We start from the raw sequence: 115,343 nt of genomic DNA, 5'->3' as shown, positions 1-115,343 counted from the left end.
TTCCTCAGAACGACAAATACTATGTATAATTTTTTTAGGATGCATTCTATAAGTAAGGAGAAATAAAGACAAAAAAATACCACTTACGTCTGTAAGTGGTATTTAATAAGCTCCCCCTCTTGGGCTCGAACCAAGGACCCTCTGATTAACAGTCAGATGCTCTAACCAACTGAGCTAAGGAGGAATCACCTTAAGGTAAAATATGTTTGCTAAAAAAAGTTGCTCCCCCTCTTGGGCTCGAACCAAGGACCCTCTGATTAACAGTCAGATGCTCTAACCAACTGAGCTAAGGAGGAAGTTGTTGCTCTTTTTAGCGAGTGCAAATATAGTTGATTTTTTAATTTCCCAAAAATATTTTAACTCTTTTTCTTTATTTTTTTTTCTACTTCACAATTGCCTTATAAATATCGTTTCCGTTTGCGAATAAAAGCAGTGCTATAAGTAGTACAAACCCAACCATTTGGGCGTTTTCAAGGAATTTATCACTAGGTTTTTTGCCACTGATCATTTCGTATAATAAAAACATCACATGACCACCATCTAGTGCCGGAATTGGCAATAAATTCATCACTCCAAGCATAATTGACAATAAAGCAGTGATTGACCAGAATACTTCCCAACTCCATGAAGTAGGGAAAATGTTAAAAATTGCCGCAAAACCACCAACTTGTTTGTAAGCTTTTGTTTCCGGATTAAAAATCATTTTCAATTGTTTTCCGTAACCTACTAACTGGTCTTTTCCTTTTTGAAGACCAACCGGAATAGATTCAATAAAGCTATATTCTTTGGTACTTATTTTATAGTAGCCTAATTTTTCTAAAGATTTGATGTCTAAACCACCTCCGACAACACCCAATGTTCCTTTTTCAGAGACTTGAACAGTAATAGGCACTTGTTTTAAATCACGCAAGACGATAGCAGGAATAGTTTTTCCTTTATTTGCATTTAGAATTGCCTTAACCTGATCATAATATTTCGCCTGCTGTCCATTTAATGTTACAAGCAAATCTTTTGGTTTAAGAGAAGTATTTTTAGAACCTTCCTGAAGACTACCAACAACAAAAGGCATTCTAGGGCTTATTAGCAGGCTTTTTTCGTGTTTTGAAAGTTTGTCAACAAAATCAGTTGGTATTTTGATGCTCTGTTGTTGTCCATTTCTTTCAATTAATACCTCTTTGGCCATGATTACTTTCATGTTTGTGTCATCGTCAAAATTTTCGATTTTCTGTCCGTCAATAGAAATTACTTTGTCTCCTGTTAAAATTCCTATTTTTTCAATTGCAGGATTCGTTACCCAGATTCCATCTTTCAAATCTGCATTTGCTACATAGGTATCACCATAAACAAACGCCATTCCGATATAGATAATAAAAGCCAGGATAAAGTTTACCGTAACACCACCCAACATAATAATCAAACGCTGCCATGCCGGCTTAGAACGAAATTCCCACGGTTGAGGCGGAAGTGCCATTTGTTCCTTGTCCATACTTTCGTCAATCATTCCCGAGATTTTTACATAACCCCCAAGTGGCAGCCAGCCGATTCCGTAAACAGTTTCGCCAATTTGTTTTTTAAACAAAGAAAATTTTACATCAAAAAACAAGTAAAATTTCTCAACTCTGGTTTTAAATAATTTTGCAGGAATAAAATGTCCTAATTCGTGAAGAATAATAAGTAAAGATAAACTCAATAGAAATTGAGAGAGTTTGATAACTATATCCATTTTGTATTTTTAGTTCGTAATTTTTTTAACGCACAAAAGTAGCGTTTCTATTTTAATTTGATAGTGCAATATAAGACATAAGGTTTTAAATGTTTGTTAATAATTCGCCTAAGTTTTTTTGTCAGATTAAGCAATATCAATTTTAGAGTTTCATTTTATTAGTAATTCATTTGATTAAAATGTTACAAATGTCCTATTCTGATATTTTTAAAACTTTCTAAAGACATTGCTTCACTTCCTCCTTTTTAATTTCATATTTATTATAAAACGACATTAATCTCAAATAGTTAACAAAACTATTTAGAAATTCTCATGAAGTTTATTATTTCGTTAATTTTTAAATTGAAAGAGATGAATTTTATTAAACAAATTGAAAGGATAAAAAAAATGCATCTGTTGATTAGTTCAGAAAAAACAGGTACTCCAAGTGTTTTTGCAAGAAAGTTATGTTTGAGCAGAAGCCAGCTTTATAATGAATTGGATATGATAAAAGAACTAGATGCACCATTAAAATATTGCAAAAAAAGAGAGAGTTTTTATTATGAAACCTCTTTTGAATTAATACTCGATTATTCTTTGAAAATTATTGTTGAAGATGAAGCCAAACAAATTTTTGGTGGTTCTTACTTCCGTCCAATTTTATTAGACGGAACTCTGATAAGTTTGCTATAACAAAAATTCTCGCGAAAATGATTTTGTTAAATTATTAATTAACGTTTAAAAATTAAAACTATGGAATTATCAGTAGTGAATTTAGAAGAATTGAATTTAGTTGAGCTTAATGCTCAGGAAGTACAAGAAGTTGAAGGTGGAATTGTTCCATTAATAATTGCAGTTTGCCTATTATGGGGAACACATAATGCATATTAATTATTGAATGTTAGGAGCGAATTACTATTTAGTGATTCGCTTCTTTTCTAAATATGATAAAAATAATACAAACTTTAGTACTGGTTCGCCTAAGAAAATTTCTACCTCCCAAGGACAATTTGGCTTTGATGTTATTTCTTTGTGTTTATTTAGTATGTTTTTTCTACTTAAACGAAAAATTTCAAGTTTTAAGGAACTACTTTCTTTTATTTTCTTTAGATATTTTTTTCTATCATGTCAACAGAAAAGATATTGATTTGCTAAAACTAAATAGTAAATGGGCATCAATATTATTTGGAGAATATTTTGTTTATAGCTCGCCTTATGTGGCTTTGCTGATTCTAAATAAGGAATATTTGTTTGCTGTAATATTTCTTGTTTTGATAGCGATATATATTATCGTTCCACAGTTTAATAGCACAATAATTAAATATCCTTTTAGATTATTTGATCCGTTTTGGCATATCTGTTGGAGAAGAAACAAATTAATTTTATTTCTTCCTGTAACTATTTTTTTAGTGATTGTTGGAGATTTATACAAAAACGAAAATCTTATTATAGCTTCATTTTTTGTAGCTTCAATCTTTACTGTTTTGCCTTCTTTTCAAAGAGAGTTTTACGAAAGTATTAAGATGAGCGGATATAGTGGAAAAGATTACCTCAATAGGCAATTTAATACTGTAATTTTAAATTCATTATTGATAGTTATACCATTAATTATTACGCTTTTGTTATTTCAAAAATGGGAATTATTGCTTTTTACGCCTCTAATTTTTGTGATTCCATTGCTTAGTATCCTATTCAAATATTCATTCTTCAATAATCAATTTCTGCATCAATTAATGTTTGCTGTTTTTTTGACTTTGTCTCCCCTTGGAATACCTCTTATTGCCATTCCATTTTTATATTTAAAATCCATTAAAAATATTAAAGCTATTCAGTATGTTTCAAATTAAGATAAAAAACAAATCTTATAAAGACAAAACGGTTTTGCAAGACATTCTGATTTCTATACCTAAAAACGGAATTTATGGTGTGGTAGGGAAAAATGGCGAGGGGAAAACCACATTATTTAAATGTTTAACAGGGCTGACTTCTTTTGAGGGTTCTATTCTCCATACAGAGGGATATTCTCTTAAGGGTAAAATTTCATGGTGTCCTACTGAACCCATGATTTATGATGAATTGACAGCTAAAGAATTTGCTATTTTTTATCAGGAATTATTAAATATAGAAAGAAATGATTTTCAAATGTTTGCTGTACCTCAGGATAAACTAGTGAAGGAGTTTTCTACAGGTATGAAAAAGAAAGCTTACCTCAATGCGATACTCCAAAAAAAATATTCTATTTACGTTTTTGATGAACCCTTTAACGGTCTTGACTTAGAGTCAAATTATATATTGATGGCTTATATAAAAGAGATTGCAAAAGATAGTATTGTTTTTATTTCGTCACATATTCTGGAAATATTGTACAAAGATTGCGATTGTATTTTTTTGTTAAAAGACAAAAAGATTAAAGAATTTGACAAAAATGGTTTTTCGGAAATCGAAAAAGAACTTTTTTCTACTATCGTATGAATTTCAGTTCAGACCCAATAAATACTCTTGAAAATTTAATAGCAAAAAACAAAACAAACAGTTTTTCTATATACTTAATTATTGTTTTAACTATTATAGTATCGCTTTTTTTATTGCCTGTTATTAAAGTTGATATCAGCAGCCAGAGCCGTGGGATAATTCGAAGTCAAACAGATAATGTTCCTATCACAACTATTGTAAGCGGAAGAGTGAATTGGATAGCTTTAAAGAATAATTCCTTTGTAAAAAAAGGAGATACAATTTTAGAAATTTCTAAAGAAAATCTTGAAAGTGACAAAAGAACTCAGGATACCTTATCTGTTTCTGTTATAGCGTTATTAAAAGATATCTCAAATGTTTTGCAAAATAAAACAAGACATTTGCTGACTTCTACAGCACGTGAAGATTTATTGAAATTTGAATCAGGAAAAAATGAACTGCAAACTAAAATCTCACAAGCACAAATAAATTATGATCGCAATAAAATTTTGTATGATAAAGATATTATTGCCAAAGCTGACTTTGAAAAATTCGAATATGAATTGCGCTTGTCAAAACAAATGCTGCAAAGTTTTGCAAGCCAGCAAAAGGCAACGTGGGAAAATCAAAAAAAAGATTTAGAAGAGCGTTTAAAAAACCTTAAAGGAACTGTAGCAAAAATAAATGTTGAATCCACTAATTATACTGTTTTGGCACCGATTTCTGGGACAATAGAAAATTTTTCAGGGATACAGAAAGGTTCTTTTATTAATGCTTCACAATCTATAGCAACAATTTCTTCTGCAGATCGGCTTATTGTAGAAAGTAATGTTTCTCCAAACGACATTGGTCTTATTAAGAAAAACCAAAAAGTAAAATTTCAACTAGATGCTTTTAACTATAATCAATGGGGTTTATTAGAAGGGAAAGTAATTGATATTGATCGAAATATAACAATACAGGGCGACCAGACTTTTTTTAAAGTACGTTGTGCTTTAGATTCTCAAACTTTACAATTAAAATCAGGATATAAAACTGCCGTTTCCAAAGGAATGACCTTAACAAGCAGATACATTATAACACGCAGAAGTTTATTCGATTTGTTATTTGATAAAATTGACGATTGGCTAAACCCAAAACAATTATCAAATAAAAATTAAAAAATGGCTTCAATAAAAATAAAACAACATGATATTCAAGATTGTGGCGCTGCTTGTCTGGCTTCTATTGGAAACCATTACAAAATTAATCTTCCTATCGCCAGAATCAGGCAGTATGCCAATACAGATAAACGTGGTACAAACGTATTAGGAATAATCGAAGCTGCAGATAAAATGGGATTTACTGCAAAAGGTGTTAAGGGTGGTGCTGATGCTTTAAATAAAATCCCTTTACCTGCCGTTGCTCATATTATTACAAAAGAGCAATTGCATCATTATGTTGTAATTTATAAGGTTGACAAATCTAAAATCACACTAATGGATCCGGGTTTTGGTAAAATAGAAACCTGTAGTTTCGAAGAATTTCAAAAAACATGGTCTGGTGTATTAATTCTTTTCGCCCCAAATGCTGATTTTAAAATAGCAAATGAAAAAACGTCAGCCGTAAACCGTTTTTGGAATTTAATTCAACCCCACAAAACCATTTTAATTCAGGCTTTGACTGGTGCAATTCTATATACTCTTTTAGGACTTGCAATGTCTGTTTACATTCAAAAAATAACAGATTACGTTTTGGTAGATGGCAATCGAAATTTACTAAATTTATTAAGTGTTTTTATGATTGTTGTTGTTTTGCTTCAAACTTATATAGGTTCTAAAAAGAGCATTTTTGTAATGAAAACAGGACAATTAATTGATGCTAAATTAATTCTGGGTTATTATAAACACTTGCTGCATTTGCCTCAACGCTTTTTTGATACGATGCAAATAGGAGAAATTACATCCAGAATAAACGATGCAGTAAAAATTCGTTCGTTTATTAACGAAGTTGCGATTGAAATGATTGTTAATATTTTTATAGTGATTTTTTCCTTCACACTGATGTTTACTTATTATTGGAAATTAGCTTTGGTTATCTTGCTTGTGATTCCGTTTTATGCAGGAATTTATTTTTTGTTGAATAAGTTTAACAAAAAAGTAGAGCGAACTATTATGGAAAATGCTGCTGAGCTTCAAACTCAATTAGTCGAAAGTATAACTCACGTGAGAACCGTTAAGGAATTTGGAATTGAGGAATTTTCAAATTTAAAAACCGAAAATAAATTTGTCAAATTATTATTTACAACATATAAGTCTGGTTTAAATGGAATATTTGCAAATACATCTACCCAGTTTCTTGCTTCCGGATTTACTATTGTTTTAATGTGGATAGGCTCTGGTTATGTAATTGAGAGGAATATTACGCCGGGAGAGCTATTTTCATTTTATGCTTTAATAGGATATTTTACATCACCGGTTGCTTCTTTAATCGGTATGAATAAAACGGCACAAAACGCATTAATCGCTGCAGACAGGCTTTTTGAAATAATGGATTTAGAAAGAGAACAAACCGAAAACAAAGTACAATTACAAAAAGAAAATTTAGGCGATATAAAGTTTGAAAATGTATCTTTTAGATATGGTTCACGTGTTGAGGTTTTTAAAAATTTTAATGCAGTATTCAAAAAAAATGAAACTACCGCTGTTGTAGGAGAAAGCGGAAGTGGAAAAACAACTTTAATATCACTTCTTCAAAATTTGTATCCAATTAAAGAAGGTAAAATTTGTATTGGTGATTACGATACTCAATTTATACATTATAAAAGCTTAAGAAATTGTATTGGTGTGATTCCTCAGCAGCTTAATTTGTTTTCAGGGAACATTGTAGATAATATTGCCTTAGGTGAACCATTTCCAAACGTTCAGCGAATTTTAGATTTGTCAAAACAACTAGGCATTACAGAGTTTGTAGAAAAATTACCAAATGGCTTTGAAACCCAGGTAGGAGAAAATGGCGCAATGTTATCTGGCGGACAAAAACAAAGAATTGCTATTGCCAGAGCATTATATAAAAACCCTGAGATTTTATTAATGGATGAAGCAACATCATCGTTAGACTCAAAAGCAGAGAAAATAGTTAAAGATGTTATTGATAATTTTAAATCGCAAGGAAAAACGATAATTATAATTGCACATAGATTAAGTACAATTGCAAATGCAGACACAATAATGGTAATGAAAAATGGCAGTATTATTGAATCTGGCACTCATTTAAACTTATTGGAAAAATCTGGAGAATATTTCAATCTTTGGAAAAATCAAAAATTTGATTTAAATGTTTGTTAATTAATAAACATTTAGATTTCCAGTTTTAACAAGATGCTGTAACTTTACTATTTTGAACGCTATCATACCCAATTGGTAGCCTAAAACCACTAAAAGTTACATTTATGGCTTCATTATTATTTTCACCACTTTCGATAAAAAAAATCACTTTAAAAAATAGAATTGTTATCTCTCCAATGTGCCAGTATTCTGCAATCGACGGATTTGCAAACGATTGGCATCTTGTTCATTTAGGAAGCCGTGCCAGCGGAGGTGCCGGTCTGATTATTCAGGAAGCTACAGCAGTTTCTCCCGAAGCCAGAATTTCTCCTTCTGATTTAGGAATCTGGAAAGACGAACACATTGAGAAATTAAAACAAATCAATGAATTTATCGTTTCTCAACATGCAGTTCCGGGAATTCAGTTAGCGCATGCAGGCCGAAAAGCAAGTGTTTCTGCACCCTGGATGGGCAACAAAAAATTAGATTTCGTTCATGGCGGATGGCAAACCGTTGCACCAAGCACGGTTCCATATCATGATGACGAACCGTTTCTTCCAGAATCCTTAGACAAAGAAGGCATTCAAAAAGTAATTGATGATTTTAGATCGGCAGCAAAAAGAGCCGTTGAAGCACGTTATCAGGTTATGGAAATTCATGGTGCACATGGTTATTTATTACATCAGTTTTTATCGCCTTTAACTAATAAAAGAGCAGATGAATATGGGGGAATTTTTGAAAACAGAATTCGTTTTACTCTGGAAATTTTAGAAGCCGTACAGTCAGAATGGCCCTCAGATTTGCCTTTATGGGTTAGAATTTCTGCTACAGATTGGGCAGAAGGAGGATGGAATCCGGAAGAATCAGTAAAACTTTCGGCCATTTTAAAAGAAAAAGGAGTAGATTTAATCGATGTATCGTCAGGCGGACTGGTTTCGCATCAGCAAATTGAATTAAAACCGGGCTATCAGGTTCCGTTTGCAGAAAAAATTAAAAAAGAAGCTGCTATTTTAACCGGGGCTGTTGGTTTGATTACAGAAGCAAAACAAGCTGAGGAGATTTTAAGCAGCGGACAGGCTGATTTGGTTTTATTTGCCAGAGAATCGCTCAGAGACCCAAACCTGCCGTTGCATTTTGCCAAAGAATTAAACGAAGATATACTTTGGCCAAAACAATACGCAAGAGCTAAAAATTAAATAGTCAAAGATTATAGGATTAAAATTATTTTTTTAAAAGTTGCCTTGAATTTCACGAATTTCCCCAATTAAATTGAGCTCAAACTGAATAAAAAATTAGCGAAATTTGTGGCAAACAAAATCATTTTAATCCTATAATCTGTGGCAGAAAAACATATACAAAATGCAAAAAATAAAAACAGCGTTATTATCATACGGAATGTCGGGAAAAGTATTTCACGCTCCTTTTTTAGATATTCATCAGGGTTTTGAATTATTAGGTTCCTGGGAACGAAGCAAAAAACTCATTCAGGAAGATTATCCATATGTAAAAAGTTATGCTTCAATTGAGGAATTATTAGCAGATGATGTCGATCTGGTTATTGTAAATACACCGGTCGGAACCCATTACGAATATGCAAAAAAAGTGCTTTTGGCAGGGAAACATGCCGTTGTAGAAAAAGCATTTACAACAACCGTGGGCGAAGCAGAAGAATTAGCTAAAATCGCTCAGGAAAAAGGCTTAAAATTGGCTGTTTTTCAGAACAGACGCTGGGATAGTGATTTCAAAACCATTCAGAAAATAATAAATGACGGAGTTTTGGGAGATCTGGTTGAAGCCGAATTTCATTTTGACAGATATAATCCTGTATTGAGTCCAAAAGCGCACAAAGAAACGGCCAATGACGGTGCAGGAATTCTAAAAGATTTAGGCCCGCATTTAATAGATCAGGCAATAGCGTTATTTGGTTTTCCAAAATCTGTTTTTGGCGATATCAGAATTACCAGAGAAAATTCATTAGTAGATGACTGGATCGATTTATTATTAATCTACACTAATTTTAGAGTCAGGCTAAAGGCCAGTTTTTTTGTGAGAGAAGCAAATCCCGCTTATACGATTCACGGTAAGAAAGGATCTTTTTTAAAGCCTCGTGGAGATGTTCAGGAAGATGAATTAAAATTGGGTAAAAAACCAAATTTAGATTCCTGGGGAACAGAATCCGAAACGATGCAGGGATTTTTGCATACAGAAATCGACGGAAAAGAAATTCGTGAAAAAGTGCCAACACTCAAGGGTAACTATTTCAGTTTTTTTGATGGAGTTTATGATGCAATTGCAAACAATAAAGCAGAACCTGTTACAGCAGAGGATGGCGTAAAAGTAATGCAGATTATAGAAGCTTCAATTGCAAGTAATGAACAGAAAAAAGTAATTGATTTGTAAAAGGTTTTTGCCACGAATTTCACGAATTTCCGCTATTTTTTTTCAATTTAATTCGTGGCAGCCTTAATTAAAAAGTCATTTCAATCTGTGGCGAAAAACCATACATTTTTTTCATAACAAATATCCAATTTATAAACAATAACGTTATAAATAGGGGAACTGCAGGATATAAATAGTCTATAAAAAAGTTTTTAGTATTTTTATAGTAGTAAACCCAAAAAATGTAAGCTTTGATAGATTTTAATCCGTTATCACTTTTCCAGACAAAAGGAAAAATCAAAAAAGTCTTTAGAGAAGCAAAAGCTTCTTATTTGAAGAGAATTCGTTTTGCCGTTGGAACGTTTTATTTTGGAATGGGTTTGAGTTTTGCCACCTGGGCCAGCCGGATTCCGGATATTAAAACAGCATTACATTTGACCGAAGGAGACTTAGGTTCCATACTTTTTGCTTTGCCAATGGGGCAATTGGTCGTAATGCCTTTTTCGGGAAAAATGGTAACCAAATTTGGCAGCCACCGCATTTTGGTTTTTTCTTTAATAATGTATGTTTTATGTCTGGCAAATTTAGGGTTGGCAACGACAGCACTACAATTGTCTTTGGGATTATTTATGTTTGGCTTATTCGGAAATCTGGCCAATATTGCCGTAAATACTCAGGGCGTTTATACCGAAGTTCTTTTTAAGAAAACCATTATGTCTTCCTTTCACGGTATGTGGAGTTTTGCAGGATTTACTGGTGCGTTGGTAGGATTAGGAATGCTGGCTTTAAATTTAACCCCGTTGCACCATTTCTTAATAGTAGGGGGAATTGTAGTCATTATGGTTGCCTTTAATTTTAAATTTTTGATCAGAGCAAAAGAAAAACTAAAAGACAAAGGACAAAAGAAAAAGTTATTTACCAAGCCAGACAGTGCTTTGCTATGGCTCGGTGTAATAGGTTTTTGCAGCATGGCGAGCGAAGGTGTAATGTTTGACTGGAGCGGCGTATACTTTAAAGACATTGTACAGGCTCCTGGGCCTTTGGTAATTTTAGGTTACACTTCTTTTATGATTATGATGGCCAGCGGACGATTCTTAGGTGATGGACTAATCAATAAATTTGGACGTGAGCGTGTTATGCAAATTAGCGGCGTTATGATTTCTGGCGGACTTTTTACTGCAGTTTTTCTTCCTTATATTATACCTTGTACAATTGCTTTTATGCTTGTAGGCCTGGGTGTCGCTACAATTGTTCCGACTGTTTACAGTATGGCCGGAAAAAATCCGACTGTTCCTCCCGGAGAAGCGCTAACTATTGTTTCAAGTGTTAGTTTTCTCGGTTTTTTAATGGGACCTCCCGTAATAGGACATATTGCACAAAACTTTGGACTTCAGTTCTCTTTTGCTTTTATCGGGATTTTTGGTGTATTAATTGCTTTTATGGTTTCTAAGATCAGAACCACTTAAATAGGATTTACAAAATCAAATAAATTATTATTTAATAAATGACTTATTTATAAAATAACAGAAAGTTATTTTGTTTTTAAAATTAATTTAACAAGAAAATTATGATAATAATTAATATTATTTATCTTTGAATTAAATACGGTATTCCAAAAACCAGTTTATCCTTTGATGTAAATGAACAGAATGTTTATTCTAAACATTTTAATACTAACATTTTACCAAAGTTAATTGGTGTTTTTTTATGAGAAAAAAGTACTTGATTTTTTTTATTTTATTGCCTTTCACACATGTTTTTGCACAACAGGAAACTACTATTTCAGGAATAGTAATAGATGCAAAAACACAAAATCCATTAGGAAATGTAGTCGTCAGCATTCAGAATTCTTCTGTTACACAGCTTACCAAAGCAAACGGAAAATTTGCACTTCATGTTTCTCTCAAAGGAGAGCAATTACTTTTATTGCACAGTAACGGATATAAAGATCTGCTTTTAAAAGTTAATTTAAATTCAGATACTAATCTTGGAGTTTTGCAGCTTGAAGACAATTTTTCTGACGAAATCCCCGGCGCTTTAATTTCATTATTAGAAAGTGATCTCACGGACGATAATAGTTCTTCTGAAATGACTTCGGGACTATTACAATCTTCAAAAGATGCCTTTTTTCAGGCCTCAGCTTTTAGTTGGGGACAAGCCCGATTTAAAGTGCGCGGCTTAGACAGTGAGAACGGAACCATGATGCTTAACGGAATGCCGATGAATAAAATTTATGACGGAAGACCACAATGGGGAAATTGGGGAGGATTAAATGATGTTCTTAAAAATCAGGAATTTTCAGTTGGTGCTGCTGCTTCAGATTATACTTTTGGCGGCATATTAGGAACACAGCAAATTTATACACGCGCTTCTGGTTATAGAAAAGGAGGAAAGGTCTCATTCTCAGGAAGTAATACAACATATAATTGGCGGGCAATCGGTACCTATGCTTCGGGCATGAATTCTTCGGGTTGGGCTTATGCAGTCTCGGCGGGTAAAAGAATTGGAAATGAAGGGTATTTTGAAGGTACAAATCTTGATGCCGAATCTTTTTTTATAAGTGTTGAAAGAAAATTAAACAATAAGCATTCTTTTAATTTTACAGGATTTTATACCCCAAACTCACACGGAAAAAATTCTGCTAATACAAATGAAGTCAATGCACTAACAAATAATAAATATAATTCGTATTGGGGCTGGCAAAATGGCGAAAAGAGAAATGCACGCGTCAAAAACATCGAGGAACCCCTCCTGATGCTTAATCATTATTTTAAGATAAATGAAAAAGCAAATCTCAATTCCAGTGTCATGTACCAGTTTGGTAAAATAGGGAATACTAATATTGATTATCAAAATACAAACAGCCCGGATCCGGTTTATTACCGAAAACTACCCAGCTATTATACGTCACTCTATGCAAAAGATAATGGAGAGTTTTCGGGAGCATATACTCCAGATTATGCAAAGGCAGAAGAGAGTGAAGAACTGTTTTTGGAGAATTCTCAAATTGACTGGGAAGCAATGTATAAAACGAACCAGAAGCCAATGACAAATAACGGGAAAGTTTCGGGTTATGAGCCTGCCCAAAGTCATTATGTGTTGTATGAAGACCGAACAGATGATAAAACTTTTGCAGCCAATACAAACTTAAATATTAAGCTCACAGAAAACAGTTCTTTTGACAGTGGAGTTACCTTTAGAAACCTGAGATCACATCAGTTTCAGAACCTTTTAGATTTACTGGGAGGTTTATATTTTGAAGATATAGATTCTTTTTACAGCGGTGATCAGGCACAATCTGATCTGCAAAATCCAAATCGTCTGGTAAAAGAGGGCGATACTTATGGATATAATTATAATCTTCTGGCAACGACAATAGATGCATTCACACAATTTAAATTCAATTATAAAAAAATAGATTTATATGTGGGACAATCTTATTCTGTTACAGATTATCAAAGAGAAGGATTGTATCAAAACGGTATCTATCCCACAACATCACTTGGGAAAAGTCAAAAAGTTAATTTTGAAAATTTCGGCTTCAAGGGCGGACTGACCTGTAAAATTTCAGGAAAAGAATGGTTGTATTTTAACGGAATGCATCTTACGAGAGCGCCTTCACTTCGAAATACTTTTTCAAATTCACGCCTCAATAATTCTGTCGTGGACGGAATTGAAAATGAAAACATTAGCAGTGCAGAAGGAAATTATGTATATCGTTCGCCTAAACTTAAGGTTAGGGCGACGGCATATTTTACTTTAATAAAAAACACCACCAAAACATCCTTTTTTTATGCAGAAGGAATCTTTGACAAAGGCGCGGGTTATAATAATACCGATGCTTTTGTGACACAAACGTTAACTCATCTTGACAAGAAAAATATTGGAGCCGAACTGAGTTTTGATTATCAGGTTTCAGCGACTTTAAAAACTACTTTTTCTGCTGCATATGGCAATTATACTTATAATAGTAACCCGAATGTCTCTATAACCAACGATGCAAATGCAGTTAAAGAAAATGCGCAGGCGACTTTTGATTTTGGAAAATCGCATCTTAAAAATTACAAGCAGCCAGGAATGCCACAACAGGCATACTCGTTTGGTCTGGAATATCGGAATCCAAAATTTTGGTGGCTCAGCGCCAATATTAATTATCTGGCGGAAAGTTATATTGATGTTTCGCCTATTGCCAGAACAGATCGTTTCTATAAAAATTCTAAAAACGGTTTGATATTTCCCGAAGCAACAGAAGAACAAGCAAAAACGTTATTAAAACAGGAGAAATTTAATCCGGTTTCTTTATTAAATATTTCCGGAGGTAAATCGTGGCATGTATTTGGAAAATATGTCGGACTATTTGCAAGCGTCAATAATGTTCTGAATGTTTCTTATAAAACCGGAGGATTTGAACAGGCACGTAATGCCAATTTCAGGGCTCTTAGTCAGGATATTTCTAGTGGTACGCCATCGTTTGGACCGAAATATTTCTATGGATACGGAAGAACTTATTTCGTAAACATAAGTATTAATTTATAAAATTTTAAAACACTTCATAATATGAAAAATAGGCTCTCAAAATCTTTTTTTGCAATACCATTATTATTCTTATATGCTTGCAGTAAGGAAGTTGAAATTCCAAAATTAGAATGTACACAACCCAATCTGACAGTAAATCAAACCGTAGAAAAAGTAAAAGAATTATCCGGATCAGTACCAAAACAATATAGTTTTGATGATGTTATTGAAGGATATGTAACCTCTACAGATGAAGGTGGTAACTTTTTTAAAACGATTTACCTGCAAACAATGGCTACAGACAGAAAACCGGCTGTAGGATTTAATGTTCCTGTAGATGTAACAAATACTTATGTAGATTTTAGAATAGGCAACAAAGTTTACATCAAGCTCAAAAACCAATTTACCAATTTAAATTATGGCGGTTTGCAAATAGGCAGTTTGTATGTTAGTAACTCAGGTGACCCTACGATTGGAAGAGTTTCACAAAATGATTATAAAAATGTGCTGAATGGTTCATGTACAGTTGTTAATGAAAATCTACTTGTTGAATTTGTTTCTATAGAAGAAGCACTAAATGATAGTAAATTAAATACTTTGATTGAGCTTAAAAATGTTCAGTTTACTGAAGCCGCAATTGGCCGTCATTATTTTGAGGAATCTAATAATATTGGCGGAGCAACAAATTGGAATTTAACAGACAAAACCGGAAATCAAATTATCTTCAGGACTAGTAGTTTTGCAAATTTTGCATCTGGACCAGTTCCCACAGGAAGCGGAAGAGTACGAGGGATACTAACAAAATATGGTTCGGATTATCAATTAATGGCGCGATACGAAAGTGATCTTGTAATGGATGGAAAAAGAAGTGTTCCGTTGTTTTCTGAAGATTTTCAATCGGTAAAAAACAATGTAAATTTTGCTCTTCCCGGCTGGAGTAATGTAGTAGAAAAAGGAACTAAATTATGGAAGAGTATGCTATATTCGGGAAATGGTTATGCTGAATTCAATACTACAAGTACAACTGCAGCCCAAAATATTGTATGGTTAATTTCGCCAAAAATTAATTTAGACAGTTATACTAATGCTGTGTTATCGTTTAGAAATGCCCAGCATGATTTAAAAGTTGATTCACCATTAAATACTTTAGAAGTTTATATCTCAACAAATTTTGATGGTTCGAATGTCTCAAAAGCCAAATGGACAAAGCTAAATGCAAAAATGGCAAATCTATCTACACCTACACGCCAGTTTATAACTTCTGGAGGTATCGATTTATCATCCTATAAAGGAGACATAAATATTGCCTTTAAGTATATCGGTTCCGGAAAAGACAAAACATTAAACGGTGCTTTTATGGTTGATGATGTAAGGATTTTTGGAGAAAAATAGCTACAACTTTTTTGATAGTCAAAATAAAGCATTGGTTTTTAGATAATTATTTAAAAATAAATACTTTTTGAACCCGATACTGTTGATTTTTAAAGGAATTTTGTATTTTGGTCGTCCCTAATCGATATAAATACCATGAAAAAAATCTACTTATTGGCCATCCTAATGATGGTATTCCCATGTTTGTTGCATAGTCAGGACACTCCCCCAGTGAGGCTAAAGCAGATCAATATTGTAAAAACAAATTATCAGAATTATAAAGATGGTGAAATTGTAAACAAAACAATTGCATTTGCTGATGGGAAAATCCAAACAATCACAACCTCTGATGTTATCCAGAAATTCTTTTACAATAAAAATGGATTACTGGATATGACTGTAAAAGAAAAAATTGGAAGCGACTGGAAAGAAGTTACTAATTACACTTATGATGCAGATAATAACATTATAAAATTTGTAAATAAATACCATGAGGGTAATGACTATATTACTAAAACAGTAAGTTTTGTATATGAAGGTGCCCGAATAAAAGCAACTACTAAAAAAAGTACCAATCACCAAAATCTGGTAGATGACATCGAATACATAGTTGAAAACGGAATCATTGTAAGACGTACATCACGAGATAGAAATAAAGCCATTATTGGAAAAATTGAATATGTTTATGTAAACGATAATGTTACAAAACATAAAGGTCTGGTTGGAGATAAAATTTCTAAAACATTTACTTACGACGATAAAAAGTCGGTAGATCAACTAATTGTTCAGAATCTGTTTGGAGATAATTATAAAATAATTGTTCCGATGATTTCCTATCATGAAGACGAATTTAGTTTTGAGACAATTTCGTATAATAATGAAGTTAATTTCAGCCCGTCGTCAACAGCATTGGTTGCGATAAGCAGAAAATACAAATACAATAAATTAAATTTCCCGATTTCCTGTTCTCAAATAGAAGAAAACGGAATTGTAAAAACAGAGAAAACTTTTATTTACGAATAATTTTTTCCCTCTTTTTTTAAACCCATTTAAAAGTTAAGCTTCTTAATTTTTAGATGGGTTTTTATTTATATTATCCAAATATCATAAATAGTACTTAAAATATAAATTCTGTAAGTGTAATAGCTTACAAATCATTAAATTTGCATCTTATTCAAAGATATGTTAGAAAAAGAAGTTATAAATTTTGAGCGAACAGCCATTGTCGGTATTGTAACTCAAAACCAAAGTGAAGAAAAACTTAACGAATATTTAGACGAATTAGAGTTTTTGACCTTTACCGCAGGAGGTGAAGTAATTAAGCGCTTTTCGCAAAAAATGGAACGTCCCAATCCGAAGACTTTTGTCGGGACAGGAAAAATAGATGAAATAAATCTTTTTGTAAAAGAGAATAATATTTCGACCCTGATTTTTGATGATGAATTGTCGCCATCCCAACAAAAGAACATCTCAAGGATTATTGATTGTAAAATTCTGGACAGAACCAATTTGATTCTGGATATTTTTGCACAAAGAGCCGAAACGTCTTACGCAAGAACACAGGTTGAACTGGCGCAATGTATCTATTTATTACCAAGACTTTCGGGCTTATGGACGCACTTAGAACGTCAGAAAGGTGGTATTGGTATGCGTGGTCCCGGAGAAACAGAGATTGAAACCGACAGACGTATTGTACGTGACAGGATTTCGTTATTGAAAGACAAAATCAAAACAATCGACAAACAAATGAGTATCCAGCGTAGTAATCGTGGTGCGATGGTACGTGTGGCACTCGTGGGTTATACCAATGTTGGAAAATCGACCTTGATGAATGCGATTGGAAAAAGCGATGTTTTTGTAGAGAATAAATTATTTGCAACTCTTGATACAACAGTTAGAAAAGTGGTGATTAAAAATTTACCATTTTTACTTTCTGATACCGTAGGGTTTATTAGAAAACTGCCAACTCAATTGGTAGATTCTTTTAAAAGTACACTTGATGAGGTTCGCGAAGCAGATCTGCTTTTGCACGTTGTAGATATTTCTCACCCGGATTTTGAAGATCATATTGAATCTGTAAATCAAACCTTGTTAGATATCAAAAGTAATGACAAACCAACTATTATGGTTTTTAATAAAATTGATGCCTATAAACACCTGACAATAGATGAAGATGATCTGATTACAGAAAAAACAAGAAGACATTATACACTAGACGAATGGAAACAAACCTGGATGAGTAATGTTGGTCAGAATAATGCTTTATTTATCTCTGCAACTAATAAAGAAAATTTTGAGGAATTTAGAGAAACAGTATACGAAGCTGTGCGTCAGATTCATATCACGAGATTTCCGTATAATAAATTCCTGTATCCTGATTATAAGGATGCTGTTGAAAAGGAAGAGGAATAGGAATAATAAATTTTTTACCGCAAAGGGCGCAAATATTTATTAAAAGTGATTATCATAAAAAAGTTCGCAAAGCTATATGTTGATTTAGCTTTGCGAACTTTTATTTTATAAATTAAGCTTTGTAAATAAATGCTTGCGCCCTTTGCGGTAAATTTTATAGTTTCAAAGATTTAAAACCCAAAATTAATTCCTAAACCAAATACTTCTCTGGTTTGAAATCCCTGAAAGGCATTATCATCATAAATAGCCTGAAAAGCTAAATTGGCTGATAGAAATTTATTTACTTTCATGATAATATTCAAAGAATAATTGATGTCTACATTTTGAGGATCTTCTAAATAATTAGAATATAAATTCAAAGTATTCTCAGCTGTTACATTCGTCATTATAGCGAGTTTGTAATAAACAGAAGCATAAAAACCAAGTTCATATCGCATGGTTTTGTTGGCGTTTACACCAAAATAATCTCCATCTACATAAGGCAAATCTGTTCCCCTGTCAATTCCGGATGTGTAAGAACCATCAACAAAAGTGAATTTTGAAGTTAATGGTGCAAAGTTAATTTTTAGATTTTCATCTTTTGACCAATAAATACCCGGACCTGTGGTTAGATAACCCGGAGACATAAATTGCGTATTCTCTGTTCGGATTTCTTTGCCATTTTCATCCTTTCCATATAAATAACCGGTAGAAAATTGAGTCCTGAAATTCAAAAAGAAAGAGTAATACCATTCGCCAAAAGCTCTTTTTCCTACAATTGAATTAAATTCTAAACGGTCATCTGTCTTTTTCTCGAAATCTGCTGTTTTAGTTTGTAAAAGACCGTAAGAAGCCAGTATTTTATTATCCCAGGTAATATCGTCTTTTTTGTAATTAAAATCGTAATTGATTCCCAGGGTTCCTGAGAAACTATCTTCCCCTCCGGCAATCCAGTTATTGAAGCTTGACTGATTTAATAAAAGCGATACGGTTCCCTTTGCTTTCCATCCTTCATCTTCTATAGTGTCATTGATTTTTTGGACAGCTTTTTCTGTATTTTGAACTAATTCCTTTTCTGAATTTTGGGCTTGAACAAAAGCAATATTTGCTAAAACGAAGAGTAGTATAAATAGCTTTCTCATGGTGTTTAGTTTAAGTGTATGTTAACAAATATACTAAAAACCGTTAGATTATGTAGGATTTATTGGGTGTTAAAGTACCTTATTTCTTAGATTCTTTGTATAAAGGTACAGCAGAACAAGCTTCTCCGTACATAATGCTTCTTGCGTATGGCTGCAAGTAAGTTGTAGCCAGAATGTAAGCGCGCATAGGAACAGGTTTTTTTGAGCACCCTTTTACAATTACCGGTTTATTCTGGTAAGCAGAATAATCAATAGCAGGCAAAATTTCTTCATATAAACTTCCGTCCAGATCTTCTATTGTTCCGTTGACTACTTTTTTGGCAAATGGAGCCAGTTGTACTGCCACCAGAATTAAAGCCCATGCCGGAATTATAGCATCTGTACTACAATGAACAGCCACATATTGATCTTGATATTGTGACCAATCGTGATTTTTAAGATGTTCTCTAAAATCTTTTTCTTTTAATAAAAATCCTTCCAGAAGCCATTGCGAAATGTCAATTTGCACACGCATTCCTTTTGGATAATAATCCTCAAGATCAAAAACTTCTAAGGCACTATTGGCAACTTTATTGATAATTTCTTCCATGTGAAAAATGGTTTAAAGTTTAAAGTTTCAGGTTTCAAGTTGCATAACCTGAAACCTGAAACTTTAAACCTGAAACAATATTTTTAAAGCATTCCTAATTCTAATTTTGCTTCTTCGCTCATTAAATCTTTACTCCAGGGCGGATCGAAAGTAATTTCAACATCAACATCTTTAATGTTTTCGATTGTTTTTACTTTTTCTTCTACTTCTCTTGGCAAACTTTCCGCAACCGGGCAGTTTGGAGATGTCAATGTCATTAAGATTTTTACTTCGTAATCTGTGTTAACCATTACATCGTAAATTAATCCCAATTCATAAATATCTACAGGAATTTCCGGATCGTAAATGCCTTTTAAAACTTTTACAATTGATTCTCCTAATTCGTTTGTGTCTATTTCTTGTTCCATAATTTTTGTTTGTATTTTTCGCCACGAATTTCACTAATTTCTCGAATTAAGCATTTTTGTCAAATCGAAAATTCGTGCTAATTCGTGAAATGCATGGCAGAAGAAATTTAGTTGTTTTTTGCATTAAATGCCAGAGCATACATTTTGATGTTTTTAATCATCGATACCAAACCATTTGCACGAGTGGCAGATAAGTGTTCTTTTAAGCCTATTTCGTCAATAAAATCAGTATCAGCATTTATGATGTCAGCTGCTTTTTGGTTGGAAAATGCACGAATTAAAATTGCAATAATTCCTTTTGTTAAAATCGCATCACTATCTGCAGTAAAAACAATTTTATCCTCTTTTTCTTCACCATGCAGCCAAACTTTAGACTGACATCCTTTAATTAAATTCTCGTCAGTTTTATATTCTTCATTGATCAACGGAAGACTTTTTCCTAATTCGATGATGTACTCGTAACGCTGCATCCAGTCATCGAACATTGAGAATTCGTCAATTATTTCGTTTTGTATCTCTTTTATTGTCATAATTATTCTTTAACAAAATCCGTCAGCAAATTCACCAATTTTTCGATTTTCTTTGGAGGAAAGCCATTGTCGAAACCTTGTGTTTCGTAAGTTTTGCCATTAGTTGTTATTTTTAAATTTCCAATTGCAGCACCATCATAAAAACGTTTTTCAGTTGGCCCTTTTAAGGCAGACAGACTGTCTAAGTTTATTTTAGAAAACTCAGCTACAATTTTATTCCATTTTGCCGCATCTATTTTATTTTTTACGGTTTCCTCATTTCTGCCATTTGTGACAGAAACAGATTCGTTTTCAACCAGGATTTTTTTATAATATCCTCTTGAAAGAGCGGAATATTCTATTTGAGTTGATTTCATGTCTGCTTTTTTTTGGCTACAACATCCAGTTGCTATAAAAACAGTTAAAAGTAATAATGATACTATTCGCATATATTTAATTTTTTAGCTTAACATTGTTTGTGCCTTTTTAACAGCGTCTACCATTTGATCGATTTCTTCTTTGGTATTATAGAATGAGAAAGAAGCACGAATGGTTCCCGGAATACAAAAGAAAGTCATAATAGGCTGCGCACAATGATGTCCTGTACGAACAGCAATTCCTAATTTATCTATAATTGAACCAATATCATAGGGGTGAATTCCATCAATATTAAACGAAACTACCGAAGCTTTATTTTTACCCGTTCCGTAGATTCTTAAACCTTCAATTTCTAATAAACGTTTTGTAGCATACTCTAAAAGTTCATTTTCATATTGTTGGATATTTTCGAAACCAACACTATTTAAATAATCAATAGCCGTTCCTAAAACAATTCCGCCTGCAATATTTGGAGTTCCGGCTTCAAATTTATGGGGAAGATCAGCATAAGTCGTTTTCTCAAAAGTTACCTCTTTAATCATTTCACCGCCCCCCTGATAAGGAGGAAGTTTGTTTAGCCACTCTTCTTTTCCGTATAGAATTCCGGTTCCGGTCGGACCGCACATTTTATGTCCTGAAAAAGCATAAAAATCACAATCTAAATCCTGAACATCCGGTTTTAAATGCGGAACAGCCTGTGCACCATCTATTAAAACTGCAGCGCCAACAGCGTGTGCTTTTGCAATAATGTCTTTAACCGGATTAATGATTCCCAAAGCGTTCGAAATGTGATTTACGGTTACGACTTTGGTTTTTTCCGATAACAAAGCATCAAAGGCTTCCATCATCAGTTCGCCATCTTCGTTCATCGGTATCACTTTTAAAGTCGCTCCGGTTTTTTCGCATAACATTTGCCACGGCACAATATTACTATGATGTTCTAAAGACGAAACAATTACTTCATCGCCCGGTTTTAAAATTGAAGCAAAACCGTTCGTTACCAAATTGATTCCGAAGGTTGTTCCCGAAGTAAACAATACCTCGTGAGCAAACTTAGCATTAATATGTTGTTGTACTTTACCACGAGAAACTTCGTAAGCATCAGTAGCTAATTGACTTAATGTGTGAACACCTCTGTGAATATTGGCGTTTATTTCCTGATAGTATTTCACTTCGGCATCGATCACAAGCTGTGGTTTTTGCGAAGTTGCTCCGTTGTCGAAATATACCAATGGTTTTCCGTTTACTTTTTGTGAAAGGATCGGAAATTCAGCTCTTATTTTTTGGATATCTAGCATGTCTTATTTAGAAAAATTCTATTTACAAAAGTACTAAAACTAAATTTGTTTCTACGGCAATTCGATAATTTCCTTTTATAGCGCCATCAACGACAGCAGAAATATCAATTATGTAATTTTTAATTCTATTTACTCAATATTATGAATTGTATTTGTGATTTGAGTAGTAATATCGTGAGCATAAATTAATTATATTGCAATAAAAATAGTTGTATCATTTATGAAAAAATTTCTAAAATTACTCGTTCTGGTTTTGGTTCTTGCCTTTTTGTACTTCGGATTTACAACCTACCCAAAACTGGATTTAATTTCCGGGTTTTCTGCTAAAAGTATAGCTTCAGGCCATTTTATCGATAATCGCTCCAAAGAGTTAATCGAAAAAACCGACAATGATATTGACATGATTGATCTGGCAACGAATTCAATTGATGATGCCGGAAAGTTTGCTACTTCTGCCGTTTATGGTTTAAAAGAGAGAAAAGCTATTTATCGTGAAGGTTTAGGAGCAACTTTAATTAATGAAGATTTTGATGTTTCGAAACCGTATTTGCTTCCAAAAAGAACCAAATTGGTTAATAATCTTCCTTTTCCTTACGGGAATAATGAGCTAAAAGATACCGTGTTTTCAAATATTGATTATACAAAATTGAAGAAAGCAGTTGATGATTCATTTGATAAAAATGGTGAAAAAGCAAAGCGAACACGTGCCGTAGTGGTTTTATATAAAGATAAACTGATAGCAGAAAAATACGATACAGGTTTTAATAAAGACAGTAAAATCCTGGGCTGGTCGATGACAAAAAGCATTACAAGTTCGGCTTTTGGAGTTCTGGCCAAACAAGGAAAAATTGATATTTATAAACCTGTTCCAGTTGCAGAATGGCAAAATGATGATCGTAAAATTATTACGATAAACGATTTGCTTCATATGAATTCGGGTTTAGAATGGGAAGAGAATTACAGCACGATTTGCGATGCTACAAAAATGCTTTTTCAGGCTGAAAATATGGGAAAAGTGCAACTCGACAAACCAGCGCAGTTTAAACCCAACACGCATTGGAATTACTCATCAGGAACAACCAATTTATTATCTCTAATTTTAAGAAGACAATTTAAAACCCAACAGGAATACCTTGATTTTTGGTACGGTGCCGTAATCGACAAAATCGGAATGAATTCGATGATCGTCGAACAAGATATGTCTGGAACTTTTGTAGGCTCGTCGTACGGATGGGCAACACCTAGAGACTGGTCAAAATTTGGGTTGTTATATTTAAGAAAAGGAAACTGGAACGGAGAACAAATATTAGATGAAAGCTGGGTTAAATACACTGCAACACCAACAAATACTTCTGAAGGAAAATACGGAGCACAGTTTTGGCTAAACGCCGGAGGAAAATTCCCCGATGTGCCTCGTGATATGTTTTATTGCAGCGGATACCAAGGACAAATGGTGGCTATTATTCCGTCATTGGATATGGTAATTGTGAGAATGGGAGTAAGGGAAGGTGATAAAAGTTTTGATTTTAATGGGTTTTTAAAGGGGGTGATTGAGAGTGTGAAAAAATAGTATAAATGAAAAGAAGTAATATTTTGTTGCCAGTTTTTATGGTTATAATTGGCTGGTTTCTTGGAGGTTTTGGTTTTGCTACAAAACTTGGGCATCCAATAAATACTATTTGTTTTTGTTTGGGTTTAGGATTATCTTTTTTCGGATTTATACTCTTTATTGTTAGATTAAAAAATAAATAAAAAAATTAACCGCAAAGGCGCAATGTAAAAAGCGCAAAGTTCGCAAAGCTTTATGAAAACTTTGCGAACCTTGCGTAAATCTTTGCGAACCTTGCGGTTAAGCTTTCTACAAATCAAATCCTAAATTCACACCCAATTTCATGGCAATGATTTTAGTAATTCTTTGTTTTAATTCCGGTATTTTGATGCTTTCGATAACGGCATTTGAGAATGCGTACATCAATAAAGCTTTAGCTTCTTTTTTAGGAATACCACGAGATTGCATGTAGAACATTGCTGTTTCATCAAGCTGACCAACGGTACAACCGTGAGAACATTTTACGTCATCTGCAAAAATTTCTAATTGTGGTTTTGCGTTGATAGTTGCTTTGTCGCTCAATAAAATATTGTTGCTTTTTTGGAAAGCATTTGTTTTTTGAGCTTCTTTTTCTACCAAAACTTTTCCGTTGAAAACTCCAGTTGAACGATCAGAGAAAATTCCTTTATAATCCTGGAAACTTTCGCAATTTGGTGTTGCGTGGTTTACCAAAGTATAATGATCAACGTGTTGTTTTTCCCCAATGATTGTAATTCCGTTTAACGTACTTGTCAATCTTTCTCCAAAATGATAGAAGTTCAAATTGTTACGAGTCAGATTTCCTCCAAATGAGAAGGTGTGCACGTAAACGTGACTTTCCTGTTGTTGCGAAACGTAAGTGTTGTCAATTAGATTCGCTTCAAGATTGTCGTTTTGAATTTTGTAATGATCCACAATCGCACGTTTTTGAGCAAAAATCTCTGTAACCGAATTGGTTAAAACCGGATTTTCATTCAAACTTTGGTGACGTTCGATAATTTGAACATGTGAATTTTCCCCCACGATAATCAAATTTCTCGGTTGAACTAATAAAGCAGATTCATTTCCTGTTGAGAAATACATAATCTCAATAGGCTTGTCAGCTACTTTCTTTTGTGGAATATTGATAAAAGCGCCTTCGCTTGCAAAAGCAGTGTTTAACGAAGTCAAACTTTCGTCCTTACTTGCAATTTGATTGAAGTACGTATCAATTACCATTTTATATTTTGGTTTGGTCAATGCCGATGACATTAAGCAAACATCGATTCCGTCATGCGTAGTAGAAGACAAATGCGAACTGAATACGCCATCAATAAATACTAATTTATAGGTGTCGATTTCATGTAAAAAGTATTTTTTTACATGATTAAATTCGATTGCATTTTCTTCTTTTGGAAAAACCGTAAAGTCATTTTTTAAGATGGCGTTTAGCGATGTATATTTCCAGGCTTCTTCTTTTTTGGTTGGAAAACCTTTATTTTCGAAGTTTTTTAAGGCATTTGTACGAATGTCATGTAAATCTGAATGTACATCGACACGCTCTTCAAAAGCCATAAAAGACGATACTAATTTTTCTTTTAAATCCATTTCTGTAGTTATAAGTTATGAGTTATAAGTTATGAGTTTTGTAAACTGTAAACTGTAACTGTAAACTAGTTTTCTGCTTTAATCCAGTCGTATCCTTTTTCTTCCAGTTCGTAGGCCAATTCTTTTCCTCCCGATTTTACGATTCTTCCATTGTAAAGAACGTGAACGAAATCCGGAACGATATAATCTAGCAAACGTTGGTAGTGCGTGATTACGATAATGGCGTTTTTCTCGCTTTTTAATTTGTTAACTCCGTTGGCTACAATTCTCAAAGCATCGATATCAAGACCAGAATCGGTTTCGTCAAGAATTGCCAATTTTGGTTCTAACATTGCCATTTGAAAAATTTCGTTTCTCTTTTTCTCTCCTCCAGAAAAACCTTCGTTTAAAGAGCGAGATAAAAATTTACGGTCGATTTCTAATAATTCAGATTTCTCACGAATTACTTTTAGCATTTCGTTAGCCGGCATTTCTTCCTGACCGTTTGCTTTACGAGTTTCGTTGATGGCAGTTTTCATGAAGTTCGTTACACTTACTCCAGGAATTTCTACAGGATATTGAAACGAAAGGAAAACCCCTTTGTGAGCTCTTTCTTCAGGAGCAAGATCAGCAAGATCTTCTCCGTCAAGGAAAACTTCTCCGTCAGTAACTTCGTAGTTTTCGTTTCCGGCAATTACAGCCGAAAGTGTACTTTTTCCAGAACCGTTTGGTCCCATGATCGCGTGTACTTCGCCAGCTTTAACTTCTATATTAATTCCTTTCAGGATTTCTTTATCACCAATTGAGGCGTGAAGGTTTTTTATTGATAACATTGTTTTTTTTTATTTTTATATAAATGTCAATTCTATTTTTGTTGTTTGGTTTAGGATGTTAGCATTAAAATGCGCGTGTCCTAAATATTCCATGCCTAAATAATCGGCTGTTTTTTTGAACGGAATGTAAAAACTATCTTCAATTTCATCATCGTGTGAATTTGAGATCACGCCAATTTTCTTTCCTCTAAGCTTACGTCCGGTTTCTTTTTCAATTCGGATTAAATCCGAAAAACGATCAAAGAAAACCTTCATAATTCCACTCATATTATACCAATATATGGGCGTTGCAAAAATTAAAGTGTCGTACTCTTCGAGTATTCTTCTTATTAAAGGCAGAAAATCATCTTCTCTGTTTTTGCTTTCGTAATCATAATGAGAAATATTATAATCACTTAAGTCAATCACATCAATTCCCGATTCTTTTGCAATTTCATCGACAATTTTTGTTGTGTTTCCGTTTTTTCTGGCTGAACCTAAAATGATGACTTTTTTGCTTTCCATCTTTCAATTATCCAACAGATCCTTCTAAAGAAATCTCTAATAATTTTTGAGCTTCAACAGCAAATTCCATTGGTAATTTGTTCAATACATCTTTACTGAAACCGTTTACAATTAAGGCAATCGCTTTTTCAGTCGGGATACCTCTTTGGTTACAATAAAAAACCTGATCTTCTCCAATTTTACTTGTAGTTGCTTCGTGCTCGATTTTAGCCGATGGATTTTTACTTTCGATATAAGGGAAAGTATGCGCTCCGCAATTGTTTCCCATTAAAAGAGAATCGCATTGCGAAAAGTTTCTTGCATTCTCAGCTCTTGGGCTAATCTGCACTAATCCACGGTAACTGTTTTGCGATTTACCAGCCGAAATACCTTTGGAAATAATAGTCGATTTAGTGTTTTTTCCTAAATGGATCATTTTAGTTCCGGTATCTGCCTGTTGGTAATTATTGGTAACGGCGATCGAATAAAATTCTCCTACCGAATTATCTCCTTTAAGTACACAAGAAGGATATTTCCAGGTTACAGCAGAACCAGTTTCAACTTGTGTCCATGAAATTTTAGCGTTTGTTTCGCATAAACCTCTTTTGGTTACGAAATTGTAAACTCCACCTTTTCCTTCTTTGTTTCCCGGGAACCAGTTTTGAACGGTAGAATATTTAATTTCAGCATCATCCAAAGCGATTAATTCAACCACAGCAGCGTGCAATTGATTTTCGTCACGACTTGGTGCAGTACAACCTTCAAGGTATGAAACATAACTTCCTGCATCAGCAATAACAAGCGTTCTTTCGAATTGTCCTGTTCCTGCCTGATTGATTCTGAAATAAGTTGAAAGTTCCATTGGGCAACGTACGCCTTTTGGGATATAACAGAAACTTCCATCAGAGAAAACAGCTGAATTTAATGCTGCGTAGAAGTTGTCTTTTTGAGGTACAACAGTTCCTAAATATTTACGAACCAATTCCGGATGTTCTTTTATTGCTTCAGAAATTGGACAGAAAATAATTCCTTTTTCTCCTAATGTTTTCTTGAAAGTGGTAGCCACAGAAACAGAATCGACAACAATATCCATAGCGACATTGTTCATCATTTTTTGTTCATCTACAGAAATTCCTAACTTTTTGTACATTTCTAAAAGCTCAGGATCAACATCGTCCAAAGTTTTATTTGGATCCACTTGTTTTGGAGCTGAATAGTAAGAAATGGCTTGGAAATCTGGTTTTTCATAACGAACATTTGCCCATTCCGGTTCGATCATTTCTTTCCAGGCACGAAAAGCCTCGATGCGCCATTCGGTCATCCATTCCGGCTCTTCTTTTTTAAGAGAAATAGCTCTTACGATATCCTCGTTTAAGCCAATAGGGAAAGTTTCAGATTCTATATTAGTATAAAATCCGTACTCATATTCTTTTGTTTCCAGTTCGATTTTTAAATCGTCTTCGGTGTATTTGCTCATTTTTGATGTAAAGATTTAAAGTGTAATTTTCAAAAATTTCAAAGAATTACGCTTTATTAGTCTTGTTATTCTTTATAAATTTATAGTGAGAATGATTCTCCGCAACCACAAGTTCTGCTTGCATTTGGATTATTGAATACAAATCCTTTTCCGTTTAATCCTCCTGAGAATTCGAGAGTAGTACCGGCTAAATAAAGAAATGATTTTTTCTCCACTGCAATTGTTATGTCGTTGTCTACAAATATTTTATCGTCGTCGCCTTTGGTTTTATCAAATTTTAAATCATATGACAAACCAGAGCATCCACCGCTTTTCACACCTACGCGTACGTAATCATGAGCGGCATCAAAACCGTCATCACTCATCAAATCGATGATTTTCTTTTTGGCTGTATCAGAAACTTTTATCATTGTATTTATGGTATTTGTCTTTTCTGTTCATTTATGACTGAACTTGAAATGAAATTATTACATTTTAAAGTACTGTCTGTCAATGTTGAAATGAAATTATCTGCAAAGATACGACTTAAAAACCTTTTTCCATAACGCTTCACATTATTATAACAAATGTTAAAATAGATAATAGTTATTTTGAAATTTTGGTTGCTCTTTGTTTGATTTTACCATAGCTATGAAAAATGGAAAAATAGGTGATTTTATTCTTTTAAATTATAGATATTTTAAAAGAATCGGTTTTTTTGAGTTTTAAATTAAATATTTTTGTCACAACGAAATTGTATTTGTTAGATTTGTTTTTCATTAGAAATTATACTTATGAAACTTTATCCAATAGAATCCGGGAATTTTAAACTAGACGGAGGTGCCATGTTTGGTGTTGTGCCAAAAACAATCTGGAACAAGACTAATCCGGCAGACAATAATAATTTGATTGATATTGCTGCACGTTGTTTACTTATAGAAGATGGAAACCGTTTGATTTTGATTGATACCGGAATGGGAGATAAACAATCTGAAAAGTTTTTTGGATATTATTCGCTTTGGGGCTCACATTCAATAGATAAATCACTGGCCAAATATGGTTTTCACAGAGATAATATTACAGATGTTTTTATGACTCATTTGCACTTTGACCATTGTGGAGGAAGTGTTCAATGGAATTCGGACAAAACCGGATATGAACCTGCGTTTAAAAATGCAAAATATTGGAGTAACGAAAATCATTGGGATTGGGCAACAAAACCTAATCCGCGTGAAAAAGCTTCTTTTCTTTCGGAGAATATTTTACCGATGCAGGAAAGCGGGCAACTGAATTTTATAAAACGTCCGGAAACCGATTTTGGCTTTTCTGAAGAATTGAATTTTGGAATTTATTATGTTGACGGACATACCGAAAAACAAATGATTCCACATATTCAATACAATGATAAAACCATTGTTTTTTGCGCTGATTTGCTGGCCACAGCCGGACATATTCCGTTACCTTATGTAATGGGTTATGATACAAGACCATTATTGACAATGCCGGAGAAATCAAAATTTTTAAACGCCGCCGCAGACCATAATCATTATTTGTTTTTGGAACATGATGCACACAATCAAGTTATAACAGTTGAGCATACAGAAAAAGGCGTTCGATTGAAAGAAGTTTTTACTTGTGAGGACGTGCTTTGATTTGTAAATAAAAGCTTTCTTTTATTGAAAAAACACACATAAATTGCTGCAAATAAATCATAACACAGTGTTAACAGTTAGTTTTTTGTAACAAAAAAGCATAATTTAGTCGCAACTTTTAACTTTAATATTTAAAACAGTTCATGAATCATATTAAACTAAATACTTTATCTGCTTTTGCATTACTTGTTCTGGCAGGTTGCGGCGCTAGTGCGCAAGCGCAAGTTTCAACTTCTAAAGAATTTATTACAGCACCATTAGCAGTAGTAAAAAAAGCACCAGTTAGTGAAAATGAATTAAAGAGATGGAGTCATCTTGATTTAGTAAAAGATTCTATTCCAGGAATGAGTGTTGACAAAGCTTACGCCGAATTATTGCAAGGTAAGACAGGTAAAAAAGTTATTGTTGGTATTGTAGATTCTGGTGTAGATATTGAACACGAAGATCTAAAAGGAATGATCTGGACAAATCCTAAAGAAATTGCAGGTAATGGAATCGATGATGACAAAAACGGTTTTATAGATGATGTTCACGGATGGAATTTTCTTGGAGATGTGGTACATGAAAATCTTGAAATGACCCGTATCATTAAAAAGAAAGATGACGGAACTGCCGAATACAAAAATGCTTTGGCGCAATACAATGAGAAATACGAGAAAACATTACAGGACAAACAACAAGTAGATTATTTAATTGATGTTCATAACACCATTAAAAAAGAGTTAAATAAAACAACTTATAAATTAGAAGATCTAAGTACTATTACTTCTACAGACCCAAAAGTAGTTTTGAGTAAAAAGATAATGACTCAGATTTTTGGTAATGCAGGACCAACTTTTGATCCTGAAGCAGAACTGGGAGATTACAGAGAGTCAGTTTATGATCAGTTAAATTATAATTTAAATAAAGAATTAGACGGAAGAAAATCGCTTGGAGATAATCCTGACGACATCAAAAATAACCGTTACGGAAATAATATTGTTTTTGGACCGGACAAGGAAAAAGCACTTCACGGAACACACGTTGCCGGGATTATTGCTCAGGTTCGTGGCAATAATTTAGGTGGAGACGGAATTTCAAACAATGTTGAGATTTTGACAGTGAGAGCCGTTCCTGACGGAGATGAATATGATAAAGATATTGCTTTGGCAATTCGTTATGCAGTAGACAACGGAGCAAAAGTAATCAACGGAAGTTTCGGAAAAAGTTTTTCACCTCATCAACAGTGGGTGTATGATGCGATAAAATATGCCGCTAAAAAAGATGTTTTAATTGTTCATGCTGCAGGAAATGACGGGTATAATATAGATGAAACAAAAAACATCAACTATCCAAATGATTCTCAGGATAATATTAAAGAATTTACAGATAACGTAATCACAATTGGTGCAATTAATAAACAATATGGAGAAAATGTAGTTGCAGGATTCTCAAACTTTGGAAAAATAAATGTAGATGTTTTTGCTCCTGGAGAAGAGATTTATGCAACAGTTCCAAACAATAAATACAAATACCTACAGGGAACATCAATGGCATCTCCTAATGCTGCCGGAGTAGCTGCCTTAATCCGTTCTTATTATCCAAAACTAAAAGCGTCACAGGTAAAACATATTTTGATGGATTCTGGAGTCTTACTTCCTTCAATGGTAGTTTTGGGAGAAAACCCAAATCCTGAGCAAAAACCGACAGCGGTTTCATCATCTGAATCATCTAAAACAGCTAAAATGGTAAATGCTTATAATGCATTGCTGATGGCTGAAAAAATGTCAAAAAAATAAAAATAAAACATACTAATCCAATGGAAGAGTAATCACTCTTCCATTTTTTTATTTAAATGAATATGCATAAAATTATTTTACTAACTGTTTTAAGTTTTGGTTTAAACTCCGCTTTTGGACAAAGTGCTCCTTATTGGCAACAACATGTCGATTATAAAATGGAGGTATCAATGGATGTTAAAAATTATCAGTACAAAGGAAAACAAGAACTGGTATATACAAATAATTCTCCGGATACGTTAAAAAAAGTATTCTATCACTTATATCCAAATGCTTTTCAGCCAGGAAGTGAGATGGATGCACGTTTGCATTCGATAAAAGATCCAGACGGAAGAATGGTGAGCAAAGTAAAAGGAGCAGACGGCAAAGATGTAAAACAAAGTAGAATTGAAACATTAAAACCAAATGAAGTAGGGTTTTTAAAAATTACCAATTTCAAACAAGATGGTGTAACAGCTCAGACAAGAACTTCCGGAACTATTTTGGAAGTAACTTTAGCCAAGCCAATCTTACCAAATTCTAAAACAACTTTTACCTTAGATTTTGACGGACAAGTTCCGGTACAAATTCGTCGCTCAGGGAGAAACAATTCTGAAGGGATTGAACTTTCTATGTCGCAGTGGTATCCAAAATTAGCAGAATTTGATTTTGAAGGATGGCACGCAGACCCGTATATAGCAAGAGAATTTCACGGTGTTTGGGGTAATTTTGATGTAAAAATTACAATCGATAAAGAATACACAATTGGAGGTTCAGGATATCTGCAGGATAAAAATTCAATAGGTCATGGTTACGAAGATGCCGGTGTAACAGTTACATATCCTAAAAAAACAAAAACACTGACATGGCATTTTATTGCGCCAAATGTTCATGATTTTACATGGGCAGCAGACAAGGAATATGCACATGATATTGTAAAAGGACCAAATGATGTTGATTTGCATTTCTTTTATAAAAACACCCCAAAAGTTGCCGAAAACTGGAAACAATTGGCGCCTTTAATGGTGAAAGTAATGGACTTTTACAATCATAAAGTTGGAGCTTATCCATACAAACAGTATTCTTTTATTCAGGGAGGCGACGGCGGAATGGAGTATGCAATGTGTACCCTAATTTTAGGAAACGGAACTCTTAAAGGAATTTTAGGAACAGCAACACACGAATTAGGACACTCCTGGTTCCAGCATATTCTGGCGTCTAATGAGTCAAAACATCCGTGGATGGATGAAGGTTTTACAACATATATTGAAGATAGCGCCTTAAACGAATTAGAAGGCGATAAAAAAGTTGCAAACCCTTTTCAGGATAACTATAACACATATTACAGTTTAGTGAATTCCGGAAAAGAACAACCACAGACTACTCACGGTGATCGCTATGATGAGAACAAACCTTACAGTATTTCTTCTTATGTAAAAGGAAGTATCTTTCTTTCTCAATTAGTTTATGTAATCGGACAGGAAAATTTAGATGCAACTTTAAAAAGATACTACAATGATTTTAAATTTAAGCATCCAACTCCAAATGATATTAAAAGAACGGCAGAAAGAGTTTCCGGAGCTGAATTAGACTGGTATTTGATTGATTGGGCAGAGACAACAAACACAATTGATTACGCAATTAAGAGTGTTTCAGATAATGCAGGAAAAACAACAGTTACTTTAGAAAGAATTGGCAAAATGCCAATGCCAATTGATTTAACAGTACAATATACAGACGGAACTTCTGAGAGTTTTTACATTCCATTGAGAATGATGAATTTCATTAAACCAAATCCAAACCCTAACGTACAAAGAACTGTTTTAGAAGATTGGGCCTGGGCGCAATCCAACTACAGTTTTGCAATCGACAAAAATAAAGGAGCAATCAAAAAAATCACCATCGATCCAAGCGGATTAATGGCTGATATAAAAGCTGCTAATAATGTTTTTGAAGTGAAGTAAAAATTAGATATTTTTAGAAAATCCAAAGTTAGTTTAATACTATTTTTGGATTTTTTTTTAATGTTTTTATGGATGCTTTGAATAAACGAGGCGAAATGTAAGTTTTTTCTTTTTATAAAAGTAATTAAGATTTTTTTAAATTTAAAAATTAGTACCTTTGCAAAATGAATCCAGATTTTAAAATAATATTTGATGAAGAGAGAGCTGTTAATGCTGTTCTCTACGTTATCTCGAAATTGAGTAGAAAAGATTTTCACAAAATTTTCAAAATTCTTTTTTTTGCTGACCGTGAACATCTTTTAAGGTATGGAAGAACAATAACGGGAGACAATTATATAGCAATGTCTGACGGACCTGTACCATCATATTTATATGATATTTTTAAATCCGTAAGGGGTAATGGTTATTTTAAAGATAATGGGCATTTCTCAAAATATTTTTCTGTAATAGAAGGTTGTTTACTAAAAGAAAAAATGGAGGCTAATCTAGATAAGCTATCTAAAACTGATCTAGAACAGTTAAATATTTCTTTAGAAAAATATGGAAATATGTCATGGAATGAAATTCGTGAATTGTCACATGGGCAAGCTTGGATAAATACGGTAAACAATTCAGTTATTTCTTTCGTTGATATCTTGAAAGAAATTGAGGCTGACACTACTTATATAGATTATCTTAAAGAGCAAAATTTATTAAAATTACATCTTCAATAAGTAATGAGTTCTTTTAGAGATTTATTTAAAAAAGAGGACTTACAAAAGATATTTAAAGCAGGATTAAATAGAGGAGATGTTTTTATACATGATTTTCCTAATATTGATCATCTTAAAATGTTTATTGTTATTGGGATTTCTAGAGATATATTATTTACCTGTTCTGTTTATATAAATTCTAAAATTCATCCTTTCATTGCTAGAGATGCGTCCTTATTATCTCTTCAAATTCCATTGCTCAAATCTGACAATCCATTTTTAGATCATGATTCATATGCGTCATGTAATTCCCCGATAAAATCATCATCCGAAGTTATACAATCTAAAATCGATGATAAATCTTGCCAGGTTATTGGACAAATATGCGCAACCGATTTGGGTAAAATAACAGTAGCTTTAAAAGAATCTGGTGTTTTAACAGTAGAAGAGGTTCAATTATACTTTAGTTAATTATGGAACAATATAGAAAAATAGCAGAAAAAGCAGTTGGAAATAAAAAAGAACTGATGCCAATTCATAATGGAACAATAAATGAATTTAAATCTCGATTGTTAATTTTTAGAGAAGTTTTAGAAGAAGTAGATATTATACTTAAAGATTTGGGAAATAAATATGTTGAAGAAAATAATTGTAATCCTGAGCAAATTGAAAAAATTAGAGAAATTAACAAAGAAATAATTCTCTCATTTATTGAATATTTCAGTTCTAATAAATAGTAAATATTTCTTAAATTGTATAAAAGAATTATATTAGAATAGAAAGCCCTTAAAAATATTTTTAAGGGCTTTCTTATTTCAAATTTATTTAAAAGTTTATATTGTTTTTATTTCAGTAATAACTTCAGATTGTGTCTTCTTAAAAGAAAACCATTCTCTGTAGCTGGCACATCTCCATAACCATTCGATTGGACCATAATTGTATTTAGAAAGCCACCACTTGCTGATAAATAATTGAATAATGAAAACAAAAACAGCCAGTGCAAGGTAAAACCAATAGGGCAATGTATAAGTAACGCCGAAACCAATACCCGAGAAAATAAAAGCAGCCAGAATATTTTGAGCGATGTAATTGGTTAGTGTCATTTTGCCACCAGCACTAAAATAGCTGAAGACCGTTTTGAATTTTCCATTAATATACAATAGCGTAATTCCGGTTGCGATAAAAATCATTGTGCTCAAAATAAGCCAGAAATATGGGTGGAAGAATTTAAGGAATTCAGCTTTGTTTTCAATAGCAAAATAAAAGACAATACCAATTATAACAGCTATAACCAAGCTGCTGATAAGTACATATTTCAAAAGTTTTTTCATTTCGTTCAAACGATTAAAAAAATTCAATTTTTGAAGCATAGCCCCAAAAAACATACAAGCCAGCATTACAAGATGTGCAGTAATCGCATAACCGGGAACTATGATTTGTTGGTAAAAAGAAGCTACAAGATTAAACTTAAAAAAATCTAGCCAGTTTCCTGAATAATATAATTTTAAATATTCAGGATTTGAGATAATATCTATCCTTTCGAAATTAAAACTTTTGATATAAGCCATTACAAAAGGAATAAGAAGCACAAGAATAGCAGAAAGAATACCTAATGTTTTTGCAGAACTTTTATGAAAATAAAGTCCAGGATTTTCCAGCGAAGAAAAACTGATCGATCTTAGATAGTATTTCAGATAAAACACCGTTAGTTTCGTTCGGTACTCTGATGTGCGGAAGGCCTGAATAATTGCCTATGGCTACGCCTAATATAGCCCAGCCACGAAGAATATCAACAATAGCAGTTCTTTTGCCTTGTTCGACAGGATGATAAGGATTTGTCATTCGATTAACGTTTTTGTTGTGATTTGATTGATGTTTTTAAGATAAAATTTGAAATTATTTTAAAACCAAAAGTAAGAAAATTATGCAATCATTAAAAGCGTATCTAAAAAATGAACTAAAAAAAGCGTGCTATTTTAAAAGTATTTTCTTTTAAAATAGCACGCTTAAATCAGCAGAGATTCAGGTTATCCCAAATGCTCCAACATATCTTTAGTCATTGATTCCAAATCAAAAGTATGTTTCCAGTTCCAGTCTTCTCTTGCAGAACTGTCATCAATACTTGCCGGCCAGCTGTCCGCAATTTTTTGACGGAAATCAGGATTGTAAGTGATTTCAAATTCCGGAATATGCTTTTTAATTTCATTAGCAATTTCTGTCGGGGTAAAACTCATTGCTGCCAAATTATAAGAAGAATGTATTTTGATATCCTCAGCAGGCGCCTGCATAATATTGATAGTTGCATTAATTGCATCATCCATATACATCATTGGCATTTTTGTCTCTGAAGATAAAAAGCATTCGTATTTTTTATCGGCAATAGCCTTATAAAAAATATCAACAGCATAATCTGTAGTTCCGCCGCCCGGAGGAGTAGACCAGCTAATTAAACCCGGATAACGAATACTGCGGACATCAACACCATAGATATTATGGTAATATTCACACCATCTTTCACCGGCTTGTTTACTTATTCCGTAAACTGTAGAAGGTTCCATTATAGTGTATTGCGGCGTGTTCTCTTTTGGAGTTGTAGGCCCAAAAACAGCGATACTCGATGGCCAGAATATCTTCTTAATTTTTTTTGCTTTCGCCAGATTTAAAACATGAAAAAGTGAGTTCATATTTAAATCCCAGGCAAATGCAGGGTTTTTTTCGGCTGTAGCCGATAAAAGTGCCGCCATTAAATAAACATCTGTAATTTTATGTATCTCTACAAGATGTTCGATTTGATTAAAATCTAAAGCATTGACCACTTCAAACGGACCTGAATTTACAACATCAGCATTTAATTTTCGGATATCAGAAGCAATTACATTTTCTGTTCCGTATAACTTACGGAGCTTTTGAGTCAGTTCTGTCCCAATCTGACCGCAAGCACCAATGATCAATATTTTTGGATTCATTTATTTGGGATTTAGTATTGCAAATATAACGTTTTCGCAAATAAGTATTCTTTTTAGAAACAAAAATTAAAAAATTAACAATAATAAAGTTTGTTTTTTAGATTATTCCCTATTCAAAACTTTACACCAAATTAGAAATTTAGCCACAGATTAAAAAGATTTTTCAATTGATTTTTTAAGAAAAAAATCCATTAAATCAGTGAAATCTGTGGCAAAAAATAACCTTGAATTATAGAATCTTTAGCAAAAAACAGAATTCGTAATTGTAAATTTACTTTGTAACTTTGTAGCTTAATGTTTTACCAAATGAAATATAAAATATCTCTTTTTCTTCTTTTGATTTTTGTACTGCATTCATGTCAGGGCGAAGATGAACGACGTCGTGCTGAAAATGAAAAAGTGGCTAAAAAGAACGAGAAAATTTTCAATAATATTAATAAAGCCTGGATTTTTATTGATGAACCAATTAATGAAGTTTCTGAACAAAATTTTAGGGAATGGACAGAATGGCGCGACTTTCTGAAAGAAATTGGAGAGAAGCCAAAGAGAAGTATAGGCGCATTTCAGAAAAAATCAACAGCGATTTCAAAAAAAGCAGTTCTTTTAAATAATAATATTCCAGCGCAATTTAATCAGCCTCAGATAAAAAGCAGAATTTCCATTTTGATTACTAAAGTCAAAATGTTGGACTTGTTCATTCATTTGAATCAAATACCAGATGATAAAGTCACTTTTTTAATTGGTGAAATCAACAAAGAATTGGTTTCATTAGAGAGACAAATGGATAAAATTGTCGAGAAAGCTAAAATACCAAAAGAAGAAGGAGAAGCCGATTTCTTAAAAATGTTAGACACAGCGCGTGCAATACCAAACTCTGCACCGCCTATAGATCAAAATATACCTAAAGTTGAGTAAAAACGCCTTATATACTACGTATGACAATTTGCCCAAAGCGCAGCAGATTGCCGCACAATTACTAGAGCAAAATCAAGTAAAAATGCATCTTAGCGGTTTGTTGGGATCAGCTGTTTCATTTATCATAAGAGCTGTTTTCAAAAAAACCGAATTGCCTTTTTTGATTATTTTAGACAATAAAGAAGAAGCCGCTTATTATTTGAACGATCTTGAACAAATGATCGGCGAGCAGGACGTATTGTTTTATCCGGCTTCATTTCGCCGTCCGTATCAGGTAGATGAAACAGATAATGCCAATGTTTTGCTTCGTGCTGAGGTTTTAAACCGAATTAATTCCCGTAAAAAACCAGCCGTAATTGTTACCTATCCCGAAGCACTTTTTGAGAAAGTAGTAACGAGACAACAATTGGATAAAAACACGCTGAAAGTCTCTTTGAACGATAAAATTTCGATTGATTTTATCAACGAAGTTTTGTTTGAATACGAATTCAAAAGAGTTGATTTTATTACAGAGCCCGGCGAATTCTCAGTTCGTGGAGGAATTGTCGATGTTTTTTCTTTTTCAAACGACCATCCGTATAGAATTGAATTCTTCGGAAATGAAGTAGACAGCATCAGAAGTTTTGATGTTGAAACGCAATTATCTGTAGAAACCCATAAAAAAATCACGATTATCCCGAATGTAGAAAACAAGATTTTTCAGGAAAACCGTGAAAGTTTCTTAGATTATATTGCAGAGAAAACGGTTCTTTTTATCCAAAATACAGACGGACTTTTTAGTCAGTTAGACAAACAATTCGCAAGGGCCGAAGAAGCTTTTGAGAAACTTTCAGGAGAAATAAAACACGCTACACCAGAGCAATTATTTTTAAATCAGAGTTCGTTTATCAAACGTGCACTGGATTTTTCTATAGTAGAATTGGCATCAAAACCAATTTTTAAAACCACCAAAAAGTTCGAGTTCCATTTTCAGCCGCAGCCTTCCTTCAACAAACAATTTGATTTATTGCTGAATAATCTGAGCGACAATCACTTTAACGGCTATAAAAATTATTTGTTTTGTTCGAATGAAACGCAGGCAAAACGTTTTCATGATATTTTTGAATCGCTCGATGAAGCTAATTCAGAAAATATCCGAAAGCAATATAATACAATTGTACTGCCTTTGTACCAAGGTTTTATTGATGAAGAAAATCAGATTACGGCTTATACCGATCACCAGATTTTTGAGCGTTATCATAAATTCAACATTAAAAACGGCTATTCTAAAAAGCAAAATATTACGCTAAAAGAATTGACCGCACTTTCGGTTGGTGATTACGTAACGCACATCGATCACGGAATCGGAAAGTTTGGCGGATTGCAGAAAATTCAGGTCGAAGGCAAAACACAGGAAGCCATAAAATTGGTTTATGCTGATAATGATATCGTGTATGTAAGCATTCACTCGCTTCATAAAATCTCAAAATACAACGGAAAAGACGGAACGCCACCTAAAATTTACAAACTAGGATCGAACGCCTGGAAAGTTTTAAAACAAAAAACCAAAGCACGCGTCAAACATATTGCGTTCAACTTGATTCAGTTGTATGCGAAACGACGTTTAGAAAAAGGTTTTCAGTTTGCACCGGACAGTTATCTGCAAAACGAATTAGAAAGTTCGTTTATTTATGAAGATACACCCGATCAAACCAAATCAACACAAGAAGTAAAAGCCGATATGGAAAGCGATCGCCCAATGGATCGTTTGGTTTGTGGCGACGTTGGTTTTGGTAAAACCGAAGTTGCGATTCGTGCTGCTTTTAAAGCGGTTGATAACAGCAAACAAGTTGCCGTTTTGGTTCCGACAACTATTTTGGCTTACCAGCATTACAGAACTTTCACCGAAAGGTTAAAAGATATGCCAGTTTCGATTGGGTATTTAAACCGATTTAGAACGGCAAAACAAAAAGCACAAACCTTAAAAGATTTAGCCGAAGGAAAACTGGACATTGTCATTGGAACACATCAATTGGTCAACAAAAATGTAGTTTTTAAAGACCTTGGTTTATTAATTGTTGATGAAGAACAAAAGTTTGGTGTAAACGTAAAAGATAAATTAAAAACGATTGCTGCAAATGTGGATACGTTAACATTAACGGCAACACCAATTCCGAGAACACTTCAGTTTTCGCTAATGGCAGCACGTGATTTATCTGTAATTACAACGCCTCCGCCAAACAGATATCCAATAGAAACAAATGTTGTTGGTTTTAATGAAGAAATAATCCGAGATGCGATTTCATATGAAATTCAGCGAAACGGACAGGTTTTCTTTATCAATAATCGAATCGAAAATATCAAAGAAGTGGCCGGAATGATTCAGCGTTTGGTACCAAATGCCAGAGTCGGAATCGGTCACGGACAAATGGAAGGCGCCAAACTCGAAGAGTTAATGTTAGGTTTCATGAACGGCGATTTTGACGTTTTAGTGGCCACCACAATTATCGAAAGCGGTTTGGATGTACCAAATGCCAACACGATTTTCATCAACAATGCCAATAATTTCGGATTATCAGATTTGCATCAAATGCGTGGTCGAGTAGGGCGAAGCAACAAAAAAGCATTCTGTTATTTCATCTGTCCGCCGTATTCATCTATAACCGAAGACGCCAGAAAACGTATTCAGGCTTTGGAACAATTTAGTGAACTTGGAAGCGGTTTTAACATCGCCATGAAAGATCTTGAAATTCGTGGTGCCGGAGATTTATTAGGTGGCGAACAAAGTGGTTTCATTAATGAAATTGGTTTTGATACGTACCAAAAAATCATGAACGAAGCCATCGAAGAATTGAAGGAAAATGAATTCAAAGATTTATATCCGGAAGAAAATAATATCGATACCAAAGAATACGTAAAAGACATTCAAATCGATGCCGATTTTGAGTTGCTGTTCCCAGATGAATATATTAATAACGTTTCAGAGCGTTTGGTTTTATACAACGAACTGGGCGCAATAAAAGACGAAGCTGGTTTACAGGAATACGAAAGAAAACTGATCGACCGTTTCGGACCGTTGCCAAAACAAGCGACTGCATTGTTAAACAGCATCCGAATAAAATGGATCGCAACAAAAGTTGGAATCGAGAAATTAGTTTTGAAACAAGGTAAAATGATTGGTTATTTCGTCTCCGATCAGCAATCTGATTATTATCAATCCTCGAAGTTCCGAAACGTTTTGACCTTTGTTCAAAAACATAGTTCACTCTGCAAAATGAAAGAAAAACAAACCGTAAACGGCTTACGTTTGTTGTTGACTTTTGATAATGTAAAATCAATAAAACGTGCGTTGGAATTGATGGAGTTGTTTGAGGAATAATTTTATATTTTTTATAATACAACATGGGCTTTTAGTTAAAAACTAAAGCCCATTTTTTTGCCAAAAAACAAAAAAGTAGTATTTAACTTATAAAATATTAAAATTTAACAGTTTTATTTTGCTAAATTAATTATATTTGAAAGATAAAGATTACAAATATTTAATAATTCCGCCAATAATTAATTAATAATTTATAGATATGAGTTTTTTAGCAAAATTAGAAGTAGACAATGAATCGTTCAATGTTTTAGAATTTGATGTCACATTTATACAAGCGACAGACAATAACGGAAAGCCGGCAAATAAAGCAAAGGGAGGACAAATCAGGTTAGTAGTAGAAAGTACAGGTACAGATTTATTTTCTGGCTGGATGGTTTCACAAACTAGTACTAAAGACGGAAAAATTATTTTTTATCGCAGAGATGCCATGAGTACAATGAAAAATGTAAGCTTTAGAAAAGGATATTGTATTTCTTTTCATAAAAGCTTTAGAAATGAAGGTACCATACCCATGAGAACCGAAATTTTGATTACTGCGAGTGAAATTAAAATTGGCAATACTGCATTTGAAAATAATTGGAAGAACTCATAAAAAATATTGTTATGGGACACATTATAAAAAAAACTCCAAGATTAGATATTGATATCGATACCGAAAATAAAAATATTTTAGTTATTGAGCGCTGGAAATATAATTGGATATCAAATGGCTTTAATAATTGGGGTTACACAGATAAACAAAAAATGCATAAAGCATTTGAAAAAGAAATGGATAAAGTATGGAATAGAAGGGCGCGATTAAAAGTGACTGGAAGTTCGAAATTTGCAAAAGATGAAAAGAATGCAATTTTCAAATTGTCATTTGATATTCAATGGACTGTTGTAAATCCACACTGGAACGTAGATGTAATTAAAGTTGCGCCAAGAGATTTTAGCAATAGACCTTATGTAAACTGGAATATTCAGCAAATCAGGCTATATACGGTTGACATAATTCCACTTAGAAAAGTTGGTGCTCCGGCACTGGTCCTACAAAAAAATATTCCACATGAATTTGGCCATGCAATTGGAAACAGTAGTTCAGTACCCGGTATGCATGCTGATGAATATAATTCTGGAGGACAATTTTATAATGATAAAGTAAGCATTATGAATGTAGGAATGGAATTAAGAATTCGACATTTCGATTTTATACTTCGCGAAATAAATTCGATAATACCTAATACAAATTTTAATCTGTCATTATGAGAACAAAAATTTTGATATTTTTTTTCTGCCTAGCCGTATTATTAGGTTGTAAGGATAAAAAATCAAAGCAAATTATGGAAAAGAATCCCGCAACTAAAGAACAGCTATTAAATTTTTCTTATAAAGAAGCTTTAGAATATTACGGTGAACCAATTGAAACATCAGTTTTTGATAATGCAAAAGAAAATGAAATTTTTCCGGGAATAAGAGCAGGAATAGGAAAATACTATAAAAGTGGAATAAAAATAAGTATAAAAGAAGCAATCTGGAGTAAAAACGATTCTATACGAATTGCAGTGTGGTATACTAAAAAACAAAACCAGTGGATACCTTTTGATAGTTTTGAATATGATAAGCATTCAGACTTTTAAAAGTGATCTTTTTCATTTTTTTGTTACTGATTTTAGCAATATAAATTCTAAGTAAAGGCTCCGATCTTCCTAGAATTATCGAGGCTCAGATTTTATAACGAAAAAATTACCATATATCTTAGTTAAGGGCAAAGTATTTACAATTGATGTTATCTTAAGTTCTCAAATGCAGGAGCAGGATCTGATTCATTTTCAAACTCTAGCGCAAAAGCTGTGAATTATTTTAAGGAAAAAACCGAAAGTTATATTGATAATGATGTATTATTTAGAATTAAGCAGCATAAATTTTAATATATATGAGATATGTAATAGTTTCAGATTTAGGAGGATTACTATGGTGCTATTAAATTAGATTTTGTAAAACAAATCTAAGAGATGAACAAGCTGAAGATAAATGGTCTAGGAATATTTTTTTTCTATGTTTCATAGGGATTGTTATTGCATTTTTTGTAATAAATTTTTTTAAGCAAGAATATCGACAGAGAATACAATGAGGAAAAAGATCTCTTTAATCATAATTGGTTTGCTTCTGCTCTCTTGCAATAATAAAAGTGAGCAAATTGATTCAATATGGAAAAAAATAGTTCATTCTAAAAGTGGACAAGAAGAGCAAATGAACGTAGCGGAATTGCATCAATTTATACGAGAAAAACAGATTCTATTCGAATTATTTTATAGATAGTAAAAAGGTTAAAAAGATATAGGATTGAAGAAAGATAATGATGATGTTAAATCTATTACTATAGAATTTGAGGTATCTGATGACAAAAAAAATATCAAAAAAGGTTGGTAACCTATTGACATACAAAATTGTTATTATTTATATCTAGAATAAAATGGAATTCCAAAAAGATTTTGGATAGAGTGATAATTGGGTTAAATTAAAAGTTTCGATTAGGTTTTTTCTATGAAATTGGTAAAAAGACATATGGATTAATTAGAAATTCCTGGTGATAATATTTGAAATATGAAATGTATTAAATCAAAATATTTTAGAAAAGTTTTATTGCTGACAGCTATTTTCCTGATAAGCTGTGATAAAAATCCAAAACAGCCATGGATAGAAAAATGTATAATATATAAAGATAGCTCATACCAAATTCCTTTAGATACAATTCTTCTGTTTGAAAAAGACAGCAATTTTGTAAAGAGAAACGGATACTATAAAATATATAATTCTGATATAATAAATAATTATTCAATAGGCAAAATTAAAAACAGAAAAAAGGTTGGTTTATGGAAACTTTATTATAAAGATGCATTGAGTGCAGAAGAACATTATAATGATAAAGGTGAGTTTGATGGATTTGTAATACAATACGATCCTTCTAATGGAAATTTTTTATCAGTATATCATTTTAATAACGGAGAACAAGTTGGCATTCAGAAAGAGTATTATCTAAATAACATTTTGGCCCAGGTATATACCTTAGATAAAAATGACCAATACCGAGACAAATTTGTGTGTTATAACACAAAGGGAAAAATTATTTATAAGGAAGACTTCGGAAAAGAAGGTACAGGTTATTACAAAAAATATAATAACGATACAATAATAAGGGAAGGTAAATACCTAAAAGGAAAACGTGTAGGTATTCATGTACAAAAAGAATATTTTCAAAGCCATTATCCGCTAATTGAAAATACATTTTATAACCAAAAAGGAGGATTTTATAAGGTGAAATTATTCGGAAATTTAAAGGCAGTTATTCAAACAAAAGGAGACTCTATTGTTTATGATTACACTAAAAATAAAACTAGAAAAATAACTTTTTTGAAAGAAAAAATAATTGAAAATGCAGTTTACAATGATACAGTAATATTTTAACCTCCAAAGTAGATTGAAAACTTACTGAAAAAAATATAATAATTATGGGAATATCAAAAATAGCAAGCGCGGCTGAGGAACTAGGTAATGATAACAATATGATGAAAAGTTATAAAGGCTTTTATAATAACAAAGGATATGTTTTAACTAAAAACTCTTTTTTGAAAGACAGAAGTTCGAAAGTGTCAAATTTTCCTGTCAGAAAAAATTTCCTTAGAGAATGGAAGAACTCATTTACTGCAGCACAAAAAACATACTTACTTGATTTGGCAGATTTAAACGACCAGCAGGTTACTTTAATGAACTATGAAAAAATTAAAAATGCCAATAATAAATGGCCAAATGGATACTACGTAGTTAATTATGGTAAAGATGCAATATGGGCTTGTAATTTATTTGTTGGAGAAGCTTTATTTATGGCTGGATATAAACAGATAAATGGAGGTAAATACTACTCGGCTAAGCAAATCTGGAATGCAGATGGTCCTTTTAAAATAGTAGATAAAAAACACGTAGAAAGAGGTGATATAGCAGCTTTTGGAGGTATTCATGTTGAAATTGTTACAAAGGTCAATAGGGGCCAAAAACTTTTTGATGACGATTTTTGCTCAAGAGGTGCAGGTAGAGGATCTTCTGATTTTGGTACAGAAAGATGTGAAGGAATATTTGGAAATAAGAGAGAAATCGATAACAAAAACATTCGGTGACAAATGAGTTGAATTTTGAAATTTTAGCAATAATAACCTAAACAAAATATAAAATGGCATTACAAACAAATACAACAATAAAAATAGGCGAAACGGTAATTACAAATTTCAGCCATTTACAAATTAATCAGGAAATACACGATCACCATACGTTTTCACTTGAGGTGAGACATGATTTGTTGGTAAGCGAATTTGAAAGTGTCATGCCAGTATCGCAAAAACTTAGCGGAGAAAAAATAAGCATAGAAATAAAAGCAATTCCGGACTTAGATGATCTTATGGTGATTACGAATCCTAAAGATTATATCATGCAGTTTTACGGAATTGTAACGAAAGTAACAATGCGAAAATCACGTTATATGGATATGGAAGAAACCATAATAATACAGGGTTTTAGCGAGTCAATTATTTTAGACAGCGGTCCTGAGTCACATTCTTTTACAAAAATGACTATGGCTGATATTGTAAATAAAGTAAAATCTGATTATGATATCAATATGGAAGTAAATCCTTTTTATAAGAATGTTTTGGCCTATACAGTTCAGTACAACGAAAGTGATTTTCAATTTCTAAACCGTTTGGCAATGCGCTACGGGCAATGGTTTTTTTATGATGGGCGTATGATGATTTTTGGAGGCCCGGGTGGTGGAGTACAGCCTAAACTGACCTACGGAATTAACATGCATGATTTTAGTTATGATATTAAGTTGTCTCCTGCATTATTTAAAGTCATGGAAAATGATAATAGAAAAGGCGAATATTCTATTAATAATACAATGGACTATAGCAGAGAAGTTGCGGGGTTTCATCAGGGTTTTATAAATAAGTCTAATCAGGTTTTTAGCAAAGAAACCCTAATTCAGCTCAATCACAATGCCGTAGGTGGTTACGGTGACAGTTCGTCAGAAGAATATGCTAAAAACAAAATGCGTGCGGCGATAAGCAGTATGATGGAAGTTGAAGCCTCAAGCGAAGTTCCCGGTGTAACTGTTGGGAGCAACGTACTTATAAATGGTGTAGATACACAGCAGGAAGGCATTTATCGAATTACCAGAGTAACCCATACTTGCGATAATGGCGGTGGTTATGAAAACCATTTTACAGCAGTAAACTTTAGTGGTGCAGTTTTTTCACCAAAAACAAATCCAGACTTGATTCCGTATTGCGAAAGCCAGACTGCAGTAGTAGTGTCAAATAATGATCCTGATGGTTTGGGCGGACTAAAGGTAAAAATGTCATGGCAGGAAGCAAAAGGCGAAACAACACCTTTTATACCAATGGTTCAACCCCACGGAGGAGGGGGAAAAGGGTTTTATTTTATTCCCGAAGTAGGTGAAAAAGTATTTGTAGATTTTCAGGCAGGCAATGCAGAAATGCCGGTTGTGGTAGGAACAATGTCGAACAGAAAAAGCAACAGTGGATATCATTCGCCAAACAATGACATTAAAGGTATCAGAACCCGAAGCGGAATTGAAACCCTAAGCAATGATGCAAAAGGAAGCTGGAAAGTAAGTACACCAGACGGTAATTTTATTTTACTCGATGGAAGTGGGAATATAGTGAATAACGCTGTGACAAATATGACAAATACTGTTGGAGCAGAAATGGCCATAAATGTTGGCTCAAAGGATGGTGCTCCGCCACAGGCTAGTCTTAATCTGAATAATGAAGGTAAGATTGTTATAGATGCTAAACAAACTTTTGATCTTACAGCAGTAACCAGTATAACTCTTAAAGTTGGAAATAGTAGTATTACTATGAAAACAGATGAAATTCTACTTAACAGTACCAAGATTACAATTACAGGTACAACAGACGCATCAATTAGTGGAAGTGGAGATGCAAAGGCAATATTTAATGGAACAACAACTATCGATGGATCTCAGGTTTTTATAAAATAAAAATTTTAAAGAGATTTAATGGAGAAATATTGATGACTAATTATAAAACATTAAAAAAATAATGGCATTTGAAATATACGAAGTGGTAAAAGAAGAAAAAATAGCCGAAGTAGCAAAAAAATTTAAAACAACAATTGAAGAGATCAAACGGCTAAACCCTGATGTACGCTATTTTACAGCATTTTTTGGACCTGAATATATTAGCGCATTGCAGGATATAAAGGTACCTTACATAGAAGGCGCAATTAAAAAAGAAGAAAAGGTTTGCCTTTTATAAGTGAATCATTGGCAGCGCAGGCAGCAGAAGTTATTGGTAATAATAACCAAACTGAAATGGGTATCTCTGCTGTAGTTGGCGCCTTTAGTGGTTTTATGTTTGGTTTTGGTTTTGGATGGGGTGCACTTGCACAATTTGTTGTATGGACAGGTGTAGGTCATTATGTTATAAGTCCGGCAGTTAATCTATTTGGAGATACGACAGGAAGTGTATTAGGAAATGATACCTATGATGAAATAAAAAATAATTCCTATAAATCTCCTGAATGGTGGGAAAACCCTAATGAAGATGTACAAGGAATAAGCCCAAATGATAATTATGATCTTCATGAGGGCCTGCAAGATGCACAAGGTTTAATTCAATTAAAAAAACTAATGATGCAAAATGGAGCTGATAAAAATGATATTGCTCAAATCAATGAAGCTATAAAAGCAGCTCAAAATAATGGAGGTTCTCTTGCAGCAGATAACAACCCTCTAATGAGAGAAATATTAATAAAAATAAAGAATGGTGAGTTTGGCCCCGGAGTAAAAGACATTTATACAAACAGGGATGGAAACATGCGTGGAATGAATACAGAAGCAAATGCCAGAGAAGCTATTAGTTCTAAGGAAACTAGTATTAAGAATAATAGGATGGTAGGGTTAAAAGGAGCTGGAGCTGCAATTCAACTTTTGCAGCCATTCATTTGTGCCTTTATTGGTGAAAGAGCTATAAGATTAGGCGCCGAAATATTTGATCAAGATACTGGTAATTCTATTTCTGTAAAAGCAATGGATTATTGATAACCAGTTTTCTTATAATTCTGTCATTGGAGGATGCAAAGGCGATATTTAATGGAACAACAACTATCGATGGATCTCAGGTTTTTATAAAGTAAAATTTTAAAGAGATTTATTGATGACTAACTATAAATATTAAAATAATGTCATTTGAAATATACAAAGTAGTAAAAGAAGAAAAAATTGCCGAAGTAGCAGCAAAATTTGAAACAACAGTTGAAGAGATCAAACGGCTAAACCCCGATGTACGGTATTTTACAGCGTTTTTTGGACCTGAATATATTAGTGCCCTGCAGGATGTGAGAGTTCCCGCAAGAGAAATCGCAATAAAAGAATTGACCGAAGATACTCAATTGGTGGTAGGTAATCTGTCTTTTACAAATGAGGCCAGATATCGATGTGAGCAAACGGTAGTTACAAAAATTAACGGTATTGTTCAAAATCATGCCGATACTAAAACCGAATTTATAGTAGGTAAACAAGAAACTAAAGATGGACTTTTTATAAAGATACAAATGACAGATAATATACTGCAAATGTATCCGGATCAAATGGAGGAAACCATTACGCTTGTTAATGACATTGAAAATGTAAAAAGTGACGCCATTTTTCTGGTAAACCCAAATACAGGAAAAATAAGAAAAGTGATTAATCATCATGAAATTATTTTTAAATGGAAAAAACACCGCGAATATCTCCAGGATAAGTATGCTTTTATACGATCTAAAGAGAACAAAGAAAATCTTGAAAAATTTATAGAAATGGCAGGAGACCAAATACTTGCAGAGCAAAATTTGATTTTAGATTATGAAAGCAAACTCTTTCATCAGATTTTTTTTGATAAATATCTTGTAACAAATCAGGATTTACTTGAGCCGTATAAAAAAACATTTTACTCTCAATTATTTACCGGACTTTCTGTGCCTCTTGAGTTTAGGCAGGATTTGATTTCAGAACAAGAACATACTATTGGAGTACGAAAAGTAGGCGATATGCCAAAAAATTATGACCATAGTAAACTGGAACAAATGTATAATGACAAGTTTCTGCCCTTAATAAAATACAAATTCTCTGAATTTAATTTTAGTTACAGACAGCGGGATGTTATTAACACCACCGATAAATGGATTGAAAGCGCTGATGTTACAATGATTGAACAAGTAAAAAACAATATACAAATCCTAATAGATTATAAACTTAAAAAAATAGAATTATAATGGCACAATCATTTGTACCCCAAGGAACATCGGTAATTTGTACTTTGATGACCTGTGGAGCTCCGCAAGAAATAGGAATTACCAGAACAGCCTATACGATACATACTAAAAAAGGACAGCCGCTGCTTAATATTAACGATAAAAAGTTATCTGCAGCATTTAAATGCAAGCAGCCTGCAAAATTTTGGGGAGGACTACAGGCACTTTGTTTGGGTATAGCACTTGCCGCCGCAGTGGTTCTCACCGGAGGACTTGCAGCAACAGTTATTATTGCAGCTTGTGTAGTATCAATTGCAGCAGGCTCAACCTCTATATATAAGATGGCACACGATTGTGATGTTATTTCTTCTTCGGGTTGGTTATTGCCGCATGAAACGGTTTATATTGAAAATGCCAAAGCATTATTAAATCAATCTCAAATAAGCTGTAGTAAAGGAGGACTCATTAATATTATAATGGATCCTGTGATAGCCAAGGAAGCAGCTGAAAAAATAAGTAATAATAATACCAAAGAAGCACTGGCACAAATGGGTTCTATGTTTGCCATTGGGTTTATTAGCGTATATACAGCAGGGGCTACTTTTGCAACTGCCGCTGCTTTTGTTTCAGTAGCCATGTATACCCCCGGAGAATGGATAGGAGAAAACACACCTAATCCTGTAGCAGGAAACCTGGCATCAAATGCAGCGACAGATCTTGCATCTACGGCTGCTACAAAAGGCGGCTCTGGTGTAATAAAGGATGTAGCAGTAGGAGTTGGAGAAAACGTAGCAAACAATAGTATACAAAATATGACTAAAGGTGCTGCACAATATGGCGTAGGAGTAGCAACCGAATCTGTAGAGATGAGCTTAGAAGGCGCCATAAGATATACCATAGGCAAAAACAGATTTAAATTTTCTATGGATAAGGTGGGAGTGGGAGGCTTAGTTGCCAATATTTTAATTGGAACAGCTTCAGACTATTATGAGAATCATTTAGCTGGAGAAACTATAGATGCTAGTGATAAATTTAATATAAAAGATCAATCAAATGGAATAAATGTAATTGCACAAACAGCCAACATATGAAGAAAGTATTAAACTATTTTATAGGTATTATAACAGCGTTAGCGGTCGTTGCAATTCTAAATGGTATTGTTAATTATTTTTTTCTTTGGGAAAATAATGGCGATAAATATTACAAACAATATATCAAAGAATCTAAGCAAATAAAAATTAGAGTGGATGAAAAATATTTTGATGAAAAAATTAGTCATACTAGTTACTTAAAATACATTATCTTCTTTAAGGGAGTAATGGGGGGTAGTAGAGATTATATGTTTGTTGATAGCTATACACATAGATATTTTAAAATTATGCGTTTTGATCTTTCTGATCAACGAATTGTTTCAAACCAAAATACTTTAATATCGGGAAAGGAATTATATGTTATTGTAAATATTGATGAATTTAATAATCCTAGGTATGGCAGTATTACCAATCCCATCCACATTTTCAGCTATAAAGGAGTTGCTAAACCAATACAAATATGGTGGGGTGGAGAAAATCGTGAGACAATTTATAAAAGCATTGAGCCTACTAAAGAAGAATATGAATATAATGTTATCAATTATCTCACTTATGTAATGCCAGCAAAAGAGTTTAAAGAACGTTTTGAGAAATAGGTGATAGCCATGCAAGCTAATAATACAGTAAAAGGCTTAAACGCAACTGTAACAGTCTATATAGGAAAAGTCTCGAAGGAGCTTTTGGATATGCTGTGGGAAAAGCAAATTTGAATTCCCAATTGACGACGATATTTAATAATATTTAAGCATGAAAAAAAAGATTAAAAATATGCTGTACTGGATATTAATAATTGGAGCGTTATATTTTAGTTACAAGCTAACACATCAAAATAAAAATGATGTCGACAAATATTACAAACAGTATATGCATTCAATAATTAAAACTAAAACATTTGTTGTTAAGCATATTGTTAAAGATAATTTAGAGGATGCTATGAAGGATAATATAGGTTCCAATTATGAAAGTTATAAAAAAGGAAGTATCGGTTATAAAGGTTTGTTTGGAAAAATTTACTCTTATACTTTTTTAGATTCAATTTCTAAAAAATATTACAGAATTTATATAATAGATGATACGAAAGGTATTAAGAGTTCTTGTCTAAAAAGTCAAATTGAGAATAGGCAAATATTTGTTTTTGTCAATAAAGATGATTTAGCAAATTTCAAATACGGAACAAAAGAAAATCCTGTGCCAGTGTTTAATTACAAGGGAATTGAAAAACCTCTTATTATATCAGTTGGTAATGATAATCATATGTCGTTAGAGCCAACCCAGCAAGAATACGAACATAATGTGATCACCTATTTAACCTATATAATGCCCAAAGAAGAATTTGAAAGAAGATTTGGGAAGTGATAGTGCTACAAAGAAAAAAGCTTAGAGGGCGCCATAAGATATACCATAGGAAAAGGCAGATTTAAATTTCCAATTGATAAACCGGGTTTAGGCGGTATGTTAGTTAATATTATTATAGGAACTATATCTGATAATTATGAGAATGCTTTAGCTGATACTACCCAAAAAGCTAATAGAGATTTTAATGAAAAAGATGCATCAAATGGAATTAATGTTATAGCATTGACAAAATAAACATGAAGAAAACAGCAAATTTTTTTACAGTTATATTAACAATGCTATTAATTGTAGGATGTCTTAATGGAATTATTAATTATTTTTTTCTTTGGGAAAATAATGGAGAGAAATATTATAAGCAATACATAAAAAGTTCTAAGCAACTTAAAGTTAAAGTAGATGAAAAATATTTTGTTCAAAAGTTTGGTTATACACATTATCTCAAGTATACTATATATTATAAAGGTATAACAGGAAGTAGTGAAGATGAAACATTTGAAGACAGCTATACCCATAAATATTTTAAAATTATGCGTTTTGATTTAAAAGATCAGTCAATTGCAGCAGGACAAACTTCCCAGATAAGAGGAAAAGAACTTTATGTAATGGTAAATAATGAAGAAATAAATAATCCGGCTTATGGCACACTGACCAACCCAATACACGTTTTCTATTATAAAGGAGTTGACAAGCCAATTCAAAAATGGTGGTTTTCGAGAGCAGAAAATAAAACTGTTATGAAAGCATTGAGCCTACACAGCAGGAATATGAGTATAATGTAATTCAGTACCTAACGTATGTAATGTCTGGAAAAGAATTTAAAGAAAAGTTTGAAAAGTAGGTGATAATAAACACCAATATAAGTAATAATACGAATTATTGCGAAAAAAAGCCGAATGAAATTTTCATCCGGCCTTACTTTTTAAAAATTAATTCGTGCCAATTCGTGCCAAAAAAATTTATTTCACAATCAGTTTCTTCGTCACATTAAATTCATTCGAATTAATATTCACAATATAAATTCCAGAAGCTAAATGATGATTAATTTGGCCAGAAGTCGAAAGCCGTTCTGTTAAAACAGTTCTTCCGTTCATGTCTGAAACTGTGATAGAAACTACATCTCCAGCTTGTAATTCAGGAAGTAAGACATGAAATTCATTATTAGTAGCTGGGTTAGGATAAATCCCGATGACAGTTTCAGTTGAAACATCATCAATTTTTAAAGCAGATTTTCCGGTTCCAACGGTTGTTGGTTCCAATTGCCATTGTGCACTAAACCATCCATCTTGCGAATTTCCGTACTGAGCAGAACCCGTTTGGTTTTCAATATGAATAATATTTCCGGACTGCCATCTGTTTCTCAATCTGGTCCATGTTCCATCAATATAATCGCCAGACCATTGTGCGCTCCAAAAAGTCGTATCCGTAATATTACACTGAACATTTCCTGTTTGTCCTTCAATATTAATTAATTCACCAGTGGCTGCATTTTTAAGAACGAAATAATTAGCATCAACAGCAATTTTTTGCCATTTGTAGCTATTACCAGAAATTGAAGTTCCGTAACCAACATTGGCACCTGCATCAGATAAATAAGCTCCAGTCCATCTGTTTTTTATGGTGTAGTAATTTCCTGTTGCAGTAGAAACTGTTACTGCGCAAGTACTTGTTTTACTTCCGTCAACGGTTGTAACGGTTATTGTTGCCGTTCCATTTGCAACTGCTGTAATTAATCCTGTTGCATTTACGGTTGCTACAGCAGTGTTGCTTGAGCTGTAGGTAACGTTTTTGTTTGTTGCGTTTGCAGGAAGAACTGTTGGTGTCAATTGTTGCGTTCCTCCAACTGCTAGTGAAGCAGAAGCTGGATTCAAACTTACACTTGTTACTGCAACATTTGTTGCGTTTACCGTTACCGCACAAGTTGCTGTTTTTGCACCATCCTGTGTGGTTATAGTGATCGTTGCAGAACCTGCTGCAATTGCAGTTATTAATCCGGTGGCGTTTACAGTTGCTATCGCCGTATTGCCTGAACTATAAGAAACCGTTTTGTTGGTTGCTGTTGCAGGTGCAACCGTAGGCGTTAATTGTTGCGTTGCCCCAACTAATAATGTGGAAGCTGTTGGTGATAGAGTAACTCCGGTAACGGCAACAACAGTTCCAGGGTTCGAATCATACCAAGTGTTGTTCATGTACCAGCCTGTTTTGTTTCGGCTTAAATCAGCAGTTTGACTGGTTCCGTCATTAAAAATTAAACTTGTTGATGTTACATTGGTGAAGGTATAACTGTACCAGCCATTTCCGGCATTAGTCATATTAACTCCCGGCCAGGTTGCATTTGCTAAAACTCCTGTTGGTAAAGCACTCCAATAATAAATTTTTATTCCGGTTCCCCAGTTTGATGGTTTATAGAAATAAACAGTAAAATTAGTATTTGGGTTTACCGTAATTGTTGCTGTTGCGGTTTTATTTCCATCCTGAGTTGTTGCTGTAATTGTTGCTGTTCCTGCTGCAACAGCTGTTATAAGTCCACTAGAATTTACTGTTGCAATCGCTGTATTACTAGAACTCCACGTTACATTTTTGTTTGTTGCATTTGCAGGTGAAATTGTTGCAGTCAACTGTTGCGTATTTCCGCCATATAAACTTGCAGCAGTCGGAGTAATACTTATAGAAGCAACCGGAATTGCAGCAACAGTTACTGTTGATGTTGCTGTTTTGCTTCCATCAACAGTTGTAGCCGTAATTGTAGTTGTTCCTGCCGCGACAGTAGTTACTAATCCATATGCGTTTACGGTTGCTACATTTGTATTGCTGGATGTCCACGTTACGTTTTGATTGGTTGCATTTGCCGGAGCAATTGTTGCAGAAAGCTGTTGTGTAGACCCTAAACCAACAGTTGCCGTTGTAGGATTAACAGAAACTCCTGTAACGGCTACCACCGGAGCATTTGTATTGGTTAGAACCAAATATTCGTAAGCGGCAAATGATCGTGTTGCGCCCGCAGTCAATGTTACGGATGCATTGTTATTGTATGGATTCACATAAGTTCCCGCCAAAGCAGCCGGAATTACATAAGATTTTGAAGCATTTCGTAAATTCGACATTACGATTACTTTTTCAGTGCCTAATGTTTTGGTAAAGATGCTGATATCATCATTAGCATACATCGTTAAATCTCCACGTCTGATAGCTGCGCTAGAAGTTCTGAAATTTAAAATCTTGGCAAAATCAGCAGCAGCTGTTGGATTTTGTGACCAGTTAAATTTAAAGCCTTGCCACGGCCAATCTGTCTTGGGTTCATAGTCAATTTCCTGTCCGCTCATTAAAAAGGGAACTCCTTTCATATAAGCCGAAACTAAAAAGTTTGCCACAATTCCGTTATGATTGTTGAAGATTACAAAAGGTCTTTGAACGCCATTATCATTCGTATACGTATCATGATTTCCGGTATAGCGAACCGCTTGGTTTGAACCTGTTGCATTTGCATATTCGTAATCATTGATAGTTTGAAAACGAGTCGAAACCGGACCGCCGGCAGCAACATCTTTCAAAGCATTCCAAAACCATCTGTCACCAAAGTTCATGTCAAAACCTGCCGTAAAATTGGCTTGTCTATCTCCTTCGGCTAACATTAATAATTTATGAGAAGAAATTCCGCGGATGTTTCCGATAACTTCAGACCAAAAATCTAATGGTGGATTATTGGCATAATCGCAACGGTAACCGTCGATATTTGCAGCTAAAATCCAGTAACGCATGGCATCTTTTATAGCCGCTCGTGTGCCACTATTGTTAAGGTCAAGCGCAGCGATATCTGAAAAATTTCCCAATTGCTGAATCGTGGTGCCGCTTCTCATATAATATTCAGGATGCGAAACTGTCCACGCATTATCCCAGGATGTTCCGTTGATGGCTATATCCAAAATAACGGCCATTCCGCGGCTGTGAGCACCATCGACTAGAGTTCTTAAGTCTGAAAGCGAACCATATTCTGATCCTATAGCTTTAAAATCTTTAATACAATAAGGAGAAGGCGAGCTTCTGGAATCGGTACCGTGTGGGTAAATAGGCATTAAATAAATAACATTGGTGCCGAGTGCTTTTATATTATCTAAACGGGCGGTTACTCCGGCTAAATTTCCGTTGGCACTAAACGGACGAATATGTACCTGATACATGTTTACATCTCGCGTATCGGGAACACCGGCAAATGGCGTACCGTACTGAGGCGGATCTTGTGCATAAACGGAACTTGCAAATAATAATAGAAAACAGATTATTGTTTTCGTGAAATGAAATAATCTAGTGGTAATTTTGATTTTCATAATTTCGGTTTTTGCATGCTTGTCAGCATCTTTAACTAAAATTCATTCTCACTCGCATTGGTTTTAAATTTGACAAACATTTTGTGGTTAATAGTTTTCAAGTAGTAAAATTTTTTATTTTTTTTTCGCCACGAATTGCACGAATTTCCTCGAATTAAGTTTGTTTTCTTAATCTTAAATAGATTAAAAAATTGGTATTAATTCGTGAAATTTCGTGACAAAAAGCTTTTAATTACATATGATTTATGTAACTTTTGTTTAGTTTTTTTGCCACGAATTTCACTAATCATCACTAATATTTTTAAGTAATATTAATTCGAGGAAATTCGTGCAATTCGTGGCGAAAACTTTTATAACTTTTTCAATCCCTTTAATTCTGTAGTATTTCCTTCTTTGATGCTAATGGCAACGCCTCCGCCTGGAGCCAAATACTGTCTTAAAATTGTTTTTGAGGTTACAACAACTTTAGTAACGGTATATTTTTGTGGGTTTTTGTCCCAATTTGCTTCTTTGGCATCGGCATAAATCGTGGCGATGAATTTTTTTCCGACAGGCAAATAATCAAATGTGATGTTAGCAGTTCTTGCATTTTCGTCTGTAATTCCTCCAACAAACCAAGAATCTTTCCCTTTGGCTTTACGCGCGATTGTGATGTAATCTCCAGGTTCAGCTTCGAGAACATAACTGTTATCCCAATCTACAGCCACATCCTTGATGAACTGAAATGCATCTGGGAAACGCTCGTAATTACCCGGAATATCTGCCGCCATTTGCAACGGACTGTACATAGTAACATAATACGCCAATTGTTTTACCAAAGTCGTATTGACACGCTGTGAACTTCCGGTTCCGTAATAAGATAAATCAGTTTGAAAGATTCCCGGAGTATAATCCATTGGTCCGCCCATTAATCTTGTAAAAGGTAAAATAGTGGTATGATCCGGCGCTAACCCACCCATCGATTCAAATTCCGTTCCGCGAGCAGATTCCTGAGCAATCCAGTTTGGGAAAGTTCGGTGCAAACCAGTTGGTCGAACCGCTTCGTGACTGTCAATCATAATTTTATAATCGGCAGCACGTTTGGCTACATTGATGTAATGATTTACCATCCATTGACCGTCATGATGTTCGCCACGCGGAATAATTTTTCCAACATAACCTGTTTTTACAGCATCATAACCATTGTCATTCATAAACTGAAAAGCACGGTCTAGACGACGCTCATAATTCGTTGCAGATCCGGAAGTTTCGTGGTGCATGATAATTTTAACTCCTTTAGAAGCCGCATATTCATGAACTGCTTTTACATCAAAATCCGGATAAGCGGTTACGTAATCAAAAACTTCTTCTTTCCAGTTGCCAATCCAGTCTTCCCAGCCAATATTCCATCCTTCGATCAGGATCGCATCGAAACCATTTTTTGAAGCAAAATCAATATATTCTTTGGCACGTTCTGTAGTTGCTCCGTGTTTTCCATTCGGTGTAAGCTTTGTGAAATCATCCGTTAATTTTACATTGTTTTCTTTTCCAAAAGCCCAGGTACTTTTTCCGGCAACGAAATATTCCCACCAAATCCCGATGTATTTTACCGGTTTGATCCATGAAACATCTTTATAGCTTGTAGGATCGTTGAGGTTCAGAATTAATTTTGAAGCCAAAATGTCTGTAGCTTTATCACTTACAACAATAGTTCTCCATGGCGATTGTGCATCTGTCTGCATATAACCTTTGTTTCCAACAGCATCTGGCGCCAAATGACTGCGCATTTTGTTGTTTGCAGCATCAACTTCAAGATACATAGCAGGATAATTGATCAAAGCGGCTTCGTGAATGTTGATATACAAACCATCATCCGATTTCATCATGGATGGCGTTTGAACAGACAATTCTTTTATTGGCCATTGTGCATTGATTTCAATTGTTGCTTTTTTCATCAGAGAAGGAATCTCAGAAATTTTTGATGTTGTATACGCATATTCATTGGTATCATAATCTCCCGGAATCCAGAAAATTTTATGATTTCCAGCCAGATTAAATTCAGAACGCTCTTCTTTAATTACAAAATAGCTTAGGTCGTTTTGCTTCGGAAATTCGTATCTAAATCCTAATCCGTCGTTGAATAAACGGAAACGAATTCTAATATATCTGTTGTTATTTTTCGCTTGCGCTAAAGTGACAACCAATTCGTTATAATGATTACGAATCGTTTTTTCTTCGCCTAAAACCGGATTCCAATTTTCATCAACTGAGGATTGTGCTGTATTTGTAACGGTAAAACCATCCAAAAACGAAGGCATATTTTGCAGTTCCAAACCCAAAGAACTTGGTTTTATAACGGCTTTTTGTTTATATGATAATTGGTAAGAAGGAATTCCGCCTTCTTTCAATTCAAATTTTAAGGAAAGATTTTTGTCCGGCGAATTGATTTCCTGTGCCTGAGCCCATAAGGAGTTTATACACACAAAAAGCAAAAGCGCTAGTTTTTTGCTCAAACGAATTTGAAACATTTTTTGGGATTGAAAATTCATGTTATTTAGTTTTTTGCAAATCTAATTTTTTAAAATTGCTTTGGTATTAGTTTTTTAATACTAAATATTCAAAAGGCTGTAGTATTACTTCAGCACCAACAGTTACTGAAGCCCCGGTAAAAGCATCTTTCCATGTTCCTTTTAATGCCGGAGAAGCAAGATACTTTACAGAAGAACTTGTCAGGTTTGAAAGGACAAGAACTTTTTCCTTTTCTTTTTCCATTGTAAATGCACTAACAGCATCACTACTGTAACCAGTGTAAGTCCCTTTTTTTATTGCATTACTAGTATTTCTAAAAGCAATGATTTTTTTGTATTCAGCAAGCATTTCATTATCTGCAGCAGACCAGTCAATAGGAGTTCTTGCAAAATAATTAAGTCTTTGTGCACAGCCAATTTCCTGTCCGTTGTATATCATTGGCACAGATTTTAAATACGCAGCTACGACAAAAGTTGCAATTGATCCTTTTTTGCCTCCAAAAAGTTCTAGTGGGGTTCCTTCAGAAAGATTTACGTCATGATTGCTTGTATATCTGACTACTTTGTTTTCAGGATTATAATTGTTTGCGTATTCTGTTGCATTCGAATTTTGAATGCTAGTTGCAGGTTTGCTTTCTTTGAAAAGCTGCTCTAAAGTACTGAAGAAATTAAATCCAAAAGTATAATCAAAACCAGAAGCAAAGTGATTCACTTTTGTGCCCTCTGCTAACATTAAAATAGTTTGGTTCTTTTTGATTTTTCTCAATTTATTGATAGCATCTGACCAGAAATTCTGAGGTACAAAATCGGCATAATCGCATCTGAAACCATCAATGTTTGCATTGTAAACCCAGTACGACATGGCATCGATCATAGCGTCTTTCATTTCAGTATTATTGAAATTTAATTGTGCTACATCATTGTAATTGGTTCCCGGCGGAATAATAATTTCACCCTTTTCATTTTTTTGATACCAGTCTGGATGCTGGGTAATCCATGCATTATCCCAAGCCGTATGATTGGCAACCCAGTCCAGAACTACAGCCATGTTTTTTTTATGTGCTTCTTCAACCAAAACCTGAAGATCTTGTAAAGTTCCAAAATCGGGATTTACGGCTTTGTAATCCTGAACCGCATACGGAGAACCCAATTCTCCGGAAGCTTTTATTTTTCCGACAGGATAAATGGGCATTAGATAAATAACATTTGCTCCCAGTTCCTGAATTTGTGTAAGTCTGTCCTGAACTCCTTTTAAATTTCCAGCCTGACTAAAAGCACGAATGTTGACCTGATAAATGATTGCGTCCTGTTTATTCGGCATTTTGTCGAAAGCAGCTCCGTATTGTTGATATGGAGAAGGCGGAGTTGAATCACTATCCGACGAACTACACGAAACAAATGCCAATGCAAGTAGTAAAGTGTATATGATATTTATATTTGATTTCATATGTGTTAAATTAAGTTTTAATAAGCCAAAGAGTTTAAGATAGCCTGCCTTTCGCTCAAAAAAGGCAGGTATCACTCAAACTAATCTAGCTATATTACAATGTTAGATTATTTTTTAACGATTGTACAAGTTGCAGTTGCAGGATAACCTGTAGTTGCAGGATCTACTTCGTTTATGGTATAGGTTATTTCGTAAGTTCCGGCTTCATTAATCGTATAAGCACCACCATTATCTTTATTGATTGTATTGGTTGATGGATCGGCAGGGCCATAGTTTACATCCCAGTTATCATTCAATCTGAATTTTAAAGCTCCGGGTAATAAATCGGCAGTTACTTTCCATGTTTTGGTTTCATGATCGTAGGACATAGGTACAGAATGATTCCATCCATAATTTGTGTCACCAGCAGTTTGATCTGCAGTTGCAGAAGCAGGTCCGACAATTCCCCATGCATAAGGAGCAAAACTCCATTTTGAGGTATTTAAGTTTACTTTTATTTGATAAGAACCAGAACCCGGAAGAGAAAAATCGGTATCACTCATGTTTTTCAAATCAAAATTAGTATCACCGGCACCATAGAATTGAGCCCAGTTTCTGGCTGTATTGAATTTGAACCCAGGGCCGGCACCAACAGGAACGGTCATGTAACCCTGATAGATTCCTTTTTGAATTGCAGTCAGTGCAGCAGCAGTTTCGATAGCCCAGCCCTGATAACTTCCCGGCATATAAATTTCGCCAAAAACAACGCTTTTTTCATAAGGTGTAATAGTCAGTGTGATAAAATCAGAATAGATTTTTCTGTCCATAATTGCTTCTACACGAACCACTATTTTTCCTGCAATGCCAGGTTCAAGACCTAAGTCTGTGGCAATTTTGTTTAAGTCTCTTCCAATTAATGATTTGCTTAACACATCTTCACCAACTTCAACTCTTTTGGCTTTTGGCCAGGTATTGTTACCACCCGTATCACCAATTAAATCAAATTGAAGAGCATAAGTAACAGGCGCATCAATAGGGAATGTTACTTTAGGCCAGGAAAGAAGAATAGCGTTATCATCTGAATTGTCTTCTGTTAGTACTATTGTATTTGAGGAAGCGACAACCTGAGAAGGGAAATTTACTGTTTTTAAATTCGTTACCTGGGCAGATTCACTTTCGCAGGAAGCACCCAAAAAAAGCAAGCTCCCTAATATGAATAATTTATTTATATATTTTTTCATGATAGTTTGTTTTTTATTGAGGGTACCCCGGATTTTGTTTTAGCGATTTGTTAGCATTTAATGCAGATGTCGGAATTGGAAACAATTTTCTAAAAGCAGGAGACTCAGGTCTGAATTCGTTAGCTAATAAAAATTTATTGAAACGAATCATGTCCTGTCTTCTATGCCCTTCCCAGTTTAATTCAAAACCTCTTTCGTTGTAAATGTCATCAAGTGTTGGATTTGCATCCAGAGCATTAAGACCGGCACGTTGTCTGACAGCATCAACAAAAGGCTTTGCAGCGCCTGGGTTTCCTAAACGAACATTGCACTCTGCCATCATTAAAATTACATCAGCATATCGGTAAATAGGAAAATCATTAGAAGCTCCGCCTCCAGTATTTGCACCTGCCGGATAAAATTTCACATTACGAACCCCAGCTTGCGGATCTGCTCCAGGAAGGTCTATAGATTGAACATCTAAGGTATAATTTACACCTCCCGGCTGCGGACCTGCTAAAAACTGTTTTTTGCGAATGTCATTATCGGCGTATTTTTGGTAAAATTCTTTGGGAACAATGGTGCCATTCCAACCGTTATATGCAAGTGCTGTAATACCATGAGCACCATAAAGACTTCTAACAGCATAAACATTACGTGATAAAACATCGATAGTGGCGTAAATAGATAAAATAGTTTCATCCTGAGGCGAAACATCTCCAAAGAGTTCGTAATATTTACTGCCAAGCGGGTTAGCTGCATCTGCAGCTCCGGAGTGAAGTGAGAATCCGCCTTCGCTTACTTTATTGCAAGCTGCCAGACACTCAGTCCATTTTGCTTCACCTGTATAAACCTCTGCATTAAGATAAACTTTTGCCAAGATGGTATAAGCTGCCCATTTGTTGAATCTTCCGTAATATTCTCCACCTTTGGTATTCGAGAGTAATTCAGCATTTTCTGTTAGTTCTTTTACAACAAAATTATAAACCTCTTTACGGCTTGCCTGCGGAATTTGGTCTGAAGGAGTATTATTGTCTGTAAAGAAAGGAACATCTCCAAAATCATCAATTAAAAGATAATAGAAAAAAGCACGAGATACTTTTGCTTCGGCAATTTTTGAAGCGTCTGCATTTGATTTTTCCAGTAATGCTATTGCCAGATTGGCTTTGAAAATACATCTGTATAACCAGTTCCAGGTATTGTTAATAATGCCTTCGGTTGGTAACCATTCGTGCTTGTGCAAACGGGCAAAATCTTGTTGCCAGTTTCCGTCATTTCTATGCGGAATAACCTGCTCGTCAGATGACATGCAATTCATATCATACCAGCCATTATCTGCTCCTGCATAACCCACACCATTGTAATTATCCCGGTTAAATTCTCCCGGAATCTGAGCATAAATACTTGCAAGAAGGCTATTGGTCCCTTCGGGAGTTGCGTAAAACTCATCTGCAGGGTATTGGTCGTATACGGTTTCACTTACGTCAGTACAGCTAACCAGGGCAAAGAAGCAAATACCTCCTGCCAATAATATATTTTTAATTTTCATTTCTTTAGCTATTTAAATTTTACAGTTAAACCAAATGCAACACTTCTGGTACGGGGATAAATTCCTCTGTCACCACCAAAATTGTCTGCAGGATTACCACTACCACTTATATTTAATTCCGGGTCCATACCTGTATAATCAGTAATCAGCCATAAATTATTTCCTGTAAGCGAAAGGCGGATAGAATCGATATACTTATCAGTAAAACGAAAATTATAACCCGCTGTAATATTATCTAATCTAATGAAAGAGCCATCTTCCAGCCATACATCGGAGCCGTATGTAGAAGTAACAATTCCTTTGTCGACTGCACTATCCAGAACATTAGATTTACCAACGTTTTCCAGCATACTCAATCTTTGGCCCAATGCATTGTAAATTTTATTCCCTCCTGAACCCCTCCATAGCATAGAAACATCAAAGTTTTTGTATCTGTAGCTTGGATTAAAAGCAAATGTATAAGTTGGCAAAGCTGAACCTGCATAATAACGGTCCGGGCTATCAGCATTCTGGTTGATTGGGCCTCCGCTTCCGTCACGATCCAAAACGGTTTCTGCTCCATTGCCATCTACGCCTGTAGATTGCAGAATATAAAATGCACCAACTGGTTTTCCTTTTACCAGATAAGAATTTGCAGTTCCCCATCCTACATAAGCAGTTGTTAAATCCTGACCATTAAAACTTCCGTTTAGATTTAGGACTTCATTTTTCATAAATGAAGCATTACCGGCTAATGTAAGTGTACTGTTTGCTGTTCTGATCACATCATACGCCAAAGAAATTTCCAGACCTTTATTTGAAATACTTCCAACATTGGCTTTTATGTAATTGTAATCATTACCTTGTTGGGATAATGTATAATCTAATAATAGATCATCTGTTTTTGCATCGTATACATCTACCGTTCCTCTAAATCTGTTGTCAAAAAGTGCAAAGTCAAGACCGATGTTGGTTTGTTTTTTGGTTTCCCATTTCAAATCAGGATTAGCATTTTGTTTTGCACCGTAATTCGTAATTTGCTGCCCTCCAAAATAAGTTAATCCGCGGTTTCCAATTAATGCAATGGAGTTTTGTGGAAGAAGACCTTGCTGATTTCCTGTAACACCATATCCTACACGTAATTTCAGTTCATTAAAGAGGTTCTGGTTCATAAAAGACTCCTTATTGATTTGCCATGCTACAGAAGCAGAAGGAAAATCACCCCATTTGTTGTTTGCTCCAAATACAGAGGCTCCGTCACGTCTGTAACTTCCTGTAAATAAATATCGGTTAAGCAAAGAATAATTTATACGTCCTAAAAAGGACACTAATGTTCTGTCATTTTTATAAGACTCTATATCTCCCGGAGCTACTTTAGACAAATCACCAAGCTGAAGTGCATTGTAAGTCGTTTTGTCACTGATAAAACCTTTTACTTGTGCATAATTTCCCTGATAAGTTTGATTTTGCCATTCGTATAATGCCAGTGCGTTTATGCTGTGAATGCCAAATGTCCCTTTGTAATTAAGGCTGGCATTCGTCAGTCTTTCATTTTGTTTTCTGTTTCTGATGTTTGCGTATCCTTTCTGATCAATTGCGTAGGCATTTGTTGACGCAGCAGGAAGATAATAGCCAAACATTTCATTCGTTTTTCTCCAGCTTCCAAACCAGCTGGCAGTTAATCCTTTAGCCAGATCAAGATCAGCCTTCAGGCTTCCAAATAAATTATCCTCTTGTCTTTCATTCGTCACTGTTTGAGCCGCCGCATAAGGATTTAGATATTGAAACACATTAGGATCTGTAAAATAAGTTCCATCAGGATTTAAAACAGGATCTGTTGGTCTCATTAAATAAGCATTTGTAATCAGATTAGACATATAGGCAGCTGTTCCGATATCTCCAATGGTGTTATTGCCATTAATTATACCATTAGTTAAATTAAAAGTTAGTTTTAATTTATCATCAAGAGCCATTTGTGTAGCCTGAACACGCCCAATGTATTTTTTATTATTTGAGTTAATGACAACACCATCCTGCAGAATCGCCGTTAAGGAAGCCCTGTAGTTGAATTTATCCGTTCCTCCGCCAAATGCCAGCGTATGTGTTTGTGTTATTCCGGTTTGTGTCAAAAGACCGTACCAGTCTGTATCTGATCCATGATTTGATGAAGCTGGTACACCAAGGGACTGAGCAGTTTTCCACCATTGGTCAGAATCTAACATATCCAGTTTTTTAGGAATGAAATCTAATGATGTTGATCCGATATATTCCATTGTGGTTTTACCCGCTTTATTCTTTTTTGTAGTTACAATGATTACACCAGGTGCACCTCTTGAACCATAAACAGCAGTTGCAGAAGCATCTTTTAAAACATCAATACTTTCTATCTCACTTGGAGGTACCTGATTTAGTAAATCCATATTTCCCTGAATTCCGTCTACTACCACCAATGGATCATTTCCGCCAATCAAAGAGCCAATTCCTCTAATACGAACACTTGGTCCCGAACCCGGTTCACTGCCTATCTGTGTAATATTTACACCTGCTGCTTTTCCTGCAATCAACTGCAAGGGATTTACAATTGCTCCCTGGTTCATGTCCTTTGCCGCGATTGAAGAAACGGCTCCGGTCACATCTTTTTTAACTGTAGAACCGTAACCAACAACCACAATTTCCTGTAAGTCGGTAGCCTCAGGCATAAGTTGAATGTTTATAACCTTTTGGCTGGCAACTACTTTTTTTTCTTTATAACCAACAAAAGATACAATGATTACAGAAGCACTGCTTTCGACAGTAATCTTGTACTTTCCGTCAAAATCCGTTACCATTCCGTTTTTTGTTCCTTCTTCAATAATAGAAGCCCCAGGCAAAGGCAAACCATTTTCATCGGTAATTATACCAGAAACGGTTTGTTTTTCATATAAGATTGCCTCTGTTTTAAGCTCCGGTTTTTTCAGGATAATCTGAGTATCTCTTATTTTAAATTCGGTTGAAGTTCCCTTAAAAAGTTTGTCTAAAACAACAAGTATGGACTGGTCTTTTACAGAAATAGAAATCGTTCTGTCTAAGTCAATATCATTCAGTTTATAAATAAACCTGAAATCAGTTTTTTGTTCAATGGTCTCAATAACCTTTTCGATTGTTGAATTGTTTAATTCCAGGGTTACTTTTGTCTTTTGGGCATACGTATTCCCTCTAATAGTAAACATGGCGACCAAAATAAGTAAAGTAGTTAGTTTCAATTTTAGGTCATTTTGGAACACTCGGTATAAAAACCCAGCATTCTTTGATTTTTTTTTCATAATTTTGTTAATTGATTGTAGTTAATTCGTTATATTCAATCACTTAGTTAATCGGAAATTGTTCGCAGCTCTTTCCGATTTTTTTATTTTAGTATTTTTCTATTCTCATATTTTTTCATTGTTTTTGTGGTTATTTAATTAGTATCTGATTGTTTTTTATAGTGTAGTTAATGCCATGAATGTCATTAAAATAACTCATCACATTTTCTATAGATTCTTCCTTAAAACTTGCATTGAATTTTTCGTTTGCCAGTTTTTCGTTTTTGTTTATGATAGTTACATTATAACGTCTTTCTAATTTTGTAATAATGTTTTTAAAAGTCATATTTCTAAACGTTAAGCCGCCATTTATCCAGGAAGTATAAATATCTGTAAGTACTGGCTTTGTAGAAATCTGATTATTTGATTTCTGAAAACTACCCTTAAAGCCAGGCTTTAAGATGGTGTTTTTAGTAATGTCAAAATCCTCATCTGTATTATACATTCCGACCGAACCTTCAACAAGGACAACATCGGTCGAAGCATCTTCAGGATAATTGGAAACATTAAAATGAGTTCCTAAAACGCGAACATTCAAATTGTCAGCATTTACGATAAATGGATGTTTTTTGTCTTTGGCTACATCAAAAAAAGCTTCTCCGTCCAGAAAAACCTGTCTGTTTTCTCCCGCAATAAACCTTACCGGATATTTTAGGGTCGTCCCGGCATTCAAATGAACAAGTGTACCATCAGACAATTGCAGCTCAAATTTTTTCCCGTACGGAATTTTAAGCGTGTTATAAGATATCTTTTCAGTGTCAGAATCCGCTTCGTAAACCAATTTGTTTCCGTTTTGATTTCCAACAATATTACCTTTAGAATCTCTTACCTGAACAGAATGATCTTCAGAAATAATCTGAACATTTCCATTCTCTAACTGCAAAACAATATCGGTGCTTTTAATATCAAATTTGTTTTCAGTTTGGGTATTAAAAACATTCTGTTTGTAAGCCACAAAACCAACCCCTAACAGAACTAATATTGAAGCCGCAATCGAAATGTACTTTCTGAAATTCGATTTTTCTGAGGAAATTTCAATTGTTGTGTTTTCTTCTTTGGAGGATTGTAAAATGTTTAAGAAAATGTCATCAGCAGTTTGCTGACTCATTTTTGGCATTTCGGTCAGAAGGTTTTGAATATCTTCTACCGAAGGGAAATCTTCCGTAAGTTTATTTTTTTTATAATACGCAATTACCTCATTTGTTTCCTCAGGTGTACATTGGTTCAAAACAAACTTTTGTAAAAGATTTTTTATTTCAGAATTTGAATTCATTACGAATTGTTTTTAGGTCCGGTTCTTATATAATACAGTTGGAAAGGCATTGAGTACTATTCAAACGTTGTAAATTTTTCAATTTTAACATTTTTACAAGAATGATACGCTTGTTAAGTATTGATTTTATGGAGATTATTAGTTAAAAATATTTTTATTTATTTTTTGTTTTTTTATTTCTGGATCCAGTTGCTTGTCATCCTTCGTTCCTCACGATGAGAATATTGTGCAGATTCTTGCTGATAAGCAAAAAAAAATCACTCCGAAAGGAGTGATTTAATTGGTTAATTTTGGTTTTTGTGGTTTAGATAATTTCATCATGAACCTGAAAAAAGACTCGCATCGATTCTAATGCTTTGCTCATTTGGTTCCTGACGGTATTTATAGAAATGCCGAGTTCCTGACTAATTTCTTCGTAACTCATGCCTTTCTTTCGTGACATTTTAAAAATTTGTTTTCGCTTTGGAGGGAGAAGATTCATCGCCTCTTTGCGGAGCTTCTTACAATCAGCCTCGCGAATTGAATAATCACCATATTCATGGGATTTCTGGCTTTCATAAAAAATCTCTTCTTTGAGCAGCAGTTCATTAGCCGCTTTGTTTAAGAAATTAAAAGCCTGATTTCGGGCAATTGTAAAAATATATGATTTAAAAGATTGTTCCAGATTTAAGTTCTCGCGGTTCATCCAAACCTTCATAAAAACATCCTGAACATTTTCTTCTGCTGCTTCTTTTGATTTTAAAATACTGATACTGTATCCATAGATATCCTGATAGTACAAATCAAAGAGACTACGAAATGCTTTTTCGTTGCCGTTTTTGAGTTCACTGACCAATAATTTTTCGCTATGGTTATTCGCTTCTAACATTAATTTAATTAGTCTCCTTTAATTCTAATTATATTATGACTATCAAAATGTGTGGTGTGATTTGTTCGATTGGTTAGCAAATATATAAAAATATTATTCTCAGCAAATTATAAGTAAAAAAACTTATTTCTTAATTTTTGTTAGTTTTTTTATTAAATGAAGAATAAACCCCTGCAAGTCCCTCTTTATAAGTAAGTGTCTTTTTGACGCTTTTTTAACTTCAAAATATATCTTTTAATATACTTTTGAGAATATTCTTATTTGTGAATAGTATAGAAAGATAAAAGGATAGTTTATAAAACTTAAAATCCTTTTATCTTTTTAGACTTTAAAAGATAAAAGGATTAAATATGTAAGTAATTGTAGTGTTGTTTACACCTAGTTTTTCAAATCTTTAATCACTTTAAAAGCAACATCAACCTGGTCTTCGCCAACTAGAATAGTGAACTCGTTTGAAGTTGAAATTACCTCATTAATGATAATTCCTTCCCAGGCCAAACGTTGAAAAATGAAGTAATAGATTCCCGGAACAACAATATTTTCTTTTGGTAATTTTACAGTAATAGAAGCCAGATTATCCAATTTCTGAATTAACTTTTCGCGCATAAAGTGTTTCTCCACCAAATGATTAACACTGCTGCTCACCACAATATTGGTTTCATTAACACCGCGTGATGAGGTATAAAAAATATCAGACAGAACATTAATATCAGAAATAAGATCAGCCTGTTTGTTTAGAACAGTTTCTGAAGCTGCAAAAGTATAATCTGTTAATTCTGAACGAACCGTAATTTCTCCAATATTCTTAATGACTTTGTTGATTTTATGATTCAGTTTAAAATCTAATTCTTCAGTGAGTCGTTTAAGCGACATTACAACTGCACCTTGTTTTACCTCTTTTCCAAACTCACTTTCCAGCTCTGTCATGATATTACGGGAAAGAGATGTTAAATTGATAATTCCAAGTGATAAGGCATTTAATAAAAAAGGCTTTGTTTTAATGTAATTTTCTACAATGGATGAAACGGTTTTCATAATTTTTTCTTTTTTTTTGGTAACGTAATTGGTTGGTTTGAGTTAACAGTGCGATGTTATAAATCTCTGCAAATATAAATAAAAAAACAATTTGTTACAATTATAACAATAAAAAATTATGTTAAAAGTGATAAAAAGCATCCGTAAGATGTTCAATTGCAAATGATTCGCCGTTTTTCTGTACTGCTATGATGTCAAAACGAATTTCAAAATCTATTTCCCTATCGTTTATGTAGGCATTTACTGCTTTTATTAGTAACTGAATTTTTTTTGACTTGACAAAATCTTGTGGCAAACCAAAATCAGAACCCGATCTTGTTTTAACTTCAATCACCGCCAGAATATTTTCTTTTTGAGCAATAATATCTATTTCTGCCTTCTGAAAAGTCCAGTTTCTATCCAGAATTTTGTAACCTTCATTTAAAAGAAACTCTACGGCAAGTTCTTCTCCTTTTTTCCCCAGTTCGTTATGTTCTGCCACTTTTTAAGTTATGAGTTATGAGTTTGTTGTATGCGCGCAAAGACACAAAGTCGCAAAGAATTAATTAAATAAAACTTTGCGACTTTGTATCTTTGTGTGATTTCTGTATGTGGTATTTAAAAATCCTTAGACTAAGAAATTTTCAGGAATATATTATTTTTTAAAAGTAAGTGTACTTCCGTATGCATTTACATCCATTGTAACCGTACTTCCCATAATCAAAGCCCTGTTGTCCTGAATATGTCCTGCAGGGAAATTAAAAATTACCGGAATGCTATATTTTTTGGTTACATCATCTACAATTTCAACAGCATTTTTCCCCCATGGAACTTCATTATCTTTCATTTTTGTCATTGCTCCAACAACAATCCCTTTCAGGTTTTCGATACATCCATTTCTTTTTAGATTCATCATCATACGGTCTATATGATAAAGGTATTCATCTAAATCTTCAATAAACAAAATTTTATCTTTACAATCTATTGCAGATTGAGATCCAAGCAAACTGTATAAAATAGACAAATTTCCTCCAACCAATTCACCGGTTGCCTGTCCAAATCTATTCATTTTATCAGGTCCGACACTATAAGATAACGGTTCGCCAAACAAACTTGCTTTCATCGAAATAATGGCAGCAGCAGTCGCCCGCGGAATAGTTACCGGCATTACACCATGAATAGATTTATAACCCATTGTGTTTAAATGATTGTGCAGAACAGTAACATCACTAAAACCAATTATCCATTTTGGATGCTGCTTAAATTTTGTAAAATCCAGTAAGTCAATCATTCTGACAGTTCCATATCCGCCTCTCACACACCAAATAGCCTTAATATTCGGATTATCAAGTTGTTTCTGAAAATCTGCTGCACGCTGCTCGTCAGTTCCCGCAAGCTGGTTTACGTCAAGACCAATTGTACTTCCCACCACAGCTTCTAGTCCCCAACTGTGCAGTAATTCTATGGTTGGTTTTAGATTATCATCTATATTTTTTCTGGCAGTTGCCAAAATAGCTACAGTATCTCCTTTTTGTAAATAAGGCGGTGTTATCATGTTTTGTTGTGATTGACAGTTGAATGATTGTAAAGCAAAAGTAAGAAATACCATTTTACAAACAGTAAAATGTTTTTTTATATGATCTAATCCTATTAAGTTCATGAGTTTCTTTTGCTTAAATTTATAAATTATTTTTAAGGTTTCGAATTAAAATTAGCTTTCTATATCATTTTTGTAATTCAGCCAAAAAACTGTATTAATCCTTTATCATCTTCTTTAGATTGTACATTTGCAAAGATACACTTTGGTTAAAAAAGTTCCAGTGTTTCCCTTATGAAATGAATACTTCAAATGGCTTTTTTTTGTTGTTTTCTGATTGCCAGCCGAATGAATATTCGGGAAACTATTATCTTAAACAAAAATATAAATTAAAATTACAATATAAATTTCTTACAAAATATAATTTGTTATATTGGCCTTTTTAAAAATAATATTATGCGCCTTAAAGCCCCGTTTTGCCTCCTTTTTTCCTTTATATCATTTTTAAGTGCCCAACCAAAAAAGTATAATATCCATACAGTAGCTTTTTATAATTTCGAAAATTTGTTTGATACAATAAATGATCCGGCAACAAATGATGATGAGTGGACTACAGACGGAGCCCAAAACTGGACAAACGAGAAATACCAGCAAAAACTTAAGAATATTGCAAGAGTTTTATCTGAAATAGGAACACCCGAAAACACAAACGCGCCCACTTTGATTGGCGGCTCTGAAATCGAGAACAGAGGAGTTCTGGAAGATTTAATCAAACAGCCAAAGTTGCTGAATTATAATTACGGAATAATACATTTTGATTCACCGGACAAACGCGGAATAGATGTCGCGTTATTATATCAAAAAAACCATTTTAAACCAATATCATTTTCCAATATTCCATTACTGATTTATAAAAATAAAACAGTTTCAAAAGAAGAAAAAGAAGAAACAGACGATGATGCAGAACCCAAAATTGAAAACAATCGGGTATTTACAAGAGACCAGCTTTTAGTCACAGGATTTTTAGACGGAGAAGAATTAAATATCATCGTCAATCACTGGCCGTCAAGATCCGGAGGAGAAAAAGTTTCAAGTAAATATCGCGAAGCTGCCGGAGCACTAAACAGAAAAATCATTGATTCGCTTCAGCAAATAAATCCTGATGCCAAAGTAATTACAATGGGTGACCTAAACGATGGACCTTATAATAAAAGTATAAAAACAGCTTTGGGAGCAAAAGCAAAAAAAATCGAAGTTCAGGAGTTTGGAATTTTTAATCCTTTTGAAGAAATGTTTAATAAAGGGCAGGGCACACTGGCATTTAGAGATTCCTGGGATATTTTTGATCAGATCATGGTTACCGGATCTTTAATAAAACCTGATTTTTTTTCTTTTAATTTCTGGAAAGCTGGTATCTTCAATAAACCTTACCTTATTCAGGATTCAGGGAAATATAAAGGCTATCCATTGCGGCATACATTAACAGAAGTAGGGTACAGTGATCATTTTCCGGTTTATATTTATCTGATTAAACAGGCTTTTTAAAATGAAACTAAAACGACTAACTGTGGTTTAAACTACAATAAAGACTGGAAACTTTTCCTTAACTTAGCTTCTTAAAACTTAGCAGATCAAAAATGGCAATAGCAAAACCTTTCAACCTCACAAAATGGATTGAGGAAAATCGTCAATTATTGAAACCACCGGTAGGAAACAAAAACCTGTATGTAGATTCGGGTGATTATATAGTTATGATTGTAGCAGGGCCAAATGCCCGTAAAGATTATCATTATAATGAAACCGAAGAACTTTTTTATCAATTAGAAGGCAGTATAAAAGTTGTAATCCAGGAAGATGGTGAACGAAAAGAAATGGTTTTAAATGCGGGCGATATGTATTTGCATCCTGCAAAAATTCCACACTCTCCGGTTCGTTCAGAAGGTTCAATCGGTTTGGTAATCGAGCGCAAACGCGCAGGAAAAGGGTACACAGACGGTTTGCTTTGGCATTGTGATAATTGCAACCATAAACTTTATGAAGTATTTTTTGAACTGCATAATATAGAGAAAGATTTTTTGCCACATTTCGAACATTTCTATAACTCAGAAGAATTAAGAACCTGCGATAAATGCGGAACTGTAATGGAAACGGATCCCAGGTTTGTTGCGAAGAAGTAGTTAGAAGACTTTAATAATAATTTTAAGGAGCTATTTCCCGCTATCCGTTCCAATCTTTTGCTTTTTCAAGAAAAAAGCAAAAGGATTTCCACTTCTATCGGGGCTAGTGAGTTCGTTTGCGTTTTATTTCAATTTTATAATTCAAATCGTTTCCCTTGTTCAGGATAAATAATTTTCAGTCCCAAATCATTTTGTTTTTTTAACTGCTCTTTTATTTTGACAATATTCTTTGCAGGTGATTTTAAATGAGTAATGATAATTTTAAAGTTTTTCAGGGAATCTTTTCCGGCTAAATCTTCCAGAATGTGAAGTTCTTTCATCAAATAATTCGGAGTTAAATGACCGAACAAAAACTGATCGGGCTGCTCATTTGGAAAAGAAACTTCAATAAAAATACCTTTTAGCTGTTTGTTTTGAACCAAAGGCGCGACGGCTGTCCATAAAGTTTTTAATTTATCACTTTTTTCAACAGAATCCGGACCGGTATCACCTAAATACAATGCGTACGATTCGTCATTTTTAATTAAAAAGGCAGTACTTTCAAAAGGGTTAACATGACTTAAAGGAAATGCTTTTACTGTCATTTTAGTATTAGAAATGGGAGCTTCTTCACCTATATTTAAGGTCTGAAAATGATATTTTTTCAATGGAAACCCAACGCCTTTATCTCCAAAGTTTGCCCATGTCTGATCATTAAAATAATGATTCTCCATCATCTCCATGCATTTTTGAGTGGCATAGACAGTTTTAGAAGAATCTGCAGGAGAGTTTATTATCAATCCTGAAACATGATCCAAATGAGCATGTGAAATCAAATATCCCTTTATGTACTTGCGTAAAACTTCACTTGTAGAAACTTTAAAAACCTTATTCTCAATTGCTTTTTCTATTCCGGCGTTTATAGTACCGGCATCCAGGCAAATAAAATCTTTTGTGTTGGCTGGAGCCAGTAAATAAGCAGAAAGATTTTTTTCATCAATACCGCCTTTTATCCCTAAAGGAACAACCTGAAAAGATGATTTTTGTTCCTTTTGAGAAAAAGCAGCAGTTGAAATTAAGATAATACAAATCAAAAATCTATTGAAAATACGCATAATAAAAATAAAATTTAATGTTGCAAATTACAGCAATTAACGGGAATAAATTGCCTGTTATTTCTGTAATTGATTCTAATTAACCTTAAATTTACTTTCTTTTTAACAATTCAATTGAATTGATATTCCATTCGAAATAATATCTTTACATAAAAATATAACAATTTTAACTAAAAAAGTTACAATGACAACAATAGCATCACAATTTGGAATGAACGAGGCTCTGGAAAAATTGGGCATCAAATCTATAAATGAAGGAACATCTACGGGTATACAAAACTTTTCATCAGGAGAAATTCTGGAAAGTTATTCCCCTGTTGACGGAAAATTAATTGCTTCTGTAAAAATGTCAACCCCTCAGGATTACGAAAAAGTGATGCAGTCAGCGACAGAAGCTTTCAAAACATTCAGATTGATTCCGGCTCCGCAACGTGGAGAAATTGTTCGCCAATTTGGAGAAAAATTACGTCAGAATAAAGAAGCCCTTGGTAAATTGGTTTCTTATGAAATGGGAAAATCTTTGCAGGAAGGATATGGAGAAGTTCAGGAAATGATCGATATCTGCGATTTTGCAGTTGGTTTATCACGCCAGTTACACGGCTTGACAATGCATTCAGAAAGACCAGGTCACCGTATGTATGAGCAATACCATTCATTGGGAGTTGTCGGAATCATCTCCGCATTCAATTTTCCAGTTGCTGTTTGGTCATGGAACACTGCACTTGCCTGGATTTCAGGAGATGTTTGTGTCTGGAAACCTTCAGAAAAAACACCTCTTTGTGGTATAGCATGTCAAAACATTATTGCTCAGGTAATCAAAGAAAATAATCTGCCGGAAGGAATTTCATGCCTTATCAATGGAGATTATAAAATAGGAGAATTAATGACTGCAGACACAAGAATTCCGTTGGTTTCTGCTACAGGTTCAACCCGAATGGGAAAAATTGTAGCGCAGGCAGTTGCCGGCCGATTAGGAAAATCACTGCTTGAGTTAGGAGGGAACAATGCAATTATCGTAACTCCTGATGCCGATATAAAAATGACTGTTATAGGGGCTGTTTTTGGAGCAGTAGGAACTGCAGGTCAACGTTGTACGTCAACACGCCGTTTGATTATCCACGAGAGTATTTATGACAAAGTAAAAGATGCGTTAGTGTCAGCTTACAAACAATTAAGAATAGGAAATCCACTAGACGAAAACAATCATGTGGGGCCGCTTATTGATACACATGCAGTAGAAATGTACGGCGCTGCCTTAAATAGAGTTGTTGCCGAAGGAGGAAATATTTTAGTTCCGGGAGGAGTACTTACCGGAGAAGGTTACGAAAGTGGCTGTTATGTAAAACCTGCAATTGCCGAAGCCAAAAATTCATTTGAAATTGTACAGCACGAAACTTTTGCGCCGGTTTTATATTTAATTAAATATTCCGGGGAAGTTGAGAATGCAATTGAGCTTCAAAACGGAGTAGCACAAGGACTATCATCTGCTATTATGACAAATAATTTGCGTGAAGCAGAAAGATTCCTTTCAGTAACTGGTTCAGATTGTGGAATCGCAAACGTAAATATTGGAACATCTGGAGCAGAAATCGGTGGTGCTTTTGGTGGTGAAAAAGAAACCGGTGGTGGTCGCGAATCTGGTTCTGATGCCTGGAAAATTTATATGAGACGTCAGACAAATACAATCAATTATACAACAAGTTTGCCTTTGGCACAGGGAATCAAATTTGATTTGTAGAAACTTTTCATTCTGGAGCCGGCTCTCATGTTACTAGAGCGTATGATCTTGTTTCTGGTGAAGTTGATCATGAAGTTACAAATACATTACATGATGATTGGCTAAGTGAACATCAAATTAAAAAATTTAAATTGGAACAGGAACTTCTATTTGTAAATGATAATCCAGATACAATTTTAGAAAAACTTCCACAGGCAGAATGGTAATTAACGTAGCCTTAAAAATTAAAAAAGGCTTCCAAAATTTTTGGAAGCCTTTTTTTGGACAAGAAAAAAATGTTTATTTTTTAATGATTGTTTGATTAAATGATCCTTGAGAAGTATAAATTTTAGCAAAATAAGTTCCGGGAACTAATCTGCTCATATCTATTGCTTCGTTATTTTTAGCAGTTTTTACTAAAACGGCCGACATATTATAGATTTCAATTTTTTCTGCGTTTTGGTTAGAAACATACAAAGTTTCTGAAACAGGATTAGGATATAATACCGTTTTTAGAGTTTCACTTTCTTTTTCTTCTTTTGAGGCCATGCGTAATGTTCCTCCGCTGTAAACAGTACTCATATAGAATAAATTTGACGTATCTTTTTTAGAGATTGTATGACTTCCCGCTACAAGGGAAACCGTTACAATTCCTCCAGAAGCAACTTTATCAACATTGTCTACTTTTATTGTGCCTGCACTTTCAACAAAAACAAGCGTCAAAGTGCTTGGCTGTGTTGTTGTAAATGTTATACTCGTAGATGATTCTATTTTTAAACATTGTGTTAGCGTTAACCCATTGTAGGTTACAGTTCCTTTTGTTGTAGATAAATTTCCTGTTATGTTGTAAAAAGAACTTGTTTTCCCTGATGTCGTAAAATTATGAATTTCACTCCCGGGTGTACCCCCGGTAGTTACCGTTATTGTTCCAGAGCCATTTGCCGGCGTACCCGAAGTCCCGTTTGTTGCTATAGAATAAGATACAGTAGCAGTTGGAGTTCCTGTTATAGTAATGGTTTTAGCAGTAGTATTTTTTACAAAACTAATTCCAGAAGCTGGCAATCCGGTAACAGTTGCGTCTGTTGCAGTTCCTCCCCAGGTAAAAACAATAGTGTTTATAGCAGTACCACTCGAAACTGTTTGGTTATTGTTACTAGTCGAAGTTAAGGTTTGAGTTCCTGCTGAATTAACCGTTATTGTTCCAGATCCTGTAGCCGGAGTTCCGGTGCCAGTTGTAGTAATGGAATACGATAAAGTTGCAGTTGGAGTTCCTGAAATAGTGATTGTTTTAGCTGTAGTGTTTTTTACAAAACTAATTCCAGCAGCTGGCAATTCAGTAACAGTTGCATCTGTTGCACTGCCTCCCCAGGTAAATACGATTGTTGCAATAGCAGATCCGCTTGTTACGGTTTGATTATTATTGCTTGTTGAAGTTAAGGTTTGAGGATTTGCCGGAGGATTACCTTCTCCCTGTACCGCTACTAAAGTTCCGCTATAATTCGTTAATGCCGATTTAAGCGCTGTAATTACAAGTGAAGATTTGTCATCTACACTATTGTCAAAAGTCCATTTTAAATCTCCTCCCGAAACACGGCCTGCGTACTGTGTCGTTTTTGTTTTGGCTATTGCAGGCTGATCTACAACTAAGTTCTTAACATATAATGAAGCATCAGTATCAAAGTTATTATATGTATTGGCTCCAGATTTAGATTTTACGGCACTGCTTACAGTTTCGCCTCTTGTTGTAGTTACATACGCATCGAAATCGGTTGTTGAGCTAATCTTGCCTGCAATATTATACAAAGGATTCGGATCGTTGTAAGCGACAAAGCGCATATCATTTGTTCCGATTGACGCATCAAAAGTGTTATTGAACGCTTTGATTGATCCACCGGCTTCACCTGAAAATGTTCCCATTGTTCCGGCATTATTTACCTGATTTGCTTCGTCCCATATATCCGTTCCTTGTAAAGAAGTTAGCATAGGATTTTTGGTATTACGGAAATAATTTCCTTCAATAAATAACGAAGAGCCTAATGTCGATCCTGAGCCGTACTTAGAAACACCATCAAAATAGTTGTTATAAATATGTGCAGAATAATATCGTACGCGAGGATGACGAGAATCAGAGTGGTCAAACCAGTTATGGTGATAAGTGATGTATAATCCGCTGGTTGTTCCTTCGCTTAATCCAAGAAGACTTGCTTTTCCACTATCCCAGAAATGATTGTATGATAAGGTAATATAAGTAGATGTTTTATTATCAAGCGCTCCGTCTCCTTTAATTTGATCTGCATCGCTTCCTGCATTTCCATAAAACAAATCGCAGTTATGAACCCAAATATGATCATTCGCTTGTTGCATTCCAATGTTGTCACCTGCAGTACTATTACAATTCATAACACCAATGTTTCTAATTTCTACGTTAGAAGCTGATTTTAGGCGAATACCCCAGCCATTTGCAACAGCATCAATTCCGACACCTTCTAAAGTAATATAACTTGATGGGTTATTAGAGTTTTCGATAACGATGTCCCCGCCTTCCATTACACTTAAATCAGTAATATTTCCTATCAAACGAAAAATGAATGGACGGGTCTCCTGTCCTTTTTTAATGGCATATAATATGTTTTGTAAACCCACACAAGGATTTGTTGTAGCACCTGTGATGGTAGCCGAAACAGTATTTTTTGTATTTTGTGTAACATAAAGAATCACTGCATTGTCTTTGGGTGTTCCGTCAGTTTTATATCCTCCTGGAACGCGTCCCCCTGCAAATGCAAATCCATTACGATCCTGAGCTATAACAGTTAGATTTCCGGTAGAGGTTCCGGTTCCTTCGACACCTGAAATTACAGGTTTTACTTTTATTGTATATGTTCCGGCTTGCAACCCCGGAATATCAGCTCTAAAATAACTTCCGTAACTTCTTATAAGCTGATCGTCTATCTTTTTGTCTGTAAGGCCTTGACCTGTGTAATAAACATTGTACGTCTGAGCGCCGCTTACAGGCTGCCATTTTACAAAAGCAGATTCCAGCCATCCTCCTGATTCGTTAATTTGTACTTGTTGTGCCCAAGTCTGAAATGCCATAATAAAGACAGCCAGAAAAAGTAGGTTTTTTTTCATAGTGGTTTGTTTAAGTTAGTAAAAATTTCATAGTGGTTTTTTGTGGTTTTTAGTATCAATTTCAATTATCATTAAATTGTAATCGATTACACAAAAATATATATAATTTTATAATAATGTAATTTTATTGTCATAAAAAAATTAATAAACAATATTTTTTGATGTTAAAGTGTTAATTATGTAATAAATTGCACTAAATGCAATTTATTACATAATAAGAATTAGACCCGTGAAGTGGTATTTTTCCTAAGATTTTTTGAATATTGTATAACCTGAGAATCAAGTTAATTTTAAAAAATGCATATTTTTTTAAAATTTAATTACAATATATTTTTGTAGGTTAATGATTATGAAAACACTTTTGTTTAATCAATAATTTGAATCAAAAACGGTTTATTAGATTTTTTAAACGCAAAAAAAAAGAAGGAAAAGCGCTAAAATAAATTTCAGTAAATTAAAAAACAGAGTTAGAAAGTGTTCTAAATTTAAAAACAAAAGAGGTGTTTTATTACTGTTTTTGCCTAACAAAATGTATAAAAAAAAGCCTTTTTGAATTTCAAAAAGGCTTTCTAATATGTTGGGGAAATTTATTTTTTAGACAATTTAGATAAAAGTCGAAGGAATTCAATGTATAACCACACTAACGTAATTATCAAACCCATTGCCCCATACCATTCCATAAATTTAGGAACTCTTTGTTGCACTCCTTTTTCAATTTGATCGAAATCCAGAAATAAGTTTAAAGCTGCAATAACAATAACAAAAACACTAATTCCGATACTCATCATAGAATTTCCATAATGAACAGGAGTAAAGCTGGTAAACATTGAGACAACCCACGAAATTAGATAATAAGTAGCAATAGCTAATGTAGCAGCAACTACTACAGATTTGAATGTTTCAGTAACTTTTACAATCTTAAATTTATACAAACCTAAGCAAACTAAAAAAGTAACCAGAGTTGCTCCAACGGCATTGATTACTATTCCTGGATACATTGCTTCAAATATTGCAGAAATACCTCCAATAAATAATCCTTCAAACAAAGCATAACCCGGAGCCAGATAAGGAGAAGCTTCTGGTTTAAATGCAGAAATTACAACTAAAATAAGTCCGATAACAGCACCGCCAATTGCCGGTAACATTATATTAATTCCATTAAAAGCCATCCACCAGGTTACCATGGCCGCTCCACATAAAATTAAAAATAAAATAGCTGTTTTATTGATAGTACCTGACAAAGTCATTTCCTGATTGTAGTCGATAATCTTTGCTTCGTGCACCTCTTCAGCTCTTGAAACAGCATTTGATGAAAAACGCTTGTCGCTTAAAAATGGATTTTTTGAATTGAAACTCATATTTTTAATACATTTAATTGATCTCAAATATATGGAGTTTTTTTGAAGTGAAGCCGTTTCAGTTAAATTTTTAACATGATTTTTTTTGCCCGCAAAATGGCCTTAAATAAAAAATCCATCAAAGAAAATTCTTGATGGATTTGTATGTATATGAATTGATATTTTACTTCAATAAATCTAAAACTAAAGATGGAAATAAACCTAAAGCAATGTTTAAAGCAATCGAAATCACTGCCGTAGCGTAAATAAGAAAAGGTTTTCCTGTACGCTCTTCATTAGGTTCTTTAGAATACATTGCCAAAATTAATTTGAAATAATATCCAACACTAATAATGGAGTTTAAAACAGCAACAATTACCAAAGCAATATAACCTGCCTGAATGGTTTGATTAAATAAGAATAACTTCGCAAAGAATCCTGAAAAAATCGGAATACCGGCCATAGATAATAATGAGCCTGTTAGAATTGCAGCCAACAGAGGATTAGTTTTTCCTAACCCATGAAAGTTAGTAATATCTTCGTTATCCTGATTTTTACAAACATATAAAATAACGCTAAAAGCAGCAATTCCAGCTAATGCATAAGCAGCTGAGTAATATAATAATACACCTGCAGAAGTTGAAATCGTAAGCAGGGTCATCAGCATAAAACCTGCGTGAGAGATTCCTGAAAATGCCAACATACGTTTTACATTTACCTGACGAAGTGCCATAATGTTTCCGACAGTCATAGATGCGATTGAAACGATTACAACTATATTTTCAAAAGTGCTCAAAAGCCCTTGATTTTCTAAGGATGGAATTAAATTTAGTTCCGATATTAATTTGTAAAGTGTTGCAATAGCAATTACTTTTGCCAAAGTACTCATTAATGCAGTTGTTAACGCAGGAGAACCTTCATAAACATCCGGTGCCCAAAAATGAAATGGTACTGCAGCGACTTTAAACAACATTCCGATAACCATCAAAACCATTCCGATTGGAAACCAGATTGGCAATTCAGCAGAAAGAGAATTTTCACTTATTTCAACAATATCAAAACTTCCCATTGCTCCATAGATCAGGCAAATTCCAAATAATATAATTCCTGATGCAAAAGATCCCATCAAAAAGTATTTCATACCGGCTTCATTACTCTTTAAGTTCAATCGTTCACTTGCAGCAAGTACATATAATGAAATAGACAGAATTTCAATTCCTAAGAAAAACATAGCTAAATTTCCAAAAGAAACCATCGCAACACCACCTGCCAGTAAAAAGATTTTTATGGCAATAAAGTCAGAGATTTTAGTTTGATGATTCTCATAGAAATTATGACTTAAAGCGATAAGGAAAATAGTTATAACGATAAATAATGATGAAAATGCAGTAGAGAACTTACTCACCCTGATCATATTATTGTAATAACTTTCTGCTGCTCCAAATTCTGAAAAATTAAGTGCCAAAACAGCCAAAAGCCCAATGATGGAAAAAGGAATAATGGCTTTCCTTAAATTAAGAATTTCAAATAATAGGCAGAAAATACCCAATCCTGTAATTGCTATTAATGTATTCATTTTTGTTTTTTTGATTTAGGAAATCTAAAACGAATGATGCCCTAATTTTTATTTAAAATATTAATTTTTATTGATGACGCTTAAAATGTTTTCTAAACTTGGTGTAATTAAGTCTGTAATTGGTTTAGGATAAAATCCAAAGAAAATTAAAACCGCAATAATTACTACTAACGAAATTCCTTCATTTACAGAAACATCTGCAAAAGTTTTTGAATGTGCTTCGCCTAACATCACATTCTGAAACATCTTAAGCATATAATATGCTCCGAGAATAATTGTTGTTCCGCCTAAAACGGCAAACCACACATTAATTTGAGAAAGACTATATAGTACTGTAAATTCTCCAACAAAGTTAAACGTACTTGGCAATGCAACAGAAGCCAGGACCAAAATTAAAAACATTGAAGTAAATTTTGGTGATTGAATACGGATTCCTCCTAATTGAGAAATTTCTCTTGTTTCAAATCTTCTGTAAATAATTTCAGCAGCATAAAATAATCCAACCACTACGAAACCGTGAGCAATCATTTGTAAAACGGCACCACGTAAACCATCAAGGGTTAATGTATAAGATCCTGCAGCAATTAACCCAACGTGAGCCAAAGAAGAATAAGCTAATAATTTCTTTAAATCTTTTTGTCTTAAAGCTACAATTGAACCATAAATAACTCCGGCAATTCCCAAAGCAATAAAAATATTCATATATTCTTTTGCAGCAAGCGGTGCAATTGGCAATTGCCAACGGATAACACTATAAAGTCCCATTTTCAGCATGATACCTGATAAAAGCATAGTTCCGACAGTAGGTGCTTTTTGGTATACATTTGCCTGCCATGTATGAAAAGGAATTATTGGAATTTTAATAGCATAAGCTAAAAAGAAAGCCAGAAATATCCAGAACTGCTCATTTTTAGATAAGTTTAATTTATAGAAATCTTCAATTAAGAAACTTCCGTTTGCTTTCTGAGATAAATAAATAAAAGCTACCAACATGAATAATGAACCTGCAAGTGTGTAAATAAAGAATTTAACCACTGCTTTTCTGCGCTCTTCTGCATCTCCGTTACCCCAGATTAGGGCAATAAAGTAAATCGGAATTAAAGCCAGCTCCCAGAATATATAATATAAAAGACCATCTGCAGCAAGAAAAGTTCCTGTCATTGCAAAAGCCATAAATAAAATTAAAGCATAAAAACTTTTAGCATTTTTGTATTCATTTCCAAAAGAAGAGAATATAATAATTGGCGTTAACGCAACTGTTAATAAAAGCATTGCAATTGCCAATCCGTCTGCATTTAAAGCCAGTGAAATCTTTGGCTGATTGATCCAGGCGTTAATAACACTGATATTTTCGCCAGCATAAAAATGATTTAACAACACTAAAGAACATCCTAAAGCAGTTAAACTAAAGAGCAAAGCTACTTTTGAAGCTAATTTGTCGCCAGAAAAATACGTGACAAAAGCACCAATTAAAAGAATAATTAATATAAGAGAAACGTTCATAGTTATTAAATTAGTGAGCTAAAAATATATAGGAAACAATTGCACAAAGGCCTAAAACAAAAACAAAAAGATATAATCCGATACTTCCGGTTTGTAATTTCTTTCCTTGAAAAGCCAGTTCATTAGTGATTTTACCCAATCCGAAAACCACCGCAGACAATCCGGTTTCGATATAATCCCTGGAGAATTTGGACAATGCATTTATAGTGCGTACAAACACAGCATCGTAAATTTCATCTACATAATACTTGTTGTACAGAACTTTTGATACACCTGTAATGTTCTCGTCGGCTTCTGGAACATTGTCTTGTTTAAAATACTTTATGTAAGCAATTAAAATCCCAAGTAAACCGCCTAAAACAGCAACACCCATCAAGGTGTATTCTGTTGCGCCTAAATGATGTTCTTCTGCTGCCACTTTCGTGAAAAGCGGAGACAAATAGTCATTTAACCAGCTATTTCCAGGTAAACTGATAACGCCTCCAAAAGTTGCTAAAAGAGCTAAAATCATTAAAGGGAAAGTAATTAAACCATCACTTTCATGTAAATGATGTTTTTGCTCCTCTGTTCCTCTAAAATCTTTAAAGAAAGTTAGAAACATCAATCTGAACATATAAAAGGCAGTCATGATAGAAGCAATAGATCCAACAACATATAATGGAATATTATGGTGGAAAGCCGTTAATAAAATTTCATCTTTTGAGAAGAAACCTGAGAAAAACGGAACTCCTGAAATAGCTAATGATGAAACCAGCATTGTCCAGAAAGTGATTGGCATTGCTTTGCGCAATCCACCCATTTTACGCATATCCTGTTCTCCGTGTAAACCGTGAATTACAGATCCTGATCCTAAGAACAAACAAGCTTTAAAGAATGCGTGTGTAATCACGTGGAAAACCGCTACTTCATAAGCCCCAAGTCCTAATGCCAAAAACATTAATCCTAATTGAGAAACAGTAGAGTAGGCCAGTACTTTTTTAATATCAGTTTGAACTAATCCAATTGTAGCAGCAACTAATGAAGTTACAGCTCCAACTATGGCAATAAGATTCTGAACATCGTGAGCCAGATCAAAAACAAAGTTTAATCTCGTTATCATGAAAATCCCTGCGGTAACCATTGTCGCTGCGTGGATCAATGCAGAAACAGGAGTTGGTCCCGCCATCGCATCTGGTAACCAGGTATATAACGGAATCTGTGCAGATTTACCACAAGCCCCTATAAATAAACATAATGCTGCAATTGATACATTCCAGGCAATTTGCGGCTCATAATGAATCGTTAGAATAATTTGTTTTAATTCAGTATAGTCTAATGTTTTAAAAGTATATCCCAAAATAAACATTCCAATCAAAAGACCTAAATCTCCAATTCTGTTCATGATAAAAGCTTTTTTCGCAGCATCATTGTAATCCTGGTTTTTATACCAAAATCCAATTAATAGGTACGAACAAAGTCCAACACCTTCCCAGCCAATAAATAAAACTAATAAGTTACTTCCAATTACAAGTGTGATCATAAAAAACACAAACAAGTTCAGATACGAGAAAAACTTGTGCATATTCTCATCATCATGCATGTAACTGATAGAGTATAAGTGAATCAAAGATCCAATTCCGGTTACGAACAATAACCAAAGAACAGATAACTGATCTAATAAAAATCCAAGATTGATTTTTAGGTTGCTAATTTGAATCCAGTCAAATAAAGTAACTTCAATTCCTTTTCCGGTTGAAGTTATTTGATTAAATAGAACAAGCGTAACTATAAAAGAAACAGCTACAGCGGCAGTTCCGATAATTCCCGAAACTGTTTTTCCTAAGCTCTTCCCAAAGAAAACATTGATTAAAAATCCTAAAAAAGGAGCTAAAACTAAGACTAAAGCTAAATTGGTATTCATTTCCATTTATCCTTTTAAATTTTTTAAATTATCGATACTAATCGAACCTAAATTTCTAAAGATCGAAACTAAAATAGCCAATCCTACTGCTACTTCTGCGGCAGCAACAGCCATCGAAAAGAAAACAAAAACCTGTCCTTGTGCATCCTGATGATATGTAGAAAAAGCTACAAATAAAAGGTTAACAGCATTCAGCATGATTTCGATAGACATAAAAACGATAATAGCATTTCGTCTGTACAATACACCAAAAACACCAATACAGAAAAGTACAACACTTAAAAAGATGTAGTTTTCGATACCTATTTGATTTAATATATTACCCATTATTTATTTAATTTTTCTTTTTTAGACAATAATACAGTTCCAATCATAGCTACTAAAAGCAAGACTGATGCAAATTCAAACGGTACCATGTATTCGTTTAATAATATTTTACCCAATACTTTTATAGATTGAAAATCTTCTCCTGTCGAATCGTATGCACCAACAATAGGTTTAGAATTGATGAAAATTGCGATCAAAACAATTACGATAAGGCAAAAAGAGACAATAGCTCCCAAGCGAGTGATTCTTGGCCTGTGAACATCTCTTTGTTCATTCAGGTTCATCAACATAATCGTGAAGAGGAATAAAATCATAATTGCACCCGAATAGACAATAATATGAACGATAGCCAAAAATTGTGAATTCAATAATAGATAATGACCTGCAATAGAAAAGAAACAAATCACTAAATAAATAGCACTATGAATTGGGTTTCTGCTAAAAATGGTCATGAAAGCAGTTATAACCGTAATAAAAGCCAAAAAACAAAATATAACTTGAATAGTTGTTGCGTGAGCAATATCTGGAATATGTATCATTAGTTAGCGTTTTTAAGTTGAGCATTTTTCATAGCCATTTCTAAAGGCATCACTAATTTGTCTTTTCCAAAGATAAAGTCTTCTCTTTCATAGCTGGCAGGAACCAGAACCTTAGAAGTTGTCAAATAAATAGCATCTTTTGGACATGCTTCTTCACATAAACCGCAAAAAATACAACGAAGCATATTTATCTCATAGATTGAAGCATATTTTTCTTCTCTATATAAATGTTTCTCATCTGGCTTACGTTCTGCAGCTTTCATTGTAATAGCTTCTGCAGGACATGACAGCGCACATAATCCGCAGGCAGTACAGTTTTCACGTCCTTGTTCGTCACGTTTCAGCATATGCTGACCACGATAAACCGGGCTCATTTGACGTACCTGTTCTGGGTAATGAATTGTTACTTTTTTTCTAAAAAGGTGTTTAAGCGTTATAAACAATCCTTTTACAATCGCAACAAGATACAAACGCTCCAAAAAAGTCATCTCTTTGTTAGAGACCATTTTTTTTCTACCCGATAATGATATAGTTTCTATCGACATTTTTTAACTTATGATTTACGATTTCCAACTTGAGATTAAACAAATTCAAAATCTATTTTATTTTTTTATTTAAAGCTTCCGATAGCTATCGGAATTGACAATCCGCTTTATCTTTTACTTTTTTATTTTTTTCCTAAAAAAAATAAAAGGTGTGCTTCTTTCTCAGGGCTAGTGCACTCCGGGTTTTAGAATCCTAAGAAAACAGCTAAATCGTGTCTTAAGATTACAATACCGGTTACAATAATATTTGCAATAGAAAGTGGAATTAAAATTTTCCATCCTAAATGCATTAGTTGATCATATCTGAATCTCGGAATCGTCCAACGAACCCACATGTAGAAAAAGATAAAGAAACATATTTTAGCAAATAACACGGCAATTCCTAAAACGTTTGCTATATTAACTCCAGCATTTTCTACCATCCATTGCATTCCGGGATAATTATAACCTCCAAAAAACAAGACTGATATAATGGTTGCCGAGATAAACATATTTGCATATTCAGCAAACAAATAGAATCCCATTTTCATTGATGAATATTCTGTGTGATATCCTCCAATTAACTCAGACTCACATTCTGCTAAGTCAAAAGGTGTTCTGTTTGTTTCTGCGAAAGCACAAATTAGGAAAATCAGGAAAGATAACGGCTGGTAAAAAACATTCCAGTTCATTCCTGCCTGTTGCTCTGAAATTTCTTTTAAGCTTAATGTTCCGGTCATCATCAATAATGCAATCATTGATAATCCCATGGCAACTTCGTAAGACACCATCTGTGAAGCCGCACGAACAGCTCCCATCAATGAGAATTTATTGTTCGAAGCCCATCCACCAATCATAATACCATAAACACCAACTGAAATCACTCCAAAAACATATAGTAGAGCAATATTTACATCTGTTGCCTGAAGAATAACATCACGGCCAAAAACATGCAGTCTGTCTCCCCACGGAATCACAGCACTTGTCATCAAAGCAGTACTCATCGCAATTGCAGGACCTACAACAAACAAAAATCTGTTTGGTGTATTTGGGAAAAATTCTTCTTTAGAAAATAATTTCATACCATCGGCAAGAGGTTGTAATAAACCACCCCAACCAGCACGGTTAGGACCTACACGATCTTGTAAAAAAGCAGCAACTTTACGCTCTGCCCAGGTAGAGTACATCGCCATAATCATTGTTACGGCAAAAACCACAAAAATTACAACACTTTTTTCTATAATAAACGCACCATCTACCATCATTAAGAAATTTTGTTGTTAGTGTTTAATGGAATTTCAGCCATACTAATTTTTTTACGATCTTCATCTCTACCTAATAGAATATTCTTTTCTGTAGCGATTTCTACTTTCTCTAATTTTTGAGTATAGTTATTTTGATTGATAACAGAATCTTTTTCAAATGCTCTTGGTCCTTCAATAACCCAGTCATTCACATCTTTGTGATCAAAACGACAGCTGTTGCAGATGAATTCTTCCACTTCATGATATTCATCTTTGCGACCTGTAACACGCTGGATTTCTCCACCAAACATCCAAACGGTTGTTTTTCCACAGCATCCCGGAGTTGTACATTCTCTGTGAGCGTTATATGGTTTGTTGAACCATACTCTTGATTTAAAACGGAAAGTCTTGTCTGTTAAGGCTCCAACAGGACAAACGTCTATCATGTTTCCTGAGAATTCATTGTCGATCGCTTTAGAAATTCCGGTTGAAATATTAGCGTGGTCACCACGATCTAATACTCCGTGAACTCTGTTGTCTGTCAATTGATCTGCAACTTGCACACATCTTTGGCATAGAATACAACGGTTCATATGCAGTTGAATATTCGGACCAATATCTTCTGGCTCAAATGTTCTTTTTTCTTCAATAAAACGTGATTTCGGATTTCCGTGCTCAAAACTTAAGTTTTGCAGATCACATTCACCTGCCTGATCACAAATAGGGCAATCTAATGGGTGGTTGATCAATAAAAATTCTGTTACAGATTTACGCGCTTCGGTAACTCTGGCAGAAGATTTACTGTTTACTTCCATTCCGTCCATACATCCTGTTACACAAGACGCCATCAATTTTGGCATTGGTCTTGGGTCAGCTTCACTCCCTTTAGAAACTTCAACTAAACAACAACGACATTTTCCTCCGCTGCCTTTTAATTTTGAGTAATAGCACATGGCTGGCGGAACCAAATCTCCACCAATCATACGTGCAGCCTGCAGGATTGTTGTTCCTGGCTCTACGTCTATACTTTGACCGTCTATGGTTACTTTCATCTCTTATTGATTTGAATGTTGAAAGTCGGAATATTTAAAAAGATTTGCTGTCCTTTTTATATTATTAACTTTATAACTTTCTGCTTTATATTTCTTTATACGATTACTTTACCGCCTACTAAATGTTTCACTTGCGAGAAAGGCTCAGCAACAAAGTGATCTCTGTTTTTAATTTTTTCTGGGAAACGAACATGATATTCGAATTCATCTCTAAAGTGACGAATTGCAGCTGCTACTGGCCAGGAAGCTGCGTCACCAAGCGGGCAAATTGTGTTACCCTCAATTTTACTTTGAATACTCCACAATAATTCGATATCTTCTTCACGACCCTGACCGTTTTCAATTCGCCACAAGATTTTTTCTAACCATCCGGTTCCTTCACGGCAAGGCGTACATTGTCCGCAAGATTCGTGGTGGTAAAAACGGGCAAAATTCCAGGTATTTCTAACTACACAAGCAGTGTCGTTATATACTATAAATCCTCCTGAACCCAACATCGATCCGGTAGCAAAACCACCATCACTTAAAGATTCGTAAGTCATTAATCTGTCTTCACCGTTTGCTGTTTTGAAAATTAATTCAGCTGGTAAAATTGGCACTGATGAACCTCCTGGTACGAAAGCTTTTAAAGGTCTGCTTGAAGACATTCCTCCCAAATATTCGTCAGAATTCATGAATTCGTCAACACTTAAACCTAATTCAATTTCATAAACTCCCGGATTTTTAATATGCCCTGAAGCAGAAATTAATTTTGTTCCTGTTGAACGTCCAATTCCGATTTTAGCATAATCATCTCCAGAATTGTTGATAATCCATGGCACGGTTGCAATAGTTTCCACATTGTTTACTACTGTTGGGTTTGCCCAAAGTCCTGACACTGCAGGGAAAGGTGGTTTAATACGAGGATTTCCTCTTTTACCTTCCAAAGATTCTATAAGTGCAGTTTCTTCTCCACAGATATAAGCTCCGGCTCCACAGTGAACGTGTAATTCTAAATCGTAACCTGTTCCTAATATATTTTTTCCTAACCAGCCTGCAGCTTTTGCTTCGGCGATTGCTCTTTCTAAAATTTTGAAAACCCACATATATTCTCCACGAATGTAGATATACGAAAGGTTAGCGCCTAAGGCAAAACTTGAAGTAATCATTCCTTCAATCAGTAAGTGAGGAATGTATTCCATCAAATAACGATCTTTGAATGTTCCCGGTTCAGACTCATCGGCGTTGCAAACTAAATGTCTTGGTTTTCCTGATTTTTTATCAATAAAGCTCCATTTCATACCGGCAGGGAAACCTGCGCCACCACGACCACGAAGACCTGATTTTTTTACTTCTTCAGTAACTTCATCCGGTGTAAGTGTTTTTAAAGCTTTTTCTACAGAGGCATACCCACCATTTTGGCGATATACTTCGTAGGTTTTAATTCCAGGAATATTGATTTTATCTAATAATATTTTTTGTGACATCTTATTTATCGTGTAATATTATTTTATCCTCTTTGCAATCAGCGATTAACTGATCGATTTTTTCTTCTGTCAATTTTTCTTTGTAGAAATCGCCCAGCTGCATCATCGGAGCATATCCGCAGGCACCTAAACATTCTACTCCGGCAATGGTAAACATTCCGTCTGGAGTTGTTTCGCCCATTTTAATACCTAATTTTTCAGAAGTATAATCCATTAAATTTTCGGCACCGTTTAAACAACAACAAGAAGTCTGGCAAAACTCAAACATGTATTTCCCAATTGGCTTTTGGTTGAACATGGTATAAAAAGTAACCACCTCATAAACCTCGATAGGTTTAATCTGAAGAATTTCGGCAACCTTATCCTGCAGTTCAATGCTAAGCCAGTTATCATGCGCGTCCTGCACTTCGTGCAAAACAGGCAATAATGCCGATTTTTGTTTGCCTTCCGGATAATGACTGATCAATTCATTGATGCGGGCGATCAATGCTTCAGTCATATTTATTTCTTGTTTGTAATGTTTACGTTCCATTTTTATTTTAGATTTTAGATTTTAGATTTTAGATTTTTCAATCTTTGTCTATAATCCATATTCTGCAATCTTATAATTTTAGATTTATGATTTTAGATTTTTCAATCTCTTGTTTATAAATCCACATCCTGCAATCTTTGTTTTAGTTTTAGATTTTTCAATCTGAATTCTTCAATTCTTATAATAGTCTCGATTTCAATCTATCCCGAGGCTTCAGGAGTGAAATCTAAAAGCTACAATTTCTAGGCGTCTAATTCTCCTGCAATTACATTTAAACTTGATAAAATCACAATTGCATCTGATAATAAAGCACCTTTAATCATTTCAGGATAAGCTTGGTAATAAATAAAACAAGGTCTTCTGAAGTGTAATCTATATGGAGTTCTGCTTCCGTCCGTAACTAAGTAAAATCCTAATTCTCCATTTCCTCCTTCAACAGGATGATAAATCTCTGCAACCGGAACAGGAACTTCACCCATTACGATTTTGAAGTGATAAATTAGAGATTCCATATTATTGTAAACATCTTCTTTTGGAGGAAGATAATAATCAGGAACTTCAGCGTGGTATTCATTTCCGGCGGGCATTTTTTCCAACGCCTGACGAATGATACTTAAACTTTCCCAAACTTCTGCATTACGAACACAGAAACGGTCATAAGTGTCACCTGATTTTCCAACAGGAACAATAAAATCAAAATCTTCATAAGAAGAATAAGGTTGCGCAACACGAACGTCGTAATCAACTCCGGCAGCACGTAAGTTTGGACCTGTAAATCCGTAAGCCATCGCCTGTTCAGCTGAAATAGCACCAACGTTTACAGTTCTGTCAAGGAAAATTCTGTTTCTTTCGAATAGATTTTCGAATTCTTTCCAGGCAACTGGAAATTCTTCAAGGAATTTATCAAGTTTTTCAAAAGCTGCTGGAGTCCAGTCTCTTTCAAAACCACCAATTCTTCCCATATTTGTTGTCAAACGAGCTCCACAAATTTCTTCGTAGATTTCGTAGATTTTTTCTCTAAATTGAAAAACGTATAAGAAACCTGTATACGCACCAGTGTCTACCCCTAATATCGAGTTACAGATAAGGTGATCTGTAATACGGGCAAGTTCCATTACGATAACTCTTAAATACTGTGCTCTTTTTGGAACTTCAATATTTAATAATTTTTCTAAAGTCATCCACCATCCCATATTATTAATAGGAGAGGAGCAGTAATTCATACGGTCTGTAAGAGGCGTAATTTGATAAAAAGGACGATTTTCGGCAATTTTTTCGAATGCTCTGTGGATGTAACCAATAGTTGGTTCCGCCTCAAGAATTCTTTCACCATCCATCAATAAGATATTCTGAAAAATACCATGAGTTGCAGGGTGGGTAGGGCCCAAATTTAGTACAGAAAGCTCGCTTCCGTCTTCATTTAGTTTCTCCTTAATTATTTTAGCATAGCGATGCTCTGGTGGTAATAATAGTTCTGACATTTTATAATGTTGAATTATTTATTTTTTAGCAATTTGTTGTTGTTCTTCCAAAGAATCTGTCGTCTTTATCAGTTCTTCCGCTGTCTTCCATTGGGAACTCTTTTCTCATTGGGAAAGAAAGCATTTCATCCATATTCAAGATACGTTTCAATTGCGGGTGACCAATAAAGTTAACCCCGAAGAAATCGTATGTTTCTCTTTCCATCCAGTTTGAACTTGGGAAAATATTTGATATTGTTTTGATCTCTGGTTTTTCACCATTAAGATAAACTTTAATTCTTATACGTTTGTTTTCGTACCAGTTGTGTAAATGATATACTATTGCAAACTGACGTTCTGATTCGTTATCCGGATAATGAATTCCGCATAAATCGGTTAAGAAATGAAAACGTAAATCAGTATCGTTTTTTAGAAAAAGAATTAAAGCAGTGATCTTGTCAGCACTAGCTTCAAATGAATAAATATCTCTTTCTTCTTGAAAGTTAAAAACACTTGTGTCAAATGTTTCTATAAGTTTATCCTGAATCAGGGTATTGTCTAATGCCATCTTATGAAATATTGTATGATGCTAATAATTCTTGGTATTCAGGAGAGCTTCTGCGTCTAACAGATTCACTTTTTACCAATTCCTGAAGTCTCATCACTCCATCGACTATTTGCTCTGGTCTCGGAGGGCATCCAGGTACGTAAACATCAACAGGGATTACTTTGTCAATTCCTTGTAAAACTGAATAGGTATCAAAGATTCCACCAGATGAAGCACAAGCTCCTACGGCAATTACCCAGCGTGGTTCAGACATTTGTTCGTAAACCTGTCTTAAAATTGGAGCCATTTTTTTAGAAATGGTTCCCATAACTAATAACATATCTGCCTGACGAGGAGAGAAACTCACACGCTCAGAACCAAATCGTGCTAAATCGTAATGTGAGGCCATTGTAGCCATAAATTCGATACCACAGCATGAAGTCGCGAAAGGAAGCGGCCACAAAGAATTGGCTCTTGCTAAACCAACAACATCATTTAGTTTTGTAGCGAAGAATCCTTCTCCTACAACTCCTTCCGGTGGCGCAACCATATTTACTTTTGAATCGCTCATTTTATTTTAGATTTTAGATTTCTGATTTTAGATTTTGCAACCTGAACCGAAATCAATATTTAAAAATCAATTTGTACTTGCGAAATTTATTCTTTCAAATCTAAATTTTAAATCAAAGTAATCTAAAATCTAAATTCTGAAATCTAAAATTTCTTTATTCCCACTCTAATGCTTTCTTTTTGATGATATAGAAAAAACCAACTAAAAGCAAAGCCATGAAAATAATCATTTTTAACATTCCTTCTATTCCAAGATCCTTAAAGTTTACTGCCCAAGGATAAAGGAAAATTACCTCTACGTCAAATAAAACAAATAAGATCGCAACAAGGAAATATTTTACCGAAAAAGGAATACGTGCATTACCAACAGATTCGATACCGCACTCGAAGTTTTTATCTTTAACTTCAGAAGTTCTTTTAGGGCCTAATTTTCCAGAAATAATGATTGTTCCTACCACAAAACCAACAGCAAGAATTAGCTGCATTAAAATAGGAAGATAGCTGTATTGATCAGATTGCATAAACTTAGGGTTTTTACTTAAAAAATAAGCCACAAAGATAACTTCCAACTCTGTAAATCACAAGCTAAATGAAGATATAAGTAGGTGTGAAAAGTACGTTTATGTCTAATTTTTATTCATTATAAATAACTTTCTGTTTTTTTAATCTTTTTTTAAGATTTGGACAAAAAAAAACGTCTCGAAATTAATCGAAACGTTTTTAAAACCATTCAGAGGCAAAAAAAATAAATTGCTATATTTTTCTTAGATTACTGCTACTTTAGCAGCAACTTTCCCTTTTCTTCCTTCTTCTTCTTCGTAGCTTACACGGTCACCTTCGCGTAATTCTTCCGCGTTAATTCCTGAAGCGTGAACGAAGATATCTTTTCCTGTTTCTTCGTCTGTAATGAATCCATAACCTTTAGATTCATTGAAAAATTTTACTGTACCTGTACGCATTGTAATTGTAATAATAATTTATAATGAAGCAAATGTAATATATAAATTCATACAAAAGACAAGAAGGTGTTAATTTTTTGTAAAAATTATTGATTTCCAGTGTTTTTGCTAATTATATTGCGTTCATTTAAGTATCGACACTTCTAAAATGGCCATTATTAAAAATAGTTCAAAAAGTAAGAACTTTATGACTTTGCGGCACGATATTTATGGTCTTTTTGACTTTATTTATAAAAAAAATCGCAGCTAAATTTTAACTGCGATTTTATATAGCTGTGATGGTTTATGCAAGATTAACTTTAATATGTAATTCTTTTAATTGTGCATCATCGATCGCAGCCGGTGCATCGATCATTACATCGCGTCCTGAATTGTTTTTAGGGAAGGCAATAAAATCTCTAATTGTTTCCTGACCTCCTAAAATAGCTACCAGTCTATCTAAACCAAAAGCTAATCCACCGTGAGGGGGTGCTCCAAATTGAAACGCGTCCATTAAGAAACCAAATTGAGCTTTTGCTTCTTCTTCAGTAAATCCTAAATATTTGAACATTAATTGTTGTGTCGCTTTGTCGTGAATACGAATTGAACCTCCGCCAATTTCATTTCCGTTCAATACCATATCATAAGCATTGGCACGAACTTTTCCGGGTTCTGTTTCTAACAAGGCCATGTCTTCTGGTTTTGGAGATGTAAAAGGATGGTGCATAGCATGATAACGCCCGCTTTCTTCGTCAAGTTCTAATAACGGGAAATCTACAACCCAAAGCGGTGCAAATTCTTCTGGTTTGCGTAATCCCAAACGGGTTGCTAATTCCATACGAAGTGCAGAAAGCTGTGCGCGTGTTTTGTTTGCAGGTCCAGAAAGTACAAAAATCATATCACCAGGTTTAGCACCTGTTGCTTTTGCCCAATTTGCTAAATCAGCCTGATCGTAAAATTTATCTACAGACGATTTAAAAGTTCCATCATCATTACATTTTGAGTACACCATTCCCGATGCTCCAACCTGAGGACGTTTTACCCAGTCAATCAATCCGTCTATTTCTTTGCGGGTATAATTTCCTGCTCCCGGAACTGCGATACCAACAACCAATTCTGCAGCATTGAATACTGGGAAATCTTTGTGTTGTGCGAATTCGTTTAGTTCTCCAAACTCCATTCCGAAACGGATGTCCGGTTTGTCATTTCCGTATGTTTTCATGGCATAATCGTAGGTAATTCTTGGGAATTTGTCTACTTCTATACCTTTTATTTCTTTTAATAAATGTCTTGTCAAACCTTCAAAAACATTCAAAATGTCTTCTTGTTCCACAAATGCCATTTCGCAATCGATTTGTGTAAACTCAGGCTGACGGTCTGCACGTAAATCTTCATCACGGAAACATTTTACAATTTGGAAGTATTTATCCATTCCGCCTACCATCAATAATTGTTTAAAAGTTTGTGGTGATTGCGGTAATGCATAAAATTGTCCTTCGTTCATACGGCTTGGTACAACGAAATCCCTTGCTCCTTCCGGAGTTGATTTAATTAAGTATGGAGTTTCAACTTCGCAGAAATCCAGATCTGATAAATATTTACGAACTTCCATCGCTACTTTATGACGGAATAACAAACTGTTTTTTACAGGATTTCTTCTGATATCTAAATAACGGTATTTCATTCTGATATCTTCTCCACCATCAGTTTCATCTTCAATTGTAAATGGAGGCGTAAGCGCTGCATTTAGAATAGTTAATTCGGAAACTAAAATTTCGATTTCACCAGTCGGAATGTTCTTGTTTTTCGCTTCACGTTCGATAACAGTTCCTTTTACCTGAATCACAAATTCTCTACCAAGAGTTTTTGCCAGTTCAAAAACAGTTTTATCAGTACGGCTTTCGTCGAAAATAAGCTGTGTAATTCCATAACGGTCGCGCAGATCGACCCAATTCATAAATCCTTTATCGCGTGATTTTTGAACCCAGCCTGCAAGCGTAACTTCGGTATTTATATTTGAGGCGTTTAATTCGCCACAATTATGACTTCTATACATGATCTAAATTTTAGACTGCAAAAGTAAACACAAAAAACAAAATAATATAGTAAAGTGCTAAGTTGCTGCATATAAATTTGAAATATTTTGTTAATTGTTAAATTTTGCAATTCTAATTTCTTTAGATTTGATACACCAAAACAAACCTTATTATCTATGAAGAAATTTTTTATTGCTGGTTTAGTCTTTTTTAGTGCTTTGAATATCAGCGCTCAATCTAAAAAATATGTCACTTTTGAAGCAAATATTGCAAATAGAAATAGCGACATTATCAAAATTATTAATGACGGAAAAGTTGTTAAGACGATTTATGTTAATGCAAAAGGTATTTTTAAAGATACTTTAGTATTGAACGGAGGAAGAGGCCGTATGTATGACGGTGTTGAATCAACGGAATTGTTTTTGAAAAATGGCTATGATATAAAGCTTAAGATGGATGCTAAACAATTTGATGAATCAATAGTTTATAAAGGTAAAGGAAGTTTAGAAAACAATATTTTGGCACAGCGTATTCTGGCCGATGAGAAACTTTATGATAATAGTGTTGTAAATTTAGATGATGCAGCTTTTAATAAATTAATTGATGCCAAAAAAGCAGCTGATGCAGCCCGATTAAATAATAAGAAATTGGATCCTGAGTTTGTAAAAATTGAAACTGAAAATGGACAGCAAGCGATTGCTCAAATTACAGAACATCGTGACCAAGTGATGAAAATGGCGAAATTGAACAATACAGCATCACCAGATTTCGAATTTGAAAACCATAAAGGAGGAAAAACAAAGTTATCAGAATTAAAAGGGAAATATGTTTATATTGATCTTTGGGCAACTTGGTGCGGGCCATGTCGTGCTGAAATTCCTTTTCTTCAAAAAGTAGAAGAAAAATATCACGGAAAAAATATCGAATTTGTGAGTGTTTCAATAGATGCTCCAAAAGACCATGATAAATGGCAAAAATTTGTAACCGATAAGCAACTTGGAGGAATCCAGCTTTTGGCTGATAATGAATGGAAATCTGATTTTGCAATAAGTTATAATGTGATTTCTATTCCACGATTTATTTTAATTGATCCACAAGGTAAAGTTGTCGATTCTAATGCTACAAGACCTTCTGATCAAGCGCTTCAAACGCAGTTAGATTCATTATTGAACTAATTTATTTACGAAATTTATAACGTTATAGTAAATTTATTTTTTTGAAAGAATACCAGTAAAACCAATGCCTCGGCGTTGGTTTTTTTGTTTTTAGTGATTTCCCAATGTTAAGTTTTTACTCAATGTTACCAAATTGTTAAGCAAAAGTTTTTTTAATGTAAACATTTAATTATATTTGATAACGATTTGATAACATTAAAAACCTAAAGATATGAAAAAGTGTGTGATTTTAGTTGCAATGATGTTCTCTGGAATTTTAGTTGCACAAGAGGTAAAACCAGAATTAGAAGCTGTTGGAAACAAAGTAAAAGCTACTTATTATTATGAAAATGGTAAAGTACAACAAGAAGGCTTTTTTAAAGATGGCAAATTAGATGGTGTATGGGTATCGTATGACGAAAACGGAAATAAAGTAGCAGTAGCTGAGTATACAGACGGATTAAAAACGGGCAAATGGGTTTTCTTTAATGAAAAAAACCTTTGCGAAGTTGCGTATGAAAACAGCAAAGTTACTTCAGTTAAAAACTTACAGAAAAATGCTTTAGCAGATAGAAATTAAGTAATTTTAAAAATACAATATAAACCGCTTTTATTAGCGGTTTTTTTATGCCTTTAATTTTTTGCGACTCTTCTTTTTTCTTCCGTACCAAATTACAAAACCTGTAATTGGTAATCCTGCAGCAAATAAACTTACTGTAAAAGCAATAATTTTTCCAGGCAAATCTAAAATTTGTCCGGTATGAATTCCGTAGTTCATTTCGACTATTTGTAAGCCTAATGTTTTTTTGTCGTACGGCTGACTCTCTATTAGTTTTCCGTTTTCCGGATGAAAGTAATAATTGCTTTGATGATCGTATCGTAAAGTATGCGGATAAGCACCTGTGTTTATAATATCTCCTTTTTGCTGCGGGATAGTTACATAAAACATTTCGGCTTTTTGCTGTAATTGCATAGTTTGCATAAAAGCGCGATTTATCGCAATCACTTTGTTTGTTTCGAATTTTGTTGTGTCGATTACAGGTGCTTTTGTTTCAAATTTTTTATCTCCGCCCAAATTGAACGTTTTGTAAACTCCGTCGCCAACCCATTCGTAAGTAAAAGTTAAGCCTGTGATGGCGATAATGGCAACAATTATCGAAATATAAAAACCAGAAGTGTTGTGCCAGTCATAATTAACCCGACGCCATTTGGCTGTCCATTTTACTGAAAAACTTCTTTTAATATCACTTTTCCGTTTGGGCCACCACTGGATAATTCCCGTTATAAGCAAAATAATAAAAATAATTGTGGCAATGCCAACAATGTGTTTGCCAATATAATCGGGTAGAAGTAAGTACAAATGAATGTGTTCTACAATAATAAAAAAATCAGTTTTGGGATTTTCAATTTTTAAATGTTTTCCGGTATAGGGATTAAAGTATAGATAGAGGCTTCCTATATCAGAATATGAATAGACAATTGCAGATCGATCTTTTCCGTAGTAGGAAATCATACTAGATTTATAAGACGGAAGAATTTCTTTGGCTTTGCCCAATAAAACAGATGGAGGAATAAATGGTTTATTTTGCGGCTCAACCAAACGCCATTCTTTACGGGTAATATCTTTTATCTCGTCGTGAAAACAGAATATACAACCGGTAATGCTTACAATAAAAACGATTAGTCCGGAAATAAGTCCGAGCCATTTATGTAGAAAACGTATTTTCTTTTTGAATCCCATTTTAAATAAAAGCGTAAATGTAGGCCTAAATTAATAAGAGGCAAATGATTTTGCTTATTTTCTTAAAAACAAAAAAAGTCGCTACGCTTTAAATTACAGCGTAACGACTTTTGGTATATGCTTAAAATTATTGTTAACTATTTTTCTGTCACAGTTGCTGTTTCCCGCTTTAAGTGATAAGATACATAAAGCGTTATAGAGGCCAGAACAATCCAGAAAACATCTATAAAGAAAACCTGAATGTGATTTTTTAGGAATGAATTCCAAAACCAGTTTCCGGAGACAATTCCATTCGCAATCGGAATTAAAAAACCTAAAATGCTTCCTGAAATTAAACTCCATTTATTTGTGAAGTTAATATCTCTCTTTAAAAGGAAAAATACAATTAACAATAACCAGCTAATAAAATAAAGACTGTAAATATTAGTCTGGCTTAGAGGATGAAATACTTTTGTACCAATAAATGCTAAAGCCGTAACCGGGTACATGCTCAGGGAAATTGCCAGATATATACGGGCAACCGAATTGTTAAAACGACGTTTTTTCTCCGGCATGTTTTTCTTTTCTCTTGCCACAAGCCAAATCATAACTCCGGAAATTATAACGAAACAAGTAATAATCCCTAATACAAAACTGATGATTTTTAACGCATAACCCCCGTAATCACCGTAATGAATCCGATACAAAACATTTTTAACAACATCCAGATACTTGTTTTCTGTAATTGGATCTTTTTTGGCAACAACCTTACCGTCTGCTATTTTGTAAATTACTTTTCCGACAGCGGTAAATTTTTGATCATATGGCATTTCTCCATTAACCAAAATATGCATATTAGAATCGCCGTAATTCTTAATCTCGACGTTTGTAATTTCAAAATTTTTCCAATTCCTTTTAGCCTTATCTACAAATTCATTTATACTAAAAGGATTGGCTATTTTTTTATTTTCAAATTTAAAAGTAGGATCGTTGTATTCTAAATCCTCATACAATTTGGCGTCGTCTCCTTTATATAAAGCCATTACGGCCGGTGCTACGATTAGCAGTTTAATCATGAAAAAAGCTCCGGTGACAGCGTATACAAACTGAAAAGGCAGACCAATCATCCCTAATGCAGTATGAGCATCTGTCCACAATGTTTTTAATTTTTCTTTAGGGCGGAACATATAAAAATTAGAAATAATTTTGTTCCAATGTAATAACACTCCGGTTATAATCGCAAATAAGAAAAATAATGCTATAAAACCAGAAAGGTAGTAACCAATAGGATAAGGTACCTGAGCTAAAAAGTGAAGACGATAAAGAAATTCACCTAACGAGTACGATTCTTCATAAGTCTGAGTTTTAAAAGTCTTAGTGTCTAAATAAAAGAATTGTCCCTCTTTTTGTTGGGCTGGGGCCAAAGTGTCCTGAGTCCCTTCCAAGTAAATATTAACACGTCTTTCATTGCTGGATTTAGAAATCGAAATATTTCTTCCTGCTAAAATGTGTTTTTTGTCTAAGGTTTTTAAAGCAGCATCATAATCAAGTTCAATTTCCTTGGTTTGTGTAACAGATTCATTGCGTTCCCAGTTAATGATTTCATCTCTAAAAAAAGAAAATGACCCAGCAAAGAAAATGACAAATAATACAACGCTAATAACAATACCACTTACAGTATGCGTATGAAAATAGATATTATAGTTTCTGTTATTCATGAATTATTTGGTGATTGGATTAGACGTCTGGCCAAAATAGATAATAATGCAAAAAAGCATTGTCAGCAATAAATATACTCCCCAAATTTTCCAGCCGTTTTTGGCAAGAAATGCAATAACCATTAAGGCAACCCAAACAATAAATCCGCTATAGGCCATTGTAATAAGTACATTCGCACGATTTAACCATGAAGCCAAAGCCAGATGAAAACTCACAGAAACAAAATACCCACCAAGTATAGCAGCAGTTATTTTGAGAAAGCGCTGCCATATTGACTGCGTTAGATATTTAGGATTTGCTGGCATATTTTAATAGTAATAAAATTCTAATACTCCCGCCAATACAAAAAGTATAGCGACAGTTTTACTGTTCAAAGCTTTTAAAGGTGATAAAATAACAATCAGGCTACCAATAGTCATCAGCTGAATAAAGAAAAACAAAGTTCCTGAACCAAGCGATTTACTGAACAGCCATAATGTATAAGAAAAAAGAAGTAAAACTAATCCCGAAATTTTGGTTTCCTTAGGATTATTATTCATCCATTTCTCAAAGCCATAATCATAAGAAAGGACGGCTCTTTTTGAAGTGTAATAAAACATATAAAAAGAGATAAAAACGAAGAGGCTGGCTATTGTTATCATAATTTTAAAATTTAAAAACACCTCTCTTTTACAGAAAAGTGTTTTGTTTATTTGTTATTAGAATCTGTATGAGAAACTTCCTATTATAGCTCTTGGATCTTTAGGATGAACTGTTGACCAGCCATCATATATTTCTTTATTAGCAATGTTGTTTAATTTAGCAGTAATAGTAAATTTTTCTGCACTGTAAAATAAAGACGAGTTTAAAACTGTGTATTCTGGAATTGTGAATGTTCCTGCAACATTTCTGTTCATAATCATGTTGTCACCAACATAATTCCCTCCAAAGCCTAAACCAAAGCCTCTTAATAAACCGTTTGTAAATTTATAACTGGCCCAAAGGTTTGCAAGGTTTCTTGGTCCTGCATTTTCAGATCTGTGACCTACAAAGTCAGGATCTCCTTTTGTTAAAACTGCATCATTATAGCTGTATCCCAAAACAATGTTTAAACCAGTAATTGGGTTAGCTACAAATTCTGCTTCAAAGCCTTTGTTTTTCTGAGCGCCATCCTGATAAGTCGTCTTATTATTTGGTTGTGGGGTTGTTGGATCTGAGGGATCTACATAAGGAGTTTCTACTACATAAACCTGATCAGTAACCTTAATATCATAGTAACTAAAAGTAGCATAAAGTTTATCTTTAAAAAGATTCAGTTTTGTTCCTACTTCAAACTGATCTGCATGTTCAGGATTAAGTATTATTGGTGTTATAATAGTTGCAGTACGATTTTGTCCAGGTGCAACGTTCACAAATCCATTCATATAATTTGCAAAAATCGATACTTTATCCAGAATTGGCTGGTAAACTAATCCTAATTTTGGAGAAAAAGCAGTTTGATTGTAACCGTCGTTTTTAGCATTCATAAAACGGTCAGCACGCAAACTTAACATCGCAGATAATTCGGGAGTAAAGTTGATCACATCAGAAACATAAGCACTATAAGTCTCCTGTTTAGTTTTAATGTTATTTCTTGGGCTACTTCCAATTATTGCAGCAGCACCTGCTTTTGTTAAATCTCCGCTATCGCCATTAGTATTTTGTCCTACAAAAGCATTGAAAGATTGTAAATCGTCTCCTATATATACATATCCGTTTCCAAAATATCCAGTACTGCGATCTGAAGCAGTTCTTTTGAAATAATCAAAGCCAATAACAATTCTGTTTCTTAAGCTTCCAATTTTAAAATCACCGTTAAAATTTTGCTGAATATCAGTAGTTATGTTACGATTGTCCTGATCTGTAAAATAACGAGCTAACACAATCCCTTCTTTAATTGGTGTAAATTGTGTTCCTTCATATAAGTAAGTATAATTCCCTACTGATTTTGCTGAACTGCTAGAGAATATTGTTTGTGAACTCCATTGATCAGAAAGTTTATAATTCATCTGCGCCTGGATGTTATAAGAAGGAGTTTTCATTGTAAGTTCATTACTGGTGTAAGAACGTTTGTTGTCATAATTTAATTCATTAATATTATGAACACGTAACGGAGCACCACGATCTAAAAACAACATTGTTGGGTTTGTAGATTCATTGCTCATAAACTCAGTATTAATCAAGAATGATAATTTGTCGTTTACTTCATAAGATAACGAAGGTGCTATAAAGTATGATTCTCTAAAACCGGCATCCTGAAAACTATTTTGTTTGTTGTAAGCCGAATTTATTCTGAAATTCAAGGTTTTATTCTCATTAAGAGGTGTGTTCAAGTCTACAGTTGCACGATTTAAACCATAACTTCCTACGGTGTAATTTATTTCTCCTCCAAATGTTTTATAAGGTCTTTTTGTGGTTGTATTGATTAAACCTCCATAAGAGATCAGACTGCTTCCGAACAAAGTTCCCGAAGGACCTCTGATAATTTCGATTCTGTCAATATTTGCAGGATCTAAACTTCCGTTTGTTAAGCCTGGCAGACCATTTACCATTGTAGGCTGAACAGGAAATCCTCTTAAAGAATAATAAGCTGCACCATCCCCGGCGCGGCCTGTTGCTGCCCAAAGCGGTGTAATACCAGATGCGTTTTTCAAGGCATCATCAAAATTGGTTACTACTTGTTCTTTTAATAATTCACCGGTAATGGTAGTATATGATTGGGGGTTTTCAAGGTTTTTAAGTGGCAATCTTGAAACCTGTTTTGTTTCCTTACGTGCAAAATGATTTTTTCTTCCTCCATTTACAACCACTTCTGTTAAATCTTCTGAGTTGGTCGAAATAGTAAAATTTTGAGTTAGGTTTTCACCCTCTTTAATTACAATTGATTTTTCCTGCGTGATGTGACCTACTGAAGAAACTTTTATAGTATAAGTTCCTGGTTTTACATTTTTTAATATATAGTTACCTTCTTCATCAGTTGTTGTTCCTGATTTAGTCCCTTTTAGAACAACAGAAATACCTTCTGAAGATTCGTTGTTGTTTAAAGTAATTTTTCCTTTAATAGTTGCTTTTTCCTGTGCCCAGGCTGTTGTACCTGCTAACAGTAAGAAACAAAAGCTCAAAAAAGAAATTGTAAATTTATATTTCATTTTTATTTAGAATTGATTTTAATAGTGCAAATCTAAGTCATGAAATGAAACAAAACAAGTTATTCTTATTTATTCTAAATAAAATATTTTTTAAAAGGTAAAAATTACATTTTATTAAAAAATTAACAATTATGGATAATTATTTATTCGATTTAAATAAAAAAACCTGCCCAAATAAATGAACAGGTTTTCCATATTGAGTGAAATTATTATGATTACAATTCTAAAGCACGTTTAGCATCGCCATTCATTAATAATTCTACCGGATTTTCTAAAGCTTCTTTAACGGCTACAAGGAAACCAACAGACTCACGTCCGTCAATAATTCTGTGGTCATAAGAAAGTGCTACGTACATCATTGGGTGAATTTCAACTTTTCCGTTTACAGCAATCGGACGCTCAATAATATTGTGCATTCCTAAAATTCCTGATTGAGGAGGGTTAATAATTGGCGTACTCAACATACTTCCAAAAACACCACCATTTGTAATAGTGAAAGTTCCTCCAGTCATATCGTCAACGGTAATTTGACCATCACGAGCTCTTAACGCTAATCTTTTGATTTCAGCTTCAATTCCGCGGAAAGTCAAAAGTTCTGCATTACGAACAACAGGAACCATTAATCCTTTTGGTCCTGAAACTGCGATTGAGATATCAGCAAAGTCGTAAGCAATTTTGTAATCACCGTCCATCATTGAGTTAACATCAGGATATAATTCTAAAGCTCTTGTAACTGCTTTTGTAAAAAATGACATGTAACCTAAACCAAGACCACCATGTTTTGCTTTGAATGCATCTTTGTATTCATTACGAATTTGGTTGATTGGCGTCATGTTTACTTCATTGAAAGTAGTAAGCATAGCTGTTTCATTTTTAGCCGAAACTAATCTTTCTGCTACTTTACGACGCAACATTGATAATTTTGTACGCTCAGTACCACGGCTTCCGCCAGTTGGAGTTCCCATAGAAGGTACTGCGTTTACAGCATCATCTTTAGTAATTCTTCCACCTTTACCAGTTCCTGAAACTGTTGCTGGTGCAATATTTTTTTCGTCTAATATTTTTCTTGCTGCAGGAGATGGAGTCCCCGCTGCATAACTTGTTGCTGCCGGAGCCTGAACCGGAGCAGCTTTTTGTCCCGAAGTTTCGGGATCAGCTTTTACTTCTGCCTTTGGAGCCTCCGCTTTTGGAGCTTCAGCCGCTGGAGCTGCTGTTGCGCTTCCTGCTGGTTTTGCAGCATCTGTATCAATTAAACAAACTACAGCACCAACTGCTACTGTATCACCTTCTTCAGCTTTTAGTGTAATTACACCACTCATTTCAGCAGGTAATTCAAGAGTAGCTTTATCTGAATCAACTTCAGCAATTGCCTGATCTTTTTCTACATAATCTCCGTCTTTTACTAACCAAGTTGCAATTTCAACTTCTTTTATTGATTCCCCTGGTGATGGGACTTTCATTTCTAAAATCATCTTTGTTTTTGTTTAAGGTTTTTATGGTTTAAAATTTCAGTTGGGTAAACTTGAAACTTTAAACTTGAAACATTCTCTTTTATCTAAATAAATTTTTATCGAATACCATTCTAATTGCATCCGCATGACGACGTTTGGCTCTTGTATAACTTCCTGATGCCGGAGCAGCGTAAGCTTTTAATGAAGCCAATCTCCATTTTACAAGATCAAAGTTCATTAACATAAAACTGTAAGCTCCCATGTTTTTAGGCTCTTCTTGTGCCCAGACATAATCATCGGCATTTGGATATTGTGCAATAATTGCTTTTAGTTGTTCCACTGGTAAAGGGAACAATTGCTCAATACGAACAACTGCAACGTCTTTTCTTCCGTTGTTTTCTCTTTCTGCAATAATGTCATAGTAGAATTTACCAGTTACAAATACTAAAGTTTTTACTCCTTTTTTGTCAACTGTATTATCGTCAATTGTTTCCTGGAAACTTCCGTTTGCTAATTCTTCTACGGTTGATACGCATCTTGGATCACGTAATAAACTTTTAGGAGAAAATACTACCAAAGGTTTACGGAAGTTTGTTTTCATTTGTCTTCTCAACAAGTGAAAGAAGTTGGCTGGCGTTGTACAATCTGCAACATACATATTTTGTCTTGCACAAAGCTGTAGGTAACGCTCCATTCTTGCAGAAGAGTGTTCTGCACCTTGTCCTTCATATCCGTGAGGCAATAATAAAACAATACCATTTTGGTTGTTCCATTTATCTTCACCACATGAAATGTACTGGTCAATCATGATTTGAGCACCATTAGAGAAATCTCCAAATTGTGCTTCCCAGATCGTTAATGCTTTTGGGTTTGCTAATGCATATCCATAATCAAAACCTAGAACACCATATTCAGATAAAAGAGAATTGAATACACCAAATTTTCCTTTTTTGTTTTCGATAGCATCCAATAGAATTACTTCTTCTTCAGAATCTTCAACTTTTACTACAGCATGGCGGTGAGAGAATGTACCCCGCTCTACGTCCTGACCTGAGATACGAATATCAAATCCTTCTGTTAAAAGTGAACCGTAAGCTAATGCTTCTGCAGTTCCCCAGTCGATAGTATTGTTGTCGTAACCTGCTTTTCTGTCGGTAACAATTTTAGTTATTTTGTTGATAAACTTTTTGTCTTCCGGTAATGTAGAGATTGTTTTAATAATAGAATCCAATCCGCTTTTGTCAAAAGTTGTATCCACTTTTTGAAGCATTTGCGTATCAGTTACCTGAACAAATCCATCCCATTCGTTTTTCATGAATGGTGTTATAATAGTCAAATCTTTTTTACGGGAAGCTTCTAAGTTTTCCTCAAGATTAGTTTTGTATTCTTTTTCTAAAGCATTTACATAAGAGGCATCAATTACGCCGTCTGACAATAATTTCTCAGCATAAATATCTCTTGGGTTCTTATGTTTTGCAATGATTTTATATAATACAGGTTGTGTAAAACGTGGCTCATCACCTTCATTATGGCCATATTTTCTATAACCTAACAAGTCAATAAATACGTCACGGCCAAACTCCATTCTGTAATCTAATGCAAAAGAAACTGCATGTACCACTGCTTCTGCATCATCGGCATTTACGTGTAATACCGGAGAAAGAGTGACTTTGGCAACGTCTGTACAATAAGTAGATGAACGTGCATCTAAATAGTTTGTAGTAAATCCAACCTGATTGTTGATTACAATATGAATTGTACCTCCGGTTTTGTAACCATCAAGTTGTGCCATCTGAATGATTTCATATAAGATACCCTGACCTGCAATTGCAGCATCACCGTGTACGGCGATAGGTAATACTTTTGAGAAATCGTCAGCATAATATTTATCTTGTTTTGCTCTTGTAATTCCTTCAATTACAGCTCCAACTGTTTCTAAGTGAGAAGGGTTTGGTGCTAAATTGATGTTAATGCTTTTTCCTGATCTTGTTTTCTTGTCGGCAGTAAGACCCAAGTGGTATTTTACATCACCATCAAAATATTCCTGATCGTAATCTTTACCATCAAACTCACCAAAGATATCCTGAGTAGATTTTCCGAAGATATTTGCCAATACGTTCAGACGGCCACGGTGAGCCATTCCCATAACAAATTGTTCAACACCTTTTTCTGCAGCTTTTTCAATAAGTGCATCTAAAGCAGGGATAATAGTTTCGCCACCTTCTAATGAAAACCTTTTTTGACCAACATATTTGGTATGTAAAAAGTTCTCGAAAGAAACTGCCTGATTTAATTTATCTAATATGATTTTCTTTTCATCACCAGAAAAACTAGGCTGGTTAACATTTACAGCCAATTTGTCCTGAATCCATTTTACAACGCCAGGATTTCTAATGTACATATATTCAATACCAATATGCTGACAGTAAATAGCTTTAAGGCGGTTTACGATATCCTGCAAAGAAGAAGGTACCATTCCGATTGTCTGAGCAGCATCAAAAACAGTTGAAAGATCTGCGGCAGATAATCCGAAATTTTCAATATCCAAAGTCGGAGATGAGATTCTACGGTCACGAACAGGGTTTGTTTTAGTAAACAAATGCCCGCGTGTACGGTATCCGTCAATTAATTTCAGAACATTAAACTCTTTTTTAAGTTTTTCTGAAACCTGACTGTAATCAGTGTTAGTGTTCACATATTCAACAATCTGTTGAACGGGATTTTCGTCATTATAAGTGGTCATTCCAAAGTCAAAACCTTGAAAAAAACTTCTCCAGCTTGGCTCAACGCTATCTGGGTTTATTAAATATTGATCATATAACTGTGCGAAAAACTCTGTATGCGCTGCATTTAAAAATGAAAACCTATCCATAATATTAGTTGAATATACTTTTTGTTTAATAGAATGGCAAAAGTACAACAATCACATTTATTTAAATCTTTTTTTTAAGTACTTTTACGTAAAAATTTGTTAAAATAAACGTTAAGTATGAATAAAATTGTATTTTCAATCGATTGCAAATCTCTTTTTGTGATATTGACAGTGTTATTTTCAAGTTATGCATCTGCACAACAAAATTATGTTATAGATAACAATAATCATTTTTGGGATAAGGTTCAGTTTGGAGGAGGGATTGGTCTCGGAATTGGTTCCGGATATACCGACATTTCTGTTATGCCAAGCGCTATCTACAATGTTAATGAAATTGTTGCTGTTGGTGTTGGTTTACAGTTTGGTTATCTGGCTTCAAAAAACTACTACGATTCATTTGTTTATGGCGGAAGTTTGATTGGCCTTGTGAATCCGATTCCTGAAATTCAATTGTCTGCAGAATTAGAACAGGTTCGTGTCAACACAGATTACGAAGCAACTGATTACAGGCCTGCGTTTTCAGATAATTTCTGGAATACCGCCTTATATCTCGGAGCCGGTTACAGAACGGGAAATGTTACAATAGGGGCACGCTACGATGTTTTATTTAATGATGAAAAAAGTCTTTATGGTTCAGCATTTATGCCTTTTGTAAGAGTTTATTTTTAAAAGAATACTTTTAAAAGGTACTAAGGTTCTAAGATGCTAAGGCTCTAAGTTAAAAAACTTGAAATATTCATTTAAAATAAAAAGCTTAGAACCTCAGAACCTTAGTACCTCAACACCTTTAAAAAAAAAGCGGCTCAAACTGAGCCGCTCTTTTTTTTGCTGGTAGATTTTTAAGCCGGGCAAAACATAGAATACATACTGCGAGGATCTGTTTTTTCAGTCGCTGCAACAACATCTTCTATAATAGTTGTATTTCCTCCAACAATTTGACGTAATTGTTCTGAATTTAATTCTATAATATTAGTTTTTTTTAACACTAATTTTTTTAAGTTAATTTTTTTCATAATCTTTGGGTTTTAAATTGGTTTTGAATATGTTGTGAATTTGATATTGTGAATTTATCCCAAAAAAACCACTAAAAAAACTCATAAATCCCCAGATTTATAAAAATAGTCTATTTCGACTCGTGCTTAACCATCTTATTATCAGTATTTTATTTTAAAATAAATGAATATGAACGCATTAAATAAGTTGTGCAGCTTAATTTTGTTTCTTACCATCAATTTTACTTTTTCTCAGAGTAAAATTGAAACTTATAAAGATTCTGTTCAAAGTTTGTTATATAATAATCCAAGCAAAGCAAAATACTACTGTTATAAACTTTTAAAATATGCTAAGGCCAATGATTTGGTAGTAGAAGAAGCAAAAACCTATTGTTTTCTGGCGGACTTAAGTGGCGCATTAACTCAAAAAGACAGCGCTTTTTATTATTTTGACAAGGCGATTCAAAAGGCCAATGCTATTGATAATGAAAAGCTTGAAATGGTTTTTAAAATCAATAAAGCAAACTATTTATTTAATGAATTTGATTTCCAGGAAGCTTTAACGCTTTATGAAGAATGTGTTATATTGTCAAAGAAACTCAATGATATCAATGCTTACAATTATATTTCTATAAAAAAAGGAAGTATCGCTTACGAATTAGAGCGGTATCAGGAAGCCTTAAAAATATACAAAGAGAACTTATCAAAGAAAGGCTTTGACAATGTCAGCAAACTTGATATAAAATTGGGTTTAGTAAAGACGTATATTAATCTAAATAAACAGGATTCTGCTTATGTTTTTATAAAAAGTGGTATTGAAGAATCACGAAAAAGTAACTTAAAAGAGCATGAAATTCATTTTTTGGCCCAATTAGGCTTAATTTATATCGATAAAAAGGACTTTCAAAATGCTAAAATAACCTTTGAAAAAGCCTTAATTATTGCTCAGGAAATAGAAAGTAATAACCTGATTACCGAAATCAATATCAGGATTTCAAAATTGTATTCGCTTCAAAAAGATTACGACAAGGCAATAACACTCTTACAGTCTATTATTAAAGACAAGACAAAAAAAGATATTCCGGCAGAAAGTCTGTCTGAGATATATTATCTTCTGGCTGAAAACTATAAATTCATAGAAAACTATTCTGAATCAAACTATTATTATGGTCAGTTCATCGAAAAATCTAAGAAAATTGGTGAAAAAAGAATTGAAGCCATTGATCATTTACATAAAATTGATATATCCGAGAGCAAAGAAAGAGAGACAGAACAGAAAAATCAGAAATGGATATTGTTAGGAGTAACAAGCTTTTTAATTCTGTTATTTATTGGTTTTTATATAAAAAGAAGAAAAGAAGGAATACAAAATCAGGTAAAGTTTGAGGAACTACTACTTAAAATTCAAAACTTTGAAAATCAAAATGCAAAAGCAATTAACGAAATCCAGCATAACAATACAACTATAAATAGTAATGAAAGAACCGAATCTGAAGCGTTTGAAGAAGAATTAGAAACAGAACTTATTAGCAACAGCATTGTAACTATTGATGACTCAGTTAATGATGAAGGAACTGCAGAAAATATTGAAACCAATATTGAAGAGGCAATCAATAACAATTTTATCATAAAAGACACTACCAGAACAGAAATTCTGGACAAACTAATTAAACTTGAAGAAAAGAAATTGTTCTTAAGGCAGGATTTTACGCTCCATAATGTAGCTAAGCGATTAAAAACAAATACTGCTTATTTGTCTAAAATTGTGAATAGTGAACTGGATAAGAACTTTAGTTCTTACGTAAATGAGCTTCGAATCAACTATATTATTATTGAATTAAAGAATAATGCTAAACTAAGATCGTATTCAATTAATGCAATTGCAGAAGAAATTGGGTATAAAAGTCCCGAATCTTTTACCAAATATTTTAAGGTTGCAACCGGAATTAGCCCCTCAATTTATATAAAAAAGATAAATCAGATGAGGGAAATTGAAAACTCTTAGTTTTGTTATAACTTACTGAATTTCAAATAATTAAACATAAAAATAAACCCCCTTATTTTATAAATATGGGGGTTTTTCATTTTTTTTGCAGGAAAAAAATATTTTACTTTGTCTCAGAATTAATCCGAACAACTGATTAGTTTCTACTTTGGTTTTGAAGGGTGGCGAAAATGAAAATGAGTAGCCACTTCAAAAACAAAAAAATAAAACAGAGTGTGGAGACTCTGTTTTATAAGGTGTTTTAACAAAAACGTAATACCTAACAAGGTTGCCAGAAATTACTTCTACAAAAGTAAAAAAAAATGTCTGTAATAAAACTTTTTTTTACTATTTCTAAAGTACTTCTATAAAGCACCGTGTTAGCAAAAAAAAAAATTATGACTAACAGTAATCAATCAGGCCAAAAAAGGCTCAGCAGAAATTCAATTTTTAAAATTGAAGATCATGATGGTGCAAAACAATCAAAATCTTTGTTTTACAAAATCAAAAAAAGAATTACTAAACTTTTTAAATAGACCTGATTTTTTTTTCAGGAAGTAAGTTTATAGTATTTCATTTTAGAATAATATCAAAAAATCAGGTTGAATTGACCTGTTTATAAAATTATTATTTATTAAAACCGGTTAAAGTTTTTTTAGCCAGCATGTACATTCAATATTTGAATTTTGATTTTAAATGCAAAACATTTTGCAAAAAATATTAACAATTAAATCTAAACAAACATGAAAAAGCACAACCAAAACAAATTGACTTTTAACAAAGCAGTTGTTACAGAATTAAACATTCAGCAATTAAGAAATATTAATGGCGGAATATCAGGACGTGATAGTGATACTAACCCAAACTCTGGTTGTATCTGTGATCCTGTATTGACAAAAATAACAATCATTAAACCAAATCAATTCTAATGAAAAATCTAAACCTAAGCAACAAACTGTATTTTAAAAAAGCAGATGTTACAGAATTAAATGACAATTTACTGAGAGAAATCAATGGTGGTTCGACAATTTTTGGCGGAGACACTTGCACTGGATGCTGCTGCTTGCAAATAAGCATTGTAGTAATGCAGGAAATGTAATCATTCTTTTCTAGATGAAAAATCAAACTGGAAATAAGAAGCTCATTTTTAATAAAGTGGCTATTACAGAATTGAATGATGATCAATTGAACGACATTAAAGGCGGTACAAATGATTTAATCAGATCGATTATTATCACTACCGGATATGGTACCTGGTTAACAGTCGTATAATTGTTTACTGAATAATATTATAGAAACAGAGTGTGGAGACTCTCTTTTATAAAAAGAATTTAACAAAACGTAACGCTTACAAGTTATCTGTAAATTACTTCTGCTAAAGTAAAAATACCTCCCTGGGTTTTTACACTTTCAAAAGTACTTCTTACACACATCACTTGGTGGCAACAATAAAATTTATAGTAAGGAAAATCTGCTGACTTAAGGGTCGTCGGTGCTTCATTTACAAAATCAATGGCATTTGTTATTAATAATCTTTAAGATTATTGATCTGTATAAAAGTGTCATAACTCAAAACTTGTTATTATCTGACTATTGATATAGTCTGGATTATAACAAACGGAGGAAGTATGCTCAAAAAACAAGGAAATCCGGATTTGCTACAAATTACAGTGATTAAGAACCTGTTTATTGATTCAATTAGAAAAATAACAATTAAAAAAACATCAAAATGAAAAAACAATTGACCGGCAACAAACTTGCCTTTAATAAAATGGCAATTACGGAGCTGAATGACAGCGAAATTCAACAAGTTAATGGTGGAGCAAGTTCTACATCCTTAAATAGTATTCCAATTACCATATTCGTAGTTACATTATTATAAATCTAAACCAAACTTAAAAACATTAAAAATGAAAAATCAAAACCAAAATAACAGATTGTTTTTCAATAAAATAGCTGTTGCAGAATTAAATGATAACCAATTGATTGATATTAACGGAGGAACCTCAATAGATGGCGGAGGAGATACTTGTACAGGTTGTTGCTGCCTAAAAGTAACATATGACATAATGTAATCTAATAACATAAAAACTATAAATCATGAAGAAACAAAACCCAACAAACAAGCTAGCTTTCAACAAAGTGGCTGTTGCAGAATTAAATGAAAATCAAATGCAGGATGTTAACGGCGGAAGTTTAATTTCTGTTGCAGTGACTATTGCATTAACCATTATCGCTGACCAGGTCTTATAAAAATGAAAAGGCAAGGTGTAAACAATAAGCTGGCTTTTAATAGTCTAGTTGTTGCAGAATTGAATGATAAGCAAATGCAAGACGTAGATGGCGGAAGCACACCTATAAGCTTTTTAGTAATCAGTTACCTTTTATCTAAAGTATAATCAAGTTATGAAAAAACAAAACCCAACAAACAAGCTGGCTTTTAATAAAGCGGCTATTACAGAATTAAATGAGAACCAATTACACGAAGTAAATGGTGGTGCAAGTGTAACTACAATTGTTTATCAAACAATTGCAATAACTATATACCAACTATGAAAAAACAACAACCAACAAACAAGCTGGCTTTTAATAAATCGGCTGTTACAGAATTGAACGAGAACCAATTACTGGAAGTGAATGGTGGAACATCAAGTGTCACAATTGTGGGAGGTACTAGCCTGATTTTGATTACGCTTGCACAAAATTAATTAACAACTTAAATCTTTTAAAAATGAAAAAACAAAATCTAACGAACAAGCTTTCTTTTAATAAAGTGGCTGTTACAGAATTGAACGATAACCAATTAAAAGAAGTAAACGGTGGCGCAGGTACTATTACTTTACCAACTATCGTAATAACATTTGTCTAAAAAAATTAAACCATGAAAAAACAAAATCCAAACAACAAGCTGGCTTTCAACAAAGTGGCTGTTACAGAATTGAACGACACACAGATGCATGACGTAGAAGGCGGAAGCTCTCCAGCATGTTACTTAGTAATCAGTTTCTTAATCGCAAAACTATAATCAAAAATGAAAAAACAAAACCCAAACAACAAGCTTGCTTTCAACAAAGTGGCTGTTACAGAATTAAACGACACACAAATGCATGACGTTGACGGCGGAAGCTCTCCTGCATGTTACTTAGTAATCAGTTT

The 115,343-nt window shown here is 33.9% G+C and carries 109 protein-coding genes and 2 tRNA genes; 56 read left to right on the top strand and 55 right to left on the bottom strand.

Translation table 11 applies throughout. From position 1 onward, the window contains the following. Window positions 1–110: 110 nt before the first annotated feature. The 3 genes from JOD96_RS02890 to rseP form a co-directional block, all read right to left on the bottom strand. Window positions 111–184: transfer RNA gene (locus tag JOD96_RS02890), tRNA-Asn, on the bottom strand. A gap of 38 nt (window positions 185–222) precedes the next feature. Continuing rightward, window positions 223–296: transfer RNA gene (locus JOD96_RS02885), tRNA-Asn, on the bottom strand. Between the two features lie 86 nt (window positions 297–382). Further along, window positions 383–1,723, bottom strand: coding sequence for an RIP metalloprotease RseP (rseP, locus tag JOD96_RS02880; protein ID WP_209562765.1), 1,341 nt, complete (start codon window positions 1,721–1,723; stop codon window positions 383–385). Window positions 1,724–2,074: 351 nt separating this feature from the next. On the opposite strand from rseP, the gene JOD96_RS02875 reads away from it, so the two are divergent. The 13 genes from JOD96_RS02875 to hflX all read left to right on the top strand — a co-directional run bounded on the left by JOD96_RS02875 (window position 2,075) and on the right by hflX (window position 18,135). Further along, a complete protein-coding gene (locus tag JOD96_RS02875) occupies window positions 2,075–2,395 on the top strand; it encodes a hypothetical protein (RefSeq protein ID WP_209562764.1) in 321 nt (106 codons plus the stop codon). 60 nt (window positions 2,396–2,455) lie between these two features. After that, window positions 2,456–2,593 carry a class IIb bacteriocin, lactobin A/cerein 7B family gene (locus JOD96_RS02870; RefSeq protein WP_245188336.1) on the top strand — a complete coding sequence of 46 codons (138 nt, stop codon included), beginning with the start codon at window positions 2,456–2,458 and terminating at the stop codon, window positions 2,591–2,593. Window positions 2,594–2,646: 53 nt separating this feature from the next. Next, on the top strand, window positions 2,647–3,549 hold the full coding sequence (locus tag JOD96_RS02865) for a hypothetical protein (RefSeq protein WP_209562763.1): 903 nt from the start codon (window positions 2,647–2,649) through the stop codon (window positions 3,547–3,549). Beyond that, window positions 3,536–4,174 (top strand): ATP-binding cassette domain-containing protein, encoded by a 639-nt coding sequence (locus JOD96_RS02860; protein WP_209562762.1) that lies wholly within the window; start codon window positions 3,536–3,538, stop codon window positions 4,172–4,174. Before JOD96_RS02865 ends, JOD96_RS02860 begins: the two co-directional genes overlap by 14 nt. After that, window positions 4,171–5,313: an HlyD family secretion protein gene (locus JOD96_RS02855; protein WP_209562761.1), complete on the top strand. Its 1,143-nt coding sequence runs from the start codon at window positions 4,171–4,173 to the stop codon at window positions 5,311–5,313. Before JOD96_RS02860 ends, JOD96_RS02855 begins: the two co-directional genes overlap by 4 nt. 3 nt (window positions 5,314–5,316) lie before the next feature. After that, on the top strand, window positions 5,317–7,479 hold the full coding sequence (locus JOD96_RS02850; RefSeq protein WP_209562760.1) for a peptidase domain-containing ABC transporter: 2,163 nt from the start codon (window positions 5,317–5,319) through the stop codon (window positions 7,477–7,479). A gap of 104 nt (window positions 7,480–7,583) precedes the next feature. Beyond that, window positions 7,584–8,654, top strand: a complete 1,071-nt coding sequence (locus tag JOD96_RS02845) for an NADH:flavin oxidoreductase/NADH oxidase (protein ID WP_209562759.1) — start codon at window positions 7,584–7,586, stop codon at window positions 8,652–8,654. A gap of 163 nt (window positions 8,655–8,817) precedes the next feature. Beyond that, the gene (locus JOD96_RS02840) at window positions 8,818–9,858 is read left to right on the top strand and encodes a Gfo/Idh/MocA family oxidoreductase (RefSeq protein ID WP_209562758.1); all 1,041 of its coding nucleotides are present in this window, start codon (window positions 8,818–8,820) and stop codon (window positions 9,856–9,858) included. A gap of 230 nt (window positions 9,859–10,088) precedes the next feature. Next, window positions 10,089–11,303 (top strand): MFS transporter, encoded by a 1,215-nt coding sequence (locus tag JOD96_RS02835; RefSeq protein WP_209562757.1) that lies wholly within the window; start codon window positions 10,089–10,091, stop codon window positions 11,301–11,303. A 241-nt stretch (window positions 11,304–11,544) separates the two neighbouring features. Then, the gene (locus JOD96_RS02830) at window positions 11,545–14,373 is read left to right on the top strand and encodes a carboxypeptidase-like regulatory domain-containing protein (RefSeq protein WP_209562756.1); all 2,829 of its coding nucleotides are present in this window, start codon (window positions 11,545–11,547) and stop codon (window positions 14,371–14,373) included. Between the two features lie 21 nt (window positions 14,374–14,394). Continuing rightward, window positions 14,395–15,744 carry a DUF5689 domain-containing protein gene (locus JOD96_RS02825; RefSeq protein ID WP_209562755.1) on the top strand — a complete coding sequence of 450 codons (1,350 nt, stop codon included), beginning with the start codon at window positions 14,395–14,397 and terminating at the stop codon, window positions 15,742–15,744. 135 nt (window positions 15,745–15,879) lie between these two features. Next, window positions 15,880–16,746 carry a hypothetical protein gene (locus JOD96_RS02820; protein WP_209562754.1) on the top strand — a complete coding sequence of 289 codons (867 nt, stop codon included), beginning with the start codon at window positions 15,880–15,882 and terminating at the stop codon, window positions 16,744–16,746. A 159-nt stretch (window positions 16,747–16,905) separates the two neighbouring features. Further along, complete coding sequence (hflX, locus tag JOD96_RS02815; RefSeq protein ID WP_209562753.1) at window positions 16,906–18,135, top strand: GTPase HflX; 1,230 nt, start codon at window positions 16,906–16,908, stop codon at window positions 18,133–18,135. A 170-nt stretch (window positions 18,136–18,305) separates the two neighbouring features. On the opposite strand, the gene JOD96_RS02810 is transcribed toward hflX, so the two are convergent. From JOD96_RS02810 to JOD96_RS02785, 6 genes are all read right to left on the bottom strand, one after another. Next, window positions 18,306–19,256, bottom strand: a complete 951-nt coding sequence (locus JOD96_RS02810) for a DUF3078 domain-containing protein (RefSeq protein WP_209562752.1) — start codon at window positions 19,254–19,256, stop codon at window positions 18,306–18,308. 79 nt (window positions 19,257–19,335) lie between these two features. Beyond that, window positions 19,336–19,845, bottom strand: coding sequence for a DUF2480 family protein (locus tag JOD96_RS02805; protein ID WP_209562751.1), 510 nt, complete (start codon window positions 19,843–19,845; stop codon window positions 19,336–19,338). Between the two features lie 83 nt (window positions 19,846–19,928). Next, a complete protein-coding gene (locus JOD96_RS02800; RefSeq protein WP_017494560.1) occupies window positions 19,929–20,252 on the bottom strand; it encodes an SUF system Fe-S cluster assembly protein in 324 nt (107 codons plus the stop codon). Window positions 20,253–20,359: 107 nt separating this feature from the next. Further along, window positions 20,360–20,782, bottom strand: a complete 423-nt coding sequence (locus JOD96_RS02795; protein ID WP_209562750.1) for a SufE family protein — start codon at window positions 20,780–20,782, stop codon at window positions 20,360–20,362. A gap of 2 nt (window positions 20,783–20,784) precedes the next feature. Beyond that, the gene (locus JOD96_RS02790; protein WP_317195268.1) at window positions 20,785–21,138 is read right to left on the bottom strand and encodes a hypothetical protein; all 354 of its coding nucleotides are present in this window, start codon (window positions 21,136–21,138) and stop codon (window positions 20,785–20,787) included. Window positions 21,139–21,222: 84 nt separating this feature from the next. Beyond that, complete coding sequence (locus tag JOD96_RS02785) at window positions 21,223–22,437, bottom strand: aminotransferase class V-fold PLP-dependent enzyme (RefSeq protein ID WP_209562748.1); 1,215 nt, start codon at window positions 22,435–22,437, stop codon at window positions 21,223–21,225. Between the two features lie 220 nt (window positions 22,438–22,657). Between JOD96_RS02785 and JOD96_RS02780 the strand changes: the two genes are divergently transcribed. Both JOD96_RS02780 and JOD96_RS02775 read left to right on the top strand, forming a co-directional pair. Further along, on the top strand, window positions 22,658–24,007 hold the full coding sequence (locus JOD96_RS02780) for a serine hydrolase domain-containing protein (RefSeq protein WP_209562747.1): 1,350 nt from the start codon (window positions 22,658–22,660) through the stop codon (window positions 24,005–24,007). A 5-nt stretch (window positions 24,008–24,012) separates the two neighbouring features. Next, entirely contained in the window at window positions 24,013–24,189 is a 177-nt protein-coding gene (locus JOD96_RS02775; protein WP_209562746.1) for a hypothetical protein, read from the top strand. A 106-nt stretch (window positions 24,190–24,295) separates the two neighbouring features. Here the strand turns inward: JOD96_RS02775 and sufD are convergent, their stop codons facing one another. The 5 genes from sufD to JOD96_RS02750 form a co-directional block, all read right to left on the bottom strand. Beyond that, entirely contained in the window at window positions 24,296–25,612 is a 1,317-nt protein-coding gene (gene sufD, locus JOD96_RS02770; protein WP_209562745.1) for a Fe-S cluster assembly protein SufD, read from the bottom strand. Between the two features lie 65 nt (window positions 25,613–25,677). Then, a complete protein-coding gene (sufC, locus tag JOD96_RS02765; protein ID WP_017494567.1) occupies window positions 25,678–26,424 on the bottom strand; it encodes a Fe-S cluster assembly ATPase SufC in 747 nt (248 codons plus the stop codon). A gap of 15 nt (window positions 26,425–26,439) precedes the next feature. After that, on the bottom strand, window positions 26,440–26,928 hold the full coding sequence (locus tag JOD96_RS02760) for a flavodoxin family protein (protein ID WP_209562744.1): 489 nt from the start codon (window positions 26,926–26,928) through the stop codon (window positions 26,440–26,442). A 7-nt stretch (window positions 26,929–26,935) separates the two neighbouring features. Continuing rightward, complete coding sequence (sufB, locus tag JOD96_RS02755; RefSeq protein WP_209562743.1) at window positions 26,936–28,384, bottom strand: Fe-S cluster assembly protein SufB; 1,449 nt, start codon at window positions 28,382–28,384, stop codon at window positions 26,936–26,938. 80 nt (window positions 28,385–28,464) lie between these two features. Continuing rightward, entirely contained in the window at window positions 28,465–28,794 is a 330-nt protein-coding gene (locus JOD96_RS02750) for a HesB/IscA family protein (RefSeq protein WP_116751590.1), read from the bottom strand. Between the two features lie 363 nt (window positions 28,795–29,157). On the opposite strand from JOD96_RS02750, the gene JOD96_RS02745 reads away from it, so the two are divergent. From JOD96_RS02745 to JOD96_RS02720, 6 genes are all read left to right on the top strand, one after another. Beyond that, a complete protein-coding gene (locus JOD96_RS02745; RefSeq protein WP_209562742.1) occupies window positions 29,158–30,015 on the top strand; it encodes an MBL fold metallo-hydrolase in 858 nt (285 codons plus the stop codon). Between the two features lie 143 nt (window positions 30,016–30,158). Then, entirely contained in the window at window positions 30,159–31,793 is a 1,635-nt protein-coding gene (locus JOD96_RS02740) for a S8 family peptidase (RefSeq protein ID WP_209562741.1), read from the top strand. Window positions 31,794–31,855: 62 nt separating this feature from the next. Further along, window positions 31,856–33,736 carry a M1 family metallopeptidase gene (locus JOD96_RS02735; protein ID WP_209562740.1) on the top strand — a complete coding sequence of 627 codons (1,881 nt, stop codon included), beginning with the start codon at window positions 31,856–31,858 and terminating at the stop codon, window positions 33,734–33,736. Between the two features lie 164 nt (window positions 33,737–33,900). Beyond that, the gene (locus JOD96_RS02730; protein WP_209562739.1) at window positions 33,901–34,449 is read left to right on the top strand and encodes a Panacea domain-containing protein; all 549 of its coding nucleotides are present in this window, start codon (window positions 33,901–33,903) and stop codon (window positions 34,447–34,449) included. Between the two features lie 3 nt (window positions 34,450–34,452). Further along, window positions 34,453–34,899, top strand: coding sequence for a hypothetical protein (locus JOD96_RS02725; RefSeq protein WP_209562738.1), 447 nt, complete (start codon window positions 34,453–34,455; stop codon window positions 34,897–34,899). A gap of 2 nt (window positions 34,900–34,901) precedes the next feature. Then, window positions 34,902–35,165: a hypothetical protein gene (locus tag JOD96_RS02720; protein ID WP_209562737.1), complete on the top strand. Its 264-nt coding sequence runs from the start codon at window positions 34,902–34,904 to the stop codon at window positions 35,163–35,165. A gap of 96 nt (window positions 35,166–35,261) precedes the next feature. Here JOD96_RS02720 and JOD96_RS02715 read toward each other — a convergent pair whose 3' ends face one another. From JOD96_RS02715 to JOD96_RS02710, 3 genes are all read right to left on the bottom strand, one after another. After that, complete coding sequence (locus JOD96_RS02715) at window positions 35,262–35,996, bottom strand: DUF418 domain-containing protein (protein ID WP_245188335.1); 735 nt, start codon at window positions 35,994–35,996, stop codon at window positions 35,262–35,264. A gap of 61 nt (window positions 35,997–36,057) precedes the next feature. Next, the gene (locus JOD96_RS22400) at window positions 36,058–36,270 is read right to left on the bottom strand and encodes a hypothetical protein (RefSeq protein ID WP_245188334.1); all 213 of its coding nucleotides are present in this window, start codon (window positions 36,268–36,270) and stop codon (window positions 36,058–36,060) included. Window positions 36,271–36,455: 185 nt separating this feature from the next. Continuing rightward, window positions 36,456–37,394: an L-threonine 3-dehydrogenase gene (locus JOD96_RS02710; protein WP_209562736.1), complete on the bottom strand. Its 939-nt coding sequence runs from the start codon at window positions 37,392–37,394 to the stop codon at window positions 36,456–36,458. A gap of 306 nt (window positions 37,395–37,700) precedes the next feature. Between JOD96_RS02710 and JOD96_RS02705 the strand changes: the two genes are divergently transcribed. From JOD96_RS02705 to JOD96_RS02630, 16 genes are all read left to right on the top strand, one after another. Then, window positions 37,701–38,309 carry a hypothetical protein gene (locus JOD96_RS02705; protein WP_209562735.1) on the top strand — a complete coding sequence of 203 codons (609 nt, stop codon included), beginning with the start codon at window positions 37,701–37,703 and terminating at the stop codon, window positions 38,307–38,309. Next, window positions 38,302–41,667, top strand: coding sequence for a transcription-repair coupling factor (gene mfd / locus JOD96_RS02700; RefSeq protein ID WP_209562734.1), 3,366 nt, complete (start codon window positions 38,302–38,304; stop codon window positions 41,665–41,667). Before JOD96_RS02705 ends, mfd begins: the two co-directional genes overlap by 8 nt. 199 nt (window positions 41,668–41,866) lie before the next feature. Further along, a complete protein-coding gene (tssD, locus tag JOD96_RS02695; protein ID WP_209562733.1) occupies window positions 41,867–42,259 on the top strand; it encodes a type VI secretion system tube protein TssD in 393 nt (130 codons plus the stop codon). Window positions 42,260–42,270: 11 nt separating this feature from the next. Beyond that, entirely contained in the window at window positions 42,271–42,915 is a 645-nt protein-coding gene (locus JOD96_RS02690; RefSeq protein ID WP_209562732.1) for a hypothetical protein, read from the top strand. Continuing rightward, a complete protein-coding gene (locus JOD96_RS02685) occupies window positions 42,912–43,286 on the top strand; it encodes a hypothetical protein (protein WP_209562731.1) in 375 nt (124 codons plus the stop codon). The genes JOD96_RS02690 and JOD96_RS02685 overlap by 4 nt, the downstream gene beginning before the upstream one ends. 1,006 nt (window positions 43,287–44,292) lie before the next feature. Further along, window positions 44,293–45,114 carry a hypothetical protein gene (locus JOD96_RS02680; protein WP_209562730.1) on the top strand — a complete coding sequence of 274 codons (822 nt, stop codon included), beginning with the start codon at window positions 44,293–44,295 and terminating at the stop codon, window positions 45,112–45,114. Window positions 45,115–45,158: 44 nt separating this feature from the next. Beyond that, on the top strand, window positions 45,159–45,821 hold the full coding sequence (locus JOD96_RS02675) for a hypothetical protein (protein ID WP_209562729.1): 663 nt from the start codon (window positions 45,159–45,161) through the stop codon (window positions 45,819–45,821). Between the two features lie 53 nt (window positions 45,822–45,874). Further along, on the top strand, window positions 45,875–47,722 hold the full coding sequence (locus tag JOD96_RS02670) for a type VI secretion system Vgr family protein (RefSeq protein ID WP_209562728.1): 1,848 nt from the start codon (window positions 45,875–45,877) through the stop codon (window positions 47,720–47,722). A gap of 61 nt (window positions 47,723–47,783) precedes the next feature. Further along, window positions 47,784–47,999, top strand: a complete 216-nt coding sequence (locus JOD96_RS02665; RefSeq protein ID WP_209562727.1) for a LysM peptidoglycan-binding domain-containing protein — start codon at window positions 47,784–47,786, stop codon at window positions 47,997–47,999. Next, on the top strand, window positions 47,987–48,784 hold the full coding sequence (locus tag JOD96_RS02660) for a hypothetical protein (protein WP_209562726.1): 798 nt from the start codon (window positions 47,987–47,989) through the stop codon (window positions 48,782–48,784). The genes JOD96_RS02665 and JOD96_RS02660 overlap by 13 nt, the downstream gene beginning before the upstream one ends. Window positions 48,785–48,924: 140 nt before the next feature. Then, window positions 48,925–49,998 (top strand): hypothetical protein, encoded by a 1,074-nt coding sequence (locus JOD96_RS02655; RefSeq protein ID WP_209562725.1) that lies wholly within the window; start codon window positions 48,925–48,927, stop codon window positions 49,996–49,998. Continuing rightward, window positions 49,998–51,068, top strand: a complete 1,071-nt coding sequence (locus JOD96_RS02650; protein WP_209562724.1) for a PAAR-like protein — start codon at window positions 49,998–50,000, stop codon at window positions 51,066–51,068. The genes JOD96_RS02655 and JOD96_RS02650 overlap by 1 nt, the downstream gene beginning before the upstream one ends. Beyond that, window positions 51,065–51,664, top strand: coding sequence for a hypothetical protein (locus tag JOD96_RS02645; protein WP_209562723.1), 600 nt, complete (start codon window positions 51,065–51,067; stop codon window positions 51,662–51,664). The genes JOD96_RS02650 and JOD96_RS02645 overlap by 4 nt, the downstream gene beginning before the upstream one ends. A gap of 151 nt (window positions 51,665–51,815) precedes the next feature. Beyond that, complete coding sequence (locus JOD96_RS02640) at window positions 51,816–52,424, top strand: hypothetical protein (protein ID WP_209562722.1); 609 nt, start codon at window positions 51,816–51,818, stop codon at window positions 52,422–52,424. A 96-nt stretch (window positions 52,425–52,520) separates the two neighbouring features. Beyond that, window positions 52,521–52,658 carry a hypothetical protein gene (locus tag JOD96_RS02635; RefSeq protein WP_209562721.1) on the top strand — a complete coding sequence of 46 codons (138 nt, stop codon included), beginning with the start codon at window positions 52,521–52,523 and terminating at the stop codon, window positions 52,656–52,658. Between the two features lie 2 nt (window positions 52,659–52,660). Beyond that, on the top strand, window positions 52,661–53,203 hold the full coding sequence (locus tag JOD96_RS02630; protein ID WP_209562720.1) for a hypothetical protein: 543 nt from the start codon (window positions 52,661–52,663) through the stop codon (window positions 53,201–53,203). Between the two features lie 177 nt (window positions 53,204–53,380). On the opposite strand, the gene JOD96_RS02625 is transcribed toward JOD96_RS02630, so the two are convergent. The 11 genes from JOD96_RS02625 to JOD96_RS02575 form a co-directional block, all read right to left on the bottom strand. Next, window positions 53,381–56,746, bottom strand: a complete 3,366-nt coding sequence (locus JOD96_RS02625; RefSeq protein ID WP_209562719.1) for an Ig-like domain-containing protein — start codon at window positions 56,744–56,746, stop codon at window positions 53,381–53,383. 350 nt (window positions 56,747–57,096) lie between these two features. Next, window positions 57,097–59,274 carry a glycoside hydrolase family 97 protein gene (locus JOD96_RS02620; RefSeq protein WP_209562718.1) on the bottom strand — a complete coding sequence of 726 codons (2,178 nt, stop codon included), beginning with the start codon at window positions 59,272–59,274 and terminating at the stop codon, window positions 57,097–57,099. A gap of 46 nt (window positions 59,275–59,320) precedes the next feature. Further along, a complete protein-coding gene (locus JOD96_RS02615; RefSeq protein ID WP_209562717.1) occupies window positions 59,321–60,700 on the bottom strand; it encodes an alpha-amylase family glycosyl hydrolase in 1,380 nt (459 codons plus the stop codon). A gap of 107 nt (window positions 60,701–60,807) precedes the next feature. Next, window positions 60,808–61,920, bottom strand: a complete 1,113-nt coding sequence (locus tag JOD96_RS02610) for a SusE domain-containing protein (protein WP_209562716.1) — start codon at window positions 61,918–61,920, stop codon at window positions 60,808–60,810. Window positions 61,921–61,933: 13 nt separating this feature from the next. Continuing rightward, window positions 61,934–63,448, bottom strand: coding sequence for a RagB/SusD family nutrient uptake outer membrane protein (locus tag JOD96_RS02605; RefSeq protein WP_209562715.1), 1,515 nt, complete (start codon window positions 63,446–63,448; stop codon window positions 61,934–61,936). Window positions 63,449–63,456: 8 nt separating this feature from the next. After that, window positions 63,457–66,669 (bottom strand): TonB-dependent receptor, encoded by a 3,213-nt coding sequence (locus JOD96_RS02600; protein WP_245188333.1) that lies wholly within the window; start codon window positions 66,667–66,669, stop codon window positions 63,457–63,459. A 190-nt stretch (window positions 66,670–66,859) separates the two neighbouring features. After that, window positions 66,860–68,041: a FecR family protein gene (locus JOD96_RS02595; protein WP_209562713.1), complete on the bottom strand. Its 1,182-nt coding sequence runs from the start codon at window positions 68,039–68,041 to the stop codon at window positions 66,860–66,862. Window positions 68,042–68,345: 304 nt separating this feature from the next. Beyond that, window positions 68,346–68,909 carry an RNA polymerase sigma factor gene (locus JOD96_RS02590; RefSeq protein ID WP_209562712.1) on the bottom strand — a complete coding sequence of 188 codons (564 nt, stop codon included), beginning with the start codon at window positions 68,907–68,909 and terminating at the stop codon, window positions 68,346–68,348. A gap of 378 nt (window positions 68,910–69,287) precedes the next feature. Continuing rightward, a complete protein-coding gene (locus tag JOD96_RS02585; RefSeq protein ID WP_042564741.1) occupies window positions 69,288–69,944 on the bottom strand; it encodes an aspartate kinase in 657 nt (218 codons plus the stop codon). Between the two features lie 121 nt (window positions 69,945–70,065). Next, entirely contained in the window at window positions 70,066–70,425 is a 360-nt protein-coding gene (locus tag JOD96_RS02580) for a YraN family protein (protein WP_209562711.1), read from the bottom strand. 153 nt (window positions 70,426–70,578) lie between these two features. Continuing rightward, window positions 70,579–71,478 (bottom strand): LD-carboxypeptidase, encoded by a 900-nt coding sequence (locus JOD96_RS02575; protein ID WP_209563016.1) that lies wholly within the window; start codon window positions 71,476–71,478, stop codon window positions 70,579–70,581. A 438-nt stretch (window positions 71,479–71,916) separates the two neighbouring features. Between JOD96_RS02575 and JOD96_RS02570 the strand changes: the two genes are divergently transcribed. Both JOD96_RS02570 and JOD96_RS02565 read left to right on the top strand, forming a co-directional pair. After that, window positions 71,917–73,005, top strand: coding sequence for an endonuclease/exonuclease/phosphatase family protein (locus JOD96_RS02570; protein WP_209562710.1), 1,089 nt, complete (start codon window positions 71,917–71,919; stop codon window positions 73,003–73,005). 92 nt (window positions 73,006–73,097) lie between these two features. Beyond that, window positions 73,098–73,637 carry a 3-hydroxyanthranilate 3,4-dioxygenase gene (locus JOD96_RS02565; RefSeq protein ID WP_209562709.1) on the top strand — a complete coding sequence of 180 codons (540 nt, stop codon included), beginning with the start codon at window positions 73,098–73,100 and terminating at the stop codon, window positions 73,635–73,637. A gap of 134 nt (window positions 73,638–73,771) precedes the next feature. On the opposite strand, the gene JOD96_RS02560 is transcribed toward JOD96_RS02565, so the two are convergent. After that, a complete protein-coding gene (locus tag JOD96_RS02560) occupies window positions 73,772–74,731 on the bottom strand; it encodes an MBL fold metallo-hydrolase (protein ID WP_209562708.1) in 960 nt (319 codons plus the stop codon). A gap of 184 nt (window positions 74,732–74,915) precedes the next feature. On the opposite strand from JOD96_RS02560, the gene JOD96_RS02555 reads away from it, so the two are divergent. After that, a complete protein-coding gene (locus JOD96_RS02555; RefSeq protein WP_209562707.1) occupies window positions 74,916–76,469 on the top strand; it encodes an aldehyde dehydrogenase family protein in 1,554 nt (517 codons plus the stop codon). A 279-nt stretch (window positions 76,470–76,748) separates the two neighbouring features. Here JOD96_RS02555 and JOD96_RS02550 read toward each other — a convergent pair whose 3' ends face one another. From JOD96_RS02550 to aspS, 18 genes are all read right to left on the bottom strand, one after another. After that, window positions 76,749–79,577, bottom strand: coding sequence for a T9SS type A sorting domain-containing protein (locus tag JOD96_RS02550; protein WP_209562706.1), 2,829 nt, complete (start codon window positions 79,575–79,577; stop codon window positions 76,749–76,751). A 587-nt stretch (window positions 79,578–80,164) separates the two neighbouring features. Beyond that, window positions 80,165–80,935 (bottom strand): Bax inhibitor-1/YccA family protein, encoded by a 771-nt coding sequence (locus JOD96_RS02545; protein WP_209562705.1) that lies wholly within the window; start codon window positions 80,933–80,935, stop codon window positions 80,165–80,167. A gap of 163 nt (window positions 80,936–81,098) precedes the next feature. After that, entirely contained in the window at window positions 81,099–82,490 is a 1,392-nt protein-coding gene (locus JOD96_RS02540; RefSeq protein ID WP_209562704.1) for an NADH-quinone oxidoreductase subunit N, read from the bottom strand. Between the two features lie 60 nt (window positions 82,491–82,550). Beyond that, window positions 82,551–83,993, bottom strand: a complete 1,443-nt coding sequence (locus JOD96_RS02535; protein WP_209562703.1) for a NuoM family protein — start codon at window positions 83,991–83,993, stop codon at window positions 82,551–82,553. Window positions 83,994–84,003: 10 nt separating this feature from the next. Further along, window positions 84,004–85,893, bottom strand: coding sequence for an NADH-quinone oxidoreductase subunit L (nuoL, locus tag JOD96_RS02530; RefSeq protein WP_209562702.1), 1,890 nt, complete (start codon window positions 85,891–85,893; stop codon window positions 84,004–84,006). Between the two features lie 6 nt (window positions 85,894–85,899). Continuing rightward, the gene (gene nuoK / locus JOD96_RS02525) at window positions 85,900–86,220 is read right to left on the bottom strand and encodes an NADH-quinone oxidoreductase subunit NuoK (protein ID WP_026982591.1); all 321 of its coding nucleotides are present in this window, start codon (window positions 86,218–86,220) and stop codon (window positions 85,900–85,902) included. After that, a complete protein-coding gene (locus JOD96_RS02520) occupies window positions 86,220–86,759 on the bottom strand; it encodes an NADH-quinone oxidoreductase subunit J (protein ID WP_209562701.1) in 540 nt (179 codons plus the stop codon). Before JOD96_RS02520 ends, nuoK begins: the two co-directional genes overlap by 1 nt. Beyond that, window positions 86,759–87,304: a NuoI/complex I 23 kDa subunit family protein gene (locus JOD96_RS02515; protein WP_209562700.1), complete on the bottom strand. Its 546-nt coding sequence runs from the start codon at window positions 87,302–87,304 to the stop codon at window positions 86,759–86,761. The genes JOD96_RS02520 and JOD96_RS02515 overlap by 1 nt, the downstream gene beginning before the upstream one ends. A gap of 185 nt (window positions 87,305–87,489) precedes the next feature. Continuing rightward, window positions 87,490–88,548, bottom strand: a complete 1,059-nt coding sequence (gene nuoH, locus JOD96_RS02510; RefSeq protein WP_209562699.1) for an NADH-quinone oxidoreductase subunit NuoH — start codon at window positions 88,546–88,548, stop codon at window positions 87,490–87,492. Continuing rightward, window positions 88,548–89,579: a 2Fe-2S iron-sulfur cluster-binding protein gene (locus JOD96_RS02505; RefSeq protein ID WP_209562698.1), complete on the bottom strand. Its 1,032-nt coding sequence runs from the start codon at window positions 89,577–89,579 to the stop codon at window positions 88,548–88,550. The genes nuoH and JOD96_RS02505 overlap by 1 nt, the downstream gene beginning before the upstream one ends. A 95-nt stretch (window positions 89,580–89,674) precedes the next feature. Next, window positions 89,675–91,045, bottom strand: coding sequence for an NADH-quinone oxidoreductase subunit NuoF (gene nuoF, locus JOD96_RS02500; protein WP_115844267.1), 1,371 nt, complete (start codon window positions 91,043–91,045; stop codon window positions 89,675–89,677). A 1-nt stretch (window position 91,046) separates the two neighbouring features. Then, window positions 91,047–91,577, bottom strand: coding sequence for a complex I 24 kDa subunit family protein (locus JOD96_RS02495; protein ID WP_209562697.1), 531 nt, complete (start codon window positions 91,575–91,577; stop codon window positions 91,047–91,049). A 242-nt stretch (window positions 91,578–91,819) separates the two neighbouring features. Beyond that, on the bottom strand, window positions 91,820–93,058 hold the full coding sequence (locus JOD96_RS02490) for an NADH-quinone oxidoreductase subunit D (RefSeq protein WP_209562696.1): 1,239 nt from the start codon (window positions 93,056–93,058) through the stop codon (window positions 91,820–91,822). A 25-nt stretch (window positions 93,059–93,083) separates the two neighbouring features. Further along, window positions 93,084–93,605, bottom strand: coding sequence for an NADH-quinone oxidoreductase subunit C (locus JOD96_RS02485; RefSeq protein ID WP_209562695.1), 522 nt, complete (start codon window positions 93,603–93,605; stop codon window positions 93,084–93,086). A gap of 1 nt (window position 93,606) precedes the next feature. After that, on the bottom strand, window positions 93,607–94,155 hold the full coding sequence (locus JOD96_RS02480; RefSeq protein ID WP_035646217.1) for an NADH-quinone oxidoreductase subunit B: 549 nt from the start codon (window positions 94,153–94,155) through the stop codon (window positions 93,607–93,609). Window positions 94,156–94,309: 154 nt separating this feature from the next. Next, complete coding sequence (locus JOD96_RS02475; protein ID WP_116751527.1) at window positions 94,310–94,675, bottom strand: NADH-quinone oxidoreductase subunit A; 366 nt, start codon at window positions 94,673–94,675, stop codon at window positions 94,310–94,312. 243 nt (window positions 94,676–94,918) lie between these two features. Then, complete coding sequence (locus JOD96_RS02470; protein ID WP_007137066.1) at window positions 94,919–95,113, bottom strand: cold-shock protein; 195 nt, start codon at window positions 95,111–95,113, stop codon at window positions 94,919–94,921. A 283-nt stretch (window positions 95,114–95,396) separates the two neighbouring features. Continuing rightward, window positions 95,397–97,148 carry an aspartate--tRNA ligase gene (gene aspS / locus JOD96_RS02465; protein ID WP_209562694.1) on the bottom strand — a complete coding sequence of 584 codons (1,752 nt, stop codon included), beginning with the start codon at window positions 97,146–97,148 and terminating at the stop codon, window positions 95,397–95,399. 156 nt (window positions 97,149–97,304) lie between these two features. On the opposite strand from aspS, the gene JOD96_RS02460 reads away from it, so the two are divergent. Both JOD96_RS02460 and JOD96_RS02455 read left to right on the top strand, forming a co-directional pair. Next, window positions 97,305–98,303 (top strand): TlpA family protein disulfide reductase, encoded by a 999-nt coding sequence (locus JOD96_RS02460; RefSeq protein ID WP_209562693.1) that lies wholly within the window; start codon window positions 97,305–97,307, stop codon window positions 98,301–98,303. A 211-nt stretch (window positions 98,304–98,514) separates the two neighbouring features. Next, window positions 98,515–98,862 carry a toxin-antitoxin system YwqK family antitoxin gene (locus tag JOD96_RS02455; RefSeq protein ID WP_209562692.1) on the top strand — a complete coding sequence of 116 codons (348 nt, stop codon included), beginning with the start codon at window positions 98,515–98,517 and terminating at the stop codon, window positions 98,860–98,862. A gap of 45 nt (window positions 98,863–98,907) precedes the next feature. Here JOD96_RS02455 and JOD96_RS02450 read toward each other — a convergent pair whose 3' ends face one another. The 7 genes from JOD96_RS02450 to JOD96_RS02420 form a co-directional block, all read right to left on the bottom strand. Beyond that, complete coding sequence (locus JOD96_RS02450) at window positions 98,908–100,023, bottom strand: PepSY-associated TM helix domain-containing protein (RefSeq protein WP_209562691.1); 1,116 nt, start codon at window positions 100,021–100,023, stop codon at window positions 98,908–98,910. 137 nt (window positions 100,024–100,160) lie between these two features. Next, window positions 100,161–101,720 (bottom strand): PepSY-associated TM helix domain-containing protein, encoded by a 1,560-nt coding sequence (locus JOD96_RS02445; RefSeq protein WP_209562690.1) that lies wholly within the window; start codon window positions 101,718–101,720, stop codon window positions 100,161–100,163. 3 nt (window positions 101,721–101,723) lie between these two features. Next, entirely contained in the window at window positions 101,724–102,026 is a 303-nt protein-coding gene (locus tag JOD96_RS02440) for a hypothetical protein (RefSeq protein ID WP_209562689.1), read from the bottom strand. Window positions 102,027–102,029: 3 nt separating this feature from the next. Beyond that, window positions 102,030–102,362 carry a hypothetical protein gene (locus tag JOD96_RS02435; protein WP_209562688.1) on the bottom strand — a complete coding sequence of 111 codons (333 nt, stop codon included), beginning with the start codon at window positions 102,360–102,362 and terminating at the stop codon, window positions 102,030–102,032. 57 nt (window positions 102,363–102,419) lie between these two features. Beyond that, window positions 102,420–104,888: a TonB-dependent receptor gene (locus JOD96_RS02430; RefSeq protein WP_209562687.1), complete on the bottom strand. Its 2,469-nt coding sequence runs from the start codon at window positions 104,886–104,888 to the stop codon at window positions 102,420–102,422. 215 nt (window positions 104,889–105,103) lie between these two features. Next, the gene (odhB, locus tag JOD96_RS02425; RefSeq protein WP_209562686.1) at window positions 105,104–106,360 is read right to left on the bottom strand and encodes a 2-oxoglutarate dehydrogenase complex dihydrolipoyllysine-residue succinyltransferase; all 1,257 of its coding nucleotides are present in this window, start codon (window positions 106,358–106,360) and stop codon (window positions 105,104–105,106) included. 79 nt (window positions 106,361–106,439) lie between these two features. Further along, entirely contained in the window at window positions 106,440–109,211 is a 2,772-nt protein-coding gene (locus JOD96_RS02420; protein WP_209562685.1) for a 2-oxoglutarate dehydrogenase E1 component, read from the bottom strand. A 117-nt stretch (window positions 109,212–109,328) separates the two neighbouring features. Between JOD96_RS02420 and JOD96_RS02415 the strand changes: the two genes are divergently transcribed. Then, window positions 109,329–109,880, top strand: coding sequence for a hypothetical protein (locus tag JOD96_RS02415; RefSeq protein ID WP_209562684.1), 552 nt, complete (start codon window positions 109,329–109,331; stop codon window positions 109,878–109,880). A 170-nt stretch (window positions 109,881–110,050) separates the two neighbouring features. Here JOD96_RS02415 and JOD96_RS02410 read toward each other — a convergent pair whose 3' ends face one another. Further along, window positions 110,051–110,224 (bottom strand): class I lanthipeptide, encoded by a 174-nt coding sequence (locus tag JOD96_RS02410; RefSeq protein WP_209562683.1) that lies wholly within the window; start codon window positions 110,222–110,224, stop codon window positions 110,051–110,053. 169 nt (window positions 110,225–110,393) lie between these two features. Between JOD96_RS02410 and JOD96_RS02405 the strand changes: the two genes are divergently transcribed. From JOD96_RS02405 to JOD96_RS22590, 13 genes are all read left to right on the top strand, one after another. After that, window positions 110,394–112,208 carry a helix-turn-helix domain-containing protein gene (locus JOD96_RS02405; protein ID WP_209562682.1) on the top strand — a complete coding sequence of 605 codons (1,815 nt, stop codon included), beginning with the start codon at window positions 110,394–110,396 and terminating at the stop codon, window positions 112,206–112,208. Between the two features lie 722 nt (window positions 112,209–112,930). Further along, window positions 112,931–113,116: a class I lanthipeptide gene (locus JOD96_RS02400; RefSeq protein ID WP_209562681.1), complete on the top strand. Its 186-nt coding sequence runs from the start codon at window positions 112,931–112,933 to the stop codon at window positions 113,114–113,116. Then, window positions 113,116–113,286 carry a class I lanthipeptide gene (locus JOD96_RS02395; protein WP_165829073.1) on the top strand — a complete coding sequence of 57 codons (171 nt, stop codon included), beginning with the start codon at window positions 113,116–113,118 and terminating at the stop codon, window positions 113,284–113,286. The genes JOD96_RS02400 and JOD96_RS02395 overlap by 1 nt, the downstream gene beginning before the upstream one ends. A 14-nt stretch (window positions 113,287–113,300) precedes the next feature. After that, on the top strand, window positions 113,301–113,459 hold the full coding sequence (locus JOD96_RS02390; RefSeq protein ID WP_209562680.1) for a class I lanthipeptide: 159 nt from the start codon (window positions 113,301–113,303) through the stop codon (window positions 113,457–113,459). A gap of 457 nt (window positions 113,460–113,916) precedes the next feature. Continuing rightward, window positions 113,917–114,069, top strand: a complete 153-nt coding sequence (locus JOD96_RS02385; RefSeq protein WP_209562679.1) for a class I lanthipeptide — start codon at window positions 113,917–113,919, stop codon at window positions 114,067–114,069. 28 nt (window positions 114,070–114,097) lie between these two features. Further along, the gene (locus JOD96_RS02380) at window positions 114,098–114,262 is read left to right on the top strand and encodes a class I lanthipeptide (RefSeq protein ID WP_209562678.1); all 165 of its coding nucleotides are present in this window, start codon (window positions 114,098–114,100) and stop codon (window positions 114,260–114,262) included. A gap of 25 nt (window positions 114,263–114,287) precedes the next feature. Next, complete coding sequence (locus JOD96_RS02375) at window positions 114,288–114,440, top strand: class I lanthipeptide (protein ID WP_165829065.1); 153 nt, start codon at window positions 114,288–114,290, stop codon at window positions 114,438–114,440. Between the two features lie 2 nt (window positions 114,441–114,442). Beyond that, window positions 114,443–114,586, top strand: a complete 144-nt coding sequence (locus tag JOD96_RS02370) for a class I lanthipeptide (protein WP_209562677.1) — start codon at window positions 114,443–114,445, stop codon at window positions 114,584–114,586. A gap of 7 nt (window positions 114,587–114,593) precedes the next feature. After that, window positions 114,594–114,743 carry a class I lanthipeptide gene (locus JOD96_RS02365; protein WP_209562676.1) on the top strand — a complete coding sequence of 50 codons (150 nt, stop codon included), beginning with the start codon at window positions 114,594–114,596 and terminating at the stop codon, window positions 114,741–114,743. Continuing rightward, window positions 114,740–114,895 (top strand): class I lanthipeptide, encoded by a 156-nt coding sequence (locus JOD96_RS02360; protein ID WP_209562675.1) that lies wholly within the window; start codon window positions 114,740–114,742, stop codon window positions 114,893–114,895. The genes JOD96_RS02365 and JOD96_RS02360 overlap by 4 nt, the downstream gene beginning before the upstream one ends. A gap of 23 nt (window positions 114,896–114,918) precedes the next feature. Beyond that, window positions 114,919–115,056, top strand: coding sequence for a class I lanthipeptide (locus JOD96_RS02355; RefSeq protein WP_209562674.1), 138 nt, complete (start codon window positions 114,919–114,921; stop codon window positions 115,054–115,056). A 12-nt stretch (window positions 115,057–115,068) separates the two neighbouring features. Further along, complete coding sequence (locus JOD96_RS02350) at window positions 115,069–115,212, top strand: class I lanthipeptide (RefSeq protein WP_209562673.1); 144 nt, start codon at window positions 115,069–115,071, stop codon at window positions 115,210–115,212. Window positions 115,213–115,218: 6 nt separating this feature from the next. Beyond that, on the top strand, window positions 115,219–115,343 hold a 125-nt coding region (locus JOD96_RS22590; protein WP_209563015.1), incomplete at its 3' end, for a class I lanthipeptide.

It is taken from the genome of Flavobacterium sp. 1355, assembly GCF_017833415.1.
Taxonomy (GTDB): Bacteria; Bacteroidota; Bacteroidia; order Flavobacteriales; family Flavobacteriaceae; genus Flavobacterium.
This window is presented reverse-complemented; position numbering and strand designations above follow the sequence as displayed.

What these genes read in the sequence shown, in the direction of transcription:
- rseP (WP_209562765.1), bottom strand. Translation starts at nt 1,723, where the DNA reads ATGGATATAGTTATCAAACTCTCTCAATTTCTATTGAGTTTATCTTTA.
- JOD96_RS02875 (WP_209562764.1), top strand. Translation starts at nt 2,075, where the DNA reads ATGAATTTTATTAAACAAATTGAAAGGATAAAAAAAATGCATCTGTTG.
- JOD96_RS02870 (WP_245188336.1), top strand. Translation starts at nt 2,456, where the DNA reads ATGGAATTATCAGTAGTGAATTTAGAAGAATTGAATTTAGTTGAGCTT.
- JOD96_RS02865 (WP_209562763.1), top strand. Translation starts at nt 2,647, where the DNA reads ATGATAAAAATAATACAAACTTTAGTACTGGTTCGCCTAAGAAAATTT.
- JOD96_RS02860 (WP_209562762.1), top strand. Translation starts at nt 3,536, where the DNA reads ATGTTTCAAATTAAGATAAAAAACAAATCTTATAAAGACAAAACGGTT.
- JOD96_RS02855 (WP_209562761.1), top strand. Translation starts at nt 4,171, where the DNA reads ATGAATTTCAGTTCAGACCCAATAAATACTCTTGAAAATTTAATAGCA.
- JOD96_RS02850 (WP_209562760.1), top strand. Translation starts at nt 5,317, where the DNA reads ATGGCTTCAATAAAAATAAAACAACATGATATTCAAGATTGTGGCGCT.
- JOD96_RS02845 (WP_209562759.1), top strand. Translation starts at nt 7,584, where the DNA reads ATGGCTTCATTATTATTTTCACCACTTTCGATAAAAAAAATCACTTTA.
- JOD96_RS02840 (WP_209562758.1), top strand. Translation starts at nt 8,818, where the DNA reads ATGCAAAAAATAAAAACAGCGTTATTATCATACGGAATGTCGGGAAAA.
- JOD96_RS02830 (WP_209562756.1), top strand. Translation starts at nt 11,545, where the DNA reads ATGAGAAAAAAGTACTTGATTTTTTTTATTTTATTGCCTTTCACACAT.
- JOD96_RS02825 (WP_209562755.1), top strand. Translation starts at nt 14,395, where the DNA reads ATGAAAAATAGGCTCTCAAAATCTTTTTTTGCAATACCATTATTATTC.
- JOD96_RS02820 (WP_209562754.1), top strand. Translation starts at nt 15,880, where the DNA reads ATGAAAAAAATCTACTTATTGGCCATCCTAATGATGGTATTCCCATGT.
- hflX (WP_209562753.1), top strand. Translation starts at nt 16,906, where the DNA reads ATGTTAGAAAAAGAAGTTATAAATTTTGAGCGAACAGCCATTGTCGGT.
- JOD96_RS02810 (WP_209562752.1), bottom strand. Translation starts at nt 19,256, where the DNA reads ATGAGAAAGCTATTTATACTACTCTTCGTTTTAGCAAATATTGCTTTT.
- JOD96_RS02805 (WP_209562751.1), bottom strand. Translation starts at nt 19,845, where the DNA reads ATGGAAGAAATTATCAATAAAGTTGCCAATAGTGCCTTAGAAGTTTTT.
- JOD96_RS02800 (WP_017494560.1), bottom strand. Translation starts at nt 20,252, where the DNA reads ATGGAACAAGAAATAGACACAAACGAATTAGGAGAATCAATTGTAAAA.
- JOD96_RS02795 (WP_209562750.1), bottom strand. Translation starts at nt 20,782, where the DNA reads ATGACAATAAAAGAGATACAAAACGAAATAATTGACGAATTCTCAATG.
- JOD96_RS02790 (WP_317195268.1), bottom strand. Translation starts at nt 21,138, where the DNA reads ATGAAATCAACTCAAATAGAATATTCCGCTCTTTCAAGAGGATATTAT.
- JOD96_RS02785 (WP_209562748.1), bottom strand. Translation starts at nt 22,437, where the DNA reads ATGCTAGATATCCAAAAAATAAGAGCTGAATTTCCGATCCTTTCACAA.
- JOD96_RS02780 (WP_209562747.1), top strand. Translation starts at nt 22,658, where the DNA reads ATGAAAAAATTTCTAAAATTACTCGTTCTGGTTTTGGTTCTTGCCTTT.
- JOD96_RS02775 (WP_209562746.1), top strand. Translation starts at nt 24,013, where the DNA reads ATGAAAAGAAGTAATATTTTGTTGCCAGTTTTTATGGTTATAATTGGC.
- sufD (WP_209562745.1), bottom strand. Translation starts at nt 25,612, where the DNA reads ATGGATTTAAAAGAAAAATTAGTATCGTCTTTTATGGCTTTTGAAGAG.
- sufC (WP_017494567.1), bottom strand. Translation starts at nt 26,424, where the DNA reads ATGTTATCAATAAAAAACCTTCACGCCTCAATTGGTGATAAAGAAATC.
- JOD96_RS02760 (WP_209562744.1), bottom strand. Translation starts at nt 26,928, where the DNA reads ATGGAAAGCAAAAAAGTCATCATTTTAGGTTCAGCCAGAAAAAACGGA.
- sufB (WP_209562743.1), bottom strand. Translation starts at nt 28,384, where the DNA reads ATGAGCAAATACACCGAAGACGATTTAAAAATCGAACTGGAAACAAAA.
- JOD96_RS02750 (WP_116751590.1), bottom strand. Translation starts at nt 28,794, where the DNA reads ATGATAAAAGTTTCTGATACAGCCAAAAAGAAAATCATCGATTTGATG.
- JOD96_RS02745 (WP_209562742.1), top strand. Translation starts at nt 29,158, where the DNA reads ATGAAACTTTATCCAATAGAATCCGGGAATTTTAAACTAGACGGAGGT.
- JOD96_RS02740 (WP_209562741.1), top strand. Translation starts at nt 30,159, where the DNA reads ATGAATCATATTAAACTAAATACTTTATCTGCTTTTGCATTACTTGTT.
- JOD96_RS02735 (WP_209562740.1), top strand. Translation starts at nt 31,856, where the DNA reads ATGCATAAAATTATTTTACTAACTGTTTTAAGTTTTGGTTTAAACTCC.
- JOD96_RS02730 (WP_209562739.1), top strand. Translation starts at nt 33,901, where the DNA reads ATGAATCCAGATTTTAAAATAATATTTGATGAAGAGAGAGCTGTTAAT.
- JOD96_RS02725 (WP_209562738.1), top strand. Translation starts at nt 34,453, where the DNA reads ATGAGTTCTTTTAGAGATTTATTTAAAAAAGAGGACTTACAAAAGATA.
- JOD96_RS02720 (WP_209562737.1), top strand. Translation starts at nt 34,902, where the DNA reads ATGGAACAATATAGAAAAATAGCAGAAAAAGCAGTTGGAAATAAAAAA.
- JOD96_RS02715 (WP_245188335.1), bottom strand. Translation starts at nt 35,996, where the DNA reads ATGGCTTATATCAAAAGTTTTAATTTCGAAAGGATAGATATTATCTCA.
- JOD96_RS22400 (WP_245188334.1), bottom strand. Translation starts at nt 36,270, where the DNA reads ATGACAAATCCTTATCATCCTGTCGAACAAGGCAAAAGAACTGCTATT.
- JOD96_RS02710 (WP_209562736.1), bottom strand. Translation starts at nt 37,394, where the DNA reads ATGAATCCAAAAATATTGATCATTGGTGCTTGCGGTCAGATTGGGACA.
- JOD96_RS02705 (WP_209562735.1), top strand. Translation starts at nt 37,701, where the DNA reads ATGAAATATAAAATATCTCTTTTTCTTCTTTTGATTTTTGTACTGCAT.
- tssD (WP_209562733.1), top strand. Translation starts at nt 41,867, where the DNA reads ATGAGTTTTTTAGCAAAATTAGAAGTAGACAATGAATCGTTCAATGTT.
- JOD96_RS02690 (WP_209562732.1), top strand. Translation starts at nt 42,271, where the DNA reads ATGGGACACATTATAAAAAAAACTCCAAGATTAGATATTGATATCGAT.
- JOD96_RS02685 (WP_209562731.1), top strand. Translation starts at nt 42,912, where the DNA reads ATGAGAACAAAAATTTTGATATTTTTTTTCTGCCTAGCCGTATTATTA.
- JOD96_RS02675 (WP_209562729.1), top strand. Translation starts at nt 45,159, where the DNA reads ATGGGAATATCAAAAATAGCAAGCGCGGCTGAGGAACTAGGTAATGAT.
- JOD96_RS02670 (WP_209562728.1), top strand. Translation starts at nt 45,875, where the DNA reads ATGGCATTACAAACAAATACAACAATAAAAATAGGCGAAACGGTAATT.
- JOD96_RS02665 (WP_209562727.1), top strand. Translation starts at nt 47,784, where the DNA reads ATGGCATTTGAAATATACGAAGTGGTAAAAGAAGAAAAAATAGCCGAA.
- JOD96_RS02655 (WP_209562725.1), top strand. Translation starts at nt 48,925, where the DNA reads ATGTCATTTGAAATATACAAAGTAGTAAAAGAAGAAAAAATTGCCGAA.
- JOD96_RS02650 (WP_209562724.1), top strand. Translation starts at nt 49,998, where the DNA reads ATGGCACAATCATTTGTACCCCAAGGAACATCGGTAATTTGTACTTTG.
- JOD96_RS02645 (WP_209562723.1), top strand. Translation starts at nt 51,065, where the DNA reads ATGAAGAAAGTATTAAACTATTTTATAGGTATTATAACAGCGTTAGCG.
- JOD96_RS02640 (WP_209562722.1), top strand. Translation starts at nt 51,816, where the DNA reads ATGAAAAAAAAGATTAAAAATATGCTGTACTGGATATTAATAATTGGA.
- JOD96_RS02635 (WP_209562721.1), top strand. Translation starts at nt 52,521, where the DNA reads ATGTTAGTTAATATTATTATAGGAACTATATCTGATAATTATGAGAAT.
- JOD96_RS02630 (WP_209562720.1), top strand. Translation starts at nt 52,661, where the DNA reads ATGAAGAAAACAGCAAATTTTTTTACAGTTATATTAACAATGCTATTA.
- JOD96_RS02625 (WP_209562719.1), bottom strand. Translation starts at nt 56,746, where the DNA reads ATGAAAATCAAAATTACCACTAGATTATTTCATTTCACGAAAACAATA.
- JOD96_RS02620 (WP_209562718.1), bottom strand. Translation starts at nt 59,274, where the DNA reads ATGAATTTTCAATCCCAAAAAATGTTTCAAATTCGTTTGAGCAAAAAA.
- JOD96_RS02615 (WP_209562717.1), bottom strand. Translation starts at nt 60,700, where the DNA reads ATGAAATCAAATATAAATATCATATACACTTTACTACTTGCATTGGCA.
- JOD96_RS02610 (WP_209562716.1), bottom strand. Translation starts at nt 61,920, where the DNA reads ATGAAAAAATATATAAATAAATTATTCATATTAGGGAGCTTGCTTTTT.
- JOD96_RS02605 (WP_209562715.1), bottom strand. Translation starts at nt 63,448, where the DNA reads ATGAAAATTAAAAATATATTATTGGCAGGAGGTATTTGCTTCTTTGCC.
- JOD96_RS02595 (WP_209562713.1), bottom strand. Translation starts at nt 68,041, where the DNA reads ATGAATTCAAATTCTGAAATAAAAAATCTTTTACAAAAGTTTGTTTTG.
- JOD96_RS02590 (WP_209562712.1), bottom strand. Translation starts at nt 68,909, where the DNA reads ATGTTAGAAGCGAATAACCATAGCGAAAAATTATTGGTCAGTGAACTC.
- JOD96_RS02585 (WP_042564741.1), bottom strand. Translation starts at nt 69,944, where the DNA reads ATGAAAACCGTTTCATCCATTGTAGAAAATTACATTAAAACAAAGCCT.
- JOD96_RS02575 (WP_209563016.1), bottom strand. Translation starts at nt 71,478, where the DNA reads ATGATAACACCGCCTTATTTACAAAAAGGAGATACTGTAGCTATTTTG.
- JOD96_RS02570 (WP_209562710.1), top strand. Translation starts at nt 71,917, where the DNA reads ATGCGCCTTAAAGCCCCGTTTTGCCTCCTTTTTTCCTTTATATCATTT.
- JOD96_RS02565 (WP_209562709.1), top strand. Translation starts at nt 73,098, where the DNA reads ATGGCAATAGCAAAACCTTTCAACCTCACAAAATGGATTGAGGAAAAT.
- JOD96_RS02560 (WP_209562708.1), bottom strand. Translation starts at nt 74,731, where the DNA reads ATGCGTATTTTCAATAGATTTTTGATTTGTATTATCTTAATTTCAACT.
- JOD96_RS02555 (WP_209562707.1), top strand. Translation starts at nt 74,916, where the DNA reads ATGACAACAATAGCATCACAATTTGGAATGAACGAGGCTCTGGAAAAA.
- JOD96_RS02550 (WP_209562706.1), bottom strand. Translation starts at nt 79,577, where the DNA reads ATGAAAAAAAACCTACTTTTTCTGGCTGTCTTTATTATGGCATTTCAG.
- JOD96_RS02545 (WP_209562705.1), bottom strand. Translation starts at nt 80,935, where the DNA reads ATGAGTTTCAATTCAAAAAATCCATTTTTAAGCGACAAGCGTTTTTCA.
- JOD96_RS02540 (WP_209562704.1), bottom strand. Translation starts at nt 82,490, where the DNA reads ATGAATACATTAATAGCAATTACAGGATTGGGTATTTTCTGCCTATTA.
- JOD96_RS02535 (WP_209562703.1), bottom strand. Translation starts at nt 83,993, where the DNA reads ATGAACGTTTCTCTTATATTAATTATTCTTTTAATTGGTGCTTTTGTC.
- nuoL (WP_209562702.1), bottom strand. Translation starts at nt 85,893, where the DNA reads ATGAATACCAATTTAGCTTTAGTCTTAGTTTTAGCTCCTTTTTTAGGA.
- nuoK (WP_026982591.1), bottom strand. Translation starts at nt 86,220, where the DNA reads ATGGGTAATATATTAAATCAAATAGGTATCGAAAACTACATCTTTTTA.
- JOD96_RS02520 (WP_209562701.1), bottom strand. Translation starts at nt 86,759, where the DNA reads ATGATACATATTCCAGATATTGCTCACGCAACAACTATTCAAGTTATA.
- JOD96_RS02515 (WP_209562700.1), bottom strand. Translation starts at nt 87,304, where the DNA reads ATGTCGATAGAAACTATATCATTATCGGGTAGAAAAAAAATGGTCTCT.
- nuoH (WP_209562699.1), bottom strand. Translation starts at nt 88,548, where the DNA reads ATGATGGTAGATGGTGCGTTTATTATAGAAAAAAGTGTTGTAATTTTT.
- JOD96_RS02505 (WP_209562698.1), bottom strand. Translation starts at nt 89,579, where the DNA reads ATGAAAGTAACCATAGACGGTCAAAGTATAGACGTAGAGCCAGGAACA.
- nuoF (WP_115844267.1), bottom strand. Translation starts at nt 91,045, where the DNA reads ATGTCACAAAAAATATTATTAGATAAAATCAATATTCCTGGAATTAAA.
- JOD96_RS02495 (WP_209562697.1), bottom strand. Translation starts at nt 91,577, where the DNA reads ATGGAACGTAAACATTACAAACAAGAAATAAATATGACTGAAGCATTG.
- JOD96_RS02490 (WP_209562696.1), bottom strand. Translation starts at nt 93,058, where the DNA reads ATGTCAGAACTATTATTACCACCAGAGCATCGCTATGCTAAAATAATT.
- JOD96_RS02485 (WP_209562695.1), bottom strand. Translation starts at nt 93,605, where the DNA reads ATGGCATTAGACAATACCCTGATTCAGGATAAACTTATAGAAACATTT.
- JOD96_RS02480 (WP_035646217.1), bottom strand. Translation starts at nt 94,155, where the DNA reads ATGAGCGATTCAAAAGTAAATATGGTTGCGCCACCGGAAGGAGTTGTA.
- JOD96_RS02475 (WP_116751527.1), bottom strand. Translation starts at nt 94,675, where the DNA reads ATGCAATCTGATCAATACAGCTATCTTCCTATTTTAATGCAGCTAATT.
- JOD96_RS02470 (WP_007137066.1), bottom strand. Translation starts at nt 95,113, where the DNA reads ATGCGTACAGGTACAGTAAAATTTTTCAATGAATCTAAAGGTTATGGA.
- aspS (WP_209562694.1), bottom strand. Translation starts at nt 97,148, where the DNA reads ATGTATAGAAGTCATAATTGTGGCGAATTAAACGCCTCAAATATAAAT.
- JOD96_RS02460 (WP_209562693.1), top strand. Translation starts at nt 97,305, where the DNA reads ATGAAGAAATTTTTTATTGCTGGTTTAGTCTTTTTTAGTGCTTTGAAT.
- JOD96_RS02455 (WP_209562692.1), top strand. Translation starts at nt 98,515, where the DNA reads ATGAAAAAGTGTGTGATTTTAGTTGCAATGATGTTCTCTGGAATTTTA.
- JOD96_RS02450 (WP_209562691.1), bottom strand. Translation starts at nt 100,023, where the DNA reads ATGGGATTCAAAAAGAAAATACGTTTTCTACATAAATGGCTCGGACTT.
- JOD96_RS02445 (WP_209562690.1), bottom strand. Translation starts at nt 101,720, where the DNA reads ATGAATAACAGAAACTATAATATCTATTTTCATACGCATACTGTAAGT.
- JOD96_RS02440 (WP_209562689.1), bottom strand. Translation starts at nt 102,026, where the DNA reads ATGCCAGCAAATCCTAAATATCTAACGCAGTCAATATGGCAGCGCTTT.
- JOD96_RS02435 (WP_209562688.1), bottom strand. Translation starts at nt 102,362, where the DNA reads ATGATAACAATAGCCAGCCTCTTCGTTTTTATCTCTTTTTATATGTTT.
- JOD96_RS02430 (WP_209562687.1), bottom strand. Translation starts at nt 104,888, where the DNA reads ATGAAATATAAATTTACAATTTCTTTTTTGAGCTTTTGTTTCTTACTG.
- odhB (WP_209562686.1), bottom strand. Translation starts at nt 106,360, where the DNA reads ATGATTTTAGAAATGAAAGTCCCATCACCAGGGGAATCAATAAAAGAA.
- JOD96_RS02420 (WP_209562685.1), bottom strand. Translation starts at nt 109,211, where the DNA reads ATGGATAGGTTTTCATTTTTAAATGCAGCGCATACAGAGTTTTTCGCA.
- JOD96_RS02415 (WP_209562684.1), top strand. Translation starts at nt 109,329, where the DNA reads ATGAATAAAATTGTATTTTCAATCGATTGCAAATCTCTTTTTGTGATA.
- JOD96_RS02410 (WP_209562683.1), bottom strand. Translation starts at nt 110,224, where the DNA reads ATGAAAAAAATTAACTTAAAAAAATTAGTGTTAAAAAAAACTAATATT.
- JOD96_RS02405 (WP_209562682.1), top strand. Translation starts at nt 110,394, where the DNA reads ATGAACGCATTAAATAAGTTGTGCAGCTTAATTTTGTTTCTTACCATC.
- JOD96_RS02400 (WP_209562681.1), top strand. Translation starts at nt 112,931, where the DNA reads ATGAAAAAGCACAACCAAAACAAATTGACTTTTAACAAAGCAGTTGTT.
- JOD96_RS02395 (WP_165829073.1), top strand. Translation starts at nt 113,116, where the DNA reads ATGAAAAATCTAAACCTAAGCAACAAACTGTATTTTAAAAAAGCAGAT.
- JOD96_RS02390 (WP_209562680.1), top strand. Translation starts at nt 113,301, where the DNA reads ATGAAAAATCAAACTGGAAATAAGAAGCTCATTTTTAATAAAGTGGCT.
- JOD96_RS02385 (WP_209562679.1), top strand. Translation starts at nt 113,917, where the DNA reads ATGAAAAAACAATTGACCGGCAACAAACTTGCCTTTAATAAAATGGCA.
- JOD96_RS02380 (WP_209562678.1), top strand. Translation starts at nt 114,098, where the DNA reads ATGAAAAATCAAAACCAAAATAACAGATTGTTTTTCAATAAAATAGCT.
- JOD96_RS02375 (WP_165829065.1), top strand. Translation starts at nt 114,288, where the DNA reads ATGAAGAAACAAAACCCAACAAACAAGCTAGCTTTCAACAAAGTGGCT.
- JOD96_RS02370 (WP_209562677.1), top strand. Translation starts at nt 114,443, where the DNA reads ATGAAAAGGCAAGGTGTAAACAATAAGCTGGCTTTTAATAGTCTAGTT.
- JOD96_RS02365 (WP_209562676.1), top strand. Translation starts at nt 114,594, where the DNA reads ATGAAAAAACAAAACCCAACAAACAAGCTGGCTTTTAATAAAGCGGCT.
- JOD96_RS02360 (WP_209562675.1), top strand. Translation starts at nt 114,740, where the DNA reads ATGAAAAAACAACAACCAACAAACAAGCTGGCTTTTAATAAATCGGCT.
- JOD96_RS02355 (WP_209562674.1), top strand. Translation starts at nt 114,919, where the DNA reads ATGAAAAAACAAAATCTAACGAACAAGCTTTCTTTTAATAAAGTGGCT.
- JOD96_RS02350 (WP_209562673.1), top strand. Translation starts at nt 115,069, where the DNA reads ATGAAAAAACAAAATCCAAACAACAAGCTGGCTTTCAACAAAGTGGCT.